This is a genomic window from Pseudonocardia oceanicola, from assembly GCF_047200735.1.
GTDB lineage: Bacteria > Actinomycetota > Actinomycetes > Mycobacteriales > Pseudonocardiaceae > Pseudonocardia.
On the sequence record NZ_JBJZON010000019.1, the window covers coordinates 57,672 to 147,062 of the forward strand.

Genomic DNA, 89,391 nt, shown 5'->3' on the forward strand with positions numbered 1-89,391 from the left:
GACCCGTTCGGCGACGACCAGGTCGACATCCACCTCGTCATGGGTGCTGCGCACGAACTCCTCCTCGGCGGCGAGCGGGGTGCGGCAACGTCATTTGACGGGCCGGAACCGCGATCCTAGCATCTGCACAATCTTTACCAGTATTTGCTGAGGTGTGGAGGCGTGGTCATGGCGGACAACGGGCGGGGAGATCTGCAGGACCGGGTCGCCTTCATCACCGGCGCCGCGCGCGGGCAGGGGCGCTCGCACGCGCTGACCCTCGCCCGCGAGGGCGCAGTGATCGTGGCGGTGGACATCTGCGCGTCCGTCCCGACGGTGCCCTACGGCCTCGGGACCGAGGAGGACCTGGCCGAGACCGCGCGGCTGGTCGAGGAGGCCGGCGGCCGGTGCCTGACGGCGCGCGCCGACGTCCGGAACCGCGAGGAGCTCGTCGCGGCCGTCGAGAAGGCGATGGCGACGTTCGGCCGGCTCGACGTCGTCGTCGCCAATGCCGGTGTGGCCCAGGGTCTGCCGGAGACCGAGGCGGCCACGATCGACGAGATCTGGGCCGACTACATCGCGATCAACCTCACCGGGGCCTGGAACACCCTGCAGGCGACCCGGGACGCGCTCGTCGACGGGGGCCGCGGCGGCTCGGTGATCATCATCAGTTCGACGTCCGGCCTGAAGGGCACCTCGCGCGGCGACGTCCGGGCCGACGCGTACACGGCGGCCAAGCACGGCCTCGTCGGGCTGATGCGCGCGTGGGCCAACGAGCTCGGTCCCGCCGGTGTCCGGGTCAACACGATCCACCCCACCGCCGTCGGCACGCCGATGGTCGAGAACCCGGCCATGGGTGCGTGGGTGGAGGCGAACAGGCACCGCGTGGCGGGCGGCTTCAACGACGCCATGCATCGCGGGCGGGTGGGGTTGCAGGACGTGTCGGAGGCCGTGTTGTGGCTGGCCTCGGAGCGCTCCGGCGCAGTCACCGGCGTGACCCTTCCGGTGGACAACGGCTTCGTCATCGCCTGACTAATGACAGTAATACTTGTAAAGATTACTCGTTCATGTCACGCTGCTGGGGTCTGACGACGGAGGTGTGACGGTGGAGTTCTCCGACTCCGAGAGCAGCGCGGCGCTGCGTGCGGAACTGCGGACCCTCGTGCGCGAGCACGTGCCGCAGACCTTCCTGGGCGCGTTCACCCGCGACCCGAAGGACCTCGAGACGGCCCAGGCGTTCTGCCGCCTGCTGGCGGAGAAGGGGCAGCTCACCCCGGCGTGGCCGGTGGAGTACGGCGGCTCGGCCTCCTCGCAGTGGGAGCAGGCCGTGATGCGCGAGGAGATGTGGGGCCACTTCGAGCCCCGCGGCGCGCAGTACATGGGCGTCAACTGGGTCGGGCCGGCGATCATGCGGTTCGGCACGGACGAGCAGAAGCGCGAGCACCTCGGCCGGATCGGCGCGGGCACGGTCATCTGGTGCCAGGGCTTCTCCGAGCCCGAGGCGGGCTCGGACCTCGCGTCGCTGCGGACCGCCGCGGTCCCGCAGGAGGGCGGCGGCTGGCGCATCGAGGGGCAGAAGGTCTGGACGTCCTACGCCACGATGGCCGACTGGTGCTTCCTGCTCGCCCGCACCAACCGGGACGCTCCGAAGCACAAGGGCATCACCGTGTTCCTGGTGCCGATGGACCGCCCCGGGATCAAGGTCGTCCCGATCGAGGCGATGGTCGGCCCGCACCACCTCAACGAGGTGTTCTTCGAGGGCGTGCCGGTCACCGAGGCGGACGTCCTCGGCGAGGTCGACGCCGGCTGGTCGATCGTGCGCGAGGCGCTGGCCTTCGAGCGGGTCGGCATCGCCCGCTACGCCCGTTGCGACCGGCTGCTCAACATGGCGCCCGCCGCGCTGGGCGACCGCTGGGAAACCCTGCCCGAGGAGCTCAAGGAGCGCTGGGCGACCGCGCTGATCCACGTCCGCCAGGCGCGGCTGCTGGCCTACCGCGTCGTCGAGAAGATCGAGGCGGGCGCGGTGGACCCGGCGGACACCGCGTCGTACCGGATCGCGGTGACACAGACCGACCAGGAGGTCGCCGAGGTCCTGATGGACATGCTCGAGGAGCGGGCGGTGGGGGCGGCGGACCGTTCCGACCTGTTCGCCCGCGCCGTCGACGACCACTGGCGCTACGCGCAGGCCGCGACCGTGGCGTCCGGGAGCATCGAGGTGCAGCGGCTGCTGCTCTCCCGGTCGCTGCTGAGGACGACGTGAGCGGAGCGTGCGGAGCGAACGGACAGCACCGAGCGGGGAGGACGCTGCGATGAAGACGGAGCTCACCGACGACGCCCTGGAGCTCGGGCGCGTCATGGACACCGCGCTGGCCAAGGCCGGCGGCGCCGACCTCGCCCGGGCCGCCGAGGCCGGCACCGGCATCGACGAGGTCGCGACGATCCTCGACCGGCTGGGCCTGTGGGACCTGCGGCCCCGCGAGTCGGCGGAGGACGGCGAGGCCGCCGCGGCCGCGTGCCGGTCGGCCGGACGCGTCGCCCTGCCGTATCCGGTGGCCGAGCGGTTGGCCGCCGATCCCGACGCCGGGTTCGACGCCGTCGCCGTGGCGACCGGACCGGTCGCCCGGGTCAACCTGATCGGCCTGGCGCCCGAGCTGAACTGGGTCGTCTCCGACGGCCGCGCCCGCCGCGCCCCCGTCGTCTCGGCCGGCCCGGTGCTGGGCACCAAGCTGGGCCCGCTGGTCAGCGAGGTCGAGCTCGGGACCTGGGAGTCCGACGACTCCGCGCCGCTGGCCCTGTTGCTGCCCTGCTGGACGCTGCTCGGCATGCTCGAGTCGGCGCTCGACAAGACCCGGCAGCACATGCTGGACCGCAAGCAGTTCGACCAGCCGATCGCCTCCTTCCAGGCGCTGCAGTTCCGGCTGGCGGACACCACCACGACGCTGCAGGGCTTCCAGGAGCTGGCCAAGTACACGTTGTGGTCGGTGCTGAGCGGACAGCCCGGCGCGGCCGTCGACGTGCTCGCCTGCCGGGTGTCGGCGCTGGAGACGGCCGAGACCGTGTTCCGCACCGCCCACCAGATGCACGGCGCCATGGGCTTTTGCGACGAGGTCGACCTCAGCTGGCTCTCCCGGCACAGCCAGGCGATCCGCCGGCTGCCGTGGGGGCTCTCGCCCACCCGCAAGCGGCTGCTCGACGGCATGGCCACCGTGCCCTTCGCCGGCCTGTACGGCGAGGGCCTCGTCGGGGCCGGGGACCACGCGCTGTTCTGATCACCCCTCACGAGGAAAGACCGGGTCCGTGAACCTCACTCTCCTGCTCGAGATGGCCGCGGACGCCGCGGGCGACCGCGTGGCGGTCGGTCGTGCCGTGGACGGCGTCACCTATGCCGAGCTGCGCGACCGGGCCGCCCGCGTCGCCGGCTTCCTGCGCAGCCGCGGCGCGACCCGGCTGGTGCAGGCGGGCCAGAACAGCGATGCCCTCCCCGTGCTGCTGTTCGGCAGCGCCCTGGCCGGCGCCACCTTCACGTCCGTGAACTACCGGCTCACCGACGACCAGCTGCGGGCCGCCCTCGAGCGCTGCAGTCCGGCCGTCGTCGCCCCGGACGACCGGACGGCCCCGCGGGTCGCCGGCATCGACGGTCTGGACACCTGCCCCGGACTGCTGTCGCCGGGGGATCTCGGCCCCGCCCAGGTCGATCCCGATCCGGCCGACGACGGCGAGGGCGTCGCGATCGCCCTGTTCACCAGCGGGACCAGCGGCACGCCGAAGACCGTCCTGCTGCGGCACCGCAACCTCACCTCCTACGTCCTGGGCTCGACCGAGTTCCTGGGCGCGGAGGAGGACGAGGCGGCGCTGGTCAGCGTGCCGCCGTACCACATCGCCGGCATGGCGTCGGTGCTGTCGAACGTCTACCTCGGCCGGCGGATCGTGTACGTGCCGCAGTTCGACGCCGCCACCTGGGTCGAGCTGGCGAGGACCGAGGCGATCACGCACGCCATGATCGTGCCGACGATGCTCGGCCGGATCCTCGACGTCGTCGAGGAGACCGGGGTGGACCTCCCGGCGCTGCGGCACCTCTCCTACGGCGGCGGGCGCATGCCGTTGCCGGTGGTGCGCCGGGCGATGGAGCTGCTGCCGCAGGTCGGGTTCGTCAACGCCTACGGCCTCACCGAGACCAGCTCGACCGTGGCACTGCTCGGCCCCGACGACCACCGCGTCGCCTTCGCCAGCGACGATCCCGCCGTGGCGGCCCGGCTCGGCTCGGTCGGGCGGGCGCTGCCCGGCGTCGAGCTGCAGATCCGGGACGTCGACGGCACCGTGCTCGGGCCCGGCGAGGTCGGCGAGATCGTGGTGCGCGGCGAGCAGATCGCGGGCGAGTACGAGGGGAAGGACGCCAAGGACCCCGACGGCTGGTTCCCCACCAACGACCACGGCCGGCTCGACGCCGACGGGTACCTCTTCGTCGAGGGCCGTGCCGACGACGTGATCGTGCGGGGCGGGGAGAACCTCAGCCCCGGCGAGATCGAGGACGTCCTGCTCCAGCACCCGGACGTCGAGGAGGTCGCGGTCGTCGGCGCCCCGGACTTGGAGTGGGGCGAGACGGTCGCGGCGTTCGTGGTGCCGCGGGAGGGTCGTGTCGTGGAGCCGGACGAGCTGCGGGACTTCGTCCGGGCCAGGCTGCGGTCGTCGAAGACGCCGGCGCTGATCGAGTTCCGCGAGGCGTTGCCCTACAGCGAGACCGGCAAGCTGCTGCGCCGGGAACTTCGGCGCGGGTTCGCCAGCACCTGACAGCCTCCGCGTGAAGAACGGGCCGCCCGGATCTCCCGGGCGACCCGTTGCGCGTCGGTGGGCTTCAGTGCGCGGTCCAGCCCCCGTCGACGACGAGGGTCTGACCGGTGACGTAGCTGCTGGCGTCGCTGCACAGGTAGAGCAGGGCGCCGTCGAAGTCCGAGACCTGCCCGTGGCGGGGCAGGATCGTGTTGCTCAGGATCCACTCCTGCACCCGGCGCTTGTGGATGACCTCGCTGGTCATCTCGCTCTCGAAGAAGCCCGGGACCAGCGCGTTGACCCGCACGCCGTGCGGGCTCCACTGCGCGGCCCACTCCCGGGTGATCGCCTCCAGTCCGCCCTTCGACGCCGCGTACGTGGCCTGTGGGAACCAGGCGATGCCTGCCCGCGCGACGATCGACGTGACGTTGACGATCACGCCCGCGCCCCGCTCCTTCATCGACGGGTAGATCCGCTGCGCCAGGGTGATCGGGGCGACGAGGTTGACGGCCAGCGTCTGCGCGATCTGCTCGGGGGTCTCGTCCTCCGCCCTGGCCCCGCCGGCGATGTACGCGGCGTTGTTGACCAGCACGTCGATCGGGCCGAGCCGCTCGACGGCCGTGTCGACCAGGCCCGGGAGCTCCTCGGTCCGTGCCAGGTCGAACGGCAGCGGCACGCAGCCGTCGTTCTCCTTGGCGATCTCCTCGCACAGCTCGGGGCGGCGGCCGACGACGCCGACCGTGGCACCGGCGGCCGCGAGGGTCTCGGCGAAGCGCCGGCCCAACCCGGCCGTGGCGCCGGTCAGCAGGACCGTACGCCCCTCGAGGGAGAACAGTTCGGCGGCGGTCGTCATGGGCAATGCTCCTCGGGACGGCGACTGGCGTTATCATTACATATCTTGTAAAGATAGTGGAGTAAAGCGACCCTCGTCGAGGAGAGGCAGCGCATGCCCGACACACCCGCCTACGACACGGTCCTCGTGGACCGGGCGGACGACGGTGTTGCCACCGTCACGCTCAACCGTCCGGAGGTGCTCAACGCCTTCAACGAGCAGATGCGCCGCGACTTCGCCCGGTTGTGGGCCGAGCTGCGTGCCGATCCTGCCGTGCGGGCGATCGTGCTGACCAGCGCCGGAGAGCGTGCATTCTCCACCGGGCTGGACACCACGGAGCGTACGTCCGGCTCCGACTCGCCGTGGCTGGACACCGCGGCGCCGTGGGCCGAGTCGGAGGATCCGGGCCGCGAGCTCGGACCCAAGTCGAACGAGGTGTGGAAGCCGGTCGTCGCGGCCGTGCGCGGGATGTGCGCGGGCGGGGCGTTCTACTGGATCGGCGAGTGCGACATCGTGCTCGCCACACCCGAGAGCACCTTCTTCGACCCGCACGTCACCTACGGCATGGTCGCGGCCCTGGAGCCGATCAGCCTCAGCTACCGGATGCGGTACTCGGACGTGGTGCGGATGGCGGTCATGGGCCTGCACGAGCGCGTGACGGCCGAGACGGCCCGGGAGTCGGGCCTGGTCAGCGAGGTCGTCGAGGGGGGGAGCCTGCTCGACCGGGCCCACGAGCTCGCGGCGACGATCGCGAGCCAGCCCCCGGCCGCCGTGCAGGGCACGATCAAGGCCCTGTGGCGGTCGCGTGACCTGGGCCGGGAGCAGGCCATGGCGTCGGCGCTGATGTACACGCAGATCGGCAACCCGATCGGGGTCGACGGACTGGACTGGGCCGCGGCCAAGCCGAAGAAGTGGACCGCCCGATGAGCGCCGCGACGCTGGTCCCGACGACGGCGCCGGACACCGACGAGGAGGCCGACCTCCGCGCGACCGCCCGCGACATCGCGCGCCGCTGCCGCGACACCGCGAGGGAGGACCACAGCGGGTGCTGGTCCGCGCTCGACGGCGCCGGCTTCACCCAGCTCCGCGAGGCGGACGAGGGCGGCTCGCCGCTCGCGACCGCGACCATGACCGCGATCGTGGTCGAGGAGCTGGCGGGCGCGGTCTGCTGCGCGCCGCTGCTCGGCGCGCTGCTCGCCGGTGAGCTGGCGCGGATCGCCGGGGTATCCCTCGACACGCCCGCCACCGTGCTGCTCACCGAGGACCTGGCCGGGCTCACCGTCGACGGCGCCGGTCTCGCCTGGGACGCCGGGGCGCCGGTCCGCCGGGCCCTCGCCGTCTCCGGAGGCGACCTGCTCGTCGTCGATCTCGGCGAACCCACGGGAACCCAGGACCTGTCGCGGTTCGTCGCCCGCTCCTCCGGTGCAGCGCGCCGCCTCGCTGCCGCGCCCTCGGCCGATGCGCTGGAGCGCTTCGCGTCCTTCGCGCGCCTGTTGCTCGCCGCCGACCTGCTCGGCACGGCCGGGCGGGTGTTCGCCGACGCCGTCGAGTACGCGAAGCAGCGGGTCCAGTTCGGCGTGCCGATCGGGTCGTTCCAGGCTGTGCAGCACCTCTGCGGGTGGGCCTACGCCGAAGTCGAGGCGCTGCGCAGCGCCGTCATCACCGCGGCGTGGGCACTCGACGCGGACGCGGAGCACCGCGAGACCTCGTTGGTCGCCAAGTCCTACGCGGCGCGGGCGGGCGTCGAGATCGTCGAGCACGCGGTGCAGGTGTTCGGCGGCGTCGCGATCACCTGGGAGTTCCCGGCGCACCGGCACCTGCGCCGCGCGCTGCTCGACGCCGAGGTGTTCGGCGGGGCCGAGGCCACCGCGGACGCGCTGCTCGCCCTCGTCGACCAGGAGGCCACCAATGGACCTGAGTGAGAGCCCGGAGCTCGTCGCCTTCCGCGAAGGCCTACGGAAGTGGTTGCGGGACAACGTCATCGAGCAGGGGGCGGACGAGCCGCGAGGGCTCTTCCTCAAGCGTTGGCACCAGGTCCTTTTCGCCGGGGGCTGGGTCGGGCTGTCCTGGCCGACCGAGTACGGCGGCCGCGGGCTGAGCAACGTCTACGACGTCGCGCTCAACGAGGAGATCGGGGCCCTCGGCGCGCCCGATGCCCCGCGCATCGGCTACATGGGGCGGGCCTTCCTGCAGTGGGGCACCCAGGAACAGCGCGACCGCTACCTGCCTCGGCTGTTGAGCGGCGAGGACTACTGGTGCCAGGGCTTCAGCGAGCCGAACGCGGGCTCCGACCTGGCCAACCTGTCGACACGTGCGGAGCGGACCGACAGCGGCTACCGGATCACCGGGCAGAAGGTCTGGACCAGCTACGCCGAGTACTGCGACTTCTGCATCCTGCTGGCCCGCACCGGGGAGCCGGGTGGGCGGCACAAGGGTGTCTCCGCGTTCGTCGTGCCGATGCGCTCGCCCGGGATCGCGGTGCGGCCGATCGTCGCGACCACCGGGGAGTCCGAGTTCTGCGAGATGTTCTTCGACGGCGTCGAGGTGCCCGAGGAGAACCGGCTCGGCGCCGAGGGCGACGGCTGGCCCATCGCGATGATGACCGTGGCCTACGAGCGGGGCGCGGCCGACGTCGGCTACCTCTCCAAGTTCGGCGCGGCGCTCGGTGAGCTCCGCACCCTGCTCGGCGACCGTCTGCGGACCGACGCGGCGGTGCGTCGGCGGGTGGCGGATCTCGAGGTCCGCTTCCGGATCCTCACCACGCACGTCCGGCGCCGGCTCGCCGAGCGCGACCTGGCCGACACCCTGCCCGGACCGGAGATGTCGGTCGACAAGCTCCTGATGACAGAGGTCGACCAGGCGCTGCACCGCGCCGCCATCGACCTGCTCGGCGCGTCGGCCGTGCTGCCGGCGGAGTCCGACGCGGCGGGGGAGTGGATGCGCCGCTACCTCTACTCGCGGGCCGCGTCGATCTACGGCGGATCCGAGCAGATCCAGCTGAACCTGCTGGCCCAGCGGGTGCTCGGGCTGCCCCGCTGAGCTCGCCGGCGGGGGCACGCCCGGCGGGTTCGCCGCCGGGGTCCTCCGCTGCGGGCCGGGTCAGAGTGCGCTGGCCCAGCTCCGCGCCGGCTGCGTCTCCAGCTCGTGCAGCCGGGCGATCTCGGACTGCCGCGCCGTCTCGTCCCGCAGGCCCCGGACCGCACGCGCCGACGATGCGTCGACGACGCGGTCGCCGAACTGGGCCAGCATGTTCTGCTGCGAGGCCTCGAGGTGGGCGCGGGCGTACCGCTCGGCGCCCGCCGCGTCGCCGTCGAAGATCTTGACGGCGATCCGCCGGTGCGCCGCGAGCACCTGCTTCTGCGCGTCGACAGTCGGGTACCGGCCGAGGTCGGTCGCCTCGTGCGCCCAGGTCTCCTCCTGCGTCGACCAGATCGCGACGAGGCTGCGCACGATGATCCGGGTCGTGGCGACCGGGGTCTGCGCGACCACGAGATCGTGGAACTGGCGGGCCCGGTGGGTGAACGCCGGCCCGTCGCCGATGACCTCCTCGGTGAGCCGGAGGTTGCCCTCGACCAACGGGCGCAGGGCCTCGCGGGCTCCCTCGTCGGTGGCGCAGGTGGCTGCGCAGGCCGGTTCGAACATGAGGATGGAGCTGCCGAGGTCGCGCAGGTGGACCTGGTCGCCCTGCAGTGCCACCCCGATGGAGTGCGACACCGAGCCGCCGTCCGGCATGTGGATCAGCGCGCCGCCGGCCTTCCCGCGCCGGACGGTGATCAGGCCCTCGCCCTCGAGGATCCGTAGCGCCTCCCGCAGTGGCGGGGCACTGACCCCGAACATCGCGACGAGATCGTCCTGCTTCGGCAGCAGGCCGCTCGTGTGCACCCCGTTGAGGATCTGCTCGCGCAACTCCGAGGCGATGAGCTCGGCCAGCCGCGGTTGCACTCGAGCGCGCCGGGACAGACCCGGGGTTTCTGCCATGCTGGATCCCATCCGTCGGCCGCGAAGTCGATTCCTCGATAAGTTTACACTGATGAGCGGCAGATGGGTTGTGAACTGCGGATTCCGCCCCGGCGTGTCCTGCCCTCCGTTCCGGTGATCCAGGTCGACCCGGGCGAGGTGCACGAGATGTCGGACGGCTCGGCACCCCCGGCGAGTACCCCGCGGTATCAGTGGGGCCGTGCGGCGATCAGAGCCGCGGACTCGGTGTGCGCGTGCAGATGGTCGTGGAGCGGTTGCGAGAGCAGGCGTGCGACCGTGAGCAGGTCGCGGTGGCGTGCGCGACGTCGCCCGCCGAGAGCGTGCACGCGCTCGACCTCGACGGGCTGCGGGATCCGGCGGTCACCGTGTTCGCGGCGCGGGAGGTGGGGAGCTGCTCGGCATCGGTGCGCTGAAGGAGATCGGGCCGGGACACGGCGAGATCAAGTCGATGCGGACCGCGGACGCCCACCGCCGCAAGGACGTCGCCGCGGCCGTGCTCGATCACCTCCTCGCCCGGGCGTGCGAGCGCGGGACGACCCGGGTGAGCCTGGAGACCGGCACCCAGGGGTTGTTCGCTCCCGCTCGGGCCCTCTACTCGGCGCGGGTCCGCCTCGGTCGGGAGAGAGAGGACGGCGCCGTGCTCGCCGGCTGTTCACCGACGCCGTGTGTGTCGCTCGCCCGCCCGGCGAGCACCGCTTCCGCTACCTCGCCTCGGACGGGGTCTGGCTCGACGACGACACCGCGGACTTCGTCGACGCCGGTGGGAGCTGGGTCCGGGTGCAGCCCCGCAGGTCCGCGTAGCGACGGAGGGTCGACCCGGACGTTCCCGGGTGCCGTGCCACAGGCCTCCACCCCGGGCGTGATCGTTACGGTGGGCGGCGTGACCAGGACCGGCACGCGGGTGGCGCGGCACGGTGACCTCGTCGCGGTGCTGCTGGCCGCCGGTCTGGTGGTCGCGTCGGCCGTCGTCGGCCGTCGGCTGCTCGCGGCGGGCGTGGACATCTTCCTCGGCTGGCCCCCGCTGCTGGCGCAATGGCTGCCGCACGTCGGACCGGGCACCCCGGCCGCGGTCGTCGTGGCGCTCGCCGTGGCGGCGTGGGGTCCGACGTTCGCCGCCCGCGCGCCGTGGCGCCCGCTGTTGTGGTCGGCGTGCGGGGCCTCCTTCGCCTGGACCCTCGACCTGGCCCTGGTCGACGGCTGGCGGCGCGGCGTGGTCGAGCGGTTGACCAGTGGCGAGGAGTACCTGCACGACGTACCCCGGGTCACCTCCGTGGGCACGATGCTGCGCGAGTTCGCCGACCACATCCTGACCTCGCAGGTGGACCCGGCGCAGACCTGGTTCTGGACCACGCACGTCGGCGGGCACCCGCCGGGGGCCTTGCTGCTGTTCGTGTGGCTGGACCGGCTCGGCCTCGGCGGTGGCGGTCCGGCGGGGATCGCGGTGATGCTGCTCGGCTCGTCGGCCTGCGCGGCCGTGGCGGTCACCCTGCGCGCCCTGGGGCAGGAGGACCTCGCCCGCCGGGTGCTGCCCTTCTCCGTGCTGTTCCCCGGTGCGGTGTGGGTGGGGGTCTCGGCCGACGGCCTGTTCGCCGCCTGGCTCGCGTGGGGCGTGGCGCTGCTCGCCGTCGCGACGGCCCTGCGCGGTCCGCGTGCCGACCTGGCTGCACTGGGCGGCGGGCTCCTGCTCGGCTTCGCGCTCCACCTGTCGTACGGGCTGGTGCTCGGCGGGCTGTTGCCGCTTGCCCTGCTCGCCGCGACGCGGAGGTGGCGCGCCGCGGTCGTCGCGCTCGCCGGGGTCGTCCTGGTGGTGGCCGCCTTCACCGCGGCAGGTTTCTGGTGGTTCGAGGGTTACGCGCACGTGCGCGTGATCTACGCGGCGAGCATCGCGGCGAGCCGGCCGTACTCCTACTTCGTCTGGGCGAACCTCGCGGCGGTGGCCTTCGCGCTCGGCCCGGCGGTCGTGGCCGGGCTGCGCCGGGTCCCCGCGCTGCCCAGGCCGGCGTTGCTGCTGGTCCTCGCGGCCCTGGCCGCGATCCTGCTGGCCGACCTGTCCGGGATGTCGAAGGCGGAGGTGGAGCGGATCTGGCTGCCCTTCGCCGTCTGGACCGTGGCGGCGTGCGGGACGCTCCCACACCCGCGGCGGTGGTTGCTCGCCCAGGCCGGGCTGGCGCTCGCCGTCAACCACCTGCTGCTGACCGTCTGGTGACGCGCACGACCCACACCAGCGCGGACACGCCCGCCATCGCCAGGACCAGCCACAGCCAGCGGGCGAGAGCGGGCTCCTGGTCGAGGCCGCTCGCGGCGAGGTGCGCCGGGCCGCCCTGCCGGACGATGCCGGGGAGGAACACGAGGAGAGTCAGTCCCGCCCCCAGCAGGGGCACCCGCACGTGGTTGACCACCGGCACCGGTCCGGCCGGAAGGCGCACGAGGGCCCGGTCCGCCGCGGCGTACAGCGGGAACAGCACGAGATCGTGCAGCACCAGCGCGCCGGCGAACCAGGCGAGCATCCAGGGGACCGACGGGTGCAGGGAGGGGTCCCGCACGACGATCGTCGCCGCGTAGGCGCCCAGGGCCAGGCAGGCGAGGACCCCGGCGGCCCGGACCGCGCTCACGCCCGGAAGCCGATCGTCCGAACCCACTTCGTGCAGTGCACGCCCGGCAGCGCCGGCACGATCACCCGGGCCGGGAAGCCGTGGTCGCGGCTGAGGGCGGCCCCGTTCACCTGCAGCGCGAGCAGGGAGTCCGGGTGGAGCACCTGTCCCGAGGTGAGCGTGGCCCGGGCGAACGGCCCCTCCTCCACGGAGGTCACGCGGGCCTCGCGTGGCGTGGGCACCCCGGCGAGCCCGGCGAGGTCGCGCAGCCGCACCCCGGTCCAGGTCTGCTGCGTCGACCAGCCCTCGACGCAGGCGATCGGCAACGCCGCGGTGTGCTGGGGCAGCGCGGCGAGCTCGGCCCGGGTGAGCTGCAGCGGGCCGAGGTCGAGGCGCCACTCCGGTCCGATCGCCGCTTCCGCGATGCCGGACGCCGCGAAGGTGCGGTTGACCGGGAAGTCGCCCGGCAACGTCCGGCCGCGGGGGAGCAGCAGTGCGGTCGCGCGGAGCGGGCCGTCGAGGTGCTGGCCGACGGTCAGGCCCGCGAGCAGCAGCGACCCACCACCGACGAGGGCCAGCGCCCCGCGCCGGCTCGTGGTCGGCGGGTCCGGTTCCGGTGCGACGAGCTCGCCCGCCGGCTCGGACCGGGTCGCCGCGAGCGGGGTGCGCAGTTCGGTCCGGAGGGACCGCGACCGCAGGCCGCGCACCATGACCGGGAACGTGAGCGCGACGTGCAGGACGAACGCCGCGAGGAAGACCCACGCCCCGGTGTAGTGCGCGGCGTAGAAGCTGAACCCGAACACGTAGTCGTACTGGATGTTCAGCAGCCCGGTGACGATCTCGAACAGGATGCCGCCGACCAGCAGCACCAGCGTCACGCGTTCGGCCGCCTTCAGCGGGTTGCGGGGCAGCGCGGTGAACAGCTTCGGGATCACCGACCACAGCTTGGCCAGCACCACCGGGACCAGCACGATGCCCAGCCCGACGTGCAGGCCCTGGGTGAGCCGGAACAGCCACGCGGGGCGCGTGGGCCAGTCGAACCGCGGCAGGTGCAGGAGGCCGACGTCGGCGGGGATCGCCTGCCCGGGCCCGTAGGCGATCCAGTCGAGCAGCCCGGTCACGACGACCACCGGGATCGTGCACAGCAGGACGAGCCCCAGCACCGAGGTCAGCCAGGGGCCCCGGATCGGGCTCCGCCAACGGATCCGCATGCCCGACGACGCTAGGCCGCCCCTGCGCCCGGTACCGCCGATCCGGTCGACCGGTAAGCACTTCGTGAGATCCGCTTACCGTCCGGTGACGGGACCGGTCGCGGGGTGGCGGGCGGGGCTACCGTGGCCGGCGTGTGCGCGCACGTCCTGGTGGTCGACGACGACGAGACCGTTCGCGACGTCGTCGGCCGGTACCTGGGCGCGGCCGGCCACCGGGTCCGGCTCGCGGCCGACGGTCCCGGCGCGCTGGCGGCGGCCCGGGCCGCGCCACCCGACGTCGTGGTGCTGGACCTGATGCTGCCCGGGCTCGGCGGCCTCGAGGTCTGCCGCGCGCTGCGTGCCGACGGCGACCTCCCGCCGATCGTCATGCTCACCGCGCTCGGCGAGGAGGACGACCGGCTGCTCGGCCTGGAGCTGGGTGCCGACGACTACGTGACCAAGCCCTTCAGCCCGCGCGAGCTGGTGCTGCGGGTCGGATCGATCCTGCGCCGGACCGGCACCGGAGCGGGCACGAGCCCGGTGCTGGTCGACGGTGCGCTGCGGGTGGACCCGGCGGCGCGCCACGCCGAGCTCGACGGCCGCACGCTCGCGCTCACCACGCGGGAGTTCGACCTGCTGGCGTTCCTGCTGGCCCACCCCGGACAGGCCTTCACCCGCGAGGAACTGCTCGCGCGGGTGTGGGGCTGGGAGTTCGGCGACCGCTCCACGGTCACCGTCCACGTGCGGCGGCTGCGGGAGAAGATCGAGGCCGACCCGACCGCGCCGCGTCGGATCGCGACGATCTGGGGCACCGGTTACCGCTACGACGCCGGGAGCTGACGTGCTCGGCGAGCTCGCCCGCGCGGCGCCCCTGGCCCTGGTGTTCGCGCTGCCCGTCGCCGTCGTCGGCGGGTTGCTGCTGCACCGGATGCGGCGGCGGTCGATCACCGCGGCGATGACCACGCTGGCGCTGGTCCCACTGGCCGCGGCGCTCGGCGGCGTCGTCGGGGTGAGCGGGCTGATGTACACCCCGCAGCTGGTCGGGACGATCGCGGTGTGCGTGGTGGTCGGGCTCGTCACGGTGCCGACGGCGTGGTGGCTCGGCAGCCGGTTCGCCCGGGACGCCCTCTGGCAGCGGGAGGCGAGCGCGGCGGAGCTGGAGACGGTGCGCCGCGCCGAGACCGCCCGCCGCGAGCTGGTGGCGTGGATGAGCCACGACCTGCGTTCACCGCTCGCCGGCATCCGCGGGATGACCGACGCCCTGGCCGAGGGCGTGGTCCGCGAGCCCGCCGAGGTCGCCGACTATCTCGCCCGGATCCGCCGCGAGTCGGACCGGATGGCCTGCATGGTCGAGGACCTGTTCCAGCTGTCGCGGGCCACCTCCGCGGGCCTGTCGCTGCGGCTCGTCCCCGTCGCGCTGGGCGAGCTGGTCTCCGACGCCGTCGCCACCGACGCCCCCGCGGCGGAGGCGGCAGGCGTCCGCATCGACGCCGAGGACCCCGACGCCTGGCCGGTGGTCCCGGGCAGCGACGCCGAGCTCACCCGCGCGATCCGCAACCTGCTGACCAACGCCATCCGGCACACGCCGGCGGGCGAGCGGGTCGTGCTGTCCGGTGGCGTGCGGGAGGGCCGGGCCTGGCTCCGGGTGCAGGACGGCTGCGGGGGAATCCCGGAGGAGGACCTGGACCGGGTCTTCGACGTCGGCTTCCGCGGCAGCACGGCCCGCACTCCCGGCGAGGGGCCGGGGGCCGGGCTCGGGCTGGCGATCGCACGGGCGATCGCGGAGGCGCACGGCGGGAGCCTCGAGGTGCGCAACCACGGGCCGGGCTGCCTGTTCGAGCTGCAGCTGCCGGGTGCGCGGGCGGAGCCGGCGCCGTCGCGCGCGGCGGCACAGGCCTGAGACGGCGCCCCGCCCGGCCCGCGGCGACCTGCGCGCGCTCACGCGGCCCCGCGCGAGACGAGGGTCAGTTCCGCGAAGGTCCGTCCGCTCGCGGCGGTGGAGACGGCCGTGACGGCGAACCCCGCCGCCGGGGCGAGGGCGCGCAGCGCCCGTGCGCCCACGCACGCCCACGGCATCGCCCGGCCCGCGCTCGCGTCGATCCCGGCGCCGTCGATCTGCGCGGCGCCGGTCACCGCGCCGTCGGCGGCGTCGGGGCCGGGCCCGCACACCCGCACCGAGCCGCACCAGAGCTCGTCGGCGTCGGGGCCGGTCTCGACCAGCACCGTCCCGCCCGGCCCGAGCAGCGCCGCCGCCCGGGTGAGCAGCCGGGGCGGGTCGCCGCCGATGCCGATGTTCCCGTCGGCCAGCAGGACGTGCGCCCACGTGCCCTCGCCCGGCAGCGGCGCGAAGAGGTCCCGGCACAGCATCGCCGCACCCCGCCGCCGGCACAGCATCCGGGCGACCGGCGAGCTGTCGACACCGAGCGCGGGGACACCGCGTGCCGCCAGCGCCGCGACGAGCCTGCCGGGGCCGCACCCCAGGTCCAGGACGGCGCCGGCGCAGCGGTCGAGCAGCCAGGCGTCGTCGGCGTCCGCCGTGGTCCGCCACCGGGCGGGATCGAGCGGCACCGGTCGCCCGTCGTCCCGGACGAGGCCGGTGATCCGGCCCGCGAGCAACCGACCGAACATCGCCGGGGCCGCGCTCGTCACCGGTCCGCCTCCCCGGTGGGCGCGCGCAGGGCGGCGATCCGTCCGACGGCTCGGGCGAACCGTGAGCCGGGCACCTCGGCGGCGACGGCCCGGGCGTCGGCGGCGGTGTCCACGTCGGTCAGCTCGGGGAGCAGGGCGACCCGCAGGCCGGCCGCCCGCAGGGCGTGCAGCGTGCGCTCGCCCGTGTCCTCCCGGGAGGTCGGCACCGCGGCGACCGGACCGGCGGCCCGGGGGTCGCGCAGGCCCAGCGCCCACCAACCGCCGTCCCGGGCGGGGCCCAGCACGGCGTCGGCCCCGTCCAGCCGGGCCAGGCAGTCGGCCAGCAGCGGCGCGCCGAGCTGCGGGGTGTCCATCCCGACCTGCAGCGACGGCGCCCCGGGGAACCGCGCGGCGGCGTCGGCGTGGGCGGCGACGATCCGCTCGCCGAGGTCGTCGCCCCGCTGCCGGGCTCGCGCCGCCCGCCCGAGCGCCCGGCCGAGCTCGACCCGCCGGGCGGCTCCCGACAACCGCCCGGTGAACGCGACCAGGGTGCGGGATCCGGGCACCGCCGCGGTGGCCTCGAGGGTGTCGAGCAGGGCGGCCGCGGCGACGTCCGCGGCCTGCTCGGGCGTCGCGGGCGGACACAGCCGGGTCTTCACCCGGCCGGGCTCCGGCGACTTCGCCAGCACGATCAGGGTGGCCGGGCCCGTCACCGCAGCAGACCCGCCATGTCCCGCACCGCCCGGGCGGTCCCGACGACCGACCCGGACACCTTCGAACGCCCGCCCGCGCGGCGCGCGTACCGCACCGGGGTCTCCTCGATCCGCCAGCCGGCCGCGCCCGCCCGCAGCAGCAGCTCGAGGGGGTAGCCGAAGGCGCGGTCGGCGAGCCCGAGGCCGAGCAGCGCCTCGCGGCGCGCGACCCTGATGGGCGCGACGTCGTGCACCGGCACCCCGCGCCGGCGCAGCTCGGCCGCGATCAGCGCGTTGCCGGCGCGGGCGTGCCAGGGCCAGCTGCCCGGCTCCGGCACCCGGCGCCCGGCGGCCAGGTCGGCCCGGCCGGACGCGACGGCCGTGGCCATGGCGGGCAGCACGCCGGCGTCGAGCGAGCCGTCGCCGTCGAGGACCGCGACGAGCTCGGCACGTGCGTGGTGCAGCCCGGTGTGGACGGCGGCGCCGTAACCCCGCCGGGGCTCGGTGACGACCCGGGCGCCGTGCGCGCGCGCCACCTCGGCGGTGCGGTCGGCGGAGCCGTTGTCGACGACGAGGACGGGCCATCCGGCAGGCAGCGACGCCAGCACCCCGGGCAGGGCCTCCGCCTCGTCGAGGCACGGCAGGACGATCTCGACACGGTGCACATCCCGATCTTCGGGCCGGAGCGGCCGATCGGATCGGGTCCGGGTGCTTACCGATCGATGACGAGCGCGCGGCCGGGGAGCGAGACGGGCGCTCGCAGCGGGTCCCGCGCGAACGCCGCGACGCCGTCGGCGAAGGCCACCCGGGCGCGGAACCCGAGCCGCTCGCGGGCGAACGCCGGATCGGCCACGACGTGCCGCACGTCGCCCGGCCGCGCACCGCCGACGACCTCCGGCGCCGGACCCCCCGTCGCGCGGGCCAGCTCGGCGGCGAGCTCCCCGACGGTGTGCGGCTCGCCGGAGCAGACGTTGGCGGCGGCGAACCCGTCCACGGGCGCGGTCAGTGCGGCGAGGTTCGCCGCGGCGACGTCGGTGACGTGGACGAAGTCCCGGCGCTGGCGGCCGTCCTCCATCACCCGCGGTGCCTCGCCACGCTCCAGCGCGGAGCGGAACAGCGAGGCCACCCCGGCGTAGGGGGTGCCGAAGGGCATCCGCGGCCCGTAGACGTTGTGGTAGCGCAGCGACCAGACCGCGCCGTCGGTCTGCCGCGCCCATGCCGCGGCCAGGTGCTCCTGGGCCAGCTTGGTGGCGGCGTAGGTGCTGCGCGGGTCGGGGGGCGCGGTCTCGGGGACCAGGCCCGGTACGAGCTCGCGCCCGCAGGCGGGGCAGCGCGGCTCGAAACGGCCCGCGTCGATGTCGGCGACCGTGCGCGGGCCGGGCCGGACGGTGCCGTGCTCGCGACACTCGTAGCGCCCCTCGCCGTAGACCACCATCGAGCCGGCCAGCACCAGCCGGCCGATCCCGGCGCGATGCATCTCCGCGAGCAGCACGGCCGTGCCGAGGTCGTTGTGCGCGGCGTAGCCCGGCGCGTCGGCCGGGTCGACGCCGTGGCCCACCATGGCGGCCTGGTGACACACCGCGTCCACCCCGTGCAGCAGAGGGCGCAGCACCTCCACGTCCCGGACGTCCCCGCGGACGACGCGGTGCGCCGCCGTCCACGGCGGCAGGTCGTCACCCCCGTGGGCCTGCGGCAGCAGGGCGTCGAGCACCACCACCTCGTGCCCCTCCGCGGCCAGGAGATCGACCACGTGGGACCCGATGAACCCGGCGCCGCCGGTCACGAGTACGCGCATGACCCGCGACCGTAGCCCGCGATCGGGCGGCACAGCACTCCTGCGCCATCCGAGTGAAATCCGGCGGGCGTGTGCAACGGACGGGTCGCCCACAGGGATCTACGTGCACGACTCGCCGCAAGGGGGCGGCGGGACACCGACCGGAGGGGGCAGGGGGAAGCCGCCGCCGGTCGGGAAAGGGGGGAACCGTGACCGAACTCGACGACACCGCGAGATCGAGGTCGACGCCGTCGGCCGGACCGGCCCCGGGCCGGCGTCGACCGCGCCGATCACCGGGTCTCACGACGGGCGTACCCGTGCGGCTCCCACCTGGTCCACGCTGATCGCACAGCGGTGCCCATCCGGCCGCCTCCCGCCCCGCGCGACGGCCGGCGCTCCACACCGCTGTGCAGGGGCGTCCCCGCACGCCCGCGTCCCGATCCCCACCTCCGTCGTTCTCCACCACGGTCTCGCCGGCCCGACCGGGCGCCCGGCGAGCAGTCAGCCGAGGAGGGCCGTCGTGCCCGTCATCTCCGAGCCCCATCAGTACAACGAGGACGCGCTCTACGTCGACCTCGGGGGGATCGTCGACCAGCCGCTCCACCTCAAGTGCGAGGGATTCAACTTCGCCGGTTCCATCAAGCTGAAGGCCGCGACCGAGATGGTCGAGGCCGCCGAGCGGCGCGGCGTCATCCATCCCTGGTCCGTGCTGGTCGAGTCGTCCTCCGGGAACCTCGGTGTCGCCCTGAGCATGCTCGCGGCCAGCAAGGGCCTGCGCTTCGTGTGCGTGACCGACTCCCGCTGCAACCTGGCGACCCGCCGCATGATGGAGGCACTCGGCGCCGAGGTGCACGTCATGACCGAACCCGATCCTCAGGAGGGGTTGCTCGGGGCCCGTCTGCGGCACGTGCGCGAGTTGCTCGCCTCCGACGAGAAGTACGTGTGGCTCAACCAGTACGGCAACGCCGACAACTGGCGTGCCCACTACCGCCGGACCGCGCCGGAGATCCACCGCGAGTTCCCGGACCTCGACGTGCTGTTCGTGGGCGCGGGCACGACCGGCACCCTGATGGGGTGCGCCCGGTGGTTCCGCGAGTGCGCGCCCTCGGTCCGGATGGTGGCCGTCGACGCCGTGGGGTCGGTGACCTTCGGCGATGCGCCCGGCAGGCGGATGATCCCGGGCCTGGGGAGCAGCAGGCCGTCGCAGTTCCTGGAGCCCGCGCTGATCGACGACGTGATGCGCGTCGAGGAGGCCGACACCGTGCGGATGTGCCATCGGCTCGCCCGCCGCGGCTTCCTGTTCGGCGGCTCCACCGGGACCGTCGTGAGCGGCGCGACCCGCTGGCTCGCCGAGCACGGCACCCCCGCGACCGTCGCCGTGGCCCTGGCCCCGGACCTCGGCGAGCGGTACCTGGACACGGTCTACCAGGGCAACTGGGTCGAGGGCCTCTACGGCGACGAGGTCCTGCGCGACGCGGAGGAGACGGTCCCGGCCGGATCGGCCTGACGGGCGGGGCGCGGCGGGGCCCGTGCGGCCGGCATCGGCACGCGCGGCGCTCCGCCGCCCTCGGCCCCCTGAGCCGGCCGGGCACCGGTCGACGGCCACGTCGACGCCGGCCCCGCCGGTGAGCACGATCACTCGACACTCGCTTGCATGGTGCATACATTCGTTTATCGTTGCGTGTAGCAACCAACTGCGAGGACGAGGAAGACCACCGTGTCCATCACCCACGCCGAGGCGGCGCCCGGGACCCGATCGGGGAGCAGTGCCCCCGACGGAGCCGCCGGCGGCGCCGCCGGCATGACCCACCGCCAGGTCCTGCAGGCCCTGACCGGCATGCTGCTGGCGCTGTTCACCGCCCTGCTGTCGTCGACGATCGTGTCCAACGCGCTGCCGACGATCATCACCGACCTGCACGGCTCGCAGAGCCAGTACACCTGGGTCGTCACCGCGACCCTGCTGTCCTCGACGGCGAGCACGCCGATCTGGGGCAAGCTCTCGGACCTGGTGTCCAAGAAGCTGCTGGTCCAGGTCGCGATCGTGCTCTACATCGGCGGATCGATCCTCGCCGGCTTCTCGCACTCGGTCGGCATCCTGATCGTGTGGCGCGCGGTGCAGGGTCTCGGCCTGGGTGCCCTGCAGTCGCTGGTCATGATCGTCATCGCGGCGATGATCAGCCCGCGGGAGCGCGGCCGCTACACCGGCCCGATCGCCGCGGTGATGTCGTTGGCCACGGTCGCCGGGCCGCTGATCGGCGGCGTCATCGTGGACAGTGCACTGGGCTGGCGCTGGTGCTTCTGGGTCGGCGCGCCGGTCGCGATCGTCGCCCTCGTGGTCGTGCAGCGCACGCTGAACCTGCCCGTGGTGAAGCGCCAGGTGAAGATCGACTACCTGGGTGCGGCGCTCATCGCGGCCGGTGTCTGCGACCTGCTCATCTGGATCACCCTCGCCGGCAACGACTTCGCCTGGACCTCGGGCACCTCCTGGTCGCTGCTCGCGATCGGCGTCGCGCTGCTGGGGCTGGCGGTCTTCGTCGAGTCGCGCGCTGCCGAGCCGATCGTCCCGCTTCGGCTGTTCACCGACCGGACGACCGCCCTCGCGACGGTCGCCAGCGTCGCCGTGGGTGTGGCGATGTTCGGCAGCGCGGTCTTCCTGGGCCAGTACTTCCAGATCGCCCGCGGCTACACGCCCACGGTCTCCGGTCTCCTGACCCTGCCCATGATCGTCGGCTCGACGGTCTCGGCCACCCTCTCCGGCCAGCTCATCGCGCGCCTGGGTCGCTGGAAGGGCTTCCTGGTCGGCGGCGCGGTGCTGATGATCGCCGGGTTCGGGTTGCTCGCGACCATCGACCACGCGACGAACATGGTCCTGGTCGGCGCCTTCCTGGCCGTGCTCGGCCTCGGCATGGGCATGACCATGCAGAACCTCGTGCTCGCGGTGCAGAACACCGTGCGGGCGGGCGACCTCGGCGCGGCCTCCTCGACGGTCACCTTCTTCCGCTCGCTGGGCGGCACGATCGGCGTCTCGGTCCTCGGCTCGATCCTGGCCGGCCGGGTCGCCACCCTCACCACCGACGGCCTGGCCGACGCCGGGATCGCGGTCCCGGCCGGCGGGTCCGGTGAGGTCGGGATCGGCTCGCTCAACGAGCTGCCGGCCTTCGTCGCCGACATCGTCCGGGCGGCGTACGGCGACGGTACGGCCACGATCTTCCTGGTCTCCGCGTGTCTGGCCGTGGTCTCGCTGCTCGCGATCGTGTTCATCAAGGAGGTGCCGCTGCGCACGCAGAGCGGCATCGAGCAGCAGCGGACCGAGGGCGACGGGCCGGCCCCCGAGGTCGACGCCGCGCGTACGGTCGGCGCCGCTGCCGCCGGTGCCGAGCCCGCGGTCGCAGGCACGGCGGAGCCCGTGACCGCCCCGATCGCGCTGGTCCGGCCCGACCGGCCGGCGCCCGTGCCCGCGACGATGCCGACGGCCCGGGCCGAGCAGCCGGGACCCGTGGGGGGGTGGTCGCACGGCCGGCACACCCGGCCCCAGGCGCCCCTTCGGCCGTCGCCCCGGCCCCGGGCTGCCGGGGGGCCCGACGGCGTCGGCCCGGCGGTGTACGGCTTCGTGACCGGGCTCGGCGGGACCGGCATCGGCGACGCCGCCGTGACCCTCACCGGGGCCCGCGGCGAGCAGGTCGCCCGTGCGACCACCGCCCCCGACGGCGGCTACGAGTTCCACCTGCGCACCGGCGGGACGTACCTGCTGGTCGTGTCCTCCGGCTCGCTGCGTCCCTCGGCGTCGATGGTGGCCGTGGCCGACCGCCCGGCGCGACACGACGTCTTGCTCGCGGGCGGCGGCCGGATCTCCGGCACCGTGGACCGGGGTGCGGCCGGGCCGGCCGACGACGCGGCGGTCACGCTGATCGACGCCCGGGGTGACGTCGCCGGGGCCACCCGGACCGGCGAGACCGGTGGCTACGGCATCGAGGGCGTCCCGGCAGGGACCTACACCCTCACCGCCGCGCTGGCCGGCCATCAGCCCGTGGTCACGACCGTCCGGCTCGACGACGGCGAGGCCGCCGTCGTCGACCTGGAACTGCCGGTCCGGGCCGAGCTGAGGGGCAGGGTGACGACCGCGCAGGGCGGCCCCGGGGTCGCCGACGCGGTCGCGACCCTGCTCTCGCCGGCGGGCGAGGTCGTCGGCACGGTCGCCACGGACGCCGACGGCGGGTTCGCCTTCGCCGACCTGCCCGAAGGCACCTACACCCTCACCGCCGCGGGATACGCGCCGGACGTCCGCAACGTCCGGGTCGAGCCCGGCGCGACCACGGAGGTGCGGGTGGCCCTCGGCACCCCGGTGCCCTGGGACGGCACCCCCGCCCCGCTCGGCACCGCCCCGCTCGGAAGCGGCCCGCTCGGAAGCGGCCCGCTCGGAAGCGGCCCGAGCGCAGCCGCCGGCCCGGGGGAGACCGGCCCGTGGACAGCCGGCGCGAGGGGAACCGGCCCAACGGGAGCCGCCGCGTCCGACGTGCGGAGACTCGACCCGGTCACCGGGGACTGACCTGACCCGGTGAGTGGCGACAGCGCGACTGTCGCCACTCACCACGGAAGGGCGCGCTCGCAGGCCGCCGGCCGACCCCGGCGGCCTGCCGTCGTCCGCGACCTGCGCCGTCGGCCGGCCGCGAGTGGTCACGGTGTCGTTCCGGCGCCGGCCGGCTCCGGCAGTGATCGCTGGTCCGGACCGATCGGCGCCATCTGCGTCGGCCGGCGGTCCGAAACGGCGATCATGGTCGGCCCCGGCGGCAGCGCCGGCTGCCGGCTCCTCGACCAGGCCGGACGCCCGCTGAACTCGGACCTCAGGCTTCCCTCAGCCGAGGATTACCCGATCGAGTGGCGGGTGCGCTGGAATCGGGGTCCCCGACCGGAAGGCCCCGATGACCTGGCTCGCCCGACTCAGCCTGCGCAACCGTGCCCTCGTCGGCCTGCTGACGGTCCTGCTGGTCGCGTTCGGCGTACTCAGCACCACCTCGCTGCGCCAGGAGCTCTTCCCCTCGCTCGACGTGCCGCTGGCCACCGTTGTCACGCCGTACCCGGGGGCTTCGCCGGAGGTCGTCGAGGAGCAGGTCACGACGCCGGTCGAGCAGGCCGTCCAGCGCGTCTCCGGGGTCACCGGGTCCCGCTCGACGAGCAGTGGCGGCTCCTCCGTCGTCACGCTGGACCTCGAGTACGGCACCGACCTCGACGACGTCACCTCACAGCTGCAGCGTGCGGTGCAGGGCGTCCCGCTGCCCGACGACGCCACGCCCCAGGTCGTCACCGGTGGCGTCGACTCGCTGCCGGTGGTCCAGCTCGCCGTGTCCGCGGACCTCCCGGCCGATCGCATCGCCGAGATCCTGCGCACGGACGTCCAGCCCTACCTGCAGGGACTCGACGGCGTGTCCTCCGTGAGCCTCTCCGGGCTGACCGAGGAGCAGGTCGTGATCGACGTCGACCCGGCCCGGGCGGCGGCCCGCGGGGTGCCGGTGACCTCGATCGCCTCGATCCTGCAGGCCAACGGTGTGCGCATCCCGGCCGGGCAGCTCACCCCGGACACGAACCCGCTCACCGTCGAGGTCGGCGCGCCGCTCACCACGGTGGACCAGCTGCAGGACCTCTACGTGACGGGTGCGGGCGGCAGGCCCGTGCGGCTCGGCGACATCGCCGCCGTCGGCTCCCGGCCCGCGCCCGCGACGGGCTACACGCGGACGAACGGCGAGCCGAGCATCGGCATCGGCGTGACGAAGACGCCGGACGCCAACACCGTCGCGGTGTCCGACGAGGTGCAGGACTCCCTGGGCCGGATCACCGACGCCCTCGGCGGTTCCGCGCAGAACGCCCGGGCCACCGTGGTGTTCGACCAGGCGCCCTTCATCGAGCAGTCGGTCGAGAACCTCACCACCGAGGGCCTGCTCGGGCTGGTCTTCGCGGTCCTCGTGATCCTCGCGTTCCTGCTCGACGTGCGGGCCACGCTGGTCACGGCGGTGTCGATCCCGTTGTCCGTGTTGCTGGCGATGATCGTGCTCGACGTCGGCGGACAGACGCTCAACATCCTGACCCTCGGCGCTCTCACCGTGGCCGTCGGCCGGGTGGTCGACGACTCGATCGTCGTGATCGAGAACATCGTGCGCCACGTGGGCCGGGGCCGGCCGAGCGCGCGCGCGGTGATCGCGGCGGTGCGGGAGGTGGCCGGCGCGATCACCGCCTCCACCGTCACGACGGTCGCGGTGTTCGCGCCGATCGGGCTGGTCGGCGGGCAGGTCGGGGAGCTCTTCCGGCCGTTCGCGGTCACCGTGACCGCGGCGCTCTCGGCCTCGCTCCTCGTGTCGCTGACCGTGGTGCCCGTGCTCGCCTCGGCCGTGCTGGGGGCCCGCCGCAGGACGGCCGGGGGCACCGCGCCGCGGGAGGGGGACACCGCGCCGGGCGAGGGGGGCACCGCGCCGGGCGAGGGGGGCACCGCGGCGCGGAACGGGGACACCGCCGCGCGGAACGGCACGGAGACCGCGTCGGGCGGTCGGGGGGCCGAGGAGCCGGGCCGCCTGCAGCGGGGCTACCTGCCCGTGGTGCGGGGCGCGGTCCGCCACCCCGCCGTGTCGTTGCTGGTGGCGGTGCTGATCCTCGGCGGCACGCTCGCCCTCGTGCCGCAGCTGACCACGAACTTCCTCGGCGACGCGGGTGGGAACACGGTGTCGGTGCGCCAGGAGCTGCCGCCGGGCACCGGCCTGCCGGCCGCCGACGCCGCCGCGCGCCGGGTCGAGGACGTCGTCCGCACGACGCCCGGGGTGCAGAGCTACCAGGTGACGGTCGGCTCGACCTCGACCGGCCGGGGCATCGGCGCGACGTCCTCCGGCGCGAACCCGACCCGCTTCTCGATCACGCTGGCCGACGACGCGGACGCCCCCGAGGTCGAGGCGGACCTGCGCGGTCGGCTGTCCGGGCTGGGCCCCGACGCCGGCGAGCTCACCGTCGACGCGGGCCAGGGCGGCCTGGGCGGCACCGATCTGCAGGTCGCCGTGCGGGCCGAGGACCCGCAGGTGCTCGCCGCCGCGGCCGCGCAGGTGCAGGAGGCGGTGCAGGGGATCGCCGGGGTCACCGACGTCCGCAACGACCTCGCCGCCGCGCAGCCGACCGTCGACGTCCGGGTCGACCGGGAGCGCGCCGCCGCGGCGGGGCTGACCGAGGCCCAGATCGGCCAGGCGGTCACCGCGGCGTTGCGCGGCAGCACGATCGGCCGGCTCACGATCGACGGGGTGGAACAGGCGGTGGTGCTGCGGGCCGGAGCCCCGCCCGCCGACGTCGTCGCGTTGCGCTCGCTCCCGGTCGCCGGCGCCGGTGGTCCCGTCCCGCTGTCGCAGGTGGCGGAGGTGACCGAGACGACCACCGCGCCGACGATCTCGCACACGGACGGCTCCCGCTCGGCGTCGATCACCGCGCGGCCGACCGGCGACGACGTGGGCGCTGCCACCCGCACCCTGCGGACCACGCTCGACGGGCTGGCCCTCCCCGCCGGGGCGACCGCCGAGATCGGCGGCGTGAGCACCCAGCAGGACGACGCCTTCCGCCAGCTCGGGCTCGCCCTGCTGGCGGCGATCGCCGTGGTCTACCTGGTCATGGTGGTGACCTTCCGCAGCCTGGTGCAGCCGCTGATCCTGCTGGTCTCCGTGCCCTTCGCGGCGACCGGCGCGATCGGCCTGCTGCTGGCCACCGGCACCCCGCTGGGTGTGCCGGCGCTGATCGGCATGCTCATGCTGGTCGGGATCGTGGTGACCAACGCGATCGTGCTCATCGACCTGGTGAACCAGTACCGCCGCGCCGGGCACGGCATCCAGGAGGCCGTGCTCGAGGGCGCCGGGCAGCGCGTCCGGCCGATCGTCATGACCGCCGTCGCGACGATCATGGCGCTGCTCCCGATGTCCCTCGGGCTCACCGGTGGCGGGGTGTTCATCTCCCAGCCGCTCGCGATCGTGGTGATCGGCGGGCTGGTCAGCTCCACCCTCCTGACCCTGGTGCTCGTCCCCGTGCTGTACGTGCTGGTCGAGCGACTGCGTGGGCGGATCGCGCGGCGGCCGGAGCCGGAGCCCCGGACCGAGCCCGTACCGGTCGTCGCGGGTCGGGTCGCGCACCCGACCCCGACGGCGGACCGCGCGGACGGCCCCGGGCCCGCCGCCGCGCCGAGCGTCCCACCCCAGCTCCACCCCGGGCCCGCCACCCCGGCGGAGCCCTTCGCGGCCGCGGCCCCCCGCCCTTCCGCAGCCGCTTCGGCGTGGTCGGACCGCCCGGCAGCGGCTCCCGCGCCCTCGGCGGTGCCGCCCGGCCCCGGCCTGCACGGGCGGGTCGTCGACGACACGGGCCTGCCGGTCGCCGACGCGACCGTGGTGGTCGTCGACAGGGCCGGCAACCAGCTGGGCGCCGCGGTGTCCGACGCGCTCGGCCGCTACGCGCTCGCACTTCCCGACGACCGGGACCACCTCGTCGTCGTCCAGCGCGAGGGACACGCGCCCGTGGCCAGGTGGACGCCCGGCAGTGCCGCCTCCACCCGCTACGACCCGGTCGTCGACACCCCGGCCCGCTCGGTGACCTGACCACGGCGGGCACCGCGACGGGTCGTCCCGGCATGGCAGGAGGGAAAGGGGGTAGAGCGCCTCCTCCGCCGACGGGAGGGTGCGCGCATGCCGATCACGGACCTGCTCGCCGAGGCGGCCACCCCGGCCGACCTGGCAGCTGCCCGGATGCAGATGGGATTCTCCCTGGGCTGGCACATCGTCCTGGCCTGTTTCGGGGTCGGGATGCCCGGGCTCGCGATGGTCGCCGAGTGGCGGGGCCTGGCACCGGCGACCGCGCCTGGACCTCCCTCGCACGGACGTGGGCCCGGGCCATGGGCGTGTTGTTCGCCGTCGGGGCCGTCTCCGGCACGATCCTCAGCTTCGAGATGGGTCTGCTCTGGCCCGGCCTGATGGGGCCCTTCGGCGACGTGATCGGGTTGCCGTTCGCGCTGGAGGGATTCGCGTTCTTCCTCGAGGCGATCTTCCTCGGGATCTGGCTCTACACCTGGGACCGGTTGCCGCCCAGGGTCCACCTGCTCACCGGGATCCCCGTGGTGGTGGCCGGAGTGGCGTCGGCCTTCTTCGTGGTCACGGCGAACGCGTGGATGCACCAGCCGCGCGGGTTCGACCTGGTGGGGGGCACGGTGGTCGGCGTGCGGCCGTGGGAGGCGATGATGAACCCGGCGACCCCGCCGCAGACGAGGGCCTCGCCCGTACGCAGACCGGGGCCCCGCTGTCGCTCGGCGGGATCTACCGGGACGGCGAGCTGCACGGCGCGGTGCAGATCCCGAACGCCCTGTCGCTGCTGGCCCACCGGGACCCGGACGCCGTCGTCCTCGGGCTCGACCGGGCACCGTCCGAGCTGGAGCCGCCGGTCAACGTGGTGCACCGGGGGTTCCAGATCATGGTGGGGATCGGGTTCGCGCTCGTCGCGCTCGGCGGCTGGTTCGCCCTGACGTGGTGGCGGCGCCGGGCGCTTCCCCGGTCGCGGCCGTTCCTGGTCGGGGCGGTGCTCGCCGGGCCGGCCGCCGCCGTCGCGGTCAGTACCCGGTGATGCTGCCCCGGGTTGACCGTCCAGGAGGCGGCCGGGGACCGGGCCGTCCTCTCGGCGGTGCCGTGGGTGCTGGGAGCGGGGGCGGTCGTGCTGGTGCCCTCGCTCGTACTCCTGTTCGTGATCTTCCAGCGCAACCCGGTACCGGCCGCGGCCGCGGCGGACGAGGGCCCAGGCCGACCGGGGTCCTGAGCGTCCCGGGTGCGCCGGGGATGCCAACATCTCAGGAAGCTTGATATCGTGGCTCGCGACGCACCGCCGCGGAGACCCGGAGGACCCGTGAACATCGACCGACTGGTCGCGATCGACGTGCACACCCACGTCGAGCAGGACGGCCACGGCTGCTTCTCGCTGGACCAGGAGCTGATGGACGCCTCGGCGCAGTACTTCCGCGCCGACCAGGACCGCACCCCGACCGTCGCCGCGATCGCCGAGCACTACCGCGAGCGCGACATGGCCGCCGTGGTGTTCACGGTGGACGCGGCCTCCGCCACCGGGCACCCGGCGCTGTCGAGCGAGGAGATCCTCGACGCGGCGGCCGAGTTCCCGGACGTGCTCATCCCGTTCGGGTCGGTGGACCCGCACGCCGGGAAGGCCGCCGTGGCCCGGATCCGCACGCTCGTCGAGCGGGGCGCGCGCGGGTTCAAGTTCCACCCCTCGCTGCAGGCCTTCGAGCCCGACGACGCGCAGTACTACCCGCTCTACGAGGCGATCGCCGAGGCCGGCGTGCCGGCGCTGTTCCACACCGGGCAGACCGGGATCGGGGCGGGCCTGCCCGGCGGGCACGGGATCAAGCTGCGCTACTCCGCCCCGATGCTGCTCGACGACGTCGCGGCGGACTTCCCGGACCTCACGATCGTCATGGCGCACCCCTCGGTGCCGTGGCAGGACGAGGCGATCTCGATCGCCACGCACAAGGCCAACGTGTTCATCGACCTGTCCGGCTGGCGGCCGAAGTACTTCCCGCCGCAGCTGGTGCGCGCGGCGAACACCATGCTGCGGAAGAAGGTGCTGTTCGGGTCGGACTTCCCGGTCATCACCCCGGACCGCTGGCTGGCGGACTTCGCCGACCTGGAGGTCAAGGACGACGTGCGGCCGCTGATCCTCAAGGACAACGCCGTGCGCGTGCTCGGCCTGGGCTGATCCCGGGACCGTCGTGCGCGAGCCGGGCGGCCTCCGCGATCCGGCCCGGCGGGCGACGCCCGAGCGGGTCGCGCCGCCGAGGCGGTGCCGGCCGGACGGCTCAGGGCAGCCGGTAGAGCCGGCGCGCGTTGCCGGCGGCGATCATCGTGGCGACCCGGCGCGCGTCCTCCTCGGTGGCCTCGCCCTCGGCGACCCAGCCACCCAGCACCCCGGCGGCGGCGCGGCGGAAGGCGCGCGCCGCGACCAGGTACAGCTCGGGCAGGCCGAACGCGTCGGAGGAGTAGAGCAGCTTGCCGAACGGCGCGAGCTCCAGCGCCTCGGCGAGCACTTCCGTCGCGCGGCGCCCGACGTAGGTGGAGGCCAGCCCGACGTCGAACCAGACGTGTGGGAACACCTGGGCGAGCCAGGCCGCCTCGCGGTGGTACGGGTAGCAGTGCAGCAGCACGATCGGTGTGCCGAGGGGCGCGGTCGCCCGGCAGAAGGCCGTGAGCAGTACCGGGTTGGCCCGGTGCAGGTCCTCGTCGGGGTCGCCGAAGCCGGTGTGCAGCTGCAGCGGCAGGCCGCGGTCGACGCCGCACCACAACGCGTGCCGCAGCAGGACGGGATCGGTGAGGCGGCCGCCGACCCGCCACCAGGACCGCGCGGCCGCCGTGACCTCCGCACGGGAGGGCCGGTGGGGCGGGACGTCGAAGCCGTGCCGGTACGCGAGGATCGACTTGCACCCGACGGCTCGCCCGGTGCGCCGGTCGAGCCTCTCGACCAGGGCATCGGCGTAGTCGTCCGGGCGCACGCCCGAGCCCGCGACGTCCTCGGCGACCGCCTCGAGCCGGACGACCTCCGCGACGGGCGCGTCCGCCGCGGCCGCGAGCGCGTCGAGCCCGAGCAGGTCTCCGGACCGCAGGCCGTGGTCGACCAGCAGCGCCTCCGTGCCCGAGGCGGCGAGCAGCCGTCGCGTCGCCTCGGCCGTTCCCAGCTCCCGGCGGCGGGCCAGGTAGTCCCTCGCCGGGGCGTGCCGCGGGAGGTCGAGGACCGGGGCGCACTCGCGGCGCACCGCGAGGCCGAGCACCGAGTCCCAGGGGTCCCCGCCGGGGGTGGGCGCCTCGGTGAGCAGCGTCCCGAAGCCGGCCGGGGTGAGGTCGCGGTCGACCACGCTGTGGCAGTGGTGGTCGACCAGCCGCAGGTCGTCGGCCCAGGAGGTCACCACCGCCACCGGGTCGCGGCGATGATCTCCGCGGCGGTCCGGCCGCCGTGGGCGTCGGCCTCGGCGCGCCGCACCGCGAGCAGGGTCTCCGTGAGCCCGGGTCCGAACGCCTCGGTCAGCGCCGGCTCGGCCTCGAACGCCGCGACGGCCGCGGCGAGGTCGGTCGGCAGGCGTCGCACCCCCAGCCGGGCCCGCTCGTCGTCGGACAGGCCGGCGGGGTCCGCGTGCACCGGCTCCGGCAGCGACCCACCCTCCGCCAGTCCGGCGAGTCCGGCCGCGAGCACCGCCCCGACCAGCAGGTACGGGTTGGCTGCCTGGTCGATGCACTTCACCTCGACGTTGGCGGCGCTCGCCTCCTCGCCGTGCGAGCCGGTGACCAGCCGGAGGGCGGCCTCCCGGTTCTCGCGGCCCCAGCAGGCGAACGCCCCGGCCCAGCGGGAGGGCAGCAGGCGCAGGTAGCTCGCGACGCTCGGGGCGCCGACGGCGAGCAGTGCTGGCAGCCGCCGCAGGATCCCCGCGGCGAAGGCCTCGGCCTCGGTGGTGAGCCCGAACCGGCCGTCGCCGCCGGCGAAGACGTTGCGGCCGTCGCGCAGGAGCGACAGGTGCAGGTGGCCGCCGTTGCCGACCCCCGGGTCCGTGACGGCGGGGGCGAACGAGACCGCGAGCCCGTGCCGGGCCGCGACTCCGCGGATCGTCGTGCGCACCAGGACCGCGGTGTCGGCGGCGGCGACCGGGGACTCGGGTGCGACCGACAGCTCGAACTGGCTCGGCGTGTACTCGGGGTGGAACTGGCGCACCGCGACCCCCTCCGCCTCGAGCGCCCGCAGCAGGTCGACGCCGTAGTCCGACAGCTCCACCAGCCGGGTCATGCCGTAGGCCGGACCGGTGGCCGCGGGCACCGGGTCCTTCCCGCCGTCCCGGTAGACCACCCACTCGACCTCGAGGGCCGCGCGGGCCGTGCACCCCGCCTCGGCCAGCCGGTCGACGATCCGGGCGGCGAGCAGCCGCGCGCAGCCCGGGTGCGGCTCGCCCTCCTGGGTCCACCGGTCCGCCGGCGCCCACGCCCACCCCGGCTGCGCGGCCAGGGCGACGACGCGGTCCAGGTCGGGGAGGAGCCGCAGGTCCCCGGTCGGGTTCGCCACCGGGGCGGCGGCGATCGAGTCGTCGGCGCCGAACGCGTCGAACACCGGGGTGGCGCCGACCCCCCACGCCGCCGCGTGCTCGAACGCCGCCAGCGGCACGCCCTTCGCCCGGGTGATGCCGGCGGTGTCGACGAAGGTCACCGCCACCGCGGCGATCCGCTCGTCGGCCATCCGCTCGACGAGGCTGCGCGCCCGCGCCGCCCGGTCCGCGCGCTGCGCGGGGTCCAGCCGTGTGGGGTTCCCGGGGTCCACGGTCGACGATCGTGCCAGCTCACCGGCGGCGGCCGGGAGACCCGACCGCCGCCCCGTCGTCGGACGGCGCCCCGGCCCGGGGCGCGAGCACCACGGGTTCTCGACGCCGTCCCTCAGGGCCGGATCTCGTACACCGCGTTGAACGCGGTCTCCGCGGCCTTGCGGAAGCGGGTGAAGCCGGCCTCCGCCGCGATCTGCCGGATCGGGAACTCCCCGGCCTGCGCGCCGAGCGCGTAGCCGCCGCCCTGCGAGAGCGCGGTGGGCACGCAGAGGAACGTCGAGCCGCTGTAGTAGAGCCGGCCGACCGGGTGGAGGTTGTCCGCGACGGTGTCGCCCGCAGCGGGCTCGACCACCATCCAGGTCCCGTCCGGCGACAGCGCCTCCCGGACCCGGCGGGCCGCCCCGACCGGGTCGCCCATGTCGTGCAGGCAGTCGAACATCGCGACCACGTCGAAGCCGGTGCCCGTGAACTCCTGGGCCGAGGTGATCTCGAAGGACAACCGGTCGCCGACGCCGGCCTCGGCGGCCCGCTTGCGCGCCTCCTCGATCGACTCGGCGTGGTAGTCCGAGCCGACGAACGTGCTGCGCGGGAAGGCCTTCGCCAGCAGCAGCGAGGACTCGCCCAGCCCGCAGCCGACGTCGGCGACCCGGGCGCCGGCCGCGAGCTTCTCCTCGACGCCGTCGAGCGCCGGGATCCAGTTCTGCACCAGCTCCGCGACGTAACCGGAGCGGTAGAAGGCGGCGCAGCCGTGGAACACGTCGTCGTCGTGCGCGTGCCAGGGCACACCGGTTCCGGTGCGGAAGCTCTCCGCGATCTTCTCCTCGGCCCGCAGGTATCCCAGCACCAGCCGGTACGCCGCGGAGACGTTCGGCCCGTCCGGGTCGACCAGGCAGTAGGCCTGCTCCTCGGTCAGCGAGAACTCGCCGGTCGTGGGCTCGTAGGTGACGTAGCCGCCCGCCGCCTGCCCGCGGAGCCACTCGGTGAGCGGGCGCTCGTGGCACCCGGTGCGCTCGGCGAAGGCGGCCGGTGTCGCCGGCCCCTCGGCCAGCGACCGGTACAGGCCGAGGCGGTTCCCGACCGCCACCGACCCGGCCGCACCCGTCGCGCCGATCTCGGTGATGAAACGCCCGAGGAACTCGGCCACCGCGTCCTGGTTCATCCCTGCTCCTTCCGTCCGTCCCGGCTCGGTGCCGGTCGACGACGACCGTGCGTCCCCGGGCTTGCACGGACCTGGCACCGGCTGTCCGGGCGCTGACAGCACCGGTCCCCGCGGGCATGCTGTCCGGCGGAGGTGAGAGCGATGGCCGGGGTCCGCGTCGAGGTGCTCGGTCCGTTGCGCCTGCTCGTCGACGGTGCACCGGTCGAGGTCCCGGGCCCCAAGCGCCGGGCCGCGCTCGCGCTCCTCGCGCTGGCCGAGGGCCGCACCGTGCCGGTGGACCGCCTGCTCGACACCCTCTGGCCCGCCGGTGTGCCCGACTCCGGTCGGCAGGCCCTGCACACCCACGTCTCGCGGGTGCGCACGCTGCTCGGTCCCGCGGCCGACCGGCTGCGCACCCTGCAGGACGGGTACCGGCTCGAGCTGGCGCCCGGCGAGCTCGACCTCGCGCAGGCCCGGACGCTGCTGGCGCGGGGCCGGGCCGCCGCGGGACCGGCTGCCGCCCTTCCGCTGCTGCGGCGGGCCCACGCACTCTGGCGTGGCCCGGCCCTGGCCGACCTGCTCGACGTCCCGGCCGTCGCCGTGGCCGTCGAGGAGCAGGACCGGCTCCACCAGGAGGTGACGGACGCGCTGGTCGCCCGGGCGGTCGAGGCGGGCGACGCCGCCGAGGTCGTCGGGCTGGCGGCGGCGGCGCACGCGGCCGAGCCGCTGCGCGAGCCGGGCGCGGTCCTGCTGATGCGCGCCCTCGCGGCGAGCGGGCAGCCCGCCGAGGCCCTGCGGGTCGGGCGGGAGTTCCGGCGGGCGCTGGCCGACGAGACGGGGCTCGACCCGTCGCCGGCCCTGGGTGAGGTGGAGCGGGCGGTGGCCGGTGGAGCCGACGGCGCGCCCGGGCCCGCGGCCCCGAATCGCGCGGCGCCGGTCACCCGGCTGATCGGGCGCGAGCAGCAGGTCGCCGGCCTGCACCGGCTGCTCGCCGAGGAGCGGCTGGTCACGGTGGTGGGGCCCGGCGGGGTGGGGAAGACCCGGGTGGCGCTGGAGGTCGCCGGGCGCGGCCGGGCGCCGGTGGTGCCACTGGCGCCGGTGACCGATGCCGCCACGCTGCCGCACGCGCTCGCGGGCGCCCTCGACCTCGCGGTCGCCCGCGGCGACGTGCTGGCCGCCTGCCTGGCCCTGCTCGGCGACCGGCCGGGGCTGCTCGTCGTCGACAACTGCGAGCACCTGCTCGCCGGCGCGCGCGATCTCGTCGAGGCGGTCCTCGCGGCCTGCCCGCGGCTGTCGGTGCTCGCCACCAGCCGCGAGCCGCTCGGGCTCGCCGCCGAGTACACCTACCGGCTCGCCCCGCTGCCGGTTCCCGCGCCCGGCGAGGCGGACGGTTCGGCCGCCGTGGCGGTGTTCCTGGAACGGGCGCGGCGGGCCCGGCCCGGGCCGGTGCCCGATCCGGCGCAGCTGCGGCTCGTCGCCGACATCGTGCGCCGGCTCGACGGGCTGCCGCTGGCGATCGAGCTGGCCGCCGGCCGGCTCTCCAGCCTGTCGCTGGCCGACCTGCACGCCCGCCTGGACCGCTCGCTGGACCTGCTCGGCGGCGCGCGGACCGGCGACGCCCGGCACCGGACGCTGCGGGCGACCCTCGAGTGGTCCTACCAGCTGCTGACCGAGGACGAGCGGCGGCTGTTCCGCCATCTCGCCGTGTTCGCCGACGGCGCGGACCTCGACACCGCCGAGCAGCTGGCCGTCGACCTCGGCCTCGGCGGGGACCCCGGCGGCCTGCTGGCCCGGCTCGTCGACGCCTCGCTCCTCGAGGTCGACTTCGCCGCCGGCACCCGCTACCGGATGCTGGGGACGTTGCGCGTCTTCGCCTCCGACCGGCTCGCCGCGGCGGGGGAGGCGGAGGCCGCGGCCGGTCTGCTGGTCCGGTGGGCGGTCGGGCTGACCGAGCGCATCCGCGTCGGACTGGACGGGGAGGGCGAGGCCGAGGCGGACGCGACCCTGCGCCGGGAGATCGCGAACCTGCGCGAGGCGTGGCGCCTGGCGCGGCGGCGGGCGGACCTCGACGCCGCGACGGCGATGGTGGCCGCGCTGTACGAGGCGATCGCCTACCGCGACCTCGTGGAGCTGCGGGGATGGGCCGAGGAGCTCGCCGCCGACCCCGCCCTCGCCGCGCACCCTCGCGCGTGCGTCGTGTTCGGCACCGCGGCGGAGGCCGCCTACCACCGGGGCGAGAGCCGGGAGGCCGAGCGGCTCGCCCGTGCCGGGCTGGACCGGGACCCGACGTCCGCCGACTCGTGGTACTGCCGGATGGTCCTGGCGGTCGTCGCCCTCGCTCGCGGGGAGTTCGCGGCGACGGTGGAGCTGTCGCTGGTCGGGGCGGCGCTGGCCGGCGAGCACCGGGAGTGCCTCGGGATCGGGGCCCTCGCGGCGGCCTACGGCGGTGATCCGGGTCGGGCCCGCCGGTTGAACGAACGGGGCCGCGCCGCCGCGGTCTCCCCGTCCATGCGGTCCTGGGCCGCCTACGTCGACGGGGAGATCGAGGGCCTGACCGGCGACCTGGCCGCGGCCGAGACCCACTACCGCACGTCGCTGCGCCTGGCCCGGGGCGTGGGCGCGACGTTCCTGGCCGGCGTGGCGAGCGTCGGGCTGCTCGCCGTGCTCGCCCGGGCCGGCCGGGTGCGCGACGCGCTGCGCGGCTACACCCGGGTCGTCGACGGGTTCGCGCGCACCGGCAACTGGACCCACCTCTGGACCACCCTGCGCAACCTCGCCGACCTGCTGCGCACGCTGGGCGACGACCGCACGGCCGCCTTGATCGAGGCCGCGGCGGACCGGGCGCCGGATGCCCCCGCCGTGGCGGGGGCGCGGCCGGTGCCGCCACCCGGCGGGCCCGTGCCCGACCGGACGGAGGTCCTCCGGCTGGCCCGCGAGGCCGTGGCGCGGGCGGATCAGCGCAGCGCCAGCGCCAGCGCCGCCCGCTCCGCCTCGAGGTAGCACTCCTCGCTCACCCACGCCGTGTAGCGCTCCCGGCCGAGGGCGTCGATGATGCCCGCGGTCTGCGTGGTCTGCGCCGCGAGGGCGCGGACCTTGCGGGCGGCGACGGCGGGCGGCAGGGCCAGGTCGATGCTCAGCCGGTCCGGCCCGACGACCAGCGGGAACCCGGGTTCGTAGACGCCCAGCTCGGCGTCGAGCGAGGCCCACTCCCGGGCGTGCCGATCGGGCACGGCGGCGTGCAGCAGCCGGGTGCCCGGGGGCGCGGCCAGCTCGACGGCCGCCCCCGCCCACGCCGAGACGGTCCGGTGGTCGGCATGCCCGGTGATCCCGTCGGGACCGAAGGTCAGCACGGTGTCCGGGCGGACCTCGTCGACGATCTCGGCGAGCCGGGCGATCGCGGCGGGTGCGTCCGCATCGGCGCACCCGCCGTCCCGGTAGTTCAGGAAGCGGTGCTCGCGCACGCCCAGGATCCCCAGGCAGTGCGCCAGCTCGCCGGTGCGTTCGTCGGCCAGCCGGTCCGGCGGCCACGTCGCGGGATCGGACGTCCCCAGCTCGCCGCGGGTGGCGGTCACGCACACGACCCGCTGGCCGCGGTCGCGGGCCAGGGCCATCAGGCCGCCGGACAGGTACGCCTCGTCGTCGGGATGGGCCCAGACACCGAGGATGGTGCCCAGCTCGGCCACGCGGTCGGACGACGTGATCATGATCGGTCCCTTCGGATCAGCATCAGGTGCAGGAGCAGGCCGGCGCCGCAGCAGGCCGCGACGACGAGCCGGAGCGCGCCCGGACCCCCGGCGGGGGCGCCGAGTGCGAGGCCGCCGAGCAGGGCGCCGGCGGCGAAGCCGAGATGGACGGCCGTCCCGTTGAGCGCCAGCACGACCGGGGCCGGCCCCGCAGCGAGCCCGGCCAGCCGGTGCTGCTGGGCGGGGATGCACGCCCATGCGGCGGCACCCCAGCCGACCGCCGCGGCGAGCAGGCCCGGGGTCCCGGGGTCGATCGTGACGACGACGAGGGCCGTGACCAGCGCGGCGGCGGCGACGGGCACCACCCGGCGGCCGCCCCAGCGGTCGGCCGCGAGCCCGCCGCACCACGTCCCGAGCACCCCGCCGACCCCCATGGCCGCGAGCACCGTGCCCGTCGTGCCCGCCACCAGCACGTCCACGTGGGCGTACACCGACTGGGACCCGGCCATGAGCAGCGCGGACACCACCAGGGCACCGACGAGCGCCGGCGAGCGCAGGGGCCGCAGCCGCTCGCGGGCCGACGTGCGGGCCAGGTCCACGGCCCCCGCGCCCGCGCGCCACAGGGCGAGCACGGCGACGGCCGCGAGCAGCGTGACCAGGACGAACGCGGCGCGCCAGGAGGTGACACCGGCGAGGACGACGCCCAGCGGTGCGCCCACGACCATCGCCAGCGAGGAGCCGGCCGGCACCACCGCGGCGGCGCGCCCCCGACGCTCGGGGGCCACCGAGGCCAGTGCCGACGCCGCCGCCGCCGGGACGTGGACGCACGCCGCGAGCGCGGCGAGCGCCCGGGCTCCCAGCAGCACGGCGAGGGTCGGGGCGAGCGCGGTCGCCACGGCGGCGACGCCGACGACCCCGATCGAGCCGAGCAGCAGCGGCCGCAGCCACCGCCCGTCGAGCAGCGTGCCGAGCACCGGCGCGCCGACGGCGTAGGTGCCGGCGTAGACCGCCAGCGCGAGCCCGGCCTCGCCGGGCGTGACCGCGAGGTCCGCGGCCGTCCGGGTGAGCAGACCCGCGAGGACGAACATGTCGGTGCCGATCGCGAACGAACCCAGCCCCAGTACCGCGACCGGTGCCGGCGGGAACGCCGCCGCACCGCGCGGCCGGCGCCCGTCGAGCAACTGCGCGGTCATCGCCTCCACCCCCTCCGGGTCCTCGTGTGGGGACGAGAGTGGGGCCGGCCGCTTGCAGCGCGCTGTCACGACCCGGCACGGCGCTGTCCGCCCGCTGGCGTCGGTGCTGCCGTGATCGTCGGGGGGTGCGGGATCGCCCGCCTGCTCCTGCGCGCACTCCGCTCCCGGTGATCCTGCGAGGGCTCGCTCAGGTGAGGCGCGGCGAGGGGGCCGGGGTGCTCGTCAGCGTGGCCGCCCGCCAGCCGCGCAGCGAGCTGACCAGCGCGAGCCCGTCGGCGCGCAGCAGGTCGCCGGGCCGCAGGGCCCGCTCCCGCACCCGGCCCGCGGCCACGAGCAGGCCGCGCTCGACGCCGGGCAGGCAGCCGCTGCCGAGCGGCGGTGTCCACCAGGTGCCGTCGATCCGCGCCGCGAGGTTCGCGGTGCAGGACTCGGTGACCTCACCGCGCTCGTTGACCAGCAGGACGTCGTCGGCGCCGGGGTGGCGGGCCAGACGGGCGGAGTAGGGCGCGCGGCGGCTGGTCTTGTGGTGCGGCCAGCACTGCGTCGAGTCGACCGGCACGGGGTCGACGACGAGCCGGACCGGACCGCCGGTGGGGGAGGGAAGGGCCTCGACGTCGACCCCGAGCGTGCCGTCGCGGTAGCAGCGCAGCCGCACGCGGGCGTCGCCGGAGTCGGCGAGGCGCTCCGCCAGGGCGGTGCGGACGGCGGCCTCGTCGAACCGGAAGCCGAAGTAGGTCGCGGAGTCGGCGGCGCGGGCGAGGTGGGCCTCGAGGGAGCGCAGGCCCTGCCCGGCCTCGTGGCGCATCGTCTCGATCAGGTGGAAGTCCTCCGGCCGGCTCTCGAGCACCCGCGCCTTGGCCTGCAGTTCGGCGTACTCGGCGGCCGGCTCGGACCCCCAGGTCACGCCGCCGCCGGCGCCGTAGGTCGCCGTGCCCCGTTCGCGGTCGACGACGACGGTGCGGATCGCGACCGAGAAGCGCGCGCGCACCGGGTGGCCGGGCGGCGCGACCACGCCGATCGCTCCGCAGTAGACCCCGCGCGGGCTCGCCTCGACCTCGCGGATCAGCTCCATCGTGCGGGCCTTGGGCGCGCCGGTGACCGAGCCGCACGGGAACAGCGCGCGGAAGGTCTCGGTGAGCCCGACACCGGGGCGCAGCCGGGCGGTGACGTCCGAGGTCAGCTGGTGCACGGTCGGGTACCGCTCGACGCCGAGCAGGCTCGGCACCGTGACGGTGCCCGGCACGGCGAGGCGCGCGAGATCGTTGCGCACCAGGTCGACGATCATGACGTTCTCGGCGCGCTCCTTGGCGCTGCCGCGCAGCCGCGCCACCGCCTCGGCGTCCTCCGCGGTCGTGCGGCCGCGCGGGGCCGTGCCCTTCATGGGGCGCATGAGGATCCGGTCCCCGCGGGTCTCGAAGAACAGCTCGGGGCTGGCGCTCGCGACGACGAACCGGCCGAGGTCGAGCAGCGCGTGGTGCGCGCCGCGCTGGCCCAGGGCCAGGTCCCGGTACAGCTGGGTGGGGTCGCCGGCGAACGGGGCCGCGAGCCGGGTGGTGAGGTTGCACTGGTAGGTCTCGCCCGCGGCGATCCGCTCGCGCACCGTCCCGACGGCCGCCCGGTGCGCCGCCTCGTCCCACTCCGTCGACCAGGGCACGGTCGCGGAGGACGGCCGCTCGCCGGGCGCCACGACCGGCACCGGCTCCGCGGTGCGGGTCAGGCCGAACCACACCAGCGGCAGCCCCTCGACCGGCTCGCGGGTCACCAGCGTCGGGTCGAGGCCGCTCGCCGCCTCGTAGGCCACCATCCCGAACGCCCACCACCCGGCGGCGCTGCGCCGCTCCACCTCGTCGAGGACCCCCGCGACCTCCTCCGGCCGCCACGCGACCAGTTCGGCCCGGGCGTGCCGGAAGAGCCGGGCGGTGCCGGCGACGAGGTCGTCGACGCGGCCCCGGGCGGCTCCGGACATGGGTCGGCTCCTCGGGTGGGGACGGTCGGCACCGCATGATGCCGGTTCCGGCACCCTCTGCGCACCGACCCGCGTCACACCGGCGCGGAGTCGTCACCGTGATCACCCGTCACGGAGTGGGAGAGCCGGAACTCGACCGTGCCTCCCACTCCGGTGATCGTGCCGGGCCCGGACTCCAGGGGGCGCGGACCGATCGGTCCCGGTCAGGGTTCCGGAGCCGGGGGAGGACGAGCCGTCCGGCCCGCCGGAGGGGGAGGCGGGCCGGACGGCCGGGTCGGCCGGGGAGCGGGTCAGCGGAGGGCGGGGGAGACCGCCACGGGCTCGCGGTGGGCGTGGTGGTGGTTCGCGTTGCGCGGCGTCGCCAGGACCTGGCGGGTGCGCTCGTCGAGCGCGAGCGAGTCCGAGAGCGCCCCACCGGCGGCGAGGACCGTCTCCAGCGCCTCGAGCCAGTGCGCGTAGTAGCTCCACGGCTCGCCGCCCGAGCCCTCCTCCCAGCGGCGGATCGACTCGATCAACGAGCTGGAACTCGCTCCATTCGTAGTGGCCCTCGTGGTAGGCCGCGACCGCCATGGCGAAGGCGCGCAGCTCCCACGGCTCCTCGAAGGCGCGGGAGCCGGCGTCGCCGCCCGGCATCCCGCGGACGAGCTGCTCGATCCGCCGGCGAACCTCGCCCAGCTCGGTGGCGTCCGGCCTCACGTGCCCACCGCCTGCACCGGCCCGACGCCGATCATCGAGTCCCGGGTGACCAGGGCCGCGAGCTCGGAGGCGCCCAGGTCCTCGGTGCCCGCCGGGCGCTGCGGCAGGACCCAGTGGCGCAGCTCGGCGCTGGAGTCCCAGATCCGGATCTCGACGTCGTCGGGGATCGGGAAGCCGAAGTCCTCGGCGAGGACCCTCCGCGGCTCGCGCACGATCCGCGCCCGGTAGGCCGGGGCCTTGTACCAGTTGGGCGGCAGGCCGAGGACGGGCCACGGGTAGCAGGAGCAGAGGGTGCAGACGATCGCGTTGTGCACCGAGTCGGTGTTCTCGACGACGATCATGTCCTCGCCCTGCAGGCCCCCGATGCCCATCTCGGCGCACGCGGCGGTGGCGTTCTCCAGCAGGCGCGCCTTGAACTCCGGGTCGGTCCAGGCCCGCGCGACCACCTGGGCGCCGAGCTGCGGGCCGACCTCGTTCTCGTAGACCTCGGCCATGCGGTCGACGGCCTCGGTGGTCATCACGCCCTTCTCGATCAGCAGCGCCTCGAGGGCCTTGACCCGGGCGGCGATCTCCTCCTGGGAGCGCAGCGGGGTGTCCGTCGGTTCGGCCATGTCAGGATCCTTCGGGGGAGGCGGGGAGAGGTAGGGCTCCCAGACGTCGAAGTAGACGACGGCGTTCGGGTCGCCCGTGTCCTCGCCCCAGAGCTCGGTGGCGGTGAACTTCACGGTGTAGACGTGCTCGGGGCACTCGCCGAGCCCGTTGCCGGCGGTGTCGGGGTAGATGAACGTGCCGTGCGCGCCGGTGATCACGCCGGTCCGCCCCCGGATGTACCGCGCCCGGCGGGTGTGGCCCTCCGGGCTGTCGGTCGCGACCCGGACCGCGTCCCCGACGGCGAACCTCGCGACCTTGTCGGACTCCCGGGCGGCCGGCGCGCCCGCCTTGATCGCGCCGTCGACGAAGGCCAGCAGCTCCGGGTCGCGGCGCTCGGGGAGCGGCGCGTCGGGGTTCTCCCGGTAGTACCGGGTGCGCTTCTCGAGCTCGGCCGGGTCGACCGCTCCCGCCTGCTCGGCGTAGTGCTCGACGGCGTGGGTCCAGTGCTCGTAGTAGTTGGACAGCAGGTACTCGGCCGGGTTCATCTTCTCGATGCCGTGGCGGAACTGGTCGACGGTGAAGAAGCCCGCGCGGAAGCAGGTCGCGAACATCGCGAACGCGGCCTTCTCCCACTCGGCCCGGAACACCGGCTCGTCGGGGTCGGTGCGGACCGGGCCCAGCCCGTCCGTGCCGCCGAGATCGAAGACGCCGTTCACGCCCGGCCTCCCGCCGTGGTCAGGGTGGGCGGGGCGGGGAAGCCGCCGACCGCCTGCTCGTAGGTGTGCGCGACACGCAGGACGGTGGCGTCGTCGAACCGCCTCCCGACGACCATCAGCCCGGCCGGGAGCCCGTCGACCAGCCCGGCGGGCACCGAGACGGCGGGGTGGCCGGTGACGTCGAACGGTGCGGTGTTGCCGATCATCGACAGCGCCGTGGGCAGGTAGGTCTCCAGCGGTGCGTCGTGCGGCAGCAGCTCGCGGGCGGTGTGCGGCAGGGTCGGCATGACCAGGACGTCATGGGCGGACAGCGCCTCGTCGTAGGCCTTGCGCAGCTCGAGGGCGAGGTTGCGGGCCATCGCGTAGTACTTGCCGCCGGCCAGCTCGAAGGTGTAGCGGCCCGAGAGCCCGACGAGCTTGACCGTCTTGGACAGGTGCGCGCCGTGGGTGATCCGGTTGGCGGCGTAGTGCGCGATCAGCTCCGGGTCGTAGAGGCCCTGGGAGTTCATGCCGTAGCCGTTGCCGTCGAGCATCTGGAACGCCGCGCCCTCGGTGGCGATGACGTTCCAGACCGCCATCGCGTCGGTGTGCCAGGGGATCGACACGTCCTCGGCGACCAACCCGGCGCCGCGCAGTGTCTCGACGGCGGCGCGCACCACCTCGTCGACACCCGGGTCGCTGACCGGGGTGCCGAAACCCTGCCCGACCACCCCGATCCGCAGCCCCTCTGCGGACTCACCGAGCGCGGCGGCGTAGTCGACGGTCTCGAGCGTGGTGGGCTGGCGCGGGTCGAGCCCGTCGATCCCGGCGAGCACGGTGAGCATCGCGGCGGCGTCGGCGACGGTGCGGGTCATCGGCCCGAGATGGTCGATGGTCTGCTCGATCGGGAACGCGCCGGTGTAGGGCACCAGGCCGTGGGTGGGCTTGTGGCCGACCCCGCCGGAGAACGAGGCCGGGATGCGCACCGACCCGCCCTGGTCGCCGCCCACCGCCAGGTCCACCTCGCCGGTGACCACGAGCACGGCGCTGCCCGACGACGAGCCGCCGGCGTTGCGCGCGGGGTCCCACGGGTTGCGCACCGGGCCCGGGCGGGAGGTGAAGCTGGCGCCGGAGAAGCACAGGTCCTCGCAGACCGCCTTGCCGCTGACGGCCGCGCCGGCCTCGAGCAGGCGGGTGACGACCGTGGCGTCCCGGGTCGGGACGAAGCCCTCCACGGTCCGTGAGCCGTTCATCATCGGCACGCCCGCCACGCAGATGTTGTCCTTGATCGCCACGGTCTTCCCGGCCAGCGGGCCGGCGGCCGCGCCGGATCGCCACGGGCACTCCTCGGGTCGGGTGGATCCGATCGAGGACGCTAGGGACATCGGCGGTATCGTGTCAACGGTTCTTGACGCGTTGACGCCCTGTTCACCCCGCGACGTCCGCAGATGACGTCGGGGTGAAGCCCGCCCCGTGGGCCTCGGCCAGGTAGAGCCGTTGCTGCACCCGGTCGGTGCCGTCGAGCGTGACCGTGCCGCGGGGGAACTCGAAGCGCCCCACGCGCATCTCGTCGGCGACCCGGGCGGGATCGGTGGTGCGCGCCCGGCGGGCGGCGGCCGCCCACATGTGCAGGGCCTCGAACACGGACTCGGTGAGCGTGGACAGCGGCGGCGCCCACGGGCCGAACGCCGCGCGGTAGCGCTGCAGGAGCGTGCCGTTGCGGTCCGTGGCGAGCTGCTGGAAGTAGCCGGACACCCCGTGGATGCCCCGGGCGGCCGGGGCACCGACCCGTTCGAGCGTCACCTCGTCCATCGCCGGGCCGAGGCTGAGCGTCCGCTCCCGCAGCCCCATCGCGTGGCACTGCCGCTCGAACCCGGCGGCGTCCGCCCCGACGAAGCCGTTGAGCACGACGTCGGCGCCGGACGTGGCGATCGCCTCGACGATCGGCGTGAAGTCCTCGGTCCCCAGCGGGGCGTAGCGCTCCCCGACCAGCCGGGCGCCGACGGCGGGCAGGATCACCCGCGCGGCCGCGTTGACCTCCCGGGGCCAGACGTAGTCGTTGCCGGCGAGGAACCAGCGGCGCCCGCCGGCCGCCCGCATCATCGGCGCGGCCGCGGCCGCCAGCTGCCCGGCAGGCCGCTCGCCGAGCCGGATGCGCAGCCGGTTCTCCCCGCCGCCCTCGTTCATGTGCGACTGGACGACCAGCACCCCGGCGTCGGCGAGCGCGGCCGACACGGCGGCGTAGGTCGCCGAGGTGGTCATCAGGAACAGCGTCGAGCAGCCGGACCGGACCAGCCGCAGCGCCTCGAGCACCCCGGTGGCGGGGTCGGTGGCGTCGTCCGCCGCCAGCAGCTCGACAGGTCCGCCGGCGACCCCGCCGTCCGCGTTGATCTCCTCGAGAGCGAGGGTCGCCATGTTCTCGGTCGCCGCGGCGAAAAGGCTGCCGGGCCCGGACTTGCTGGTCAGCAGGCCGATCCGGGGGCCCGCCGCGGCGCGGGCGGCACCGGGAGACCCTGCCGGCGCATGAGCCACTCGAGCCCGCGCCGGTCGATCTCGGCGTGCAGCCGGATCCGGGTGCCGCCGGGGGCGGGGGCGAGCCGGAGGCGGATCCGCCCGCGCCAGGGCTGGTCGTGGCTCACGGTGAGCGAGGTCGGGCGGCGCAGCGCGCTGATCCGGCCGAGGACGTCGACCGGTCCGGCCCCGCCGAGCGGGACCCGCAGCGTGACGACGGACCCGACGGCGATCCGGTCGCAGGTGGCGTCGAACAGCCACCCCGCCCCGGTGGACCCGCCGAAGCGGTCGAACACGGCCTCGGGCGGGACGGCGGCGAACTCCTCGGCCGAGACCGCGACGGTCCCCACCGCTACCGCGCCCTCACCCGGTACCTGCTCATCCCACCTCCGCGGCCCCCCGCGTGTCGGTCGTGCCCGTGTCGGTCGTGCCCGTGTCGGTCGCCTGCGTGCCGGCTCTGCCGAGGCCGGCCCCGCCGGTCTCCGGCGGCCGATTCTCCACGGCCGCGCGCACGTCGTGAAGGGACTGCTGGAACAGGCCCTGCAGCAGGGTCAGGACCTCCGCGGCGGAGCCGGTCGGGTCGACCGCGTAGTACCGGTACCGGCCGGCGCGACGCTCGGTGACCAGCCCGGCCACCCGCAGCACGCGCAGGTGGGTCGACACCGCGGTCCGGCCCACGGTGGTGATGCGCTCGGCCAGGGCGCCGGCGCTGCACTCGTCCTGCTCGGCCAGCACGGCGAGGATCTCCCGCCGGACCGGGTCGGCGAGGGCGTCGAACGCCAGGTTCCGGCGTGCCGCGCGCTCCGACGTGTCATTTTCCGATGACATGAGCCCACGATAGCCGAGCGGTGATCGCCGCCGCGCGAGCTGCGTCACCCGGGGGCCGTCCTGCACGCAGCGTTCGGCGCCGCGGGGTGGGGAAACCGGGTTCGAGGAATCCGGATTTCTCGGGTGGTACGCGTGGGATGTCCGATCGCGTGTGGCCGAACGATTGCCGGTCGTGCCGGCCGAGGAGTCGGTAAGGCGACTCGTCAGGCATGAAGAATCGTCGCAGGCGCACGATCGATCAGAACGCACTATGCAACCATTCATTCCGGCGCAGGTGCGTGCGTCATTCCGGAAGCGGCGGGGGAAGATGACCCCGATACGGACGGGGAACCGGCGAACAGGGCTCCCGCGCGAATCGTCCGCCGACGATCCGCGCGAGAGCCCGTCCGCACGGCGCTCCCCGTCTCACTGTTCATCTGCGCAGGCAGATGCACCCGATCCCTACTTGCAGCCGGGGGTCGTCGTGGTCTGGCCGGGCGGGTGGCACTTCGCGTTGCCGTCGTGCGGGCCCGCTGAACTGTTGCCGGGACCGAAATCGGGATCTGCGAATGCGATCCCTGCCCCGCCGACCGTGAGACCTGCGGCGATCAACGCCGCCGCGATGAGCCTTCGGATCATTTCGCCTCCCCGTCGACCGTGATTCTCTTGTCGCCACCGGTGGCGGGGAGGACGCTAGCGTCGTGCTCTTGCTGCGACAAGGGTCCGCACGGGAAAAGGCACCCGAAATCGGGAAATCCTCTCCGGAATGCGGCGCGTCGTGCCGGGCTCACGCTCCGTGGAGCTGAACCCGACCGTGCTCAGCCCACCTCGCCGTCAAAGGAGAGGACGTGCCCCATCCGCTCCTGCTTGGTGCGGAGGTAGCGGAGGTTGTGGGGGGAGGGGGTGGAGGGCAGGCCGACCCGCCCGACGATCTCCAGGCCGTAGCCGTCGAGGCCGCCGTACTTGGCGGGATTGTTGGTGATCAGCCGCAGCCGGGTGATGCCGAGGTCGGCGAGGATCTGCGCGCCGACGCCGTAGGAGCGGGAGTCGACGGGCAGGCCCTGGGCGGTGTTGGCGTCGACGGTGTCGAGCCCGCTCTCCTGCAGGGCGTAGGCGCGGATCTTGTGGGCGAGCCCGATCCCGCGGCCCTCGTGCCCGCGCAGGTAGACCACCGCCCCGGCGCCCTCGGCGGCGATCGCGCGCAGGGCCTGTTCGAGCTGGGCACCGCAGTCGCAGCGCAGCGAGCCGATGATGTCGCCGGTCAGGCACTCGCTGTGCACCCGCACCAGGGCGCCGCCGGCGGACCGGCTCGCCGCGACGGCGTCGCCGTACACGAGCGCCAGGTGCTCGGTGCCGTCGAGCGTGGACCGGTAGGCGGCGGCCCGGAACTCGCCGAAGACCGTGGGCATCGCGGAGGTGGCGACGTGCTCGACCAGCTGCTCGGTCGCCCGCCGGTGCCGGACGAGGTCGGCGATCGCGAGGACCGGCAGGTCGTGCTCGGCGGCGAAGGCGCGCAGCCGCTCGCCCCGGGCCATGGACCCGTCGTCGTCGACGATCTCGCCGATCACGCCGACCGGCTCCTGCCCGGCGAGGCGCAGCAGGTCGACGGCGGCCTCGGTGTGCCCGGCCCGGACCAGGACCCCGCCCTCGCGGGCGCGCAGCGGGAATACGTGCCCGGGGCGGCGGAGGTCGTCGGGCCGGGTCGCGCCGTCGGCGAGCGCGCGCAGGGTCCGGGCGCGGTCGGCGGCGGAGACGCCGGTGCCCGCGTCACGATGGTCGACGGTCACGGTGAACGCGGTGCCGTGGGCGTCGCTGTTGTCGGTGACCATCTGCGGCAGGCCCAGGGCGTCCGCGCGGGCGGCCGGCATCGGGGCGCAGACGATCCCGGTGGTGTGCCGCACCACGAACGCGAGCTGCTCGGGGGTGGCGGTCGCGGCAGGCAGGATGAGATCGCCCTCGTCCTCGCGGTCAGCGTCGTCGGTCACGATGACCATCCGGCCGGCGGCGAGTGCGGCCACCGCCCGCTGCACGGCGCGCGTGGACGGCAGGGCGGGAGTCGGAGACGTCATCGTCGATTCCTCACGGTCGGATGCCCACCCGGACGGGCGGACCGTCGAGCACCCCCTGACGGTAGAAGAGCGCGGGCCGCTCCGACTATCCGTTGTGAGCCGGCTCCTATCCGTGCAGCGCGGGCCGTCCGGGGAGACGCCGGACACGGTCGTGCTCGATCCGCCGCTGGTGTCCTTCAGCCCGGCCCGGAGCTCCTCGACGCGGCCCCGGATCCCCGAGTCGGGGCCTTCTGCGTGAACGTCCTCGCCGACGGGCACGAGGAGCTCAGCACGGCCTTCGCCCGGTCGGGCACCGACAAGTACGCCGGCGTCGCGTGGGCCCCCGCCCCGTCCGGCGCCCCGCGGCTCGACGGCGTGGCGGCCTGGATCGACTGCACCCTCGCCGACGAGTTCCCCGGCGGCGACCACACGATCGTCGTCGGGCGGGTGCGGGACCTGGGCGCCGCCCCGTCCCCGGCGCCGCTGCTGTTCCACCGCGGCGCCGACGGCATCACCGCGTGACGGCGGCGCGGCCGCGCGGGCGGTTCGGGCGCCCGCCGCCGACCACGGCGCGGACGTGATCTTCGGGCTCATCGACCACAACGAGGAGCTCAAGTACTTCGGCGAGAACGTGATACCGCTGCTCAAGCAGGCCGGCCTGCGCCACTGAGCTGTCGGCCGGCTTCATGATCGCCATGAGTGGGCAGTGGTGGCTCATTCTCGTGCACTGGCGGCACTCCGACAGCGATCATGGAAGCGCGCGGGTGGTTGGGGCCGACGGTCGGGCTCCAAGATCGCTGTGAGTGTGCCGGGGCGGTTGCGTCCGGAGCAGTGGGGTCACTCTGGCAGCGATCATGAGGCCGTGCGGGCGATCCGGGTCGTCGGCCGGGTCCATGATCGCTGTGAGCGGGACGTGGTGGTCGCGCCCAGAGCGCTGGCGGCACTCTCGCGGTGATCACGAAGACCGGGTGAAGGCTCGCACGACTAGCCTCGACCCCGTGGCTGTGCAGCGGCCGGGTCCCGCCCGGTGGGTCTGGTACGCGGTCGGCGGGCGGCTGCCGGAGCGGTACCGCGAGTGGGTGCTGTACGACGCGACCTGTTCGACCTGGGTGGCGCGGCACCTGCTGCGCACGGCGGTCCCGCTGACGCTCGTCTCGGTGCCGATCGTGCTGTTCGTGCCCGGGCCGCTGTGGGTGCGGCTCTGCGGGCTGCTGCTGGGCTGGCTGGTCTCCGCGCAGTTCGCGATCTTCCTCCTGCACGACTCGGTGGACCACCGCGTGCGCAAGGCGGGCTACCCGCCCGGTCACGCGCAGGCCGTGCGCGATGCCGCGGCGCGCGCCGTCCGGGAGCGCGCCCGGGCCCGGTACGACTCGCGGTACCGGTAGGCGTCGCGACCGGTGGGTGGCGATCGCGCCACGGCGGCGGCCCGTGGGAGGCGATCGTCGCCACGGCGGCGGCCGGTGGGAGGCGATCGTCGCCACGGCGGTCACCGCCACCCACCGGGTCGATCTGCGCGCCGGTCAGAAGGGGCTGCCGGGCACCATCGGCAGCGGCTGCGCGGTCGGGGCGCTGAACCCGCCGACCGGCCCGCACAGCCCGGCCGGGACCGGCGCGCTGCCCTGTCCCACGGCCACGCCGGTGCCGAGACCGGGCAGGTTCGTGCAGGTCACATAGCTGGGCGGGCTGAACTGGGCGAGTGCCGGCGCGGCCCCACCCGCCCACACCAGCACCCCGCTGGCGGCGAGGATCAGGCCGGCGCGCAGGGCGGTGCGGGAACCGGGGCGGCCGGAGGACATGCGGCTCATCGGGCGTGCTCCTTCGTGTCGGTGTCGGTGCGGGCGGGGGCGGGCAGGAGGGTGGCCACGGAGAGGCACACCAGCAGCGGCAACGCGGGGACGTGCCAGAGGAAGTCGAGCGCGCTGTGCGTGGCGAACGCGGCGAGGACGGCGACCGCCCCGACGGCGGACAGCGGGAGACCGCGGACCGTGCGCGTGCGGAGCGCACCGGCGATCAGCGCCGCGGCACCGGCCAGCACGAGCGCCAGGCCGACGAGCCCGGTCTCCGCCGCCACCTGCAGGTACTCGAGGTGGGTGAACCAGGCGTGCACGAGCCGCCCGGCGTGGTCGACGTAGGTGAGATCCAGCAGTCCCGGGCCGACGCCGGTCACCGGCGCGTCGGCGAAGTCCGCGAGCGTCGCCCGCGCCAGGTCGACGCGGTCGGCCGAGGCGCCGGTCAGCCGGGTCTGGGCGATGGCCTCGACGGCGCCCGCCGGGGCGGTCCCGTCGAGCGGACCGGTGACGAGGTCGAGGAGGCCGAGCAGCGCGGCGCCCACCCCGGCGCCGCCCGCGGCCCGTCGGCGCCGGCTCGTCGCGAGCAGCACGGCGGCGCCCGCCGCCAGGCCGGCGAGAGCCAGGAGCGGGCGCGGCACGGAGCCGTCCGGCATGGAGGGCAGCAGCCCGGCACATGACAGGGCCACGGCCGGGAGCACGGGCAGGAGGCCGCGCACGCTGCGGCGGCCGGCGGCGGTGGCGAGCAGCACGGCCAGCCCGACCGCGAGCGCCAGCACGGCGCCGCGGCTCATCGTGACGGCGAGCCCGAGCAACAGGGCGGCGACCACGGCACGGCGCAGCAAGGGACGGGACGTCGGGGAGGCGACCAGCGCGAGCAGCAGTCCGGTGACCAGGACTGCACCTGCGGCGTTGGCGTAGGTGATGCTCGAGGCGGCCCGCCAGAGGCCGGACGAGGGCATGGACAGCGGAGACAGGTGCAGTGCCGTGCCGAACCACCCGATCCCGGCGACGGCCACGGCGAGCGCGAGCGCCACCACCTGCAGCAGACGCCGCCCCTCCGCGGCGAGCCCGGCCGCGGCCGGCAGGGCGACGGCGAGCAGGAGGGCGACCGCGGCGGACGGAACTGCGTCGGCCACGGCGCCGTCGAGCAGGCCTCGGATCAGCACCCAGAGCGCGAAACCGGCCCAGCAGGCCGCGGCGACCGACACTGGCCGCGGGGCCGCGGCTCGGAGCAGCAGGGCGACGAGGCCGGCCCCGGCCACGAGAGCGGCCACCACCGTGAACGGCCCCGCGTAGAACGCGCCCTGGGCCAGGACGGCGACGCCGAGGGCCGTGCCCAGGAGTGCGGCACGGGCGTCCCGCCCCGGTGCGCCGTGGACGGGCGAAGCGGTGCCGGCGGCGACCTCCGGCGCGGTGACCGTCATGACGTGTGCTCCCTCACGAGCCGGGAGCGTGCACCCTCCGCGGCGGGAGTGCCGGTCCCACGCAGGGCTTCCACTCGACCGTGTGGCACACGGAGGGATGTTTCGGGACGCTTCGTGAACAAGCCGCCGGACTTTCGTCGCTCAGCGTGACAGGAGCCGGATCAGCCGACCGCATCCCGGAAAGAGTGGTGGACCGCCGGCCCGGTGGGGTCGGGCCACATCGCCTGGGTCAGCAGGATGGCGGTGAGGTCGTGCGCCGGATCGTTGCGCCAGGAGGTGCCCAGGCCGCCGTCCCAGCCGTAGCGGCCGTTCGCGCCGACGCCCAGGCCCAGCCCCCAGCCGTCGCCCGCGAGGAACGGCCGCGCCCCCGCGCGCTGCCGCTCGGTCAGCCGGTCGCGGGTCATCGCGGTGACCGTCTCCCGGCGCAGCACGGGGTCGCCGCCCCGGCGCAGCATGCGCGCGAAGGACAGCAGGTCGTCGAGAGTGGACACCAGCCCGCCACCGGCCGACTCGAACTCCGGCGGACGCGCCCACCGCCCGTCGACGGGATCGAACACCTCGGTGCCCCACCATTGCGGCTGGAACCGGTGCAGGTGAGCCGGCGGCACCCAGAAGCAGGTGTCCGCCATGCCGAGCGGCCGCAGGACCCGCTCGGACAGCAGCGCGCCCAGGCTCGTACCGGCGGCCCGCGCGATCAGCACGCCCAGCGCGTCGGCTCCCGTGTGGTAGAGCCAGCGCTCGCCCGGCGGGGCCAGCAGCGGGAGGGTGCCGAGCCGGCGTACCCACTCGTCGGGCGGCGGGACGGGGTGCGACCCGGGCGGCCCGTCCCCGCCCAGCCGGGCCTCGGCGTACGCCCGCTGCCAGGGAAGGGATCCGGGCGCCGACGGCGGGACACCGAGCCCGCAGCGGAAGGACAGCAGGTCCTCGACCGTGATCGCACGAGGAGCGGGCACGGTGTCGTCCAGCTCCGCCGCCTCGGACCGCAGGACCCGGCGCTCGGCGAGCTCGGGGAGCAGCCGGTCCACGGGCTCGTCGAGCCGGATCGAGCCGTCCTCGAGCAGTGTCATCGCGGCGACGGCCGTGATCGGCTTGGAGATCGACGCGATCCGGAAGATCGAGTCACGGCGCAGGGGCGGGCCGCCGGGGCCGGTCCCGCCCAGCACGACGACCTCCAGTTCGCTGCCGCGCTCGACGGCGGCGACGAGCCCGGGGACCGACCCGTCGTCGACGAAGGGGGCGAGGGCGTCCGTGAGGCTGCTCATGCAGGGCTGACCCCGGGGACGCCCGGGACTCATCGGGTCGCGTGCACGGTGAGCAGGAGGTCGTCCGGCCCGGGGTGCTCGTCGGAGTGCCCGGACCGGACGACGACTTCGGAGAATCCGGCATCCCGGACCGCGGCGGCGATCGCGTCGGCCGGCCAGAACCTGCGCACCCACCGGTTGAGCTCGGTGTGGACCAGCACACCGTCGACGAACAGCTCGTAGATCCCCACGCCGTGCTCGACGCCGGTGGTGGGGTCGATCCGGGTCCCGCCACGCAGGGTGATCACGGCACCGTCCGGTCGGGTCCACCAGTTCGTCCCGCCGGGCGCGCCCGGCGGCCCCGGGCCGGTCTCGACCTCGAAGTGGAAGGTGCCGCCGGGCAGCAGGTGCACCCGGACGGCGGCGAGGGCCCGCCCGACCTCGTCGTCGCCGGCGAGGAGCCCCCAGGACCCGGCGGCACAGAAGGCCGCCCGGTACCGGCGGCGCAGCGACAGGTCCTCGGTCCGCTGCTCCTGCAGCCGCCCGGTCACGTCGAGCCCGCGGTCCCGGGCGTGCGCGCGGCAGGCGTCGAGCATGGACGCCGAGGCGTCCACACCGTCCACGTCGACGCCGGCCGCGAGCAGCGGCAGCAGGAACCGCCCGCTCCCGCACATGAGCTCCAGCACGGGCTCCGCGGAGCCGATCACGCCACGGTGGAACGCGAGCTCGTCGGCCGGTGCCGCCGGCTTGTCCAGGTCGTACGCCTGGGTCAGCAGGTCGCGGTAGTCGGCCCGGTACGCGGATCGGTACTCGGCGCTCGGCTCCACCCCGGCATCGTCGCGGCCACGCGGCGTCCGCGTCACTCCCGCGTGCGGAGCAGTGGCACTCAGACGCGCAGCCAGACCGCCGTGTCCTGGGGGAGCAGGCCGTCGTCGCCCAGGGTGCCGCTGGCCAGGAGCACCTCGGCGCCGCCCGGGAGGGGGAACGGGGCCGCGTCGACGTTGAGCAGCAGCGCGAAGCCGGGATCGCGGGCGAGTCCGAGGGCGCCCGACGGGACGTCGAGCCACGTCAGCGGCCCGTCGCCGAGCGCCGGCGTCGCACGGCGGATCCGCAGCGCCCGGCGGTAGAGGGCGAGCATCGAATCCGGGTCCTTGTCCTCCCGCTCGACGGTGAACCGGGAGAACCACTCGGGCTGCGGCAGCCAGGGCTGCTCGTCGCCCGGGCCGAAGCCGAACGGCGGCCCGTCGCCGGACCACGGGATCGGGACGCGGCAGCCGTCCCGTCCGCGCAGGGTGTGCCCCGAGCGGCGCCAGGTCGGGTCGTCGAGCGAGGCCTCCGGCAGGTCCTCGACCTCGGGCAGGCCCAGCTCGTCGCCCTGGTAGACGTACGCGCCGCCGGGCAGCGCGAGGATCAGCAGCGCGGCCGCGCGGGCCCGGCGCTGCCCGACCTCGACGTCGGCCGGCAGGTCCAGCATGGAGTCGAGCGAGGTGCCGATGCCGGCGGCGGGGTCGCGGGCGAGCCGCGAGGCGTGCCGGGCGACGTCGTGGTTGGACAGCACCCAGGTCGGCGGCGCCCCGACGACCGAGTGCTCGCGCAGCGTGCGCTCGATCGACCCGCGCAGCGCCGGGGCGAGCCAGGCCGCCTTGAGGAAGTCGAAGTTGAAGGCGGTGTGCAACTCGTCCGGCCGCAGGTAGCGGGCGAAGCGGTCCGCCTCGGGCACCCACGCCTCGGCCACGAACACCTTCGGCGGGTCGTAGGTGTCGGCCAGTGCGCGCCACTCCCGGTAAACGTCGTGCACCTCGTCGCGGTCCCAGTGCGGGTGCGGGCCCGGGTCGTGGTGCTGTTTGTCGCCGACGTCCGGGAGTCCCGTCTCCTTGATCAGCGAGTTGGCGACGTCGATCCGGAAGCCGTCCACCCCGCGGTCGAACCAGAACCGCAGGGTCTCTTCGAAGTCGGCCCGGACCTCGCGGTTCTCCCAGTTCAGGTCGGGCTGCTCGACGTCGAACAGGTGCAGGTACCACTCGCCGGGCGTGCCGTCGGGCTCGGTGACGCGGGTCCAGGCGCTGCCGCCGAACATGGCCCGCCAGTCGTTGGGCGGCTCGTCGCCGGCGGGGCCGCGGCCGGGCCGGAAGAGGTAGCGGTCGCGCTCGGCGGAACCGGGGCCCGCCCGCAGCGCCGCGCGGAACCACTCGTGCTCGCTCGAGGTGTGGTTCGGGACGATGTCGAGGATGATCCGCAACTCCCGCTCGTGCGCCTCGCGGATCAGCGCCTCGGCCTCGGCGAGCGTGCCGAAGCGCGGGTCGATGTCGCGGTAGTCGGACACGTCGTAGCCGGCGTCGGCGAGCGGGGACGGGTACCAGGGGTTGATCCAGATCGCGTCGACGCCCAGCTCGGCGAGGTGGTCCAGGCGCTGCCGCAGGCCGGCGACGTCGCCGATGCCGTCACCGTCGCCGTCGGCGAAGCTGCGGATGTACACCTGGTAGATCACGGCGCCCCGCCACCACGCGGCCGTGTCGGTCATGGAACCCTCCCGTCGGCGTTGCCTGTTGTTCCATACTGTTCCACAGGTGCAGCAGGGAGGTGGCATGGAGAGCCGACGGGCCAGCATCCGGGACGTGGCGCGCCTGGCGGGCGTCGCGCCGTCGACGGTGTCGCGATCGCTGTCGGGTACCTCGTACGTCGCGCCCGACACCCACGAGCGCATCCGCCGCGCCGTGGCCGAGCTCGCCTACCTGCCGCCGGAGCGCCCGGCCCGCCGCGCGGCGCCGGCGGCGGTCGCCGCGCTCGCCCGGTTCCCGTCGGCCTGGTTCTTCGCCGAGGCCGTCGGCGGTGTGGAGAAGGTCCTGCGGTCGGGTGGGCACCCACTGCTGCTGCACAACGTCGGCGACCCCGAGGGGCGCGCCCACGTGTTCGCCACGCTGGAGCGCTGGGCCGTCGCCGGGCTGATCGTCGTGGCCTCGTCGTTCAGCGACGCGGAGCGGGAGGTGCTGGAGCGGCTCGGGGTGCCGGTCGCCGTGGTCGGCGGGACGTTCCCGGGGAAGCCGCGGGTCGGCATCGACGACCGGGCGGGCGCCGCGACGGCGGTGCGGCATCTGGTCGGCCTGGGGCACACCGAGATCGGACTGCTGTCGTTCGACCCCGACGACGTGGTCGGGCGCGACACCACCGAGGCCCGGCGGGCCGGCTTCGTCCAGGCCCTCGCCGAGGCCGGGTTGCCGTTGCGGCCGGAGTGGGTGGTGCCTGCCGGGCACGACGCCGCGGCGGGCGCCCGGGCCGTCGAGCGGCTGCTGAGCGGGCCCCGGCTGCCCACCGCGCTGCTCGCGATGTCCGACGAGATGGCCCTCGGCGCCCTGCGGACCCTGCGCCGCGCGGGGCTCGACGTGCCCGGCCAGATCTCGGTCGTCGGGTTCGACGACCAGGCGGTGGCCGAGTTCGCCGACCTCACCACGATCGCACAACCGGCGCGTGAGCAGGGCGAACGCGCCGCCGGGCTGCTGCTCGACGCGCTCGCCGGGCAGCTGGTGGGGGCCCCGGACGTCGACCTGCCGACGCGGCTGGTGGTGCGGGGAACGAGCGGCCCGCCGCGCTCGTGAGGCTTCCTGTCGGTGCTGTGTGCTGCACTGGCGCGGGCCGCGAAGGGAGGCCGCGATGTTCGTGCACGGCCACCCGCGTGCGCTCGGGTGGGTGAAGGGGCACTATCGCGCGCCCAACGCGCCGGCAGGGGAGCAGTTGGGGCTCGACCTGGAGGTGGAGGCCGTGGTGCCGGACGGACCCGCGGGGCCCGGGCCGACACGCGTCGGGCTAGACCCCGCCGCGGGAGACGAGCTGGCACACGGCGATGAGCCGCAGCGTCGTCCAGTCCGTGGGGCGCCAGATCCCCCTCTGCGGCAACGCGATCGTCGCGCCGCTGCGGCGTTGCTCGTCGAGCAGCAGGCGGGCGTAGGCCGCCAGTCGCACGGCACCACCGGTGCTGGTGCGAGGCGGGGTGAGGGTCGCGACGGAGCCACCGCCCGAGCGGCGCATCCCGTCCCGGACGATGTCCCGCACGGCCGCCGCGTGCTGGTCGACCACCGCGGCGAGGCCCGGCTCGGCGGTGACCGCCCGGAGCCCGGGCCGGCCGACGGTGTCCATCAGGCGGCGGAGGAGGCGGTGGGCTTTCCACTCGGCGACGGCGGCGCGCAGATCCCGCAGCAGGCTCACGCGAAAATCGTAGCCAGCAGTTTCACCGGATCGGGTGATCTGTGAGCCCATCGGTCGGCGTGGCGCGCCCGTCGGCCGCCCGGTCCGGTTGCCCGCCGGACGGCCCGTTCGTCCCGCCGTCCGGCTCGATCCCGATGACCCGCAGCAGGGCGAGTGCCTCGGCCTCCGGTGTGCCGGGAGCGGCCGAGTACACGAGCAGCATCTGGTCGTCGGCGTCGGCGTGCAGGGTGTCGCAGTCCAGCGTGAGGCCACCGACCTGGGGGTGCCGGATGTGCTTGCGGTCGCCGTGCCGTACCCGGACCGACCGCTCGGCCCACAGCCGGGCGAATCGCTCGCTGCCCTTCTCCAGGGTCGCGATCAGGCCGATCAGCCCGGGATCGTGCGGGTAGCGGGCGTAGGCACCGCGCAGGTCCGACACCAGCGCCCGGTCGAGGCGGTCCCGCTCGGCGGCGTCGTCGGCTCCGACCCGCGTGCCGGCACCGAGGAAGACCTGCCGGGCCGTGTTGCGCTCCGTGGGCGGGACCGCCGACAGGTCGCCGAGCAGCGCCGCGGCCAGCGGGTTCCAGGCGAGGACGTCCGTGCGGGCGTTGAGCAGCAGTACCGGCAGGTCGGTGAGCCGGTCCATGAGCCGCAGCAGGCTCGGGCGGGGCTCGGCCGAGATCGTGCCCGGCGCCGGCGGGCGCATCCCGCCCAGCGTGAACAGGTGATCCCGCTCGTCGGTGGACAGCCGCAGCGCCCGTCCCAGCGCGCCCAGCACGGCGTCGGACGGGTGCGGTCCGCGACCCTGCTCCAGCCGCGTCAGGTAGTCGACCGAGATTCCCGCGACCTGCGCGACCTCCTCCCGGCGCAGGCCGGGCGTGCGGCGGCGGGTGCCGGTGGGCAGGCCGAGGTCGGCGGGGCGCAGCCGCTCCCGCCACGTCCGCAGGGTCCTGCCCAGTTCGGTCCGGTCCACGTCGTCCAGCATGCCGGGCACCGGGCCGCCCAGCCTGGTATCGCGGGTCCCCCGATCCGCCGGGCCTGGTCGGGCCCGGACCCGTGGGGGCACGGTGGGGTCATGAGCGAGAACACGATCGCCCTGGTCACCGGGGCCGACAAGGGGCTGGGCCGCGAGACGGTGCGCCGACTCGCGGCGCTGGGCTGGACCATGCTGCTGGGGTCCCGGGACGCCGCGCGCGGGGCCGCCACCGCGGCGGAACTGCAGGGCGCGGAACCGGCGGGCACGATCGATGTGCTGGCGCTCGACGTCACCTCCGACGAGTCCGCCGCGGCGGCCGCGAAGGAGGTCGAGGAGCGGTACGGCCGGCTCGACGTCCTGATCAACAACGCCGGCATCACCGGCCCGCGGGTGGAGCCGCGGGAGACCGGTGCCGACGCGATGCGGGAGGTCTTCGAGACCAACGTCTTCGGGCCGGTCCGGGTGACCCGGGCCTTCCTCCCGCTGCTGGACCGCTCGGCGGCGCCGCGGATCGTGATGGTGTCGAGCGGGGTGGGCTCGCTGACGCTCACCGCGGACCCCGCGCGGGTCGAGTCCCAGGTCGTCGCGCTGACGTACCCGTCGTCGAAGTCCGCGCTGAACATGGTCACGACGCAGTACGCCCGGGCCCTGCCCCGGTTCCGGGTCAACGCCGCCGACCCCGGCTACACCGCCACGGACCTCAACGGGCACCACGGCCACCAGACGGTGAGCGAGGGGACGGACGCGATCGTGGAGCTCGCCCAGGTCGGGCCGGACGGCCCGACGGGCTCCTACCGCGACCGCCGCGGCGTCCTCCCGTGGTGAGGCGGAGCCGGCGCGGGCTCCCTCAGCCGCCGGAGAGGAAGGTCAGCAGCACGTCGGTCCAGCGCTCCGCGGCGTCGACGTGCGGCCCGTGCCCGCTGCCCTCGAACATCTCGACGGTCACCCGGCCGCCCGCGGCGGCGTAGGCATCGAGCACCCGGCGGATCTGCGTGACCATCGGCTGCGCCGGGAAGGCCTCCTCACCCGGCCAGCCCGGCACCGTGCCGCTCGCGCCGAGCACGCCGAAGTCGAGCGGGGAGGCGTCGGACACCACCAGGTCCGCCGTGCCGTGCGTCCACAGCACCGGGGGCTTGCGGTCCAGATCCACGATGTCCGCCCAGCGGCAGTACCGGGGGGACAGCGCGTTGAGGATGCCGCGGGTGCCGGGGGCGATCCCGGGCCAGTGGGGCGACGGGGTGTGGTCGCCGGGGTAGCCGTCGTCGCCCACGAGGGTCTTGAGCACCTCCGCGACCAGGACGTCCTCGCGGTCCGGCGGCAGCGTGAAGGTCGGTGACCAGTACAGCGCCCGCATGATGCTGCGGATGGAGAAGGCGCTCTCGTCCGAGGCGTCCTGCGCGGCCAGCCGCGCGACGACCTCGGGGTTCGCCGATCCGCCGCCGGAGCCGGCGACGTCCGGGGTGACCGGGGTGCCGTCGGGGCGGGCGCCGCCGTAGCCGTACGGGGACACCGGGTCCAGGAAGGTCAGCGAGGCGACGGGGTGGTCCTTCGCGAAGGCGGCGATCGCCGCTCCGGCCGTCGACCACCCGACGAGGTGCGGGGGCCGGTCGATCCCGAGCGCGCGGAGCAGCGCGGCGGTGTCGTCGGCCCAGTCGCCGAGCCCACGGGTGGCGTCGAGCGCCTTCGGCTCGGTGTCGCCGAACCCGCGCATGTCCGGCGCGAGCACCCGGTACCGCTCGCCCAGCGCCGGCATCAGGTGCTCGTAGAACCGGCCCGTCGAGAGGTTGCCGTGCAGCAGGACCAGCGGCTCGCCGTCCTCGGGACCCGCGGCCAGCAGGTGCATGCGGAGGCGGTCGGTGTCGACGGTGGCGGACCGCACCCCGGGCAGCAGCGTCATGGTGTGATCCTCGGGGGCCCGTGGCACCCGGTCAACCCGCCGTCCGGCAGGGTCGGGCCCGTGCGCGCCGTCCTGGCCACCCCGCTCCCGGAGGATCTCTGCCGGCTCGTCGAGGAGCGCGAGCCCCGCCTGGCCCTCGTCCGGGACCACGGGCTGCTGCCGCCCGTGCGCTGGCCGTCGGACCACACCGGCGACCCCGCGTGGCGCCGCTCCCCGGACCGGCAACGGCGATTCGAGGACCTGCTCGACTCCGCCGACGCGCGCTACGGCCTCCCGGGCGAGCACGACGCGGCCGCCCTCGCCCGGACGGTCGCGGCCAACCCCCGTCTGCGCTGGGCCCAGACGAGGGCGGCCGGGGGAGGGGCCACGGTCCGCGCCGCGGGGCTCTCCGAGGCGCAGCGCGAGCGCGTCGTCTTCACGACGACGGCGGGAGTCCATGGTGGACCGCCGGCCGAGCGCTGGACGGGGTCGCCGAGGAGCCGCTCGACCCGGCCAGCCCGTTGTGGGACCTGGAGAACGTACTGATCAGCCCGCACACCGCCACCCTCGATCGGCAGGAGGACCGACGGATCGCGGAGCTGTTCGCGGACAACGCCTCCCGGCTGCTCGACGGCCGGCCGCTGCGCAACGTCGTCGACCCGGTGGAGTTCTGCTGACGGGCCGGTGCGGCTCACGCCGTTCGCGGTCGGGCTGCTCCTGCTCGCGGTCCTCGTGCGCCGCCGCGGTGTCTGACACGCCCGACCGGCGCTCGCAGCGCAGTCGTGGCTGCCGTGCGTGGTGCCGGACCCCCGGGGTGGGCGCTACGCCGTGACGGAGCGGTCGACGGCGTGTCGCTGCCGCAACCGGTACCGCTGCACCTTGCCGGTGGCGGTCTTCGGCAGCTCCCCGATCACGACCACGGCACGCGGCCGTTTGAAGGACGCGAGGCCCGCCCGGCAGAAGGCCACCACCTCGTCCGGGTCGACCGTCGCGCCCGGCCGCGGCACGACGTAGGCGACCGGCTTGTCCAGGCCGTCGGCGTCCGGCACCCCGACGACGACGGCCTCGGCCAGCGCGGGGTGCTCCAGCAGCCGGGACTCCACCTCGGCCGGCGCGACCCAGATCCCGCCGACCTTGAGCACGTCGTCCGTGCGGCCGAGGCAGGTGAGGCTGCCGTCGTCGTTCCGGACGTACTGGTCCCCGGTGCGCATCCACTCGCCCTGGAAGACCTGGCGGTTCACCGCGGTACGGCACCAGTAGCCGGTGCAGATCGAGTCCCCGGAGATCCACAGCATCCCGGACTCCCCGGTCCCGCTGATCACCGAGCCGTCCGTGCGGCGCAGCTCGATCTCGTAGCCGGGGACCGGGAAGCCCGAGCTGCCCGGGACGACGGCGCCGGGCCGGTTGGAGATGAAGATGTGCAGCGCCTCGGTGGAGCCGATGCCGTCGAGGATCTCGACGCCGAAGCGGTCGCGGATGCCGGTGAACATGCGGGCGGGCAGGGTCTCGCCCGCCGACACGCCCTGCCGGACGCCGGCGAGGGCGTCGTCGGGCACCTCGTCGCTCGCGAGCAGCGGGCCCCAGAAGCTGGGCACTCCGAACAGCAGTGTGGCGCCGTACTTCCGCACGTCCTCCGCAACGAGGCCTGGCGTCGGTCGCGCCGGTTCGAGGACGGCGGCGGCGCCGACCGAGAGGGGGAAGAAGAGCGAATTCCCGATGCCGTAGGCGAAGAAGAGCTTGGCGACGGACAGGCAGACGTCGTCCGGCCGGATGCCGAGGACCTGCTGCCCGTACGTCTCGGCGACGTACCGGATGTCGGCGTGCCGGTGCATCGCGCCCTTGGGCTTGCCGGTGGTGCCGGAGGTGTAGAGCCACAGCGCGGGAGACTCGTCCCAGGTGGGGTACGCGGCCTCGAGCGGCGCGCCCGCGGCGAGCATCCGGTCCCACGTCAGCGCGGTGACCCCGGGTGCGGGCGTGACCGGGTCGGCCCCCGCGAGGACGAGGTGCCGCAGGTCGGGGGCGCTCGCGGCGGCGCTGTGCACGGCCTCGGTGAACTGGTGGCTGCCGATGAGCACCCGGGCCCGCGAGTCGGCCACGAGGGTGCCCAGCTCGGCCCCGGTGAGCATCGTGGAGCACGGCACCGCGACCGCGCCGAGGTACATGGTGGCGAGGATGCCGGTGAACAGCTCGACGTCGTCGGCCATGCAGAGCACGACCCGTTCCTCGGGGCGGACGCCGATCCCCGCGAGCCCGCCGGCCACCCGGCGGACCTCCGCGGCGAGCTCCGCGTAGGTGACGGTGCCCCGCGGGTGGTGGACCGCGGTGCGGGCGCCGTCGCCCGCCGACACCCGGCTTTCGGTCAGGTACTCCGCAGCATTGAAGAGTGTGCTCATGACCGGGCTCCTGTGCCTGTTCGGGTGGTCGAACTCTACAGTGGGATCACGCACCGTCAACGACGCGTAGAAGATCACCTCTCCCGTGCGCCGCGGCGATTTGCTACCAATGGTCCGGGGCCCGGCGCCGCTGCCCGCCCCCTGTGTAGGAGGTACGCGTGGCGACTGCCCCTCCGACGCCCGTCGTCGGACTCCGTCGTGAGCGGGAGGTGCTCACGGTCGCCCTGGCGACCGGCCGGCACGTCGTGCTCGAAGGGCCGCCCGGCACGGGCAAGTCCACCCTGCTGCGCTCGATCGCGCGGGAGGCCGGGCAGCACGTCGTGTTCGTGGAGGGCAACGCCGAGCTCACGCCCGCCCGCCTGATCGGCGCCTTCGACCCGGCCCAGGTGCTCAACGAGGGCTACCTGCCGGCGAGCTTCGTCGACGGCCCGCTGCTGACCGCCATGCGCGAGGGCGGGCTGCTCTACCTCGAGGAGCTCAACCGGGTCCCCGAGGAGACCCTCAACGTCCTGATCACCGTCCTCACCGAAGGTGAGATCGCGGTGCCGCGGCTCGGCACGGTCACGGCCGGTCCGGGTTTCCGGCTGATCGCCGCGATGAACCCGTTCGACGCCATCGGCACCGCCCGCGTCAGCCAGGCCATCGCCGACCGGATGTGCCGGGTGGTGCTCGGCTACCAGTCCGAGGACGCGGAGCGGGCGATCACGACCTCGGTGAGCGGGGTGGACGGCTGGGTGAACGAGCTGTCCGTCGGACTCACCCGCGCCACGCGTGACCACCGGGACCTGCGCATGGGTTCCTCGGTCCGCGGCGCGATCGACCTCGCGCACGTGCTCACCGGGCTCGCGCAGCTGCGCGGCGAGGACAAGCCCGCGCGGGAGACCGCCCGGGACGCGGCGCACGCCGCCCTCTCCGGCCGGATCAAGGTCGTCGACGGGCTGGACCGCACGCCGGAGTCCGTGATCGACGAGCTGCTGGAGCGGCTGTGGCCGGAGGACGCGCCGGAGCCCCCCGACCGGGAGGAGTCCGACCCGGGAAAAGCTGACGGCCCTCCTCCTCCTCCGGGATCGGGGGGCCGGTCCGGGCGGGACAGGCCGTCGCCCAGCCGCGGGCAGCGGACGATGGGCCGCGGCGAGCTGGGCTCGCGGCACGAGCAGTTCGAGGAGATCTCCCCGGAGGTCGGGCAGCTCGACGAGCAGGCGTTCGACGCCGCCCTCGCCGAGAACCCCGAGCAGGCCGCGGCGCTGCTCGCCGACCTCGCCGTGGCCACGGACGCGACGCTGCGGGCCCAGGCGCGCACGCTCGCGGGCCGGGTGTTCATCCAGCTCGGCAAGGTCGGGCCGGCCAAGGCGCGCGGCACCCGGAAGATCGCCCCGGCCACGGGCGGCGAGGGCGACCTCGACCTGGACCGCACGCTCGACAACTGGCAGCCGACGGCGAGCCGGCGGCCGCGGCCGGACGAGATCGTCACCCGGGGGTGGACGGCGCACCGGCGCGCGGTGTCGCTCGTCGTCGACATCTCGGGGTCGATGCAGGGGCTGGCCGTGGCGCTGGCGGCGGTGTCCGCGGCGGGCGTCGTGCTGGCGTCGGAGTCCGGCTCGGGCAAGCTCGAGCCGGGCGTGCTGGCCTTCGGTGCGCAGGTGCGCACCCTGCAGCGGCAGGGCGTACGCCGGCCGCCGGACGAGCTGATCGGCGAGCTGGTCGCGCTGCGCGGGCACGGCACCACGGACGTGGCCGCGGCGCTGCGCGAGGCGTCGGTGCAGCTGGCGGGAGCGGTGGCCGACGAGCGGATGGTCGTGCTGCTGTCGGACTGCCTGCACACCTCGGGCGCGGACCCGCTGACCGCCCTCGGCGGCATCGACCGGCTGCACGTGCTGTGCCCGCTGCCGGACGACGACGCCGAGAAGGCCGCCCGCGCCCTCGCCGCGAAGGGCGGCGGCAGCTACCAGGCGGTGCGCCGGCTGGCCGACATCGCCCCGGCCCTGACCGCGGTCCTCTGCTGAGGCGCAGTAGGGAACCATGATGCGCGTCTCGCGCCTGATCTCGCGCGTTGTGGAACCATAATGCGTAGAGCAGGCCGTGGAATGCGCATCATGGTTCCATGACGGGGGTCGTCCGGGCGGCGCGGTAGGGTCGGCGCCGTGGGGACCATCGTCAGTTTTCACGCCCATCCCGACGACGAGTCGATCACCACCGCCGGGACGCTCGCCAAGGCCGCCAAGGCCGGGCACCGCGCGGTGCTGGTCTTCGCGACCCGCGGTGAGCTGGGCGAACCCGTTCCCGGGGTGCTGACCGACGGCGAGCAGTTGTCGGTCCGGCGCTCCGCGGAGTGCTTCGAGTCGGCCAAGGTGCTCGGCGTCGCGCGCGTGGAGTTCCTGGGCTACGTCGACTCCGGGATGATGGGCGAGTCGACCAACGACGCCCCGTACTGCTTCTGGCAGGCGGGCGTGGAGCACGCCGCGCGGCGGCTGGCGGTCATCCTCGAGGAGGAGGAGCCGGACGTCCTCACCACCTACGACGACAACGGCGGCTACGGCCATCCCGACCACATCCAGACCCACCGGGTCGGGCAGCGGGCGGCGGAGCTGGCCGGGGTCCCCGTCGTCGCCCAGAACACGATCAACCGGGACTGGATGCTGCGCGGGATGCGCGGGATGCAGGCCTCCGGGGAGATCCCCGAGGGCTGGGACGCGCCGGACGAGACGGTCCCGCCGCCGACCTTCGGCAAGCCCGAGGCCGAGATCACCCACCGGGTCGAGGCCGTGGACTTCACGGAGCAGAAGCGGGCGTCGATGCGGGTGCACGCCAGTCAGATGGGCCCCGAGCACTTCATGCTGGCCATGCCCGACCCGATCTTCGCGATGGGCTTCGGCACGGAGTTCTACATCGTCGCCGACCCGCCGAGCCCCGCCGCCGCACCGGAGGTCTTCACCGACCTGTTCCTCCCGATGCGGCCCTGATCACGCCGGGCGGGTGTGGGCGGCCGGGCGAGAGCGGCGCGACCGGGGGCGAGGGAGCGGCGCCGGGGTGCCTACGTCCGCACGAGACCCCGGCAGACCAGCTCGACGGTGAGGGCCACCGCCACGGTCTCGACCGCGAGGAGCAGTACCAGCACGAGCAGCTGCACGGCGCCGGCCTCGATCGGAGAGGCGCCGCCGAGGAGCATGCCGACGTAGGCGCCCGGCAGCGTGACGAGCCCGACGGTCCGGGTCTGGTCGAGCGCGGGCACCAGCGCCTGGGCGGCGCTCGGCCGGGCGATCTCGACGTTCGCGTCCCGGAGGAGGAACCCCAGGGACAGGGCCGCCTCGACCTCGCCCCGGCGCGCGGTCAGCTCGTCGCGCATCCGCCTGCCCGCCAGGGAGGTCGCCGTCATCGCGCCGCCGATGAGGATCCCGGCCGTCGGGATCAGGGCGATCCCGGTCGCCGGCACCACCCCGCCCGCCACCAGCAGCGCGACGACGGGGAGGGGCCCGGCCGCGATCGGCAGCGCCACCCACCAGCCACTCGGGTGCCGGGTGAGCCGGCGGGCGGAGGTGAACGCCGCCACCGCGACCATGAGCATCACGAACAGTGTGCTGGTCCCCAACGACCGCACCACCACGCCGATCAGCAGCGACACCGCGCCGAGCTGGACCACCGCCCGCGCCGACGCGAGCACGGCCGCCCGCGCGGTTCCCAGCCGGGCGAGCAGGGCGACGGCCGCGGCGAGCAGCACCGCGAGCGCGGCGGCCACGGCGAGACCGGGCCCGGCGTCGAGCGTCATGATCGGATTGTCCTCGATGACGACCGGCGACCGTCGTCGCCGAACGGCCCGGCCGACCAGCCGGCACCCTGTCGCCGCGTCGGCCGTGACGGCGGCCCGAGTGGTCCTGGCTCACCTGCCCAGATCGACCACCACCCCGTCGTGCAGGAGTACCGCGCCTCACCCTGGTCGTCGAGCCCACCTCTGGGGTGCCGAGGGCGTGGTCCGGACGTCGTCGAGCGCGGAACCGCGACCGCGGTGGTGGGGGACGTCCCTCCGGCAGGCGTGCCGCATCGGAGTCGTCGCCCTGGTGCGGAGACCGGTCCTCATGACCAAGAAGGATGGCGCCGTCCGGTCGATCCCGGAGGTCGCACGGCCGGGGCGGCCCCTGTGGCCCCCCGCGGTTGGTCGTTCTACCCTCCGTAGAGCACAATGCCCGTGCGAACCGTGCCCGCTCCCCTCGGCACAGCCCGAGGGCGTGCGGTCCGGTTGGCGGGAGATAGAGTCCGGACCTGGCCCACCACCTTGAGCCAGCGAGGTTCAGCGAGGTCCAGTGCAGGAGGCACAGTGACAGCCGTCGCGCCCAAGCCGATCACGACGCGCCCGTACCCGGCGCGTCGGACGGGTAAGGGTTCCACGTTCCTGAAGATGCTGCGGACGACGGACCCCAAGGACATCTCGATCCTGTACATGGTCACGTCGTTCGCCTTCTTCATGGTCGGCGGGGCGATGGCACTGCTGATCCGGGCGGAGCTCGCGCGTCCCGAGCAGCAGTTCCTCTCCAGCGAGCAGTACAACCAGCTGTTCACGATGCACGGCACGATCATGCTGCTGCTGTACGCGACGCCGATCCTCTTCGCGTTCGCGAACTACATCGTGCCGCTGCAGATCGGCGCCCCCGACGTCGCGTTCCCGCGGCTGAACGCCTTCTCCTACTGGCTGTTCCTCTTCGGCGGCCTGACCGTGCTCTCGGGCTTCCTCACCCCGGGCGGCGCCGCGGACTTCGGGTGGTTCGCCTACACCCCGCTGTCCGACGCGATCCGCTCGCCGGGCGCCGGTGCGGACCTGTGGATCATGGGCCTCGCGGTCTCCGGCCTGGGCACGATCCTCGGTGGTGTCAACTTCGTGACGACCATCGTCTGCATGCGCGCCCCGGGCATGACGATGTTCCGGATGCCGATCTTCACCTGGAACATCTTCATCACGTCGCTGCTGATCCTGATCGCGTTCCCCGTCCTCACCGCGGCCCTGTTCGGCCTCGCGGCGGACCGCCACCTCGGCGCCCACGTGTTCGACCCCGCCAACGGCGGCGTGATCCTCTGGCAGCACCTGTTCTGGTTCTTCGGCCACCCCGAGGTCTACATCGTGGCGCTGCCGTTCTTCGGCATCGTGTCCGAGATCTTCCCGGTGTTCAGCCGCAAGCCGATCTTCGGCTACAAGACGCTGGTCTTCGCGACGATCGCGATCGCGGCCCTGTCCGTCGCCGTGTGGGCCCACCACATGTACGCGACCGGCGCGGTCCTGCTCGCCTTCTTCTCGTTCACGACCTTCCTCATCGCGATCCCGACGGGCATCAAGTTCGTGAACTGGATCGGCACGATGTGGAAGGGCAAGCTCACGTTCGAGACGCCGATGCTGTTCTCGGTCGGCTTCCTCGCGACGTTCCTCTTCGGCGGACTGACCGGCGTGCTGCTGGCCTCCCCGCCGATCGACTTCCACGTGTCCGACACGTACTTCGTGGTGGCGCACTTCCACTACGTGCTGTTCGGCACCATCGTGTTCGCGACCTACGCGGGCATCTACTTCTGGTTCCCGAAGATGACCGGCCGGATGCTCGACGAGACGCTGGGCAAGTTCCACTTCTGGGCCACGTTCATCGGCTTCCACATGACCTTCCTCGTGCAGCACTGGCTGGGCAACGAGGGCATGCCGCGCCGCTACGTCGACTACCTGGACACGGACGGGTTCACCGCGCTGAACACGATCTCCTCGATCGGCGCGTTCGTCCTGGGTGCCTCGACCCTGCCGTTCATCTGGAACGTGTTCCGCAGCTACCGGTACGGGCGGGTCGTGACCGTCGACGACCCGTGGGGCTTCGCGAACTCGCTGGAGTGGGCCACCTCCTGCCCGCCGCCGCGGCACAACTTCACCGAGCTGCCCCGCATCCGGTCGGAGCGCCCGGCCTTCGAGCTGCACTACCCGCACCTGGTGGAGCGGATGCGTCACGAGGCCCACGTCGGGGGCCACGCCGCCCCGTCCGAGGTGGCCGCCCAGGGCGTCTCGCGGGAGACCCAGCCCGACGACGACCCGCGCTCGCGGTAGTAGTGCCGCAGCACGATCGGGCCCGGTCGACCGTCCTCGTGACGGTGACCGGGCCGGACCGTCCCGGCGTCAGCTCGGTGCTGTTCACCGTCCTGACCCGGCACGCCGTCGAGCTGCTGGACGTCGAGCAGGTCGTGATCCGCGGCCGGCTCACCCTCGGGGCCCTCGTCGCCGTCGCGCACGATCCGGAGGAGCTGCAGGAGGCCGTCGAGGCCGCGATGCACAGCATCGGGATGCAGGTCCACACGTCGCTCGGCACGAACGGGCTGGAGCGGCGGCAGTCCACGCACGCCGTCGTCGTGCTGGGCCGACCGATCACCGCCCGGGCCTTCGGGATGGTGGCGCAGGCCCTCGCGGACGTCGGGGCGAACATCGACTCCATCCGCCGCGTCGCGGACTACCCGGTCACGGGCCTGGAGCTGGAGGTGTCGCCGAACCCGGACGACCCCGAGCAGCCGCACGGCACGTTGCGGGCCAAGCTGGTCGAGGTCGCGCGGGAGGCCGGGGTCGACGTCGCCGTCGAGCGCGTGGGGTTGTCCCGGCGCAGCAAGCGGCTCATCGTCTTCGACGTCGACTCCACGCTCGTGCAGGGCGAGGTCATCGAGATGCTGGCCGCGCGGGCCGGCGCCGAGGACGAGGTCCGCCGGGTCACCGAGGCCGCGATGCGTGGGGAACTGGACTTCGCCCAGTCCCTGCGGGCCCGCGTCGCCACGCTGAAGGGCCTGCCGGCCTCGGTGATCGACGAGGTGGCCGCCGAGCTGGAGCTCATGCCCGGTGCGCGTACCACGATCCGCACCCTCAAGCGGCTCGGGTTCCGCACCGGCGTCGTCTCCGGCGGGTTCACGCAGGTGATCGAGGGCCTCGTCACCGAGCTCGGGCTGGACTTCTGCGCCGCGAACACGCTCGAGATCTCCGACGGCGTGCTCACCGGTCGGGTGGTCGGCGAGATCGTCGACCGGCCGGGCAAGGCGGAGGCGTTGCGCCGCTTCGCCGCCGAGCACCAGATCCCGGTCGAGCAGACCGTGGCCGTGGGCGACGGGGCGAACGACATCGACATGCTCTCCGCCGCGGGGCTGGGGATCGCTTTCAACGCCAAGCCGGCGCTGCGCGAGATCGCCGACACCGCGCTCTCGCATCCCTACCTGGACGTCGTGCTGTTCGTCCTGGGCATCACGCGGGACGAGGTGGAGCGCGCCGACGCCGCCGAGGGCGTGCTACGGCGAGTGCCGATCACGTGAGCGCCGAGCCCGAGCAGCCCGCACGTCACGAGCCGGTGCTCGCCCCGCTCCGCGCCCGGTACACGGGTGCACCCGCGGTGATCCCGCCGGAGGCCGACGGCGTGGTCCGGGCGATGCCCGTGATCCTGCGGATCGAGCGCGAGCTGCCCGGGAGGACCGCGCTGCTCGAGGCGGCGGCACAGGCCGCGCTCGCCGTGTGCCTGGACCCGCGGGCGCAGGACGAGTGGCACGAGCCGCTGCGCACCTGGGTCGACGGCCGGATCCGCAAGATCGCGCGCCGGGCCCGCGGGGCACACTGGTCGGCGGTGCAGGAGCTGCCGGGCGTCACGGTCGAGGTCGACGGGGCCGAGGCCCGCGCCCTGCTGCCCGGCCCGGTCGACGACGTCCCGCGGATCGTGTCGCGGCTGCAGATCGGTGGCACGGACCTCCCGCCGGAGGACCCGGGCGCCGTCCCCGAGGGCGTGCCGCTGATCGTGCTCAATCCCGCCGTGGACATGACCGTCGGCAAGGCCGCCGCCCAGGTCGGGCACGCCTCGATGATCCTCGGGGCGGTGCGCGGCTGGTCCGCCGCGCCGCGGTTCGCGGTACGCCGGGACCCGGCGCTGTGGGAGGCCCTGCTGGCGCGGGAGGACGTCGTGTGCGTCCGCGACGCGGGCTTCACCGAGGTCGACCCCGGCACCATCACCTGCGCCGCCGCCGACTGACCGACGACGACCCGACGGGCTCGCTCGACCGCGTGTGTGATGGAGCCATGACGCCCTGCAGGGGCCGGGTGCGAGAGCGTTATGGAGCCATAGTGCGCTCCTGGTCCCCGTGGGAGAGCGTTATGGAACCATACTGCGCTGCGGGTCCCCGCGGGAGAGCGTTATGGAACCATAATGCGCTGCAGGGGCCAGGTGCGAGAGCGTTGTGGGACCACACTGCGGGCCGGGCGCGCGTGAGGGAGCGTGCTGGAGCAGAGTGCGGCCGTCGCGCCTCGGTTCGCCGGACGGAGGCAGGTCTCAGGCGTCGCGCAGGCGGGACAGCGCGGCGCGGACCTTCTCCGGGTCGTGGGTCTGCCAGAAGGGCGGGAGCGAGGCGCGGAGGAAGCCGCCGTAGCGGGCGGTCGCGATCCTCGGGTCCAGGATCGCGACCACCCCGCGGTCCGCGGTCCCGCGCAGCAGCCGGCCGGCGCCCTGGGCGAGCAGCAACGCCGCGTGGGTGGCGGAGACCGTGAGGAAGCCGTTGCCGCCCCGCGAGTCCGCGGCCTTCTGCCGCGCGGCGACCAACGGGTCGTCCGGGCGCGGGAACGGGATCCGGTCGATGATCACGCAGGACAGCGAGGGGCCGGGGACGTCCACGCCCTGCCACAGCGAGAGGGTGCCGAACAGGCACGTCTCCGTGTCCTCGGCGAACCGCTTGACCAGCAGCATCGTGGAGTCGTCGCCCTGACAGAGCAGCGGGACCGACAGACGCCCGCGCAACGCCTCGGTGGCCTGCTTGGCGGCGCGCATCGAGGAGAACAGCCCGAGGGTGCGCCCGCCGGCGGCCTCCACCAGCCCGGCGATCTCGTCGAGGTACTCCGGCGCCAGCCCGTCCCGCCCCGGGGGCGGCAGGTGCCTGGCGACGTAGAGGATCCCGCTGCGCGCGTGCGCGAACGGGGAGCCGACGTCGAGCCCCTTCCAGCGCGGGGCGTCCGGGTCCCGCACCGGATCCTCGGAGTCGCCGCCCGCCGACTCGACCCCGCCCCCCGGCCGGGCCGAGACGATCTTCTCCGGCGGCAGCCCCCACTGCCGGGCCAGCGCGTCGAACGACCCGCCGAGGGCCAGGGTGGCGCTGGTCAGCACGGTGGTGCGCTGCCCGAACAGGCGCTCCCGCAGCAGCCCGCCGACGGACAGCGGCGCCACCCGCAGCACCTTGTGCCGGGCGCCGTCCGGACCCTGCTCGGCCAGCCACACGACGTCGTACCGCGTGGCGGGGTCCGGCTCCTCGAAGGCCTTGAGCACCCGCACGACCGACTCGGAGACCTCGTCGAGCAGCGCGAGCGCGAGCTTGCGCCCGGTGGCGCCCTCGGGGTCCTCGCGGCGCTCGCCGCCCAACGCCTGGCGGCACATGCCGGCCGCGTCCCGGATCACCGTGAGCGCGCCGGTAGCGGCCTGCGGGATCGCCTCCCACCGCCCGGTCGGTAGGTCCTCGAGCACCATCCCCAGGCCCTCGCCCGCCTCGGCCAGCCGGTCCGCCAGCGCCTGGTCGACGAGCTTGCCGCAGCGCCGGGCCGCCGCGGCGACCGTGCCGGAGGTGAGCTCCCCGGTGGCGGCGCCGGTGACCCGGTCGACCAGCTCGTGGGCCTCGTCGACCACCACGACGTCGTGCTCCGGGAGGACCTGGGCCTCGCCCATCGCGTCGATCGCGAGCAGCGCGTGGTTGGTGACCACGACGTCCGCCCGGCCGGCCTCCGCCCGCGCCTTCTCGGCGAAGCAGTCCTCGCCGACGGGGCAGCGCGCGACGCCGAGGCACTCCCGCGCGGTGACCGAGACCTGGCGCCAGGCGTTGTCCGGCACACCGGGGACCAGCTCGTCCCGGTCCCCGGTCTCGGTGTCCGACGCCCAGTCGTGCAGGCGCTTGACGTTGCGGCCCATGGCGGAGATCGCGAAGGCGTCGAACAGCTGCTCCTCGGCGGGATCGGCCATGTCCTCGTCGCCGTGCAGCTTGTTGAGGCACAGGTAGTTCCGCCGACCCTTGAGGATCGCGAAGGTGGGCTCGCGGCCGAGCGCGGCCTTGAGCGCCTTGCTCAGGCGCGGGAGATCCCGGTCCACCAGCTGCCGCTGCAGCGCGATCGTGGCCGTGGAGATCACCACGGTGGTGTCGCGCGCCATCGCGTGCCGGATCGCGGGCACCAGGTAGGCCAGCGACTTGCCCGTGCCGGTACCGGCCTGCACGGCGAGATGCTCGCCGCTCGACAGCGCCTTGCGGACGGCCTGGGCCATCGCGTCCTGTCCCTCGCGGCGGGTGCCGCCGACGGCCGCGACGGCCACCTCGAGCAGCTCGGCCACGCCCGGCAGGTCCTGGGACCGGACGGGCGGAGAGGCGGGGGCGAGGGGCACGGCCCGACGATAGCCGCCGCCACCGACAGGACCCGCCGACCGGCCCGGTCGGGCGCGGGGAACCGCGCGCGGGTCGGGATGGTCACACGTGATCTCGTCCCGTCCGGGCGGCTCACGCGCGGGTAGGTGGGCATCATGAACCGGGTGACGTCCATGCAGACCCGACCCGAGGCCGACCGGTACCCCATGGTGCTGGAGGTGACGCCGCGCTACAGCGACCTCGACCCCAGCCGCCGCGTCGGCCGGGAGGCGCTGGTCCGCTGGTTCGAGGACGCGCGCGTGACCACCGAGCACCGGGCCTTCCCCGAGCGCACCTTCGGCAACCGGCGGGCCGGGACGGGGCAGCTCCTCGCCTCGATCCACGTCGACGTGCTCGCCCCGCTGCGCATCGCCGACGACTACCGGGTCGGCATGGCCGTGAACCGGGTCGGCGGCTCGTCCTTCAGCTACGGCTACGGCGTCTTCACCGGCGAGGAGCTGGTCGCCACCGGCGAGTCGACCAGCGTCTGGGTGGAGGGCGGCCGGCCCGCGCCGCTGCCCGAGGAGATGCGCACCGCGCTCGCCGGCCTCGTCCTGCCCGAGGCCACCCCGACCGGGCGCCGGGAGTTCGACGCGTCGCGGCTGGTGCGCGAGAACTACCCGTTCCGCTACGACGTGCGGACCCGCTTCGGCGACCTCGACACCAACCGGCACGTCAACAACGTGGCCCTCGCCGGCTGGTACCTCGACGGCCTCGCCGAGCTGCACACCGACGTCCTCGGCTACCCGCTCGGCGGGCCGCTCGACGGGCTGTCCCCGAGCTCGCTGCGCGTCGAGTACCGCGACCAGGCGCACTACCCGGGCATCTACCAGCTCCGGGTCGGTGTCCTGGAGCTCGACGACCACGAGGTCCGCTACGCCTGCGGGCTCTTCGACGGGCACCGCTGCGTCGGGCTGGCCGACGCCGCCGGCGCCGTCCGGGCCGTCGACGCCGAGGGCCGGGACGTGGACCTGCGCGCCGCGTTCGAGCCGTTCCGCATGCGGGGCTGAGCTAGACCGCCCGGTAGAAGGTCAGGGTGCCGAGGCGGGTGCGCCCCCGGCTCACCGCCGTCGCGTCGGTGAAGCCCGCCTGCGCGAGCTGGTCGAGCACCGACGGCCCGTGCCCGTGGCCGTGCCCCTGACCGTGGCCGTGCCCCTGACCGTGGCCGTGCCCCTGCCCGTGGCCGTGCCCCTGACCGTGGCCGTGCCCCTGACCGTGCCCGGCGCCGTGGTCGCGTCCGCCGCGCAGCCGGAGCAGGAGCCCGTGCAGTCCGCTGACCACGGCGAACGCGCCCCCTGACTCCCGCGGGTCGTGGTCCAGGTCCATGAGGTGCAGGCTCCCCCCCGGCGCGAGCACCCGGCGGACCTCGCGCAACGCGCCCACCTTCTCGTCCTCGGGCAGGTGGTGGAGCATCAGCGAGGACAGGACGCGGTCGACGGTCCCGTCGGCGTACGGGAGCGACTGGGCGTAGGCCTCGTCGAGCTGCAGGGCCAGGCCCGCCCGCTCGGCCTTGCGCCGGGCCAGGGCGAGCGCCTCGCCGTCGGGGTCGGTCCCGATGACCGTCGCCCCGGGCACCGCGCGCTTCGCCAGCACGAGCACGTTCCCGGTGCCGCAGCCGATCTCCAGCACGGTCGCGCCGGGCTCGATCGCGGCCTGCGCCACGAGCTGCCAGTAGGAGTCGCCGATCCCCGCGAGCTTGCCGAAGCGGTCGTAGAAGGGCAGGAACCGGGGGTTGATCATGGCGGGCAGGTAGTCCCGCGTCTCGGCGGTCGGCACGGTGCGCTCCCGGACGGTACGAAGTTCGGTGGTTCCCTGCTAGGTTTCCCACGTCGTGAGCTGCGGACAAGGGACGATGTGTGGCAGCAGGTGAACGTTCTTCGGGTGAGGGTGCGCGGCGGACGGCGCAGGGCGTCCCGCTCCTCGACTACGTGCGGACGGCCGGGCTGCCCGCGGTCTCCGTGCACCACTGGGCGGGGATCGGCGCCGGGGCGCGGATGCTGGAGATGCACGCCCACGACTACCTCATGCTCGTCTACGTCGCCCGCGGGACCCACGTCCGCCGGGTGGACGGGCGGGACTGGACCCTCACCGTCGGCGACGCCTTCGTGATGGCGCCCGGCGTCGTCGTGGCGCCCTCGGAGCCCGAGCCCGACGTCGAGATGTGGGCCGTCGCCTTCCCACCCGACGCCGTCGACCCGGCCGCCGCCGCACCGCTCGTCTCCTGGCGCGGGCACCCGCTGCTCGCCCCGTTCGTCGGCGACCACCGCGGGGGCGTGCAGCGGCTGCGGATCCCGGTCGAGGACCGCCCGGCCTGGCTCGGCCACCTCGCCGACCTCGACGCGGAGTTGCGCGGCCGCCGCGACGGGTACGCCGACGCCGCACGCGCCCACCTCACCCTGCTGCTGGTCCGCCTCGGCCGGCTCGGCATCGACGGCCCGGCCGAGCTCGCCGTCGACCCGCTGGTCGCGGAGGTGCTCGGGATCGTCGAGGACCGCTACCACGAGGCGATCTCGCTGCGGGACGTCGCCGCCGCGGTCGGCCTGACGCCCGGGCACCTGACCACCGTCGTCGGCCGGGCCACCGGCCGGACCGTGCAGCAGTGGATCACGGAGCGACGGATGCGGGAGGCCCGTCGGCTGCTCGCCGACACCGATCTCACGGTCGCCGACATCGCCCGCCGGATCGGTTACCGGGACGCCGGCTACTTCGTCCGCCGCTTCCGCAGCGCCCATCGGGTCCCGCCGACGGCCTGGCGCCGCGGCACACCGTGAGCACGCTAGGCGAGCACCACTCCCGCCTCGCGCATCTCGACCACGGCGAGCTGGGTGGTCGCCGGCAGCACGCCCGCGCACAGCTCCAGCAGGACGCCGGTGTCGAGACCGGCGCGGCGGGCGTCGAGCGCGGTGGCCTTCACGCAGTGGTCGGTCGCGAGCCCGGCGATGTCCACCGAGTCGACGTCGTGCGCGCGCAGCCACTCCTCCAGCGAGCGCTCGCCGGGCTCGTGGCCCTCGAAGCCGGAGTAGGCCGCGGTGTGGTGGCCCTTGTCGAACACGGCCTCGATGCGCGCGACGTCGAGCGAGGGATGGAAGCTCGCCCCCGGCGTCCCGGCGACGCAGTGCACCGGCCAGGTGTCGACGAAGTCGGGGGTGTCGCTGAAGTGCCCGCCCGGGGCCACGTGGAAGTCCCGGGTGGCGACGACGTGGTCGTAGTCGGCCTGCCGGAGGTACTCGGAGATCGCGGCGGCGGCGGCCGCCCCGCCGGTCACGGCGAGCGAGCCGCCCTCGCAGAAGTCGTTCTGGACGTCGACGACGAGAAGCGCGCGCATCTACTGCTCCGGGAAGACGGTCGGGATGGCGGGTTCGCCCCGGGAGAGCTTGAGACCCTCCCAGGGCACGGAGACCAGGGCGGCGCGCAGCCGCTCGCGGCCCGCCTCGAGGTCCGGCAGGTCGGCCACGGGCTCGCCCTCGCGGACCATCGGGATCGGCAGGGCGCGGTCGTGCGGCCCGGGCTCGGGGGTGACGGTCACGGGGTGCACGACCTCCTCGACCGCCGTCCCGGTCGGCTTGTGGCGGCGCAACGCCGACTTCCGCCCGCCCCGGGACTCCTTGCTGTTGGAGCGTTTGGCGACCGGGCGGCCGTCGACCTCCACGAGTTTGTAGACCATGCCGGCGGTGGGCGCACCGGAGCCGGTGACCACGCTGGTGCCCACTCCGTAGGAGTCGACCGGCTCGGCCCGCAGCGACGCGATGGCGTACTCGTCCAGGTCGCCGGACAGGACGATCCTGGTCTCGGTGGCGCCCAGGGCGTCGAGCTGCTCGCGGGCCTGCCGGGCGAGCTCGCCGAGGTCGCCGGAGTCGATGCGGACCGCGCCGAGCTGCGGCCCCGCGGCCTCGATCGCGCGCTCGATGCCCTGCCGGATGTCGTAGGTGTCGACCAGCCGGGTCGTGTGCACCCCCAGGGTCTCGACCTGGCTGCGGAAGGCGGCCGTCTCGTCGTCGTGCAGGAGGATCCAGGCGTGCGCGGCGGTGCCGGCGGTCGGGACGCCGTACCGGCGTCCGGCCTCGAGGTTCGACGTGGCGCCGAACCCGGCGAGGTAGGCCGCGCGGGCCGAGGCGACGGCCGCCTCCTCGTGCGTGCGGCGCGAACCCATCTCGATCAGCGGGCGGTCGCCCGCGGCGGTGACCATCCGGGCGGCCGCCGACGCGACCGCGCTGTCGTGGTTGAGGATCGAGAGCAACAGCGTCTCGAGGACGACGGCATCGGCGAAGGTCCCCGTGACGGTCAGGACGGGGGAGCCGGGGAAGTAGAGCTCGCCCTCCGGGTAGCCGTCGACGTCGCCGGTGAAGCGGTAGTCGGCGAGCCACTTGAGCGTGCGCTCGTCGAGGGAGCCCTGTAGGGAGGCGAGCTCGGCCTCGCCGAAGCAGAAGTCGCGGAGCGCGTCGAGCACCCGGCCGGTCCCGCCGACGACGCCGTAGCGGCGGCCGTCCGGCAGGCGCCGGGCGAACAGCTCGAACACGCACTGCCGCTCGGCGGTGCCGTCGGCCAGGGCCGCGGCGAGCATGGTCAGCTCGTACATGTCGGTGAGGAGCGCGGTGCTGGCGCTCGAACCCGAGTGGCCGCTCATGCGCAGAGCCTATGCGGCGTTCTGCGCGCGTGCGTGCGCGTGCCACCATGGGCACATGTCCGCGCCGCTGAGCTCGCCCACCACCCAGGTGGACCCTGCCCTGGACGAGGACGTCGCGGGAGACACTCCGTGGCAGGCCGTCGTCTGGAACGACCCGGTCAACCTCATGTCGTACGTCACCTATGTGCTGCAGAAGGTCTTCGGCTATCCCGAGCCGAAGGCCACCGCGCTGATGCTCGACGTCCACCACAAGGGCAAGGCGGCGGTGTCCGCGGGGGACAAGGACAAGATCGAGGGCGACGTCGCCAAACTGCACGCGGCCGGCCTCTGGGCCACCATGCAGCGCACGTGAACGGCTGGAAGCGTTCGGGGCGCGGAGCGCGTGTCCGCTTCGTCACGACCCTCGAGGAGCAGGAGTCGACGGTCCTGCGCGGGCTCGTCACCGAGGTCACCCAGATGCTCGACGGGCGCGCCGCCGACACCCCGCAGGACGAGCTCGCCGAGCTGACCGGCATGCGCACCGGCGCCACCTCCCGGCCCGACGACCGCATCCTCGCCCGACTGCTGCCGGACTTCACCTCCGAGGACGCCGACCTCGCCGCCGGACTCCGGTCGCTGCACGAGCCCGAACTGATCCAGGCCAAGAAGCACGTCGCGGACGCGGTGCTCGCCGCGCTGCCCTCGCGGGGCGGGCGGGTCGAGCTGACCGTCGAGCAGGCCGACGAGTGGTTGACGGCGTTGAACGACGTCCGGCTGGCCCTCGGGACCGCCCTGGACGTCTCGGAGGAGACCCCCGAGTCCTTCCCGGACGACGACCCCCGCGCCCCGCACCTCGGGGTGTACCACTGGCTCACCTTCGTACAGGACTCGCTGGTCCAGGCGCGGATGCAGGTGCTGTAGGGGCTCGTGCCGGTGTCGCCGGCCAGCGATCGGCCGTGGGGTTCGCGGCGGTGATGCCGCCGGCCGCCGCGGAGTGATCGTCCGTGGTGGAGGGGACGGTCGGATGCCGACCGTGCTCGTCCATGACCGGTGATCGACGGGCGGGAGGGCACGCCGGTGGTCGAGGCCCCACGGGGAGCGGGAAGGGCCGGGCGCGACCCGATCGTGTTCACGATCGCAACGGGTTCGGCGCGGACCGGCCCGTCCGGCGGCGTCCGCTGCGATCATCCCGGCATGACCGCTCCTCGGTGGGACGAGCCGGAACCCGTACCCACCCGCCTGCCTTACACGATCAGCTACTCACCGGTGCTCCGGGTCGATCCGGAGATGGTGGAGGGGTTGGTGGGGAGGTTGGCGGGGGTGATCGAGGAGATCGCTCTTACGGAAGCTCGGCTGCAGTCTTTCATGTCGGTGACTCCGCCTGGAAATGATGAAATTAGTCGGAACGCGGCGCGACAGGCCGCGAAGATGGTGGAGGGTGCCACTCGCTATTTGGCGGACTGGCGGTCGAAGCTGATCCAGGCGGGTGCTGCGCTTCGGGTTCAGTCGAAGAGCTACGTCGGATCGGATCGGAGCGCGTAGCCTGATGCGCCAGAGGCTGATGCTAGCCCTCCATAGCGCGCTTGCGAGCGTCTTGTTGACTGGGTGTTCATCGCTCGACTCTCAACCGGCGGAACCTTCAACTGCGGCGCCTCCTCCTGCAGCCCTGGAGGCTCCGTCGGTAGAGCAGCCGCTGAACGCTGTCGGCTTGAACTCGTGTGCGACCCTAGATTCGGTGCAACTGCAGCACCTAGGGTTGGATGAAAGATCTGCAACCGATTACTCCACAAACATCGCTACCGGGTGTGCGTGGACGGCGAACAGTGGCGCGTTCCTTGCGACGGTTGGGCTCCGAACAGATGCAGGAGTACAGCTAGCGTACGATATTCAGGACTCGTTTCCTGCGTTTGTGGTTGCGGAGATTGAGGGCTATCCGGCCGTGTATCTAGATCAGGCGGACGCGATAACTTGTCGTTTCTGGACTGGCGTAGCTGACGACCAGTCCTTCATCGCCGAAGTGCGTAGCCTCGACTTCACTGCCCCGCCACTCTGCGAGAAGGCGGAGGCGCTGGCCTCCGAGGTCATCGACGCGCTTCGTGAGCGGTCCTGAGGGGGAGTCGTGCAGGGGCAGACCTACAGCGGGACGGCGGTGGCGTTCGAGGGGATGACGTTGCCCCAGATCCGGGAGCCGGTGGCGGCGGGGCCGGGGCCGGGGTCGATGCGGGCGGCGGAGCAGGCGCTCGTGGAGGTGTCGCGCACGCTCGCGGACATCAACGCCGAGCTCGAGGCGCTGACCCGTGACTACGCGGAGGCGCACGAGGGCGAGGCGGCCGAGATCACCCGGCTGTACCTGCGGAAGCTGGGGGAGCCGGGTCGGGTCGGGACGGTGATGTTCGAACTGGCGGCGCGAGCGCTCGCCGACCAGGCCGAGTACTACACCGTGGCGAACCGGGAGCTCACGGCCCTGCAGACCACGGCCTCCTACCTGGGCAGGACCGGTAACCCGCACCAGGCCGAGGAGCGCCGGCAGTCGGCCGCGCACGTCGCGAACCGCTACCAGGAGAACTCGAACGCGAACCTGGCGGGAGCGTTCCCGGCGTTCGCCCCGCTGGACCTCCCGACGCCCCACTCCGCCCCGGTCGCACCCGCCGCGGCACCGGGCTGGCCGGGCGGCGTCGCGGCGGCGGCCCCGCCCGTGTCCGCGGCGAGCGCGGCTGCCCCGCTTCCCGGCACAGCCGCGGACGCGCCGGCGACGCCGCCCGTGCCCGTCGTGCCTGCGGCCGCGAAGGCCGGCGGCCCGGCAGGGGGCGGTACGGGCGCGCCCCCGCCCGGCGTGGGTGGCGCGGAGCCCTCGGGCGCACCACGCGCAGCGCGGTCCACGCCCCCCGGCGCCGGGCCCCCGACATCGTGGGCCCCGGGGGCCGTCCCCACGCCACCCGCAGCCCTCGGCGCCCCGCGGGGCGCCGCGCCGGCCGACTCCCTGCGACCCGCCAGGACGCCTCCGGCGCCGACCGGTGACCGGTCGGCGCTCCGTCCGGCACCCGTCGAGCTGCCACCCGGCGTGCTCGGTCCCACCGCCCCACGGTCGCTCGGGCAGCCGACCCCGCGTGTGCTCGGTCCGGGCGTCCTCGGCGGCACTGCTGCGCGGCCGTTCTCCGCGGCGAAGAGCGGTCGCACCGCCGTTCCGGGCGGTCCGGAGCCGGGCCCGCGAGGGGTTACGGGAGAGCGGGTCCGGGTCGGCGAGCCGTGGACGGAGCCGGCGCGGGGCGGTTCGGTGGCGCGGACCCCGTCGTCACACCTCCCGTACCTGCCGGCGGGCGTGGGCGGCGGCCGCCGCGGGGAGCCGCACCCGCGGCCGGACTGGCTGGTCGAGGACGACCCCGACGGGGTGTGGCTGGTCGACGTGCCCGAGTACGGGCCGGGCGTGCTCCGCGGCGGGGACGGCAGCGCGGACGGCAGCACGGACGGCAGCACGGACGGCAGCGGTGATCCCGGTCACCTCGCTCGGCGCTCGTCGGGCGTGTGAAACTCGTCGGGCGAGTGTGCTCCGGACGGACGTGTTACGTACGCTTGTCACGTGCTGGTCATCCGGAAGGATCTCCTCGACGAGATCGTCGCCCATGCCCGCCGGGACCACCCGGACGAGGCGTGCGGCGTCGTCGCGGGTCCCGAGGGCTCCGACCGACCCGAGCGGTTCATCCCGATGCTGAACGCGGCGCGCTCGCCCACGTTCTACGAGTTCGACTCGGGTGACCTGCTGCGGCTGTACCGCGAGATGGACTCGCGCGACGAGGTGCCGGTGGTGATCTACCACTCCCACACGGCGACCGAGGCCTACCCGTCGCGCACGGACATCTCGTACGCCTCCGAGCCCGAGGCGCACTACGTCCTGGTCTCCACCCGCGACTCGGCGGAGACGAACCACACGGGCCACGAGTTCCGGTCGTTCCGGATCGTCGACGGTGTGGTGACCGAGGAAGAAGTCGAGGTCGTGGAGACTTATATGTTCGCGCACACCGGCGCGGACGACGTCCCCGACCTCGGCTGACCCGTCCTCGCCACACCCCCACCGAACGAACCCGAGCAGGAGCTTCGAAGAACCATGGCCGTCACCGTCTCCATCCCGACCATCCTCCGCACCCACACCGGGGGCGAGAAGGCCGTCGAGGCCAAGGGGGGCACCGTCGCCGAGGTGATCGACGACCTCGAGTCGCGGCACGCCGGCCTGAAGGACCGCCTCATCTCGGACGGCAAGCTGCACCGCTTCGTGAACATCTACGTCGACGACGAGGACGTCCGGTTCGCGGGCGGCCTCGAGGCCCCCGTCAAGGAGACCTCCACCGTCACCATCCTGCCGGCCGTCGCCGGCGGTATGCGCTGAGCTGACGGCACCGGGCGGCGGGCCGAGAACCCGCCGTCCTCTGCCCGCTCTTGGAGGAGCGATGGCGCGCTACGACTCACTTCTGCAGGCCGTGGGGGACACCCCCCTGGTCGGTCTGCCGTCGCTGTCGCCCGCGGAGAACGTCCGGCTCTGGGCGAAGCTCGAGGACCGCAACCCCACCGGCTCGATCAAGGACCGCCCCGCGCTGGCGATGATCGAGAAGGCCGAGGCGGACGGCGTCCTCGCGCCCGGCTGCACCATCCTCGAGCCGACCTCGGGGAACACGGGCATCTCGCTGGCGATGGCCGCGAAGCTCAAGGGCTACCGCCTGGTGTGCGTGATGCCCGAGAACACGTCGGAGGAGCGGCGGCAGCTGCTCGCGATGTACGGCGCCGAGATCATCTCCTCGCCGGCCGCGGGCGGCTCGAACCAGGCCGTCGCGATGGCCAAGGAGCTGGCCGCCGAGCACCCGGACTGGATCATGCTCTACCAGTACGGGAACCCGGCCAACGCCGACGCGCACTACCGCACCACCGGCCCGGAGATCCTGCGCGACTGCCCGGAGATCACGCACTTCGTCGCGGGCCTCGGCACCACCGGCACCCTGGTCGGCACCGGCCGCTACCTGCGCGAGCAGAAGCCGGACGTGCAGATCGTCGCCGCCGAGCCGCGCTACGGCGAGCTGGTCTACGGCCTGCGGAACCTCGACGAGGGCTTCGTCCCCGAGCTGTACGACCCCTCGGTCCTCACGGGCCGTTACTCGGTCGGCAGCTACGACGCCCTGCGCCGCACCCGCGAGCTGGTCGAGAAGGAGGGCATCTTCGCCGGCATCTCGACCGGTGGGATCCTGCACGCCGCGCTCGCGGTCGCCGAGAAGGCCGCCGGGTCGGGGGACAGCGCCGACATCGTGCTCGTGGTCTGCGACGGTGGGTGGAAGTACCTCTCCACCGGCGCCTACTCCGGCGAACTCGACGACGCGGCGGAAGGCATCGAGGGCCACCTCTGGGCCTGACGCCCCGCCACCGGAACGTGCGTCGTGGCTCCACGACGCTGGTCCCGGAGGGCGCGCCCCGGCCCCGTGACGGCGGTGCCGAGGGTCCGGGCGCGCACGATGGCTGCATACCACGGTGCGGGGCCGGAAGAGCCTGCGCCTGCCGGGCAGCCGCGCCCGCCGAAGGCGACGGTGGCTGCGATCCACGGGTCCTGGCCGACACCGTTCACGGCAGGGTGACGATGTTTCCGCGTACTCTCGGCCCCATGGCTGCGCCGCAGGTACCGAGCTCCCTCCCCGCCTCGCGGTCGTCGCGGGGCATCGCGCGCATCGTCCCGCCGCACCCGCTGCGGGCCGCCGTGGTGATGCTGCTGTTCACCGCGGTGCTCTACGCGGTGGAGTTCTACGACCAGATGTCGGGGCAGTACCTCGACAACGAGGGGATCATCTCCCGCAACGCCGACGGTGCGTGGGGGATCCTCTGGGCCCCGCTGCTGCACGGCGGCTGGCCGCACCTGTGGGCCAACACCCTGCCCTTCCTGGTGTTCGGCTGGCTCGCGATGGCGGGCGGGATCCGGCAGTGGGTCGGCGTCACGGCGCTGATCTGGCTCGGCAGCGGGGCGGCCGTGTGGCTCGTCGGACCGAGCATGGCGTCGACCATCGGCATGTCCGGCGTCATCTTCGGCTGGCTGCTGTTCCTGCTGGCCAGGGGCTTCTTCGCGCGGTCCGGACGGCAGATCGCGCTGGCCGTCGTCCTGCTGTTCCTCGAGGGTGGGATGCTGTTCGGCGTGCTCCCGGGCAACCCCGGCATCTCCTGGCAGGCGCACCTGTTCGGGGCGCTGTTCGGGGTGCTGGCCGCGTGGCTCGTCGCGCGGGCCGACCGGACACCCACACCGAGCTGAGGCCGCGCCCCGCCCCGCCCCGCTCCACCCCCCGACCACCGCAGGACACCCGTGACCGATCGTGACGCCCCCATCGGCATCTTCGACTCCGGCGTCGGCGGCCTGACCGTCGCCCGCGCCGTCATCGACCAGCTACCCGCGGAACGGATCGTCTACGTCGGCGACACCGCGCACGGCCCGTACGGCCCGCTGAAGATCGCCGACATCCGCCGGCACGCCCTCGCCATCGGCGACGACCTGGTCGACCGAGGGGTGAAGCTGCTGGTCGTCGCGTGCAACACCGCCTCCGCCGCCTGCCTGGCCGACGCGCGCGAGCGGTACCCCGTGCCCGTCGTCGAGGTCGTCCTCCCGGCCGTCCGGCGGGCGGTCGCGGCCACCCGCAACGGGCGGATCGGCGTGATCGGGACCCGGGCCACCATCGCCTCCGGCGCCTACACGGACGCGTTCGCCGCGGCCCCGGACGTCGAGGTCACCGGCGTCGCCTGCCCCCGGTTCGTCGACTTCGTGGAGCGCGGCATGACGAGCGGGCGGCAGGTTCTCGGCCTCGCCCAGAGCTACCTGGAGCCGCTGCAGCAGGCGCGGGTCGACACCGTGGTGCTCGGGTGCACGCACTACCCGCTGCTGACCGGCGTGCTCCAGATCGTGCTGGGCCCGGACGTCACCCTGGTCTCGAGCGCCGACGAGACGGCCAAGGACGTCGTCCGGACCCTGATGGCGTCGGACCTCGCCAGGGACCCGGAGACGGACCCGCCGCCCGGCCCGCACGAGTTCCTCGCGACCGGCGACCCGGAGCCCTTCCGCCGGCTCGGGCGGCGCTTCCTCGGCCCCGAGATCGGCCGGGTGCAGCAGGTGCCGGCCGACGCCGTGGAGGCGCTCCGGTAGCGTCGGAGCGTGATCGGCGTCCTGGAGGTCGTGGCGTACGTGGCCGCGGCGGCCGTCGCGCTGTACGGCGTGTTCACCACGGTCCGCAACCGTCCGCCGGACCGCACCCACCGCCTCGCGGTCGGGGCGTTCGAGGCGGTCCTGGTCATCCAGGCGGTGATCGCGGCGGTCCGCGTGTTCGGCGGCGTGCAGCTGCCCGAGCAGTCGACCTTCCTCATCTACCTGCTGGTCAGCGTGTGTGTCATGCCGATCGCCCTGCAGTTCGCGACTGCCGAGCCGACCCGCTGGGGCGGCACGGTCATCGCCGTGGGCGCGATCGGGACCGGGGTGGCCGTGTGGCGGCTGCACGACCTGTGGGTCGCCGGGAATGCCTGAGCCGACGGGCGGACCGGGCCGCGGGCCGCGCGCGACGGCGACCGGGCCCGGCCGGGTCCTCATCGCCGTGTACGCGATCTTCGCCCTGTCCGCGACGGCCCGGGCCGGCGTGCAGATCGCGGCGAGGTTCGCCGAGGCACCGGTGGCCTACGCGCTCTCGGCCCTCGCCGGCGTCGTCTACCTCCTGGCCACGATCGGGCTGGCCGGCCACGGGCCGGGGTACCGCAGGCTGGCCTGGGGCGCGGTCGTCTTCGAGCTGGTCGGGGTGCTGGTGGTCGGCACCCTGACCGTGTTCGACACCGGGGACTTCCCCGACGACACGGTCTGGTCCGTGTACGGGCGCGGCTACGGCTTCATCCCGCTGGTGCTGCCGTTCGTCGGGCTGTGGTGGCTGCGGCGCACGTCGGCCGAGGGTTAGCCTCCTCACCATGAAGGTCGTCGTGCTCGGCTGTTCGGGGAGCGGACCGGGGCCGGACTCGCCGGCGTCCGGTTATCTCGTCGAGGCGGGCGGGACCCGACTGACCCTCGACCTCGGCAACGGCACCTTCGGGGCGCTGCAGCGCTCCCTCGACCCCTGGGCGCTCGACGGCGTGGTGTTCAGCCATCTGCACCCGGACCACTGCGCGGACCTCTCGGCGCTCGCCGTCTGGCGCCGCTACCACCCGAGCCCGCCCGTCGACCCGACCCGCACCCGGCTGCCCGTGTTCGCGCCGGTGGAGGCACCGGAGCGACTCGGGGCGGCCTACGCGCCGTCCGCCGCCGAGCGCGCCGACACCGACCTGTCCGACGTCTTCTCCTTCCGGGTCCTCGCCACGGGCTGCGAGGCCACGGTGGGCGGCGCGGTGCTGCGCGCGGCCGCGGTCGACCACCCCTGTGAGGCGTACGCGCTGCGGGTGGAGCACGGCGGCCGGAGCCTCGTCTACAGCGGGGACACCGGGCCGTGTCAGGGGCTCGTCGACCTGGCCCGGAGTGCCGACGTCCTGCTCTGCGAGGCGTCCTGGCCGCACACGGACGACATGCCGACCGGTGTCCACCTCTCCGGCCGGCAGGCGGGGGAGCACGCCGCGGCCGCCGGGGTCGGGCGGCTGCTGCTCACGCACGTGCCGGTCTGGACGGATCCCGAGCCGATCCTGGCGGAGGCCAAGGCGGTGTTCGACGGGCCGGTCGAACTGGTCCGGTCGGGCGGCGAGTACGAGGTCTGAGTACGCGGTCCGAGGGCCTCCTTAGGATGTCGGGGTGACGCGAGCAGACGGCAGGACCGACGACGAGCTGCGCCCGGTGCGCATCACCCGCGGTTTCCAGAAGCACCCGGCGGGCTCGGTGCTCGTCGAGTTCGGGGACACCAAGGTGCTGTGCGCGGCCAGCGTGACCGAGGGTGTGCCGCGCTGGCGCAAGGGCTCCGGGCTGGGCTGGCTCACCGCGGAGTACGCGATGCTGCCGTCGGCCACCAACACCCGCTCCGACCGTGAGTCGGTCAAGGGCCGGGTCGGTGGCCGCACGCACGAGATCAGCCGGCTCATCGGACGGTCCCTGCGCGCCTGCATCGACCTCAGGGCGCTCGGCGAGAACACGGTCGCCCTCGACTGCGACGTGCTGCAGGCCGACGGCGGCACCCGCACCGCGGCCATCACCGGCGCCTACGTCGCGCTGGTCGACGCGGTGACCTGGCTGGGCGACCGAGGCAGGCTGGCCGACCCCAAGCCGATCTCGTGCCAGGTGGCGGCGGTGAGCGTCGGCGTCGTCGACGGGCGGGTACGGCTGGATCTGCCCTACGAGGAGGACTCCCGCGCCGAGGTCGACACCAACGTCGTCGCGACGGACACCGGCACGCTGATCGAGGTCCAGGGCACGGGGGAGGGCGCCACCTTCACCCGCAGCACGCTCGACGCCATGCTCGACACGGCGCTCACCGGCATCGCCCGGCTGACGCGGCTGCAGACCGAGGCGCTCGAGTCGTGAAGGTCCTGCTCGCCACGCGCAACGCGGGCAAGCTCGTCGAGCTGCGGCGGTTGGCCGAGGGATCCGGTGTCGAGGTGCTCGGGCTGGCCGACGTCCCCGAGTTCCCGGAGGCGCCCGAGACCGGCGCGACCTTCGCCGAGAACGCCCTGGCCAAGGCCCGCGACGCCGCGGCGGCCACCGGGCTGCCGTCCGTCGCCGACGACTCCGGGCTCGCCGTCGACGCGCTCAACGGCATGCCGGGCGTCCTCTCGGCGCGGTGGGCGGGCCGGCACGGCGACGACCTCGCCAACCTGAACCTGCTCCTCGGCCAGCTGGGCGACGTACCCGACGAGCGCCGCGGCGCCGCGTTCGTGTGTGCGGCGGCGCTGGTGGTGCCGGGCGGTTCGGAGGAGGTGGTGCACGGGGAATGGCGTGGACGACTCGTCCACGCGCCGCGGGGGAGCAACGGCTTCGGCTACGACCCGATCTTCGTTCCGGAGGGCGAGGCGCGGACCTCCGCCGAGCTCAGCCCGGCGGAGAAGGACGCGGCCAGCCACCGGGGCCGGGCCTTCCGCGCCCTGCTGCCGCACCTCGAGGCACTGTCGACCTGAGCCGTCCCGCGAAAGCCCACGTCGGGAGCGCATCATGGAACCAGAGTGCGCCGAAGCTCGGCGTCCGGAACGCGTTATGGAACCATAGTGCGTCGTAGTCCGCGTCCGGAGCGCGCTATGGAACCATAATGCGCTAGATGCCGGCGTCGAGAGCGCATCTCTGGGACCATGACGCGGAGGGGTGTGGTCCTGCTGCGACGTGCAGCCGTCGTGCGGTGGCTCAGTCGCTGGGGGCGTCCTCGGCCAGGACCTTCCTCGCGCGGGCGAAGGCGCTGTTGGCGGCGGGGACGCCGCAGTAGACGGCGCTCTGCAGCAGCACCTCGACGATCTCCTCACGGGTCAGTCCGTTGCGGCGGGCGGCCCGCAGGTGCAGTTCCAGCTCGTCGAGGTGACCGTGGGCGACGAGCGCGGTCAGCGTGATCGCGCTGCGCATCTTCCGATCCAGGCCGGGCCGGGTCCAGATCCCGCCCCAGGCGTACCGGGTGATCATCTCCTGGAACTCGGCGGTGACGTCGTCGGCCTTCTCGAGCGAGGCCTCGACGTGCATGGCGCCCAGCACCTCGCGGCGGACGGCGAGGCCCGCGGGGTCGAGGTCCAGCTCGCGCTTCTCGGTGCTCACGGCGGCACCGTAGCCCGGGAACAGGGCCGGGGCCGGGCGGGTTCCGGTGATCGGAAGGCGGCGCGCGATGCGTGTTGTCCGCGACCGTGGACCTGTCAGATTCGTCCCTCTCCGGTCGAAGCCGCGATCATGGGTTCGGGGTCCGGGAGCGGCGATCATCGCTCGGGACCGAGGGGCGCCAGATGTGGCGCTGTGTGGTCCGGGACGGCGATCGTGGACGCACGGCGGGTCGTGGGTCCTCGCCTGATCGTTGTTTCGGACCGGCCGCCGCCAGATGTGGCGCTGTGTGGGCCCGAACGGCGATCTTGGCCGCGGCCGAGTGGTGGCTCGGCGCGCGCGGACTGATCACCGCGTGCGACCATGGGCCCGCCAGATGTGGTCGCTCCTCGGTCGTGAGCGGTGATCATCGAGGTGCACCGGTCGGTCCCGGTGATCATCGGTGCGGACCGGTGGGCGCCGTGTGCGGCCCTGGACGGCGGTCAGGGGTCGGGTGTGACGACGTGCGGTCGGCCGTCGTCGGTACGGTCGGCGGATGTGAAGTGGTGGCGACCCGTGCTGGCCGGGCTCGGCGTGGTGGTACTGGTTGCGACGGTGCTGGTCGTGTCGCGGGTGTACGGGATCCCGGGGGTCGCGGACCTGCGGCGGCTCACCGCCGAGGCCGGGCCGTGGGCGCCGCTGCTGTTCCTGGGGCTGCAGGCGGGGCTGTGTGTCGCGCCCGTCCCGCGGACCGTGTTCACTCTGGCGGCGGGCGTGCTGTTCGGGTCCCTGGTCGGGCTCCTCGTCACCCTCGCCGCCACCACGCTCGCGGGGGTGCTCGCCTACGTGCTCGTCCGGGCGACGGGCGGGGCCCTCGTCGAGCGGTACGTCCGCGGGTCGGCGGTGACGTGGGTGCGCCGGCGGCTCGACCACCACGGCACGCTGGCCGTGACCTCGATGCGGCTGGTGCCGCTGGTGCCCTTCGCCGCGCTCAACTACGTGTGCGGGCTGTCGAGGGTGCGGTTCGTGCCATACCTGCTCGGGACCGTCGTGGGGATCGTCCCGGGCACGGTGGCGATCGTGGTGCTGGGCGATGCCGTCGGCGGACGGCCCTCCCCGGCCCTGGTCGCGGTGTCGGTGGTGTGCGGGCTGATCGGGTTCGCGGGGGTCGTCGTGGCGGCCCGCAAGCCCCTCCCGGAAGACGTTCCGGCGGACGAGGTCGGTGAGCGGGCCCACTGAGCCTCGACCGTCGGCTTCACCAGCGCCCTTGCTGGTCGGGAAGACGTACCGGCGGCGGGATTCGAACCCGCACTGTCGACCACCTAAAGATCGTGCCTCCTGCCAGTTGGGCTACGCCGGCTCCCCACCTTCGTCCTTCCGCCGGCACCAGGTGGCGGTGACGGCGTGGCAGTTCGGACACAGGATACGGAGGTTCTCCAGCCGGTTGTCGGTGTGGTCCCCGTTGATGTGGTCGAGCTGCCAGCGGCAGTGGGACCCCACGCCACTCGGCCAGCCCGCACTGCTCGCAACGGGCGGGCCTGAGGCCTTCCCTGATCAGCCGCCGCCGCAGGTTGGAGGTCCGGTAGAGGGGCCCCCGCACGAGAATCTCCGACAGCGGACGCTTGCGAACCAGTTCAGGTCGCGTCGTCGGCCAGCGGGCACCGACGAAGTGCGAGGTGTCGAGCCCCAGCCGCCGGATGTGGCCGTTGAGCAGGCGGTGGACTCCGCCGTTCGGCGTGTAGCCCAGCCGCCGGCTCAGGTCGGACACCGAGTCGCTCGCCGCCACCGCAGCGGTGAGATCCTCGTCCGTCCACCTGCGCGCTCTCGGCATGATCCGACCGTAGCGAACATGTGTTCGATCGCGCGGACGTCGTCCACAGGGGTCAGATCTTCAGGTCCTTCCGCAGCTTGGCGACGTGGCCCGTCGCACGGACGTTGTACAGCGCGGCCTCGATCCGGCCCTCCTCGTCGACCAGGAAGGTCGAGCGGATCACGCCGGTGACCGTCTTGCCGTACATCGTCTTCTCGCCGAAGGCGCCCCACTCCTGCAGGACCTTCTTGTCCGGGTCGGACAGCAGCGGGAAGGTCAGCCCCTCCTCGTCCCGGAACTTCGCCAGCTTGGCCGGCGTGTCCGGGGAGATGCCCAGCACGTCGATGCCCGCGTCGTTCAGCTCGGCGAGGTTGTCCCGGAAGTCGCACGCCTGCTTGGTGCACCCCGGCGTGGACGCGGCCGGGTAGAAGTACACGACGACCTTGCGGCCGCGCAGGTCGGCCAGCGAGACCGGCTTCTCGTCGGCGTCGGGCAGGGTGAAGTCCGGGGCGGTGTCGCCCGGCGCGAGGCGTGTCGTCATGCCCCGATCCTGTCAGTTCCGCCCGACCGCGGGACGTCGGCGGGCCCGTGTCCGACCGCTCGTCTACGGTGTGCCCGAACCCGAGTCCGATGACGAGCACCGAGGAGTGTGTCGTGACCCGCGACCCCGAGAGCATCCAGAGCGAGATCGAGAAGACGCGGGACGCGCTCGCCGACAGCCTGGACGCGCTGACCGACCGCGCCAACCCGAAGCGGTTCGTCGACTCCGGCAAGCAGCAGATCGCGGTCAAGCTCGAGGACCCGAAGATCCGCTACGCGCTCATCGGTGTCGGGGCGATCCTCGCCCTGGCCGTGTTGAAGAAGCTGTTCTCCTGACGAGGCCGGGGTCCCGGAATCCTCACCGCTG

The 89,391-nt window shown here is 74.4% G+C and carries 87 protein-coding genes, 1 tRNA gene and 4 pseudogenes (1 of these 92 cut by a window edge); 51 read left to right on the plus strand and 41 right to left on the minus strand.

Going from position 1 to position 89,391, the window contains the following annotated elements:
- Positions 1-54 carry the 5' end (the start) of a PDR/VanB family oxidoreductase gene (locus ACL02T_RS24000; RefSeq protein ID WP_412833012.1) on the minus strand. The gene continues 906 nt to the left of window position 1, outside the view, so 54 of the gene's 960 nt are visible here — the first part of the coding sequence; it begins with the start codon at positions 52-54; its stop codon lies beyond the left edge, outside the window.
- 114 nt (positions 55-168) lie between these two features.
- Between ACL02T_RS24000 and ACL02T_RS24005 the strand changes: the two genes are divergently transcribed.
- From ACL02T_RS24005 to ACL02T_RS24020, 4 genes are all read left to right on the plus strand, one after another.
- A complete protein-coding gene (locus ACL02T_RS24005) occupies positions 169-1,011 on the plus strand; it encodes a mycofactocin-coupled SDR family oxidoreductase (protein WP_412833013.1) in 843 nt (280 codons plus the stop codon).
- Positions 1,012-1,084: 73 nt separating this feature from the next.
- Positions 1,085-2,239, plus strand: coding sequence for an acyl-CoA dehydrogenase family protein (locus tag ACL02T_RS24010; protein WP_412833014.1), 1,155 nt, complete (start codon positions 1,085-1,087; stop codon positions 2,237-2,239).
- A 49-nt stretch (positions 2,240-2,288) separates the two neighbouring features.
- Positions 2,289-3,248 (plus strand): acyl-CoA dehydrogenase family protein, encoded by a 960-nt coding sequence (locus ACL02T_RS24015; RefSeq protein WP_412833015.1) that lies wholly within the window; start codon positions 2,289-2,291, stop codon positions 3,246-3,248.
- 28 nt (positions 3,249-3,276) lie between these two features.
- Entirely contained in the window at positions 3,277-4,767 is a 1,491-nt protein-coding gene (locus ACL02T_RS24020) for a class I adenylate-forming enzyme family protein (protein WP_412833016.1), read from the plus strand.
- 64 nt (positions 4,768-4,831) lie between these two features.
- Here the strand turns inward: ACL02T_RS24020 and ACL02T_RS24025 are convergent, their stop codons facing one another.
- Complete coding sequence (locus ACL02T_RS24025; protein WP_412833017.1) at positions 4,832-5,599, minus strand: SDR family NAD(P)-dependent oxidoreductase; 768 nt, start codon at positions 5,597-5,599, stop codon at positions 4,832-4,834.
- Positions 5,600-5,692: 93 nt separating this feature from the next.
- Between ACL02T_RS24025 and ACL02T_RS24030 the strand changes: the two genes are divergently transcribed.
- Genes ACL02T_RS24030 through ACL02T_RS24040 form a run of 3 tightly spaced genes read left to right on the plus strand, consistent with a single transcriptional unit; the run spans position 5,693 to position 8,617 of the window.
- Positions 5,693-6,505, plus strand: a complete 813-nt coding sequence (locus ACL02T_RS24030; RefSeq protein ID WP_412833018.1) for an enoyl-CoA hydratase/isomerase family protein — start codon at positions 5,693-5,695, stop codon at positions 6,503-6,505.
- Positions 6,502-7,500, plus strand: coding sequence for an acyl-CoA dehydrogenase family protein (locus tag ACL02T_RS24035; RefSeq protein WP_412833019.1), 999 nt, complete (start codon positions 6,502-6,504; stop codon positions 7,498-7,500). The genes ACL02T_RS24030 and ACL02T_RS24035 overlap by 4 nt, the downstream gene beginning before the upstream one ends.
- The gene (locus ACL02T_RS24040) at positions 7,487-8,617 is read left to right on the plus strand and encodes an acyl-CoA dehydrogenase family protein (RefSeq protein ID WP_412833020.1); all 1,131 of its coding nucleotides are present in this window, start codon (positions 7,487-7,489) and stop codon (positions 8,615-8,617) included. The genes ACL02T_RS24035 and ACL02T_RS24040 overlap by 14 nt, the downstream gene beginning before the upstream one ends.
- 60 nt (positions 8,618-8,677) lie before the next feature.
- Here ACL02T_RS24040 and ACL02T_RS24045 read toward each other — a convergent pair whose 3' ends face one another.
- Positions 8,678-9,556, minus strand: coding sequence for a FadR/GntR family transcriptional regulator (locus tag ACL02T_RS24045; RefSeq protein WP_412833021.1), 879 nt, complete (start codon positions 9,554-9,556; stop codon positions 8,678-8,680).
- Between the two features lie 227 nt (positions 9,557-9,783).
- Between ACL02T_RS24045 and ACL02T_RS24050 the strand changes: the two genes are divergently transcribed.
- The 4 genes and pseudogenes from ACL02T_RS24050 (at position 9,784) to ACL02T_RS24065 (ending at position 11,762) form a co-directional block, all read left to right on the plus strand.
- Positions 9,784-9,969, plus strand: coding sequence for a hypothetical protein (locus ACL02T_RS24050; protein ID WP_412833097.1), 186 nt, complete (start codon positions 9,784-9,786; stop codon positions 9,967-9,969).
- A 26-nt stretch (positions 9,970-9,995) separates the two neighbouring features.
- Positions 9,996-10,091, plus strand: a pseudogene (locus tag ACL02T_RS24055) (hypothetical protein); the annotation flags it as partial.
- 128 nt (positions 10,092-10,219) lie between these two features.
- Positions 10,220-10,357, plus strand: coding sequence for an early set domain-containing protein (locus tag ACL02T_RS24060; RefSeq protein ID WP_412833098.1), 138 nt, complete (start codon positions 10,220-10,222; stop codon positions 10,355-10,357).
- 79 nt (positions 10,358-10,436) lie between these two features.
- Positions 10,437-11,762 carry a hypothetical protein gene (locus tag ACL02T_RS24065; RefSeq protein WP_412833091.1) on the plus strand — a complete coding sequence of 442 codons (1,326 nt, stop codon included), beginning with the start codon at positions 10,437-10,439 and terminating at the stop codon, positions 11,760-11,762.
- Here the strand turns inward: ACL02T_RS24065 and ACL02T_RS24070 are convergent.
- Together ACL02T_RS24070 and ACL02T_RS24075 are read right to left on the minus strand one after the other, a co-directional pair.
- Positions 11,734-12,168, minus strand: a complete 435-nt coding sequence (locus ACL02T_RS24070; RefSeq protein WP_412833022.1) for a hypothetical protein — start codon at positions 12,166-12,168, stop codon at positions 11,734-11,736. The two genes, ACL02T_RS24065 and ACL02T_RS24070, sit on opposite strands and share 29 nt — an antisense overlap.
- Entirely contained in the window at positions 12,165-13,358 is a 1,194-nt protein-coding gene (locus ACL02T_RS24075) for a molybdopterin-dependent oxidoreductase (protein WP_412833023.1), read from the minus strand. Before ACL02T_RS24075 ends, ACL02T_RS24070 begins: the two co-directional genes overlap by 4 nt.
- Positions 13,359-13,481: 123 nt before the next feature.
- Between ACL02T_RS24075 and ACL02T_RS24080 the strand changes: the two genes are divergently transcribed.
- A complete protein-coding gene (locus ACL02T_RS24080) occupies positions 13,482-14,177 on the plus strand; it encodes a response regulator transcription factor (RefSeq protein WP_412833024.1) in 696 nt (231 codons plus the stop codon).
- Between the two features lies 1 nt (position 14,178).
- Positions 14,179-15,237: a sensor histidine kinase gene (locus ACL02T_RS24085; RefSeq protein ID WP_412833025.1), complete on the plus strand. Its 1,059-nt coding sequence runs from the start codon at positions 14,179-14,181 to the stop codon at positions 15,235-15,237.
- Between the two features lie 38 nt (positions 15,238-15,275).
- Here ACL02T_RS24085 and ACL02T_RS24090 read toward each other — a convergent pair whose 3' ends face one another.
- Genes ACL02T_RS24090 through ACL02T_RS24105 form a run of 4 tightly spaced genes read right to left on the minus strand, consistent with a single transcriptional unit; the run spans position 15,276 to position 18,452 of the window.
- Complete coding sequence (locus ACL02T_RS24090) at positions 15,276-15,986, minus strand: class I SAM-dependent methyltransferase (RefSeq protein ID WP_412833026.1); 711 nt, start codon at positions 15,984-15,986, stop codon at positions 15,276-15,278.
- Positions 15,983-16,678 carry a TIGR04282 family arsenosugar biosynthesis glycosyltransferase gene (locus ACL02T_RS24095; RefSeq protein WP_412833027.1) on the minus strand — a complete coding sequence of 232 codons (696 nt, stop codon included), beginning with the start codon at positions 16,676-16,678 and terminating at the stop codon, positions 15,983-15,985. The genes ACL02T_RS24090 and ACL02T_RS24095 overlap by 4 nt, the downstream gene beginning before the upstream one ends.
- Positions 16,675-17,322: a glycosyltransferase family 2 protein gene (locus tag ACL02T_RS24100; RefSeq protein ID WP_412833028.1), complete on the minus strand. Its 648-nt coding sequence runs from the start codon at positions 17,320-17,322 to the stop codon at positions 16,675-16,677. The genes ACL02T_RS24095 and ACL02T_RS24100 overlap by 4 nt, the downstream gene beginning before the upstream one ends.
- A 47-nt stretch (positions 17,323-17,369) precedes the next feature.
- Entirely contained in the window at positions 17,370-18,452 is a 1,083-nt protein-coding gene (locus ACL02T_RS24105) for an NAD-dependent epimerase/dehydratase family protein (protein WP_412833029.1), read from the minus strand.
- A gap of 499 nt (positions 18,453-18,951) precedes the next feature.
- Between ACL02T_RS24105 and sbnA the strand changes: the two genes are divergently transcribed.
- The 7 genes and pseudogenes from sbnA (at position 18,952) to couO (ending at position 29,189) form a co-directional block, all read left to right on the plus strand.
- On the plus strand, positions 18,952-19,938 hold the full coding sequence (gene sbnA, locus ACL02T_RS24110; protein ID WP_412833030.1) for a 2,3-diaminopropionate biosynthesis protein SbnA: 987 nt from the start codon (positions 18,952-18,954) through the stop codon (positions 19,936-19,938).
- A gap of 210 nt (positions 19,939-20,148) precedes the next feature.
- Positions 20,149-22,977, plus strand: a complete 2,829-nt coding sequence (locus tag ACL02T_RS24115; protein ID WP_412833031.1) for an MFS transporter — start codon at positions 20,149-20,151, stop codon at positions 22,975-22,977.
- Between the two features lie 373 nt (positions 22,978-23,350).
- Positions 23,351-27,034 (plus strand): efflux RND transporter permease subunit, encoded by a 3,684-nt coding sequence (locus ACL02T_RS24120; RefSeq protein WP_412833032.1) that lies wholly within the window; start codon positions 23,351-23,353, stop codon positions 27,032-27,034.
- Positions 27,035-27,327: 293 nt separating this feature from the next.
- Positions 27,328-27,608 (plus strand): annotated as a pseudogene (locus ACL02T_RS24125) (cytochrome ubiquinol oxidase subunit I); the annotation flags it as partial.
- A gap of 48 nt (positions 27,609-27,656) precedes the next feature.
- Positions 27,657-28,049 carry a cytochrome ubiquinol oxidase subunit I gene (locus ACL02T_RS24130; protein WP_412833033.1) on the plus strand — a complete coding sequence of 131 codons (393 nt, stop codon included), beginning with the start codon at positions 27,657-27,659 and terminating at the stop codon, positions 28,047-28,049.
- Positions 28,050-28,061: 12 nt separating this feature from the next.
- Positions 28,062-28,238, plus strand: coding sequence for a hypothetical protein (locus tag ACL02T_RS24135; protein ID WP_412833034.1), 177 nt, complete (start codon positions 28,062-28,064; stop codon positions 28,236-28,238).
- 87 nt (positions 28,239-28,325) lie between these two features.
- Positions 28,326-29,189: a 4-hydroxyphenyl-beta-ketoacyl-CoA hydrolase gene (gene couO / locus ACL02T_RS24140; RefSeq protein ID WP_412833035.1), complete on the plus strand. Its 864-nt coding sequence runs from the start codon at positions 28,326-28,328 to the stop codon at positions 29,187-29,189.
- A 100-nt stretch (positions 29,190-29,289) separates the two neighbouring features.
- Here couO and ACL02T_RS24145 read toward each other — a convergent pair whose 3' ends face one another.
- From ACL02T_RS24145 to ACL02T_RS24155, 3 genes are all read right to left on the minus strand, one after another.
- Entirely contained in the window at positions 29,290-30,390 is a 1,101-nt protein-coding gene (locus ACL02T_RS24145) for an amidohydrolase family protein (RefSeq protein WP_412833036.1), read from the minus strand.
- Positions 30,387-31,703 (minus strand): type I glutamate--ammonia ligase, encoded by a 1,317-nt coding sequence (locus ACL02T_RS24150; protein ID WP_412833092.1) that lies wholly within the window; start codon positions 31,701-31,703, stop codon positions 30,387-30,389. Before ACL02T_RS24150 ends, ACL02T_RS24145 begins: the two co-directional genes overlap by 4 nt.
- A gap of 194 nt (positions 31,704-31,897) precedes the next feature.
- Positions 31,898-32,944 (minus strand): class I SAM-dependent methyltransferase, encoded by a 1,047-nt coding sequence (locus ACL02T_RS24155; RefSeq protein ID WP_412833037.1) that lies wholly within the window; start codon positions 32,942-32,944, stop codon positions 31,898-31,900.
- Positions 32,945-33,085: 141 nt separating this feature from the next.
- On the opposite strand from ACL02T_RS24155, the gene ACL02T_RS24160 reads away from it, so the two are divergent.
- Complete coding sequence (locus ACL02T_RS24160; protein ID WP_412833038.1) at positions 33,086-35,923, plus strand: AfsR/SARP family transcriptional regulator; 2,838 nt, start codon at positions 33,086-33,088, stop codon at positions 35,921-35,923.
- Here ACL02T_RS24160 and ACL02T_RS24165 read toward each other — a convergent pair.
- The 11 genes and pseudogenes from ACL02T_RS24165 to ACL02T_RS24215 form a co-directional block, all read right to left on the minus strand.
- Positions 35,878-36,627 carry a PIG-L deacetylase family protein gene (locus ACL02T_RS24165; RefSeq protein ID WP_412833039.1) on the minus strand — a complete coding sequence of 250 codons (750 nt, stop codon included), beginning with the start codon at positions 36,625-36,627 and terminating at the stop codon, positions 35,878-35,880. The two genes, ACL02T_RS24160 and ACL02T_RS24165, sit on opposite strands and share 46 nt — an antisense overlap.
- Positions 36,624-37,799, minus strand: coding sequence for an MFS transporter (locus ACL02T_RS24170; protein WP_412833040.1), 1,176 nt, complete (start codon positions 37,797-37,799; stop codon positions 36,624-36,626). The genes ACL02T_RS24165 and ACL02T_RS24170 overlap by 4 nt, the downstream gene beginning before the upstream one ends.
- Positions 37,800-37,986: 187 nt before the next feature.
- The gene (gene pabB / locus ACL02T_RS24175) at positions 37,987-39,765 is read right to left on the minus strand and encodes an aminodeoxychorismate synthase component I (RefSeq protein ID WP_412833041.1); all 1,779 of its coding nucleotides are present in this window, start codon (positions 39,763-39,765) and stop codon (positions 37,987-37,989) included.
- A gap of 290 nt (positions 39,766-40,055) precedes the next feature.
- Entirely contained in the window at positions 40,056-40,280 is a 225-nt protein-coding gene (locus tag ACL02T_RS24180) for a hypothetical protein (RefSeq protein WP_412833042.1), read from the minus strand.
- Positions 40,281-40,457: 177 nt separating this feature from the next.
- The gene (nthA, locus tag ACL02T_RS24185; protein ID WP_412833093.1) at positions 40,458-41,072 is read right to left on the minus strand and encodes a nitrile hydratase subunit alpha; all 615 of its coding nucleotides are present in this window, start codon (positions 41,070-41,072) and stop codon (positions 40,458-40,460) included.
- A 33-nt stretch (positions 41,073-41,105) separates the two neighbouring features.
- A pseudogene (nthB, locus tag ACL02T_RS24190) lies at positions 41,106-41,768 on the minus strand (nitrile hydratase subunit beta); the annotation flags it as partial.
- Positions 41,765-43,132: an amidase gene (locus tag ACL02T_RS24195; RefSeq protein WP_412833043.1), complete on the minus strand. Its 1,368-nt coding sequence runs from the start codon at positions 43,130-43,132 to the stop codon at positions 41,765-41,767. The gene ACL02T_RS24195 and the pseudogene nthB, both read right to left, overlap by 4 nt.
- A 43-nt stretch (positions 43,133-43,175) precedes the next feature.
- Entirely contained in the window at positions 43,176-44,279 is a 1,104-nt protein-coding gene (locus ACL02T_RS24200) for an ABC transporter substrate-binding protein (protein WP_412833044.1), read from the minus strand.
- Complete coding sequence (locus tag ACL02T_RS24205; RefSeq protein ID WP_412833045.1) at positions 44,210-44,608, minus strand: hypothetical protein; 399 nt, start codon at positions 44,606-44,608, stop codon at positions 44,210-44,212. Before ACL02T_RS24205 ends, ACL02T_RS24200 begins: the two co-directional genes overlap by 70 nt.
- A gap of 28 nt (positions 44,609-44,636) precedes the next feature.
- Positions 44,637-45,086 (minus strand): ArsR/SmtB family transcription factor, encoded by a 450-nt coding sequence (locus tag ACL02T_RS24210; RefSeq protein WP_412833046.1) that lies wholly within the window; start codon positions 45,084-45,086, stop codon positions 44,637-44,639.
- A gap of 797 nt (positions 45,087-45,883) precedes the next feature.
- Positions 45,884-47,134: a bifunctional 3,4-dihydroxy-2-butanone-4-phosphate synthase/GTP cyclohydrolase II gene (locus ACL02T_RS24215; RefSeq protein WP_412833047.1), complete on the minus strand. Its 1,251-nt coding sequence runs from the start codon at positions 47,132-47,134 to the stop codon at positions 45,884-45,886.
- A gap of 234 nt (positions 47,135-47,368) precedes the next feature.
- On the opposite strand from ACL02T_RS24215, the gene ACL02T_RS24220 reads away from it, so the two are divergent.
- On the plus strand, positions 47,369-47,635 hold the full coding sequence (locus ACL02T_RS24220; RefSeq protein ID WP_412833048.1) for a flavin reductase family protein: 267 nt from the start codon (positions 47,369-47,371) through the stop codon (positions 47,633-47,635).
- Between the two features lie 476 nt (positions 47,636-48,111).
- Positions 48,112-48,498, plus strand: a complete 387-nt coding sequence (locus ACL02T_RS24225) for a DUF5313 family protein (RefSeq protein WP_412833049.1) — start codon at positions 48,112-48,114, stop codon at positions 48,496-48,498.
- Between the two features lie 135 nt (positions 48,499-48,633).
- On the opposite strand, the gene ACL02T_RS24230 is transcribed toward ACL02T_RS24225, so the two are convergent.
- The 5 genes from ACL02T_RS24230 to ACL02T_RS24250 form a co-directional block, all read right to left on the minus strand.
- Complete coding sequence (locus ACL02T_RS24230) at positions 48,634-48,918, minus strand: hypothetical protein (protein WP_412833050.1); 285 nt, start codon at positions 48,916-48,918, stop codon at positions 48,634-48,636.
- Positions 48,915-50,327, minus strand: coding sequence for an O-antigen ligase family protein (locus ACL02T_RS24235; protein WP_412833051.1), 1,413 nt, complete (start codon positions 50,325-50,327; stop codon positions 48,915-48,917). Before ACL02T_RS24235 ends, ACL02T_RS24230 begins: the two co-directional genes overlap by 4 nt.
- A 161-nt stretch (positions 50,328-50,488) precedes the next feature.
- Complete coding sequence (locus ACL02T_RS24240) at positions 50,489-51,589, minus strand: serine hydrolase domain-containing protein (RefSeq protein WP_412833052.1); 1,101 nt, start codon at positions 51,587-51,589, stop codon at positions 50,489-50,491.
- A gap of 29 nt (positions 51,590-51,618) precedes the next feature.
- Complete coding sequence (locus tag ACL02T_RS24245; protein ID WP_412833053.1) at positions 51,619-52,395, minus strand: class I SAM-dependent DNA methyltransferase; 777 nt, start codon at positions 52,393-52,395, stop codon at positions 51,619-51,621.
- Between the two features lie 59 nt (positions 52,396-52,454).
- On the minus strand, positions 52,455-54,089 hold the full coding sequence (locus tag ACL02T_RS24250) for a glycoside hydrolase family 13 protein (RefSeq protein WP_412833054.1): 1,635 nt from the start codon (positions 54,087-54,089) through the stop codon (positions 52,455-52,457).
- Between the two features lie 64 nt (positions 54,090-54,153).
- Between ACL02T_RS24250 and ACL02T_RS24255 the strand changes: the two genes are divergently transcribed.
- Positions 54,154-55,161: a LacI family DNA-binding transcriptional regulator gene (locus tag ACL02T_RS24255; protein WP_412833055.1), complete on the plus strand. Its 1,008-nt coding sequence runs from the start codon at positions 54,154-54,156 to the stop codon at positions 55,159-55,161.
- A 208-nt stretch (positions 55,162-55,369) separates the two neighbouring features.
- On the opposite strand, the gene ACL02T_RS24260 is transcribed toward ACL02T_RS24255, so the two are convergent.
- Positions 55,370-55,768 carry a DUF6401 family natural product biosynthesis protein gene (locus ACL02T_RS24260; protein ID WP_412833056.1) on the minus strand — a complete coding sequence of 133 codons (399 nt, stop codon included), beginning with the start codon at positions 55,766-55,768 and terminating at the stop codon, positions 55,370-55,372.
- A gap of 22 nt (positions 55,769-55,790) precedes the next feature.
- On the minus strand, positions 55,791-56,732 hold the full coding sequence (locus ACL02T_RS24265) for a helix-turn-helix transcriptional regulator (RefSeq protein ID WP_412833057.1): 942 nt from the start codon (positions 56,730-56,732) through the stop codon (positions 55,791-55,793).
- Positions 56,733-56,822: 90 nt separating this feature from the next.
- On the opposite strand from ACL02T_RS24265, the gene ACL02T_RS24270 reads away from it, so the two are divergent.
- A complete protein-coding gene (locus ACL02T_RS24270; protein WP_412833058.1) occupies positions 56,823-57,548 on the plus strand; it encodes an SDR family NAD(P)-dependent oxidoreductase in 726 nt (241 codons plus the stop codon).
- Between the two features lie 22 nt (positions 57,549-57,570).
- On the opposite strand, the gene ACL02T_RS24275 is transcribed toward ACL02T_RS24270, so the two are convergent.
- Positions 57,571-58,620 carry an alpha/beta fold hydrolase gene (locus ACL02T_RS24275; RefSeq protein WP_412833059.1) on the minus strand — a complete coding sequence of 350 codons (1,050 nt, stop codon included), beginning with the start codon at positions 58,618-58,620 and terminating at the stop codon, positions 57,571-57,573.
- Between the two features lie 3 nt (positions 58,621-58,623).
- Here ACL02T_RS24275 and ACL02T_RS24280 point away from each other — a divergent pair, with 3 nt between their 5' ends.
- Both ACL02T_RS24280 and ACL02T_RS24285 read left to right on the plus strand, forming a co-directional pair.
- On the plus strand, positions 58,624-59,145 hold the full coding sequence (locus tag ACL02T_RS24280) for a hypothetical protein (RefSeq protein WP_412833060.1): 522 nt from the start codon (positions 58,624-58,626) through the stop codon (positions 59,143-59,145).
- Positions 59,121-59,276: a hypothetical protein gene (locus tag ACL02T_RS24285; protein WP_412833061.1), complete on the plus strand. Its 156-nt coding sequence runs from the start codon at positions 59,121-59,123 to the stop codon at positions 59,274-59,276. Before ACL02T_RS24280 ends, ACL02T_RS24285 begins: the two co-directional genes overlap by 25 nt.
- A 144-nt stretch (positions 59,277-59,420) precedes the next feature.
- On the opposite strand, the gene ACL02T_RS24290 is transcribed toward ACL02T_RS24285, so the two are convergent.
- Positions 59,421-60,992, minus strand: coding sequence for a benzoate-CoA ligase family protein (locus tag ACL02T_RS24290; protein ID WP_412833062.1), 1,572 nt, complete (start codon positions 60,990-60,992; stop codon positions 59,421-59,423).
- Positions 60,993-61,150: 158 nt separating this feature from the next.
- Here ACL02T_RS24290 and ACL02T_RS24295 point away from each other — a divergent pair, with 158 nt between their 5' ends.
- Both ACL02T_RS24295 and ACL02T_RS24300 read left to right on the plus strand, forming a co-directional pair.
- Positions 61,151-62,995, plus strand: coding sequence for an AAA family ATPase (locus ACL02T_RS24295; protein ID WP_412833063.1), 1,845 nt, complete (start codon positions 61,151-61,153; stop codon positions 62,993-62,995).
- Between the two features lie 138 nt (positions 62,996-63,133).
- Positions 63,134-63,952 (plus strand): PIG-L family deacetylase, encoded by an 819-nt coding sequence (locus ACL02T_RS24300; RefSeq protein ID WP_412833064.1) that lies wholly within the window; start codon positions 63,134-63,136, stop codon positions 63,950-63,952.
- 71 nt (positions 63,953-64,023) lie between these two features.
- On the opposite strand, the gene ACL02T_RS24305 is transcribed toward ACL02T_RS24300, so the two are convergent.
- Complete coding sequence (locus tag ACL02T_RS24305) at positions 64,024-64,755, minus strand: ABC transporter permease (protein ID WP_412833065.1); 732 nt, start codon at positions 64,753-64,755, stop codon at positions 64,024-64,026.
- A 546-nt stretch (positions 64,756-65,301) separates the two neighbouring features.
- Here ACL02T_RS24305 and ctaD point away from each other — a divergent pair.
- The 3 genes from ctaD to ACL02T_RS24320 are packed head-to-tail and all read left to right on the plus strand — an operon-like array spanning position 65,302 to position 68,998.
- Positions 65,302-67,056, plus strand: coding sequence for an aa3-type cytochrome oxidase subunit I (gene ctaD, locus ACL02T_RS24310; protein WP_412833066.1), 1,755 nt, complete (start codon positions 65,302-65,304; stop codon positions 67,054-67,056).
- 44 nt (positions 67,057-67,100) lie between these two features.
- Positions 67,101-68,294: a phosphoserine phosphatase SerB gene (gene serB, locus ACL02T_RS24315; protein ID WP_412833067.1), complete on the plus strand. Its 1,194-nt coding sequence runs from the start codon at positions 67,101-67,103 to the stop codon at positions 68,292-68,294.
- Positions 68,291-68,998: a peptidyl-tRNA hydrolase gene (locus tag ACL02T_RS24320; RefSeq protein ID WP_412833068.1), complete on the plus strand. Its 708-nt coding sequence runs from the start codon at positions 68,291-68,293 to the stop codon at positions 68,996-68,998. The genes serB and ACL02T_RS24320 overlap by 4 nt, the downstream gene beginning before the upstream one ends.
- A gap of 297 nt (positions 68,999-69,295) precedes the next feature.
- Here ACL02T_RS24320 and ACL02T_RS24325 read toward each other — a convergent pair whose 3' ends face one another.
- The gene (locus ACL02T_RS24325; RefSeq protein WP_503129103.1) at positions 69,296-71,377 is read right to left on the minus strand and encodes an ATP-dependent DNA helicase; all 2,082 of its coding nucleotides are present in this window, start codon (positions 71,375-71,377) and stop codon (positions 69,296-69,298) included.
- A gap of 135 nt (positions 71,378-71,512) precedes the next feature.
- Between ACL02T_RS24325 and ACL02T_RS24330 the strand changes: the two genes are divergently transcribed.
- Entirely contained in the window at positions 71,513-72,406 is an 894-nt protein-coding gene (locus tag ACL02T_RS24330) for an acyl-CoA thioesterase (protein ID WP_412833069.1), read from the plus strand.
- Position 72,407: 1 nt separating this feature from the next.
- Here ACL02T_RS24330 and ACL02T_RS24335 read toward each other — a convergent pair whose 3' ends face one another.
- Positions 72,408-73,172, minus strand: a complete 765-nt coding sequence (locus ACL02T_RS24335; protein ID WP_412833070.1) for a class I SAM-dependent methyltransferase — start codon at positions 73,170-73,172, stop codon at positions 72,408-72,410.
- Positions 73,173-73,252: 80 nt separating this feature from the next.
- On the opposite strand from ACL02T_RS24335, the gene ACL02T_RS24340 reads away from it, so the two are divergent.
- Entirely contained in the window at positions 73,253-74,167 is a 915-nt protein-coding gene (locus ACL02T_RS24340; protein WP_412833071.1) for a helix-turn-helix transcriptional regulator, read from the plus strand.
- Between the two features lie 5 nt (positions 74,168-74,172).
- Here the strand turns inward: ACL02T_RS24340 and ACL02T_RS24345 are convergent, their stop codons facing one another.
- Both ACL02T_RS24345 and ACL02T_RS24350 read right to left on the minus strand, forming a co-directional pair.
- Positions 74,173-74,721, minus strand: a complete 549-nt coding sequence (locus tag ACL02T_RS24345; RefSeq protein WP_412833072.1) for a nicotinamidase — start codon at positions 74,719-74,721, stop codon at positions 74,173-74,175.
- Complete coding sequence (locus ACL02T_RS24350; RefSeq protein ID WP_412833073.1) at positions 74,722-76,020, minus strand: nicotinate phosphoribosyltransferase; 1,299 nt, start codon at positions 76,018-76,020, stop codon at positions 74,722-74,724.
- Positions 76,021-76,075: 55 nt separating this feature from the next.
- Between ACL02T_RS24350 and clpS the strand changes: the two genes are divergently transcribed.
- The 15 genes from clpS to rdgB all read left to right on the plus strand — a co-directional run bounded on the left by clpS (position 76,076) and on the right by rdgB (position 86,079).
- Positions 76,076-76,372: an ATP-dependent Clp protease adapter ClpS gene (gene clpS, locus ACL02T_RS24355; protein WP_412833074.1), complete on the plus strand. Its 297-nt coding sequence runs from the start codon at positions 76,076-76,078 to the stop codon at positions 76,370-76,372.
- Entirely contained in the window at positions 76,369-76,920 is a 552-nt protein-coding gene (locus ACL02T_RS24360) for a DUF2017 domain-containing protein (protein WP_412833075.1), read from the plus strand. Before clpS ends, ACL02T_RS24360 begins: the two co-directional genes overlap by 4 nt.
- A gap of 129 nt (positions 76,921-77,049) precedes the next feature.
- On the plus strand, positions 77,050-77,541 hold the full coding sequence (locus tag ACL02T_RS24365; RefSeq protein WP_412833076.1) for a PE domain-containing protein: 492 nt from the start codon (positions 77,050-77,052) through the stop codon (positions 77,539-77,541).
- Positions 77,542-77,560: 19 nt separating this feature from the next.
- Positions 77,561-78,109: a DUF3558 family protein gene (locus ACL02T_RS24370; protein ID WP_412833095.1), complete on the plus strand. Its 549-nt coding sequence runs from the start codon at positions 77,561-77,563 to the stop codon at positions 78,107-78,109.
- 9 nt (positions 78,110-78,118) lie between these two features.
- The gene (locus tag ACL02T_RS24375; protein WP_412833077.1) at positions 78,119-79,525 is read left to right on the plus strand and encodes a hypothetical protein; all 1,407 of its coding nucleotides are present in this window, start codon (positions 78,119-78,121) and stop codon (positions 79,523-79,525) included.
- Between the two features lie 51 nt (positions 79,526-79,576).
- The gene (locus tag ACL02T_RS24380) at positions 79,577-80,047 is read left to right on the plus strand and encodes a M67 family metallopeptidase (RefSeq protein WP_037050057.1); all 471 of its coding nucleotides are present in this window, start codon (positions 79,577-79,579) and stop codon (positions 80,045-80,047) included.
- Between the two features lie 54 nt (positions 80,048-80,101).
- On the plus strand, positions 80,102-80,380 hold the full coding sequence (locus ACL02T_RS24385) for a MoaD/ThiS family protein (RefSeq protein ID WP_037050058.1): 279 nt from the start codon (positions 80,102-80,104) through the stop codon (positions 80,378-80,380).
- A gap of 61 nt (positions 80,381-80,441) precedes the next feature.
- Positions 80,442-81,392 carry a PLP-dependent cysteine synthase family protein gene (locus ACL02T_RS24390; RefSeq protein ID WP_412833078.1) on the plus strand — a complete coding sequence of 317 codons (951 nt, stop codon included), beginning with the start codon at positions 80,442-80,444 and terminating at the stop codon, positions 81,390-81,392.
- Positions 81,393-81,637: 245 nt separating this feature from the next.
- Positions 81,638-82,273: a rhomboid family intramembrane serine protease gene (locus tag ACL02T_RS24395; protein WP_412833079.1), complete on the plus strand. Its 636-nt coding sequence runs from the start codon at positions 81,638-81,640 to the stop codon at positions 82,271-82,273.
- 51 nt (positions 82,274-82,324) lie between these two features.
- On the plus strand, positions 82,325-83,155 hold the full coding sequence (gene murI / locus ACL02T_RS24400; RefSeq protein ID WP_412833080.1) for a glutamate racemase: 831 nt from the start codon (positions 82,325-82,327) through the stop codon (positions 83,153-83,155).
- A 9-nt stretch (positions 83,156-83,164) separates the two neighbouring features.
- Positions 83,165-83,530 carry a hypothetical protein gene (locus ACL02T_RS24405; protein WP_412833081.1) on the plus strand — a complete coding sequence of 122 codons (366 nt, stop codon included), beginning with the start codon at positions 83,165-83,167 and terminating at the stop codon, positions 83,528-83,530.
- Positions 83,523-83,948: a hypothetical protein gene (locus tag ACL02T_RS24410; protein ID WP_412833082.1), complete on the plus strand. Its 426-nt coding sequence runs from the start codon at positions 83,523-83,525 to the stop codon at positions 83,946-83,948. Before ACL02T_RS24405 ends, ACL02T_RS24410 begins: the two co-directional genes overlap by 8 nt.
- Positions 83,949-83,958: 10 nt before the next feature.
- A complete protein-coding gene (locus ACL02T_RS24415) occupies positions 83,959-84,732 on the plus strand; it encodes an MBL fold metallo-hydrolase (protein ID WP_412833083.1) in 774 nt (257 codons plus the stop codon).
- 34 nt (positions 84,733-84,766) lie between these two features.
- Positions 84,767-85,489 (plus strand): ribonuclease PH, encoded by a 723-nt coding sequence (gene rph / locus ACL02T_RS24420; RefSeq protein ID WP_412833084.1) that lies wholly within the window; start codon positions 84,767-84,769, stop codon positions 85,487-85,489.
- On the plus strand, positions 85,486-86,079 hold the full coding sequence (gene rdgB, locus ACL02T_RS24425; RefSeq protein WP_412833085.1) for an RdgB/HAM1 family non-canonical purine NTP pyrophosphatase: 594 nt from the start codon (positions 85,486-85,488) through the stop codon (positions 86,077-86,079). The genes rph and rdgB overlap by 4 nt, the downstream gene beginning before the upstream one ends.
- Positions 86,080-86,299: 220 nt before the next feature.
- Here rdgB and ACL02T_RS24430 read toward each other — a convergent pair whose 3' ends face one another.
- Positions 86,300-86,626 (minus strand): carboxymuconolactone decarboxylase family protein, encoded by a 327-nt coding sequence (locus ACL02T_RS24430; protein WP_412833096.1) that lies wholly within the window; start codon positions 86,624-86,626, stop codon positions 86,300-86,302.
- 606 nt (positions 86,627-87,232) lie between these two features.
- Between ACL02T_RS24430 and ACL02T_RS24435 the strand changes: the two genes are divergently transcribed.
- The gene (locus tag ACL02T_RS24435; RefSeq protein ID WP_412833086.1) at positions 87,233-87,913 is read left to right on the plus strand and encodes a TVP38/TMEM64 family protein; all 681 of its coding nucleotides are present in this window, start codon (positions 87,233-87,235) and stop codon (positions 87,911-87,913) included.
- Positions 87,914-87,959: 46 nt separating this feature from the next.
- On the opposite strand, the gene ACL02T_RS24440 is transcribed toward ACL02T_RS24435, so the two are convergent.
- The 3 genes and pseudogenes from ACL02T_RS24440 to bcp form a co-directional block, all read right to left on the minus strand.
- Positions 87,960-88,034, minus strand: a tRNA-Leu gene (locus tag ACL02T_RS24440).
- Positions 88,025-88,177: pseudogene (locus tag ACL02T_RS24445) on the minus strand (hypothetical protein); the annotation flags it as partial. The pseudogene ACL02T_RS24445 and the gene ACL02T_RS24440, both read right to left, overlap by 10 nt.
- 380 nt (positions 88,178-88,557) lie before the next feature.
- A complete protein-coding gene (gene bcp / locus ACL02T_RS24450) occupies positions 88,558-89,025 on the minus strand; it encodes a thioredoxin-dependent thiol peroxidase (protein ID WP_412833088.1) in 468 nt (155 codons plus the stop codon).
- Positions 89,026-89,138: 113 nt separating this feature from the next.
- On the opposite strand from bcp, the gene ACL02T_RS24455 reads away from it, so the two are divergent.
- Positions 89,139-89,360: a DUF3618 domain-containing protein gene (locus ACL02T_RS24455; protein WP_412833089.1), complete on the plus strand. Its 222-nt coding sequence runs from the start codon at positions 89,139-89,141 to the stop codon at positions 89,358-89,360.
- The last annotated feature ends 31 nt before the right edge of the window (positions 89,361-89,391 follow it).

Bases quoted from the DNA above. Each gene is read 5' to 3' on its own strand.
- bcp (WP_412833088.1), bottom strand. From the start codon at position 89,025: ATGACGACACGCCTCGCGCCGGGCGACACCGCCCCGGACTTCACCCTG.
- ACL02T_RS24330 (WP_412833069.1), top strand. From the start codon at position 71,513: ATGAACCGGGTGACGTCCATGCAGACCCGACCCGAGGCCGACCGGTAC.
- ACL02T_RS24195 (WP_412833043.1), bottom strand. From the start codon at position 43,132: ATGTCCCTAGCGTCCTCGATCGGATCCACCCGACCCGAGGAGTGCCCG.
- clpS (WP_412833074.1), top strand. From the start codon at position 76,076: ATGTCCGCGCCGCTGAGCTCGCCCACCACCCAGGTGGACCCTGCCCTG.
- ACL02T_RS24430 (WP_412833096.1), bottom strand. From the start codon at position 86,626: ATGCACGTCGAGGCCTCGCTCGAGAAGGCCGACGACGTCACCGCCGAG.
- ACL02T_RS24030 (WP_412833018.1), top strand. From the start codon at position 5,693: ATGCCCGACACACCCGCCTACGACACGGTCCTCGTGGACCGGGCGGAC.
- ACL02T_RS24240 (WP_412833052.1), bottom strand. From the start codon at position 51,589: ATGAGCAGCCTCACGGACGCCCTCGCCCCCTTCGTCGACGACGGGTCG.
- ACL02T_RS24150 (WP_412833092.1), bottom strand. From the start codon at position 31,703: ATGGCCGACGAGCGGATCGCCGCGGTGGCGGTGACCTTCGTCGACACC.
- pabB (WP_412833041.1), bottom strand. From the start codon at position 39,765: ATGTCCGGAGCCGCCCGGGGCCGCGTCGACGACCTCGTCGCCGGCACC.
- ACL02T_RS24105 (WP_412833029.1), bottom strand. From the start codon at position 18,452: ATGCGCGTACTCGTGACCGGCGGCGCCGGGTTCATCGGGTCCCACGTG.
- ACL02T_RS24160 (WP_412833038.1), top strand. From the start codon at position 33,086: ATGGCCGGGGTCCGCGTCGAGGTGCTCGGTCCGTTGCGCCTGCTCGTC.
- ACL02T_RS24040 (WP_412833020.1), top strand. From the start codon at position 7,487: ATGGACCTGAGTGAGAGCCCGGAGCTCGTCGCCTTCCGCGAAGGCCTA.
- ACL02T_RS24255 (WP_412833055.1), top strand. From the start codon at position 54,154: ATGGAGAGCCGACGGGCCAGCATCCGGGACGTGGCGCGCCTGGCGGGC.
- ACL02T_RS24265 (WP_412833057.1), bottom strand. From the start codon at position 56,732: ATGCTGGACGACGTGGACCGGACCGAACTGGGCAGGACCCTGCGGACG.
- ACL02T_RS24155 (WP_412833037.1), bottom strand. From the start codon at position 32,944: ATGAACCAGGACGCGGTGGCCGAGTTCCTCGGGCGTTTCATCACCGAG.
- ACL02T_RS24170 (WP_412833040.1), bottom strand. From the start codon at position 37,799: ATGACCGCGCAGTTGCTCGACGGGCGCCGGCCGCGCGGTGCGGCGGCG.
- ACL02T_RS24210 (WP_412833046.1), bottom strand. From the start codon at position 45,086: ATGTCATCGGAAAATGACACGTCGGAGCGCGCGGCACGCCGGAACCTG.
- ACL02T_RS24370 (WP_412833095.1), top strand. From the start codon at position 77,561: ATGCTAGCCCTCCATAGCGCGCTTGCGAGCGTCTTGTTGACTGGGTGT.
- ACL02T_RS24165 (WP_412833039.1), bottom strand. From the start codon at position 36,627: ATGATCACGTCGTCCGACCGCGTGGCCGAGCTGGGCACCATCCTCGGT.
- ACL02T_RS24045 (WP_412833021.1), bottom strand. From the start codon at position 9,556: ATGGCAGAAACCCCGGGTCTGTCCCGGCGCGCTCGAGTGCAACCGCGG.
- ACL02T_RS24390 (WP_412833078.1), top strand. From the start codon at position 80,442: ATGGCGCGCTACGACTCACTTCTGCAGGCCGTGGGGGACACCCCCCTG.
- ACL02T_RS24415 (WP_412833083.1), top strand. From the start codon at position 83,959: ATGAAGGTCGTCGTGCTCGGCTGTTCGGGGAGCGGACCGGGGCCGGAC.
- ACL02T_RS24305 (WP_412833065.1), bottom strand. From the start codon at position 64,755: ATGACGCTCGACGCCGGGCCCGGTCTCGCCGTGGCCGCCGCGCTCGCG.
- ACL02T_RS24035 (WP_412833019.1), top strand. From the start codon at position 6,502: ATGAGCGCCGCGACGCTGGTCCCGACGACGGCGCCGGACACCGACGAG.
- nthA (WP_412833093.1), bottom strand. From the start codon at position 41,072: ATGGCCGAACCGACGGACACCCCGCTGCGCTCCCAGGAGGAGATCGCC.
- ACL02T_RS24235 (WP_412833051.1), bottom strand. From the start codon at position 50,327: ATGACGGTCACCGCGCCGGAGGTCGCCGCCGGCACCGCTTCGCCCGTC.
- ACL02T_RS24215 (WP_412833047.1), bottom strand. From the start codon at position 47,134: ATGACGTCTCCGACTCCCGCCCTGCCGTCCACGCGCGCCGTGCAGCGG.
- ACL02T_RS24270 (WP_412833058.1), top strand. From the start codon at position 56,823: ATGAGCGAGAACACGATCGCCCTGGTCACCGGGGCCGACAAGGGGCTG.
- ACL02T_RS24250 (WP_412833054.1), bottom strand. From the start codon at position 54,089: ATGACCGACACGGCCGCGTGGTGGCGGGGCGCCGTGATCTACCAGGTG.
- ACL02T_RS24275 (WP_412833059.1), bottom strand. From the start codon at position 58,620: ATGACGCTGCTGCCCGGGGTGCGGTCCGCCACCGTCGACACCGACCGC.
- ACL02T_RS24015 (WP_412833015.1), top strand. From the start codon at position 2,289: ATGAAGACGGAGCTCACCGACGACGCCCTGGAGCTCGGGCGCGTCATG.
- ACL02T_RS24385 (WP_037050058.1), top strand. From the start codon at position 80,102: ATGGCCGTCACCGTCTCCATCCCGACCATCCTCCGCACCCACACCGGG.
- ACL02T_RS24350 (WP_412833073.1), bottom strand. From the start codon at position 76,020: ATGAGCGGCCACTCGGGTTCGAGCGCCAGCACCGCGCTCCTCACCGAC.
- ACL02T_RS24005 (WP_412833013.1), top strand. From the start codon at position 169: ATGGCGGACAACGGGCGGGGAGATCTGCAGGACCGGGTCGCCTTCATC.
- ACL02T_RS24345 (WP_412833072.1), bottom strand. From the start codon at position 74,721: ATGCGCGCGCTTCTCGTCGTCGACGTCCAGAACGACTTCTGCGAGGGC.
- ACL02T_RS24395 (WP_412833079.1), top strand. From the start codon at position 81,638: ATGGCTGCGCCGCAGGTACCGAGCTCCCTCCCCGCCTCGCGGTCGTCG.
- ACL02T_RS24025 (WP_412833017.1), bottom strand. From the start codon at position 5,599: ATGACGACCGCCGCCGAACTGTTCTCCCTCGAGGGGCGTACGGTCCTG.
- ACL02T_RS24410 (WP_412833082.1), top strand. From the start codon at position 83,523: ATGCCTGAGCCGACGGGCGGACCGGGCCGCGGGCCGCGCGCGACGGCG.
- ACL02T_RS24075 (WP_412833023.1), bottom strand. From the start codon at position 13,358: ATGCGGATCCGTTGGCGGAGCCCGATCCGGGGCCCCTGGCTGACCTCG.
- ACL02T_RS24120 (WP_412833032.1), top strand. From the start codon at position 23,351: ATGACCTGGCTCGCCCGACTCAGCCTGCGCAACCGTGCCCTCGTCGGC.
- ACL02T_RS24230 (WP_412833050.1), bottom strand. From the start codon at position 48,918: ATGAGCCGCATGTCCTCCGGCCGCCCCGGTTCCCGCACCGCCCTGCGC.
- ACL02T_RS24290 (WP_412833062.1), bottom strand. From the start codon at position 60,992: ATGAGCACACTCTTCAATGCTGCGGAGTACCTGACCGAAAGCCGGGTG.